A 112,427-nucleotide genomic window follows, 5' to 3' on the forward strand; every position below is an offset into this window, starting at 1 on the left:
AGGGCGCAGCATGGAGCAGGTAGTAGAAAAGCTCAGGCCCTATCTACTGGGTTGGAAAGCGTACTTCGGTCTGGCGCAAACGCCAAAAGTCTGGCGAACGTTGGACAAATGGTTGCGCCACCGCCTGAGGGCGATCCAGCTGTGGCATTGGAAGCGGCCGAGGACGATTTACCGGGGGCTTAAGGCGATGGGTGCCAGCGAAGACGTTGCCAAGCAGGTGGCGGGAAACTGCCACCGTTGGTGGCGCAACAGCAATGGGGTCATCAAGATCGTGCTGACGATTGCGTACTTCAATGGGCTGGGGGTGCCAAGACTGTCCTGACCTCAAGCGCTGAGGGTGTCCCGAATTTTGTGTAAACGGCGGTTGAGTTAGACGCGCGGCATGCGCTCGTCAAACTGAATGGTAAAGCGATTCAGGGCTGCCTTCCAATCGCGTATCGGCATGGTCCACTTCTGGCTGATGTTGTTCAGTGCCAGGTAGAACAGTTTGAACACGGCTTCATCGGTTGGAAACGAGCCTCGGGTCTTGGTGATTTTCCTCAGGCTCATGTTCACCGACTCAATGGCGTTGGTCGTGTAAATCACTTTGCGGATGTCGGCAGGGTAGTCAAAGAACGGCGTCAGGCGCGTCCAGTTGCGCCGCCAGGACTGTCCAATCGGCGCGAATGAGGAATCCCACTTGCCCTCGAATTCCGTGAGCCTGAGCAGAGCCTCGTCCTCGGTGGCCGCGCTGTAAATCAGGCGCAAATCGGTAGCGACTTCCTTGCGCTGTTTCCAGCCCACGAAGTTCAGGCTGTGGCGCACCATGTGGACCAGGCAGAGCTGCACGGCGGTCTTGGGGAACACCGCCTCAATCGCGTCCGGGAATCCCTTCAACCCGTCCACACAGGCGATGAAGATGTCGGCTACGCCCCGGTTCTTCAGTTCGGTCACCACCTGCAGCCAGAACTTGGCACCCTCGGTTTGAGCCATCCACAGGCCCAGAACCTCCTTGATGCCGTCCAGGTTGACGCCAATGGCCAGGTACAAGGCCTTGACCCGCACTGCGCCACTGTCACGCACCTTGAGGTGAATGCAGTCCATTTAAACGATGGGTACAGGGCATCCAGAGGGCGCGACTGCCAGGTTTTGACTTCATCCAGAACGGCGTCAGTCACCGAGGAAATCAACGTGGGCGATACCTCAGCTCCGTACACTTCCTGCAGGTGGCTTTGAATCTCACGCACCGTCATGCCCCGTGCATACAGCGACAGTATCTTGTCGTCAAAGCCGCTCCAGCGGGTCTGGTGCTTGGTGATGATTTGTGGCTCGACCGTGCCGGCGCGGTCGCGAGGGATTTCGATAGGCAGTTCACCGAAGTCGCCCTTGAGGGTCTTCTTGCTGCGCCCGTTGCGGGTGTTGCCGGCCTCATTGGCTACCACCTGATTCTTGCCGTGGCCGAGTTGGTCGGTCAGCTCGGCCTGCAGGGCCCGTTCAACCAGGGCTTTGGTGAGTTGCTTCAGGATGCCATCTTGGCCAATTAAATCTTCAGGCTTCTTGTAGTTCGCCAGCAGCGCGTCTATGAGTTCGGTGGATAACGGATTCTTCTCTACGGTCATCATTGCTCCATGCAAGACGGCAGTTTCCTGCCAATAGACCGTTTACACAAAACTTCTTACACCCTCCAAGCGCTCGAACCGCCCGGTGCGGACCCGCATGCCGGGTGGTGTGGCAGGGGTGCCTCCAAGAATGGAGGCCCCCTATGCCGATCTCAAAATCCATTTCCATTCCTGCAATCACATCAAACGTTGTAGGTTTTCAGGCCACGCTCCAACTCCTTCATCCGCAAGGCCTTGACCTGCTCGTGACACCTTCGCGCACGCCGGTATCCGACTGGAACTCCGGAATCTCCCGAGAAAACGACTTTCAGGAATCTTTGCAATGAAGATCGCCTTCGTTGGTGCCGGACGCCCAGTCTTTTTGAGTCACTGGAAATTCACGCTTGAGCGACCGATTCTGCTAGTGGCCGGCGCGTGCGACCGGACTGGGCTCATCATCACCGTACTCTAGCCTTAATACCGAGCCGGGGCCACCCTAGCTCGTCCGCGATCCGTCCTACTATCCAGTCAATCTCTGGAGGCGTTTGCCCCCATCCCTGTGAGGTGACGCCATCGGCTACCCTGAGCAAAATATCCGCCGTAGTCCACGCCGGGTTGTCGCGCTGTTTATTTACGCAATACGGAATCAGCTGCTGGATAAGCTCAACGCAGACGTCGTAGCGCTCTTGCAATTCTTCATCGGTGAGGCCGACGACAAATCGACCATCTATTTTTCGCGCGATGAACTTGGACTGGGCTCCAGGTATGGCACCAGGGTAGGGTTCTCGGGGGAAATCGGCGGGGATATTTGGCGTCATGACTGCGAGATCGGAATTCAGTTACCAATAGGTGTGAAGCTAAACAACTCCGCCGTACTTAATGGCTAGTCGATTCCTACATCCGCTGGTACAACGAGAAGCGAATCAAGATATCTCTTGGCTCTCTTAGCCCCATCGAATACCGAGAGAGTCTTGGACTTACGGCATAAACCAGTCCAAGTTTTCATCCGCACCCCCAGCTGGTCAATTTTACGTCGGCACTAACACTCGGAACTTTTACAGACTTAAATATTGGTTTACCAACTTTAATAATAAAACCAACAGGTGATCGCAATGAATAAAGTACGTCGGAGCGCGGCTGTCAAAACCACCAACTCCCTGCATGAAAGTCATACAAACGAAGCAATGAAAGTACGTCGGGAATCACGCTTCAGGACAGGCCAAATGCTATTCGAAAATAAAGTACGTCGAGCGTAGGCCCTTTCAGTATGGGCAAGTGCAATACGTTGACGACGCAAGAATCAATGCAACGAAATCGCAACGCACTTGTAGGAAAAGCCACACAGCCAAATCTCACCTTAAACCGAAGACATGGCATGCGACACGCCGGCCACATTCTGTAGGGACAACCTATCTGCGTCATGCAACTTGCCACGCTGCTTTGGCGCAGCACCTTGATGGACCCCGCTGTTTTCAATCCAAGTCGGCTCGTCTCGTAGTATCCAATTCTCGTCAGCATTGACGACTCAAGTTGAGTTGAGCGTGGGTCACACCACCCCTCGAGGTGGACCGGTCCACCTGCTTCGCCATTGCGCGAAAATCTTTTTCACCACACATACCCGACTGCTAAGATTCGCGTCTCCACAGAGTCCCTCGCAAGATGAGCACCAGAAAAAACACCAAGGCCGCGGCACTAGCCGCTACGACGCTACCGCCCCGCCGCCCGAGCACCCCACGCCAGGGGCTGATGGCTCGCGGCGCCAAGCCGGGCGAGGTGCTTGAGTTGAGCCAGCCGATGGGTGCCGAAGAAGAAGGAACCGACACCCAATTCGTCTCCGCCGTCGGTCGGGCCATGGCCGTTCTCTCCGCTTTCCGACCTGACGACGGGCCGCTAGGCAACGCGGAACTCTCCGAACGCACCGGCTTGCCCAAGCCCACGGTTTCCCGCCTCACTTACACCCTAGCTCGCTGCGGTTGCCTCACCTTCAACCCGCGCTACCGCGTCTACCAGCTCGGTCCCGCAGTCGTGGCCATGGGCCACGCGGCGATGAAATCAATCGACGTGCGCCAGTTGGCGCGTCCCTTGATCCAGCAACTGGCGCATCAGTCCAACTTCAACGTAGGCCTCGCAGCCCGCGATGAGCAGTCCATGGTCTATCTGGACGCCTTCGAGGGCAACGCCCTGGTTGGCCTGCGCCTGCCCGTGGGGTTCCGACTGCCTATCCTCACGTCTTCGATGGGACGCGCTTACCTGGCCGGCTTGCCGGAAGACGAGCGGGAGCTGGCGCTGGCCGAACTCCGACCAGCCGCGCAGAGCAACTGGACATCAATGCTGAAGCAAGTGAAGGAGGCCGTCGCCGAGTATGAGCAGCACGGTTTCTGCACCAGTATTGGTGAATGGCGCAGCGACGTGAACGGCGTTGCTGCACCGATCCGTCCGCCCGCGGGCGGACCGGTGTATGCCGTCAACCTCGGCGGCCCCGCCTACCTGCTATCGGAACACCTGTTACGCGAGGAGTTGGGCCCCAAGATTGCCGAGTTAACGCGCAAGGTCGAGGCTGCCATGACGCCGATTGGTTGAAGCGGCCGGTCTAACATCAGATTCGCCGGCCTGCCCCCTGCCAGTATGGCTCACGAAGCAGGCGCTTCTTGATCTTTCCCGCTTCGTCGCGGGGGAGCTGTTCGCGCTGCTCGATTAGCCTTGGCAGCTTGAACGCGGCCAGACGACCGCGCAAATGCCCGAGGACTTTCTCCATCTCCACGCTCTGGCCGGGGAGCGGCTCGACCAGGGCCACCAGTCCCTCCCCAAACTCTTCGTCCGGGATGCCGAACACGACGCAGTCGGCCACCTGGGGCATCTCGAGGATGGCGGCCTCGATCTCCGCCGGATAGATGTTCACGCCCCCGGAAATCACCAGATCGCGCTTACGGTCGCACAGGAACCAGTAGCCCTCGGCATCGCAGTAGCCCAAGTCGCCCGTGGCCATCAGATCGCCGCGCTGCAAGATGACGCGATCGGCTTCGCGGTTCAGGTAAGTGAAATCTGGGTAGCTGTCGTTGCGCACATAGAGCTCGCCGATTTCGCCCGCGGGCAGCTTTTGACCTTGCTCATCTTGCGCCGCCAGCGTTACGCCTGGCAGCACGCGACCGATGGTGCCCGGCCGGTACAGCGAATCCGCACTGGTGCAGAAGGTGGAAGGACCGGCTTCCGTCGAACCGTAGTACTCGTTGATAATCGGGCCCCACCAGTCGATCATGGCCCGTTTGACCGCAGGCGCGCACGGTCCGCCAGCATGCAACGCGAAACGCAGCGAAGAAAGGTCAAATTGCCGTCGCTGCTCCTCGGGCAGTGCCAGCAGCCGCACGAAGATCGTGGGTACCACGTAGACATGCGTGATGCGGTGCCGTTCAATGGACTGAAGGAAGTCGACGGGATCGAAGCGTGCAGGAATCACCAGAACCTCGGCCTTGCGCACCGCGCGCAGCGCGAACACATGGGGCGCCGTGTGGTACAGCGGCGCGGGCACTAGCACCCGAGATCCAGCGGCGATGCCCGTCATCTGCAGCCGCATGCGTTCGGTCTGCTCCACCTGTTGTGGCGTGGGGGCGAAGCGGCGCACTCCTTTCGGGTTGCCGGTGGTGCCGGACGTGTAGATGATGCTTTCCACTGGCGGTGAGGCTTCTGCGGTGGTCGCCTGCAGACCCGCGATCCAGGCGTCCCACTCAACATCGCCGGCTTGCGGTTGCGCCCGCTCCGACGCGATCCGGTAACCAGACTGGAGTTCGGCCCCAGGCCGAACGGCAATCACGGCCAGCCCGACCAATCTCGGTCGCTCCAGTACGTGCAACAAGTCCACATGGGCAGCCAGGATGCACGCGCCGCAATCGTCCAGGACGTAGTGCAGCTCGGAGGCCTGACTGTGCCAGTTCATCTGCACCGGATAGGCACCGATGTGCTGCGTCGCCAGCGTGACGATCAGCTGTTCGCGGCAGTTGCGCATCAGCACGGCTACCCGATCGCCGGCTTCGCAGCCCAGCGCCAGCAAACCGGTGACGCAGCGCGCCACGTCTGCATAGAGCGTTCGACCTGCCTCCTTGCGCGTGCCAAGGATCAGTTCTTTCAGTTGTTCCATGATCTGTTTCCAAGAAGTTCATCATTGTGTTCGCCCAAGCGCGGCGCCATTCGCTCCACGGAGGTGTACTGGCCATCGAACACGAGGGGTTGGCGCACGTAGCGCAAAACGGAGCCGTCGTTTTTTCGAAAATCCACCACCAGCTTGCGCGCTACCACCTGCGGGTCCTGCGCCACTGCCATGAGGGAACGTACCGGTCCGAACGGAAGCTTCTGCTCCTCGAGGTGCTGCTCCAGCCAGTCCGCATCGTGCACCGCCATGGCTTCGCGCAGCTCCGCCTGCACGCGGCTGCGGTCCCGGATGCGCTCCTCCTCGCTCAGATCGCGATGCTGGGGCAGTCCCACCACGTCGCACAGGGCGCGCCAGAGATGGTCCTCGCCGGAGATACTCAGAGTCAGCTGCTGCCCATCACGAGTGGCGAAGACGCCGTAGCCGGGGTCGGTGGGAGGCAGCCGGGCCGGTTTCATGTCGTTCCAGGCCGGCACCAGCGCTGGCGTCATCCAGGCCACGATGCTGTCCAGCATCGAAACATCAACCTCCGCTGCATGACCGGTTCTTTCGCGCTGCACCAGTGCCGTCGTGATCGCCAGCGCGGCGGCATTGGCAGCCGCGAGGTCCGCCATCACGAATGGCGGCAGGCCGCGCTGCGCCTCTTCGCCGACAGGGATGTCCAGCATCCCGGCTGCGCCCTGCAGGCTGATGTCGTGCGCGCCGTGGCTGGCCATGGGGCCCGTCTGGCCGTAACCCGAGAGCGAGACGCAGATCAGGCGCGGGTTGCGCTCCTTCAACTGCTCCGCAGCCAGCCCCAGGCGGGCCATGACGCCGGGTCGGAAGCCCTCCAGCACCACGTCGGCTGTCTCCACCAGCCTCAGAAACGCTTCGCGTCCGACGGGATCCTTCAGGTCGATGGCGACGGCGCGCTTGTTCCGGTTGAGTGCCTCAAAATGGCCGGGGAAGCGGCGGGTCCGGTCCGGGCTGCCCGGTCCTTCAACGATCACGACGTCCGCACCAAGATCCGCCAGCAGCATGGTGGCGAACGGTCCAGGGTAGAGATGGGCTAGCGTGAGAATGCGAAATCCGGTAAGGGGAAGGCTCATTTCAGACTCCCTGCAGTTGCACATGGCCCGCGTCGAGGACGAGCACATCGCGCTCAAGCGCCCGCGCGCGGAAGCTGCCATCCGGCCACATCTCGACACGCAACGTATCGCCAGGCAGCACGGGATTGGTCATGCGCACGGTAAAGCCATGGCTGCGACCAGGGTCTGCGTCCGCCAACGCATCGATCACGGCTGCGACCGCCATGCCTGCGGTGCACATGCCATGCAGGATCGGCTTCGGAAAACCGGCGCGCGCCGCGACCTCCGGATCCGAATGCAGCGGATTGCTGTCACCATTCAGCCTGTAGACCAGCGCCTGCTGCGGCAGACAAGGGATGTCGACCTGTAGCGAGGAAGCGGCCATCGACACAGGCGGGCGCTGCGGCGGCGGTTTGCCGGCTGAGCCGCAACCGCCGGCCTTGCGCAGGAAATGAACCTGGCGGCAGGTGGCCAGCAACGCGCCGCTGGCCTGGTCGATCACCTGCCGCTCGGAATAGAGAAAGCTGCCGCGGTCGGCGCCCTTGTCCACAAGCGCGGTCACGGAGGTCTTGCCGACTATCTGTCCCTCGGGCGGCAAGGGACCTGCGAGGTGGACCGACTGCTCCACGTGCAACACCTGCCAAGGCGCGATGCCGGTAGCCTCATGCACTACAAGCTCTCCCAGCCAGAAGCCCGGATAGCCCAGGACCAGTGCCAGTGAAGGTAGCGCTTTCAGGCCGGGGTGCCAGGGATCTACCAGCGCCAACTGGCGCCGGTCTAGCGGATCGCGTCCCAAGCCGAGCGATAGCGCATAGAAGGCCGTGTCGCGGCGGGTATAGCGGTGCGTGGTGACCGGCACTTGCCAGTCGAGGAGGTGCAACGGACTGGGGGTCATGCCAGAGAGTCGGCGCGTTCGAGGACTGTGACCACGCAGGCAGCCTCTTCCAGGCCGTAGAAGCCACCGCCGTTCTCCGCCATGCCGATCCGGGCGCCGACCACCTGTGCCGGCCCGGCTTCGCTGCGCAACTGCACGACCAGATCACGGACCTGGATGGCGCCGGTAGCTCCAATGGGGTGGCCCTTGGAGTGCAGACCACCCGAGACGTTGATCGGCAGCCGGCCGCCCAGGCGGGTGACGCCACTTTCGACCAGCGCGCCTCCGTCGCCGTAATCGCAGAAGCCGCAATTCTCCATGTGCAGGATTTCCGCAATGGCCGATGCATCGTGCAGCTCCGCCACGGACACGTCCTGCGGACCCACGCCTGCCATTTCATAGGCACGCTGCGCCGCGATCCGGGTGAGATGGCGCTCCACCTCCTCGGGCTTCCGCGTAGAGCCGCTGCTGACCCCGATGCCGCGAATCCGCACGCTGCGGGATGGCTGAAGGCGCTTGGCGGCGGCGGCCGAAGTAACGATGATTGCCGCGGCGCCATCGCTCATGGGCGCGCACATGGAGCGGGTGATTGGCCAGACGATCAGCTTGTCGGCCAGCACTTCCTCCACCGTCATTGGATGGCGGTACTGCGCCAACGGGTTGAACTGCGAGTGCCAATGGTTCTTGGCCGCCACCTCGGCGATCTGCTTCTGGGTGGTGCCGAAGCGGTGCATGTGAAAGCGCGCCTGCGCAGCATAGATGTCCATGAAGACGGAACGTTCGCCAGCATCGACCAAGGCCTCAGGCGGCAGCGCCAGCCCTTCGCCCATCGTCAACAGCGCCTCCATGTGGGCCTCGGCCAGGTCGCGGTCCCAGCTGCCCTTGAAGGCATCGAACATCTCCTTGCGCTTCTCGGGATAGTTCATCTTCTCGGCGCCGACGACCAGGACCACTTCGTGGATGCCGGCGCGCACGGCCGCGTAGGCCTGCATCAGCCCGGAGCTGGAACTGGCGCAGGCATTGTCCGTATTGAAGATGGGAATGCCCTCAAAACCATAGGCTCGCAGCGACGCTTGGCCGCGCACGCCGTGCTGCCCTTCCAGAGCGCCCTGGCGAGTGTTGCAGAACCAAGCGGCTTCGACCCATTCCTTGGCCATTCCGGCATCGGCCAGCGCCGCATCGATAGCGATCGCGCTGAGCTGCTTCACGCTCTTGTCCAGGTGCTTGCCCAGTGGGGTCATCCCCACACCGACTATGTAAACGTTCTGCGTCATAAGTTCTTTCTGAAATTGAATTTCGAGATTATTCTAGCCATTTTTAAATTACGTGAAAATCAATTTCACGTACAATTAAAACCTCGTTGCCGGCACCCCGCTGGCGCGCCATCTTCCGGAGCGCAACAAATTGACCCACGCCCCCCCTTTCGCATCGTCGGCCGACCCCGGCGTCGATGCAGACACCCTGTCCATGCTGCGCGAGACGCTGCACCGGTACGTCCGCGAGCGGCTGGTCCCGCTGGAAGATCAAGTCGCCCGCGAAGAGCGAATTCCAGATGAAGTCATCGCCGAATTCCGCGACATGGGTCTGTTTGGCCTGACCCTGCCTGCTGAATACGGAGGCCTCGGCCTCAACATGAGCCAGGAAGTCGAACTGGTCATGGAGCTCACCTGGACTTCCGCCGCCTTCCGCTCGTTGGTGTCGATGAACCTCGGGGTCGGCTCGCATGCGATCCTGATGGACGGCACCCAGGAGCAACGCCACCGGTGGCTGCCGGACCTGGCCAGCGGCAAGGTGATTGCGGGGTTCGCGCTGACCGAACCCGACTCGGGCTCGGACAGCGCCGCCTTGCGCACCCGAGCCGTGCGCGACGGCGACCACTACGTACTGAATGGCAGCAAGCGCTTCATCAGCAATGCGCCACTGGCCGGCCTGTTTACCGTCATGGCGCGCACGAGCCCGGAGCGGCTGCCGGGCAATGCCCATGTCAGCGCCTTCCTGGTTCCCGCGGACACACCCGGCCTGCGGGTGGGCGAGAAGGACCGCAAGATGGGTCATAGCGGTGCCGCCACGGCCGACGTGTACTTCGACAATGTGCGGATTCCTGCCTCCGCCCTGCTGGGCGGTGTGGAAGGGCGTGGCTTTGTCAGTGCCATGAAGGCGCTGGATCGGGGCCGCGTCAACATCTCGGCGCTCTGCGTCGGCCAAGGAAAACGTATCCTGCACGAGATGCTGCGCTATGCGACCGAGCGCAAGCAATTCGGCAAGCCGATCGCGGAATTCCAGTTGCTGCAGGCCATGTTCGCCGACAGCAAGACCGACCTCTATGCGGCAGAGTGCATGGTGCGCGACACCGCGCGCCGCCGTGATGCCGGCGAACGGATTTCGCTGGAAGCCTCCTGCTGCAAGCTTTTCGCCTCCGAGATGGTGGGCCGCATCGCCGACCGCTGCATCCAGGTGTATGGCGGCGCCGGCTACATGCAGGAAAGTCGGGTGGAGCGCTTCTACCGCGACGTGCGGCTGTTCCGCATCTACGAGGGCACCTCGCAGATCCAGCAGTTGGTCATTGCCAAGGAATTGTTGAAAACTTTCGAGGCGTTTTAAGCCTCTTTGGAGCATGTAATGGATTTCGGATTGAATGGGAAAATTGCCATCGTGACCGGTGGAGGCAACGGCATCGGCGCGGCCACCTGCCGCCGGCTGGCAGCAGAAGGTGCCAGTATTCTGGTGGCGGACATCGACCTGGCGAAGGCGCAGCAGACCGCCGCGAGCATTGTTGAAGCCGGAGGCAGGGCTCACGCGCTGCGTGCCGATGTCACGGACGAGGCGAGCGTACAGGCGATGGTCGATGCGGCCGTGTCCGAACTGGGCGGGCTGCACATCCTGGTGAACAACGCCGGTTTCACCCGCGACATGCGCATCACGAAGATGTCGGTGCACGACTGGGACTCGGTGGTCGACGTGGTGCTCAAGGGCGCCTTCCTGTGCACCCGTGCTGCCATCCCGCACCTGGCGGAACAGAAGTTCGGGCGAATCATCAACATCTCCTCGCGCGCCCACCTGGGCAACCCGGGCCAGGCCAACTACTCGGCGGCCAAAGCCGGCATCCTCGGCTTCACTCGAGCGATGGCAATGGAAAACGGGCGTAACTGGATCACCGTGAACGCCGTCGCGCCAGGCATTATCGGCACCGAGGCTGTCACGGGTCTGCCGCACTTCCCCAAGATCAAGGAGAACGCGGAGAAGACCACGCCCATCCCGCGCATCGGCGAGTCCGATGATGTAGCGGCGGCAATCGCCTTTCTTGCCTCCGAGGCGGCCGGCTACATCACTGGTGAAGTACTGCACGTCACGGGTGGAAGATACTGAGGCCAGGGAGGTACCCACGGTACCTTCGTCGCAGTGAGCGCCCTGACCTCCAGGTCTCACCGGTCCTTGGAATTGAAAACGCCCGATGAATTTCATCGGGCGTCTTTAGCCGAAATCAGAGCGCCGGTCATATGTCTTTCACAAGTGCCAACCTATTGCAGGACGGGTCAAGGCATCAGGCAAAGCGGAACTCAAGGCGTCCCAGCCGGCCGAAGTCGGCATCGAAGACATCGCCTCGCTGGGCGGCCACCGGGCGAGTGAACGAGCCGGCAAGCACCACCTCGCCGGCTTCGAGGCACTGCCCCCAGGGCGCCAACTTCATCGCGAGCCAAGCCACCCCGATGGCGGGATCGCCTTGCACGCCGGCTGCGAGACCCGTCTCTTCGACAGCGCCGTTCTGACGCAGGATGGCGCCGCACCAGGGGAGATCCAGATCACGCGGGTGCATCTTGTTACCGCCCAGGATGATCCCTGCATTCGCCGCGTTGTCGCTGATCGTATCCTGCACCTTGCGCATCACCTTCGTGTGCCGGTCGAACTGCTCGATGCGGGAATCGATGATCTCGATGGCGGGCGTCACGTATTCGGTGGCTTCAATCACGTCGCGCGCCGTGACGTGGGCGCCCTCCAGCCTCTTCTTGAGGACGAAGGCGAGCTCCACTTCCACGCGTGGCGCGATGAAACGCTCGAACGGGATGTCCCCCGGCTGGAACAGCATGTCGTCCAGCAGGGTGCCATAGTCGGGCTCCGTGATCTGGCTGGCCATCTGCATGGCGCGCGAGGTCAGCCCAATCTTGTGACCGAGGGGTTTTCGACCTTCGGCGATCTTCATCTTGAGCCAGGCGCTGGAGACTGCATAGCCGTCGGCGACCGTCATGCCCGGAAAACGCTTGGAAAAATGCTCAACCTGTACGCGTGAGCGCTCGCTGTCGTGCAACTCGCGCGCGAGCTTCTGGATGGTGTCGGTGTCAAACATGGGTTTACTTTTTCAAAGGTTCTGTGTTTCTTCTGCTCAGGCACCCGCCAGTCGAGGGCCAACGTAACCCTTCTGCCCGGGCTGGGAACCCAGCGTGAGGATGGGGCCGTCGATGCGCTCCTGCCAGATCAGCGACTCCATGCCGATGTGCAGGGGATGGTCTTGGATAGTCAGGACACTGGCGCCTTCAGGGCTGACGAAATGCGCATGTTCGGACCATCCGGGAGCCGAAAGCAGCAAGTCGCCCGCCTCCCACGCGATCGTTTCACCGTCGACCTGGCTCGAGCCGCTGCCCTGGAAGTGATAGTTGATCGCCACCGAGCTGTGTCGATGGCCCCTGCCAGCTCTGCGCGGTGGCGAGCCGGGCGGCACGCGTGACATCGTCGCGAAAAAACTGTGGGTTGTCCCGTTGCGCCGTTCCGTCGCCGGGTTGTACAGCAGCATGATGGTGCGCTTGCCATCCCCGGGCTCGCTCGACAGCGTGGCGGACACAGATGTCCAGGGCCAGCACAACGCACGGTTCTCGACGACCGGAATATCGGTCAGAAATTCGTAACCACGCAACCTGGCCCCGTCGGGAGAAACGGCAATGTCTGGGGCGCTGTTACTCGTGTATACCGCGGAAGCGGGAGGATCTTCGGAGAGTGCAGACGACGACGCTTCGCCCTCTTCGACATAAAGAACGCCCAGGCGCTGCAGCAGCGGCGCATTTGAATAGGACAAACGAACCCAGGCCGTGTCGCCATCGTTGCTGTACCAATGGTGGCGCATCGACGGAACCATGGTGACGTCATAAGGCTCCATCGTCATTGACTGGTTCTCGACGTGCACCGTGCCGCGTCCGCGGATGCACAACTCCACCTGGCTCGCGTTGTATCGGAAACCTTGGGTGCGTTCGCCCGGCAGCAGGACATTGATGGCAATCTGCACGCCCTGAGAGATGCCAGACACCTCCTTCGATTCGGGGTGGACGATCAGCGCACTGCGGCGTCCGTTTTGCGGTGCGGGGATCCGTGAGAGGCGCTCAATTTCTGCCTCGATCACTTGGGCCGGCACACGGATCGGCCGCCAGCGTTCAGAGTTGCGCGGCAAGGTATCGCTGGCATCCACAAGTCGGACGGCGGCATGATTCTGTGACATTCGAATGGTCTCCATGGTGTCAATGTGCAGACGCCGCCATAGCGGGCGGCATCATGCGTCGGTTGCGCTTGTCAACGATGTGCCAGATGTCGCCGGCGTACACGAGTTGATCCTGGCACTCTAGGATCGCTGCCAACCGCGGTTCGGCAGATGTGCCCGCGTTGTCCGTGATGGCTTCAAATGCGGTCAGGTAGTAGGTGACCGCGACATGCGCCTCGTCCTTCGACTCCAGGCGAACGTTAGTCACGAGGTGACATGTGGCGCGGTTCACTGGCCGGGCATCAAGAGCGGCATGCGCTTCGGCCGGCCCCGTCAGGATCTTGCCTTGTCGAAGCCAGGTTCCCTGCGGCGCGAGCAGGCCGGCCGCAAAGGCGTGGTCGCGACGGTCGAGTGCGGAAAAAAATGCGATAACCAGACTCACTGCAGGATGTTCCGAATAGTTCGTCACGAGATGTCCTCTCATTCTTTTTGTCTTTCCCTAGCGGATGAACGCAGTAGCCAGAGCCCTACGCCGCCTGAACTATATGAGTGAAGGCTGGATGTCTTCAATGCGCGTTGCGGAACAACTGTTTTTCGCACGACAACGTTGCGGTGCGGCGGCAGGGGCCGCAGACTGCGGGGTCATAAAGGAAACGTATAGATGGAACCCAAGATGAAGAAGACAGCGTTGTGGCTGAGTGAAGAGGACGTGGCAGGAACTGTGTCGCTGACCCAGGCCATCGAAGTACTGCAGCTGCGCACCGCTGAAGTTTCTGCCGGTGGTGGATCAAATATCGAGAAAGCGCTTGGTACCTTCGGCGACAAGTCATCCTTGCACGCCCTGGGTTCCGTACTCCCCAGTGCCGGGTATGGTGGCTACAAAACCTGGGTTAACACACCGGTCGGCGCCAAGGCTATGTATTCGCTGTTCGACGTGAAAGCAGGAACTTTCCTGGCCCTCATCGAGGCCAATCTCTTAGGGCAACTCCGTACAGCAGCGATCACCGGCGTAGGAACGCGGTGGCTGGCCTCACCCAAGGCCGATGACCTTGCGCTCATCGGCTCGGGACGCCAGGCGCTGGCGCAGGTCGCGGCGATTCACGCCGTGCGTCCGTTGCGACGGGTCAGGGTTTGGAGTCGTTCGCCAGAAAACCGTGAGGCGTTTGCCGCCACACTCGCCGCTCGTTTGGATGTGGCAGTCCAAGCGGTCGACTCGCTAGAGGCCGCGACCGACGGAGCATCTATCGTCACCCTGGTGACGCGCGCAACCGAGCCGTTCCTGCACGCCAACATGCTCGCGCCTGGTGCACACCTGAATGCCGTAGGCGCCATCCTGCCAACCAATGCAGAGTTCCATGCCGACGTCTTCGACCGCGTCCAAACGATTGCTGTGGACGATGTTGCCAACGTGCGGAAGGCGTCTCAAGAGTTCAAAGGGCGGTTTGGCAGCGACACAAGCGCCCTTGGCTGGGGGCGGGTCAAACCCATTGGGGCCGTCATCCAGGAGGGCGTCCAAGCGGTCAGGTCGGATGATTCGGTGTCACTATTCAAAGCGGTGGGCATGGGAATCTCTGACCTGGCGCTCGCAATCCAGGCCTACGAAGCATGCCGTGCTTCGGGCCGAGGACAGACGTTGCCGCTGCAACAAGGAGTTCCGATGCGGTTCTAGTGACCAGAGGGGCCGCGCGTGCCCCTGTGTACCCGTGCGCAGCTCTGCGGCTCAGCCGGCTGCAGCAACGACGGCCCTGGCCAGGGGCACGGCCGAATCTGCGAACCGCGACCTGTCCAGAGAGGCTGCCTCTGCAATGGATCGACGCAGTACGCGAATGTCGCGCGGCGCGTTGATGCACAGCCCGAAAACCACCTTTCCCGAGCCATTCAGCCCAAGATGCGTTTGCTGGGTACCGCTGCCGCCAGGGCGCATCAGCCACTCCGCGACACCATGCGCAGTTCCTGTCATTTGTATGAGTTCGTCGTATTGCGTGGACCAGAAGAAAGGTAGTGGTTCATATCGGGTGGGTTTTCCCATCAACGATTGGGCAACGGCGATACCCTGATCCTGGGCGTTCTGCCATGACTCCAGGCGTTCTCCGCGGCCATCGGCAGTCCGCAGGACGGCGACGTCGCCGGCGGCGAAGATGCACGGATCCGAACTTCGACCAGTGGCATCCACCAGGATGCCGCGATCGCAATCCAGACCGGCTTGTATTGCCATATCGCTATTCGGGACCAGCCCCGCGCCCACGACCACGACGTCGGCGACGTAACTGCTGCCATCGTCGAACTCGGCCGTGTAGCTGCCCTCGGCATGGGTGTCCAGTCGCACGACACGCGTATTGAGACGAACCTGCACACCGTTCGAAACATGCAGGTCGTGCAGGTAGGTGGACAAGTCCTGCACACCGCTACGGGCACAAAGGTTCGATCCCATTTCCACCAGGGTGACGGCAGCTCCGCGCCGAACCGCCGCCGCAGCCACCTCCAGGCCGATCCATCCGCCGCCCACGACCAGGACACGCCTTCCGGGCAGCAAGCGGTCGCGCAGACGCCGGGCGTCGTCGAGTGTGCGCAGAGTGTGGACACAATCCCGATCGAAGCCAGGGATTGGCGGAATGTGTGCCCGCCCACCAGTGGCGATGACCAATGCGTCGTACTTCAACCATTCCCCGGACGAAAGCTCGACCGCACGGGCGGCACGATCAATCCGCTCGACATGGGTAGCCGCTCTCCACTCCACACCTAATGCGGAGAACTCCTCGGGACGAATGAGATAGGCCATATCGGCCGCGCCCGGAACGAGTTGTTCCTTGGAAAGCGGGGGACGTTCGTAGGGGGGAACGCTTTCGGCGCCGCACATCACGAGCTGCCCGGCAAAGCCCTCAGAGCGCAAAGTTCGGGCTACCCAAGCCGCAGCTTGGCCAGCGCCGGCAATCACTACAGATTTCACAGAATCTCCCGGACTATTTTTCACTGATCACCGCGTTGCGCAGCACCCCGATACCCGAAATGTCGACTTCGAAAACATCTCCCTGCTGCAGGTAGCGCGGTGGCTTTCGGAGGAAGCCAACACCGGCTGGCGTGCCCGTCGCGATCACGTCGCCAGGCAGCAACTCGGTGAACGTTGACAGATACGCAATCGTCCTCTGGACCGAAAAAATCATGTTGGCAGTACAGTCGCTTTGCATCAGCTCACCATTCAGGCGGCCGCTGACCGTCATGTTCGCGATGGGGCCCGCTTCGTCCCGCGTGACCAACCAGGGGCCGAAGGCACCGGAGTGCAGAAAATTCTTCCCTGCCGTGGCCTGGTTCGAATGCCGCTGCCAGTCCCTCACCGAGTTTTCTGCGAGACAGGAGTACCCTGCCACGTAGTTCAGCGCCTCGGCTTCCGACACTCGATAAGCTGTGCGGCCCATGATGACGGCCAATTCGGCCTCGAAGTCGAATTGCTCCGATATGCCAGGATGGCGGAGCGACTGATCGTGACCAACAAGCGATGAAATGAAGCGGACGAAGACGGCCGGCTGCGCCGGCACCGCCATGCCGACTTCCTTGGCGTGGTGCAGGTAGTTCATCCCGAGACAGAGGATCTTGTCCGGATCCGTAATAGGAGGAAGCAGGACCACCGACGAAAGCGCGATGCCTTCGTTACCTGGGGTCAGAGCGGCGGCCCTGGCGGCAATTCCTTCCACACCTTCGATCGACAGTGCGGCGCGCAGCGTCGGCGCAGTCGGCGTGGTCAAGTCGTAGACGCGGTCGTTCACGATGACGCCATATCGCGAAGCGCGCGCACCGCTACTGGATGTAGCGTAGCTGATAAGTTTCATCAGGAAGCGACGCTGATATGGATTCGCCCATCGATCAAGCGCACCGGGTAGACCGCGACGTCCATGGTCAATGGCGCACAGAGCGCCTTGCCCGTACTGACGTCGAATCGGCCCTGGTGCAGTGGGCATTCGATCTCGCGCCCTTCCTGATAGCCATCGCACAGCCGTGCGTTCCCGTGCGTGCACAGGTTGTCCGTTGCGAACACTTCCTGCCCCACGCGAAACAGGGCGACTTCCCTGCCATCCACGACCACTGCCACCGGACAATCCTCTTCGACGTCAGTTTCCGGGCCTGCATCCAGCCATTCTTCAACCATGATCACTTGACCTTCCGATTTTCATTGTTTTGGGCCACATATCATTTCGACGGTGCACCGACATTGCTCGCACGGACGATCTTTCCCCACTTATCGTGCTCTTGCTTCACGTATTGCTTGAAGGACTCCGGGCTATCCTGGCGCGGATACATCCCCCACCCCTTGAGCCGCGCCACGAGTGTGTCGTCGCGCATGGCGCGTTGCACGGATTCGCTGATCTTTTTACTCATGTCGTCCGGCAAGCCCGCAGGAGCGAAAACACCGAACCAACCTTCGATCGCGACGCCCGCAACCGCGTCGTTCAGCAAGGCAAAGGACTCCAGTCCTGGCAGCTTCGTTTGCGAACCGACGGAAAGGATGCGCAGCGTCCCAGCTTCCACATGAGGGAGCATCGGCGACACACCGTCGATGACGGCGGCCGCATCGCCGCGGACCACGGCTGGATAAGACTGAGGAAACCCACTGAACGCGATGGAGCGCAACGGCGCCTTGGCGTTGGAAGAGATGAGCCGGGTCCCCAGATCGGCCAAGGTGTTGGCACCTGGATTGGCGACCACGAGGGTGTCGGGCTTTGCTTTTGCTGCATCAAGCAGGTCTCGCATGGTTTTGTAGGGCGAAGCCGCACTCACTGCGATGGCCAGTGGCGTGTAGACCGCCATCCCGATTGGCGTGAAATCGCGGATGACGTCATAGGGCAACGTTACGCTCGACGTCCAGGGCGCCACGATGAACGCCGAACCCGGCATGAATCCAAGCGTGTAGCCGTCAGCCTTGGCCTCCTTTAGCGCGCCCATCGCCACGATGCTGCTCGCACTCGGCCGGTTCTTGATGATGATGGGTTGCCCGAGGTCTTTCGACATACGCTCGGCCATCAGCCGGGCGGGAAGATCCGAGGAGCCGCCGGGAGCGCCTGGAACAAGCAGAGTGATCTCCTTGGCAGGCCAGGTCTGGGCAGCACTCTGGGACGACGCAAAGCAAAGCGCACACGCGACCAGAACGCCCAGCTTCTCGAATTTGGATGCAATCTTCATGGTTTTCTTCCTTGTTTATAGAGCAACGCGACCCGACATGAACATGCTGCCGTTCCGGCTTCAGCCATTGAAGCCTTCGGCTAAAGATTCATCATTTCCCGGTAGTACTTATAGAAGGCGCGAATCATCACTTCGCTGACCATGTAGTCGGTCGGCTCGATGTCTTTCCCCCCCATTTCGATGACACCGACCCCATCCGGGTAACCAGACAAGCCAAGCTGCAGCTGGGTCAGCATTTCGCTGTCATCCATGGACACAAAGCCGGCCGGACCGATCAGGTTCGCGTGCTTGAGTCGAAGACGATCCATTTCTTCATCGTCATCTTCGTAGCCGTAGTACGTAAAGACTAGTGCATGCTGAGTTGGGCTGATCGGAATGAGATGCCGCGTCTTGAGCGAATTGGCCTGAATGCCAACGATCGACGAAGGAAAAATCCAGGTGCCGCCAACCCGGCCGTTGTTGAACTCGCGTCGCGGTGTGACCGTCTCAGAGTCCAGAATCTTCAGTGAGTCGTCGAACCGGGCCATCTGCGACGTCGTTTCCGTTTTGCGCTTGCCCGAGTTTGTCGACGTCATGATGCTGTGCTTGCCGCCGCCAGTCGGCACGTTTGCCGACTCGGAATCGGCTCGCCACAGCCCAAACGTGATGTAGAAGGAATGCAATAGCGTGGCGTGGTACGGATCCTTCAGGTTGTCAAGATACGTTTTCCAGTTGCTATTGATGATCTGGCGCTGGTATCCCAGCAGCTTCAGCGGCTTGCCCGGCATCACGATATCAATCTCGGCCAGCACGTCCTGCCCGCAGTAGTCCTCGAAGCTCGGCCCGTCTTCCGCGAACGTCGCCCATATGGAACCGCCCCGGTTGACACTGCGCAGCCTGCGCATGCCATGGTTTTTCAGATCGAAGTCCGCCGGCATGCCACCCTTGCCCTTCACCGGTCGTCTGAACGGAATTCCTTGGAGGGTGCCGTCCAACGCGAAATTCCACTGGTGGTAAGGACAGGTGAAATCCTTGACCTTGCCGGTGTTCTCCCAGCACACCTGCGCGCCGCGATGCGCGCATCGATTTTCGAGGACATAGATGTCACCGTGCTCTCCTCGCACCACGATGACCGGGTGGGTACCGATCCAGTTGCGCTTGAAACAACCAGGCTCCGGCACTTCGCATGCAAGCCCGACGTAGTTCCACGTCTTTCCGCCGAAGAACACCTCCATTTCTTTATTGAAGATCGCCGGATCGGTATAGACCCAGTTTGGAACCCGGGTCACGCCTTCCTCCGGCCAGCGGCGAACGCCTGCATGGATCGAAATCGGTGAAACCTTATCTATCTCCGCAAAATCACAAGACATGTGTTTGTCCTTTATTGTTTCATTACACCGGGGTGATCAGTGACGTGAGAATCTGGTAATTGTCGTAGACGCAGTCCCTTGACTTGATCTTGAAGCCGTCTTCCGAGATGACGATTCGATCGATGTAACGCCCAACCAGGCTGATCACGGGATTCTGATCCGACATCGATTCGATGATCAGAAAATTGGCCTGCGCGTCGACTTCTCCGTCGCGAACCTCTTGGACACGCACGCCGCTGACGAAATGCCTCAGCGACCTAGGCTGGAACACTGTGGTCTTTCTCAGCGCAGTCACCCGGTCCTTCAGCATGTTCTTGTTCATGCAGTGAATGATCCCGACCGGCAAGCCTGCGTCATGGTTCTCGCGTGACTGCACGCGGTAATGACAATCCTCGGTGAAGAACGCCGGCCAGTCTTCCAGCCTGAACTCGTCCAGGCAGAACACGTAGTCTTCGTAGAAATCGCGCAAGCGTGCGCGCAAGTCCGGAGGGGGCGATTCCAAAATACTCAACATAGCTTTCCTTTGCGCGTTCCTGCCAGATCGCCGGCACCTTTGCCACGCGTTCAAAGGAGTATCGAATGCCACCACCCTCCTTTCAATCACTACAATCGAACAACATTTGATCGCGGACGGAATGAGTACAAGGACAGAACAACTGCTAAGCAAGCTGGAAGACCTGAATTCGCTTCGGGCGCTGGTGCATGCCATTGAGACGATGAGCTTCACCGGTGCATCACGACTCCTTGAGACGACACCGGCGACTGTAAGCAAGCAGATCGCTGCGCTGGAAAAGAGGGCCGGGTGCCTGTTGATCAACCGCACCACACGGCAACTCGCAGTGACGGAAGCCGGGCAACTGCTCTATGAGAAGGCCAAGCGCATTCTGGATGAACTCGTGTCCGCAGAGGCGGAACTGACCGGCATGCAGAATGTTCCTACGGGAATTCTTCGAGTACAAGCTCCCGCCGTACTTGCCACGCACCTGATTGGACCTGAACTTCCGGCGTTCATGAAGTTGTATCCGGAACTATCCATACAGCTGGTTCTTGCACTGGAAAGAAACGTCCAAGCGCAGGAACGCATTGATATTTCAATTCGAGTCACGTCGAGCCCGGAGCCCGGCTCCATCGCGCTTCCACTCGCGGCGAACAGGCGGGCTTTCGTTGCCTCTGCGGACTATCTGAAGCGAAACGGCACGCCCAAGACCGCCGAGGACCTGAAAAACCATAACTGCCTCACCGGCGGGCGGGATGGCAGCATTACCGATCTCTGGCCCATCGAGGTTGACGGAAAAGTCGAGAACGTCCGGGTTCAAGGTAATCTAAATGCGCCCAACGGAGACATCCTTTTGAGCGGCGCGATGGGCGGCATGGGCGTTACGATGCTTCCGTGGTGGCTGGTGCGCAAGCACATCGAATCGGGCGCCCTGGTGGAAGTCATGCAAAACATGGCTGTGTCCACGATGAATATTTATGCCGTCATTCCGCATTGGCGCTATGTACCGCCAAAAATAAAGTGCTTTGTCGACTACTTTCGTGACTTCCTGAGAAGTACCGGCAATACCTAGCAGCACCCGGGTGCCGGCACAAATTTGCAGCACAGGACAGGTTGAATCTGGCAAGTTGCGTCTCCTCCCAAGGTGATGGTTAAAAACGCCGGCCTGCAGGCTGCCCCTGGGGGATTCACATGAAATGGGATGCGGTTTCGCTTGAGTTTTAGCTGCAGCGGCTCGCTCAGGCTAATAGGGACTGCCGGAGGCTGCTGTGGGCGCAATTCGCCCCTGCGCCGACGGCGTAATAAAACTGCGCGCCAATTCGGTGGCAGTTCGCACCAGCAGCGTGGTGTCCACTCCGACCGCTACAAACAATGCCCCGGCGTCCAGATAAGTCTGCGCGAGTTGGCGATCCGCCATCAGGATACCGGCGGCCTTGCCGGCAGAACGCACCGTGGCAATGCCTTCCAGAATGGCGCGCTGCACCTTGGGGTGGCTGGCCTGACCGCGGTAGCCCATGGAAGCGGACAGATCCGCCGGGCCGAAGAACACGCCGTCGACGCCCTCCGTGGCAGCGATTGCCGGCAGGTTTTCCATTGCCAACGGGGTTTCTGCCTGGACCAGCAGACACATTTCGTCGTTAGCCTGATTCAGGTAATCCTCCACCTGGTTCCATCGCGATGCGCGTGCAAGCGCGGCACCCATGCCCCGAATGCCGTCCGGTGCGTACCGCATGGCGCGCACCATCAGCGCCGCCTGTTCGGGGGTGTCGATCATGGGGATCAGCAAGGTTTGTGCGCCCACATCAAGGTACTGCTTGACCAGGGCCACGTCGCCCTGCACAGGGCGCACTACAGGATGCACAGGATAAGGTGCGACAGCACGGAGCTGATCCAGCACGGTGCGTACGTCATTGGGTGCATGCTCGCCGTCGAGCAGCAGCCAATCAAAGCCGCAGCCGGCCAGCGCTTCGGCAGCATTCGCATCGGCCAAGCCTACCCACAGCCCGATCTGGGCCTGGCCCAAACGAAGCGCTTTGCGAAACTGATTACTCGGAATTTTCATCATATGTGACCTCAGGCGAAACGGAAGGAAATTGAGCCGAACGGGCCATAGTCGGCGTGAAAGCTGTCGCCCGTTGCGCCGTCGATGTACATCTGGACCACCCGCTCGAACGAGTCCGCCGATACGGTGACGGCATCGCCATGATCGATCAGCGTATTGCGCAGCACCGACGCCTTGGCTAGTGCCTTGTAGGGCGGCTGAAGGGCGGTAGCGTCTAGCGCAGCGATCGCGGGCTCATGGTTGAGCAGAGTGCCGAAAACTACGTCGGACAGCCGGTAAGGAGCGACATCAAATGCAAGATGACAGGGGGTAGAGGTCATGAGTGCGCAAATTACTAATTTGTGGGCATTCTATTTACTAACTTGTGAGCAAGTCAGCGGCCGATAAACTTTCCCTTCGGTTTGTACGGGGAGGCGGCTGTGCAACGCGTTTCGAGGAAGGTCTTGGCATCACCCAAGATAACCGAGGAATTTTTGATTCATACGAACGATGAAGCAGCTCGACGAAAGGCGTTGCAAGGTCATGCAAATCTTCGTGGACTACCAGGCACTTGAGGACGGAATCTGGTGCGCAAGGTAATTTGTGCGTTGGTGCGCCAAACCACGAAGGAGTACCGTCTTAACGGCCCGCAAACCCGCATGGATGCTAGCATTCATGCGGGTTTGCGGCGTTCCAAATCTACAACAGGCCCAGTTAAAGTCGTAAACACATTTCCGTGTCCATCCAGATGATAAACCTCAGGTAGCTGTGTCCGCCAACGTCGAATTGATCCCTCAACATGGCGTCTGCCGATGATTAATTGATCACTTTATTTTGTTCAAAAGGTTGCTGGCTATGGCCATTCGGAGAATTGGCCTCGTCACATGGAGAGCGGCACAGATGATCAACTTCTGGTCGGCGTCAATAAGCTGTGCCTGGAAACTCTCTCCTCGGGTGCGAATCAGAACGAGGTGCGAATGCCGATGTCGATGCCGCTGGAGCTGTCGTTGGCATTCGTCAACGCGCCGCCGAGGGCCTGGGTGGCGCCGCCCTTGTTCGTGAGGCGGGCTACGGTCCCGTATAGTAGCGTGCGCTTGCTCATGAAATGTTCGTAGCCGAGCGCCAGCTTCGTGCTCGTGGGCTGCGTGCCCGAATTCTGAGAGAAGCGGCTCACGGCGCCCTTGAAGCGGCCCATGCCGACTGGCAGGTCGCCGCCCAACAGCCAACCCTTGCCCGTCACGACGCCGTTCTTCGTGCGGTCGTAGTACCCGGTCAGCCGCACCACGCCGAAGTCGTAGTAGCCCCCTGCGTTGTAGGTGGTCTGGTCGCCCGCGAGGTATGAGGTCTTTGCGGCGGCGACGCCGAGGGAGACAGGCCCGCTCGCGTAGGTGAGCCGCATGCCGGCACCGGAGCCGTCGCGTGCGTTCACCGTGTTCGACGCATTTTCACCCATCCAGTACTGGACTTGGCCGCCGAAGCCACCGCCGGCGCTGCTGGGCAGCAGGTAACCGACGGTGTTCGACGCACGCGTGTCGACGCCCGACACCGGCCCCACGGAATAGAGCGCACGGTAGCCGTTGTAGGCTTGGGATGCCCCGACACCCACGTTGCTGAACGGGTCGAACATCACATGATTAAACACCTGCGGTGTGAGGTCACGGCCCAGTCGCAGCTCGCCGAAACGCTTGCTCAGCAGGCTTACCGTGGAGCGGCGGTTGAACAGGGCTTGTGTGCCGGCGCCGGTTGACTGGTTGTTCGTGGACGTCGTGCCGCCCTGGCCGGTGTCGACCGCGAGCGAACCTTCCAGCCAGAATGTGGCATACAGGTTGTTGCCGAGGTCTTCCTGGCCACGGAAGCCGATGCGGCTCGGCAGGGTGTTCGAACTGGAGACTAGCGTGTTATTGAATCTACTACCGGTGCCGTAGGTCACGCCGACATCCGCCACGCCGAAGATGGTGACCGAGGATTGGGCGTGCGCGCCGACGGCAAGGCTGGCGACTGCCAAAGCATAAAGGGTTTTTTTCGTCATCATGTCTCCGTTTTTTTGAAGGGGGTTAAAAATTTGGTTTTGTTAGGGCTACGCTGAATAAGTACCGTCAAAGTGCCCACTTGGGGTGATGACAGCTCGATTGGGTTCAAGCAGGTCGCCGAATGGCTCATCTTGTGGCCTCTTGGGCCTGTTTTTTGGGCCCTTTTTCCCGTATTGCGTCCTCATGGGTGCACCTGCTGACAGTCATTCCCGGATAGCGTTTGGAGAAATGCTCGACCTGCACGCGCGAGCTTTTTCTATGGTTTCGGTATCGAACACAGGTATGCTTTCAAAAGGATCGGTGTTAATTCGGCTCAGGTCGTACCAACGGCCCGAGGGCCGACGTAACCCTTCTGCCCGGGCTGGGAACCCAAGGTGAGGATGGGCCCGTCGATGCGCTCTTGCCAGATCAGTGACTCCATGCCGATATGCAGGGGGTGGTCCTGGACAGTCAGGACACTGGCGCCTTCAGGGTTGAAGAAATGTGCGTGTTCTGACCAGCCGGGCGCCGAAAGCAGCAAGTCGCCCGCGCTCCATTCGATTTTTTCACCATCGACCTCGCTCCAGCCGCTGCCTTCGAAGTGATAGTTGATCGCCACCGAGCTGTGCCGATGGCCCCTACGAGGTCCGCGTGGCGGCAAGCCAGGCGGCACGCGTGACATGGTCGCGAAGAAGCTGTGGGTGGTGCCGTTGCGACGTTCCGTAGCCGGGTTGTACAACAGCATGATGTTGCGCTTGCCATCCCCCGGCTCGCTCGCTAAAGAGGCGGACACGGATTTCCAGGGCCAGAACAACGCGCGATTCTCGACGACCGGTATATCGGTCAGAAATTCATAGCCGCGCAACCTGGCCCCTTCGGGCGAAACGGCGATTTCAGGGGCACTGTCACTGGTGTATGTCGCGGCGACGAAAAGATCGTCGGAAGGTGCGGACGACGCCGCTTCGCTCTCTTCGACATACAGCGCGCCCAACCGCTGCAGCAACGGCGCATTCGAATAGGACAAGCGAACCCACGCCGTGTCGCCATCGTTGCTGTGCCAATGGCGGCGCATCGACGGAATCGCGGCGACGTCAAATTGGTCCATCACCGTCGTCTGATTATCGACGTGCACCGTGCCGCGCCCGCGGATGCACAGCTCCACCTGGCTCGCGTTGTAGCGGAAGCCCTCGGTGCGTTCGCCTGGCAGCAGGACGTTGATGGCTATCTGTACGCCCGGAGCGAACCCGGAGACTTCTTTCGATTCGGGATGGACGATGAACAAACTGCGGCGCCCGTTGTGCGGCGCGGGGATCCGTGACAGGCGCTCTATCTCCGCCTCGATCACTTCGGCCGACACGCGGATTGGCCGCCAGCGTTCGGAGTTCCGCGGGAAAGTGTCGCTGGCATCCACAATTCGGACAGCATGATTCTGTGGCATTCGAATGGTCTCCATGGTGTTAACGTGCGGCCGAAGCTATAGCGGGCGGCATCATGCGCCGGCTGCGTTTGTCAGTGATGTGCCACATGTCGCCCGCGCGTTCGAGTTGATCCCGGCACTCGAGAATCGCCGCCAACCGCGGTTCGGGAGGAGTACTCGCGCTGTCCGTGATGGCTTGAAATGCGGTCAGGTAGTAGGTGCCCGCGACGTGATCGTCGTCCTTCAGCTCCAGTCGAACATTGGTCACGAGATGGCACGTGGCGCGATTCACTGGCCTGTCGTCAAGAGCCGCACGCGCTTCGGCTGAGCCCTTCAGGATCTTGCCTTGTCGAAGCCAGGTTCCCTGCGGCGCAATCAGGCCGGCCGAAAAGGCGTGGTCGCGCGGGTCGAGCGCGGCGAAAGACGCGATGACTTGGCCCACTGCGGGATGTTCTGCATAGTTCGTCACGGGCTGCTCTTTCATTTTGATGCGTCGTTTCCCCTCGGGATGAACGCAGCAGTCAGGGCCTAGTCGCTACGAGTGCTCAAACTATAAGAGTGGAGGCCGCATGTCTTCAATGCGCGTTGCGGAACAATTATTTTTCCTATGGCCGCATGCGCGATCGGCCAACGGGCCGTGGCCTATGCCTGCAACGGGTCAAGCTCGCCCCGGTACTCGGCGCAGTCTCAACGCCTCTGAAAGACGGGCTTGCGGCGGTCACGAAAGGCGTTGACGCCCTCGGCAAAGTCCTCGGTCGCCGCCAGTTCTGCTTGCAGGCGGTGCTCTTCAGCGAACACTTGCTCCATCAGCGCCTGCGGCAGGCTGCTGAGTCTGCGCACAGCAGCAATCGCCAAGGGCACGCGTTGTGCCCAGCGCCCTGCCTGTCCTAGTGCAACCTCCAGCGCCTGACCCTGTTCCGCACACGCGTCGATTAGCCCCGTGGCCAGCGCCTCGTCGGCAAGCACAACTGAGCCTTCATACATCCAGCGACGCGCATTCCCTGGTCCCACTCGCCGCTCCATCGTGATCGCCATGCCCACATCGGGCACCAGGCCGATGTCCGTGAAGGGAGCGCATATCTTCGTCTGACGGGAGGCCACCATCTGGTCACAGGCCAACGCCAGTGACACCCCTGCCCCAAAAGCGTTGCCTTCGATGGCCGCGATACTGGGCAGCGGTCCGTCCTGAAGGATGCGAAAGCAGTCTTGCAACGCGCCTTCTTCGCCGGCTACGCGCTTGTGCTTGAGATCAAACCCCGTGCAGAAGTGCCCGCCCGCACCATGCAGCACCAGCACCTGCACGCGCAAGCTCGTATCCGCCATGGCATCCTTCAGCGCAAGGCGCAACGCAGCGGCCGCGTAAGGGTCCAGCGCGTTCATGCAATGCGGCGGTTGATGACCAATACGCAAATTCCGCCATCCAGTCGCCGAATCTCCAGCGCTGAAAGGTCGGGTTCGGCGGGTCGAATTTTTTGTTGCTCGCTCATACCAATCTTCCGTCGCCTCAATGGCCTTGAACGATGAAAGTCGAGGCATCGCCCTGCAGACTTGAATAAAGCTGCTCGATCAGCGGCGCGCGGCGTTCCCTGGCAAGAGCCTGATTGATGTACCCCTTGTCCGCGATCTCGCCGGCCTCTACGGAAGCGGGTTCGGACATCAGCGTCAAGCCGGTGACAGCCCGGCTGGACGCGCCTTTCGGCTGCCCCTGAAGGCGCTCCCGCAAGGCGGAGAGGACGATAGTTTGTTACCAGTTCACGGGGCGCGACGCCTGCGAGCGAAGGGTCCAACGCGCGGCAGGCGGCCAGGTTAGGCTATGCGAGCGCGACGATATAGTCCTGGTCATGTCCGAAGATGATCGCGTCCGTGATCAGGGGTGCGCACCGCTCGATCAACGCAAGCCGCACCGACCCGGCACGAACCCAGGTGCCCGTCGCCAGCTTGAAATCCTCTAGGCACCTACCAGCGTACCGAAGGCCCGCCTCGGGGTTGCGCGGGTCTGACAAGACCACCGCGTCACCCAGGCAATAAAAGCCCTCGTCATCGAATGCCGCCTGCGTCAGGTCCGGGCGCTTGAGATAGCCCGTGAAGACGTTCTGACTGCGCATGCGAATCCCGTAGCGCGAGTTGCTGCCCACCAAAGGCACAAGCTTCACTTCCACGCCGGGATTCGGCACACCGATGTTGCCCATATCGTCCTCGGGCCGGTTGTAGTTGAGGCCCGACGCGGCAGTTTCGGTTGCACCAAAGCTCGATGTGAACAAGATCTGCTCGCCGATGGTGCTGCGTGCCACAGCCAGGAAGCGCTCCCAGATGACACGCGACATTCCCGCGCCTCCGTAGCTGACATACTGCAGTTGTCTAAAGAACGACTGGGCGAGGCTGGCATCGCGCTCCAGCGCCGCGGACAGTTGAACCCATCCCACAGGCACCGTGGCAAACAACGTGGGCGTGACTTCGCGCAGGTTCTCAATCGTGTACTCAAACAAACCCGGCAACGGTCGCCCATTGTCGATGTAGTACGAGCCGCCCAGCGTGAATATACGCCCCAGACTGCCCAGCCCAGCGAACGAATGGCTCCAAGGCAGCCAGTCGAGCATGACCAAGGGAACAGGTTCCAGCTTTTGGTGCAGGTAACTAATCTGCGCGCTTACACGCGACAGCACCGCATACGAAAGCGGTACGCCTTAGGGCGTGCCGGTTGAGCCTGACGTGAAGAAAATCCGTGCCGTGTCGCCGGGGCGAATGGCCGCTCGCGCCTCCTCGACGCGATGCAACTGCGCGCTGAATAGGACTGCGCTAGCCAAGTCGCTCCATTTGGCATGACCGGGTGCCACGTCGTCCACGGCGATGATTTTTTCGGCTTGGATGCCCAACGCTTCCAGCGCACCGGCAACCGCGGCGGATGACTGCACGAACACCGTTGCCGGCTCCACCAAGTCATACATACCCCTTAGCCGCGCATAGTTTCCGGCCTGCAGCGAATAGTTCGCCGACACAGGCGCCACCGCGATCCCCACGTACTCCGCCGCCATCGTCAGCACTGCCTGCTCGATGGAATTGCCGCTCAGGATCATCAGCGGGCCGCTTCGCCCCGCCTGTATATCGAGAAGCCCCGCGGCAACAGCGAGCATCTTCGTGTGGAAGTCGGCCCAGTGAATGCTTCGCCCCCCTTTACCCTGACGCTCGGCGATTGCTGTGACCGCGCCTCGCGTATCGGCCCATTGTGCAACGAAGCTCGAAAAGCCATGTGCGGGGCCGTCCAGCGGTGGGGCCAGTGCGCGGAGCAACAACGTACCGTCCGGGCGCTTGTCACACGCCATCGGGGAACGCGACAGCGGCGCATCACGATAGCGACGGAAATCAGCATCGGATGGTGCGCGGGAGAGCATCTGGGTGCGATTTAGTGGCATGCGAGTTTCTCTGTTTGAGATTGATTGGACGCCTGTCAAGGCTGCACTACCGGGACAAACATCGGCATCACGATGCCGTCGAGTCCCGCACGGAAGACGATCTGCACCTCAGCCCCGACATACAGTTCGGCGGGTGCATCCGTGACGATATTCGTCAGCATCGTCACGCGGCAATCATCCAGCGTGAAATAGGCCAGGATGTGCACGCCACCGGCAGCTTGCTTGGCCACGGCGAATGAATAGATCACTGCGCGTCCACTCGCCTGAGCCCACTCGGTGCGGTCGGATCCGCAGTGCGGACAGATTGCCCGCGGGTAATGATGGTTCTGTCCGCAGTCGGTGCAACGCTTCACTAGCAGACGACCCTCGGCAGCGGCGTCGAAATAGGGGCTAACCTCCTGTGGGAAGGCAGTCGCCGGATTCGCTTGTTCTGTCGCCATGGTCAACCCCTCTCCAGAATCAATGTTGCGCTGCCATGGCGGGTAGACACGTAGCCACCCATTCCCTGAGCAAGGGCCAAACGGCAATTTTTGACTTGCACACTTGGATGCGCTTCGCCACGCAACTGCCGCACGGCCTCGATGATTTTCGTCATCCCGCCGCGATTGTCAGGATGGTTGTTGCACAGGCCACCGCCGTCGGTGTTGAACGGCAATGTGCCTGAGCCGGAGATCAGGTTACCGTCAGCGACGAAGCGCCCACCCTCCCCTTTGCGGCAAAAGCCCAGGTCCTCAAGCTGCAAGATCACCGTGATGTAGATGGACACGTAGTCGATGTCGGCCGGGTTGACGCCCGCCTCGGCGAACGCAATGGCACCGGAGCGCACCGCGCCCGTTGTAATCAGATCAATGTGGCCACCCTGCTGACCCTTGGGGGCCTCGCCGGCGCCGATCAATTGCACAATGGGTCGGCCCAGTTGTCGGGCGATTTCGGGTCGCACAATCACCAGCGCGCCGCCCCCATCGGTCACGACACAGCAATCGTCCCGGTGCAGCGGGTCCGCCACCATCGGTGACGAAAGTACGTCTTCAACGGTCATCGGCTTGCGCAGGAAAGCGTTCGGATTGAACTGTGCGTGATGCGCTGCCGCAACCTTCACCCAGGCCAACTGCTCAGATGTGGTGCCGAACTCATACATGTGACGTCGGGCCGCCAACGCATAAAGGTTCACGATCGTCGGGCCGTAGCTCGCCTCGAATGGCGACTCGGGTACGTTGGGCACGGCGCCACGCTGTGAGGTGCCGGTACGGCCCTCCGACCGGGGCCGCCCCGCCAGCGTAACCGGCGCAACTACATCTACGCCTTCAGCGTCGTCTGCCCGCACGACGGAGTGATGGACAGCCTCGTTCTGCCCTGGGTGAATGCCGAGACCATATCGCTGTTCCTCGCCGAGGTCGCCCAGCGCCACGTCAAGGAGTTCATCGTGATGGTCATGGATCAGGCCGGCTGGCATCTGGCGGGCGAGTTGGCGGTGCCCTTCAACATACGGTTGATCTATCTCCCGCCCTACAGTCCCGAACTCAATCCCACCGAACACCTCTGGCAAGCCATACGCCTGGACTGCTTCGCCAACCATGTCTTCGCCGACTTGGATGCCGTCGAGGGGGAACTCACAGCCGGACTCGTAGCGCTCGAATCGGACGCTGATCGAAGCCAGGCAATGACTGGATTCAATTGGATAACTTCTATATCTTTGAAGGAAATTTATTGACATTTCCGTAAATCATGACAACCGTTGAGCATCGCATGCGTTATGTCTCCAGTAGCAATTCTGGAGAATATTGGCGTGGTGCAAAAACGATTGAGCGAAGCGGCGAAGAAACGATTGAAGGCAGGCCGGATGCTGCTAGCGGGCAAGGGCTGCGCCGAGGTGGCCTTGGCTGTGGGGGTGGCCCGGCAAACCGTATACACATGGAAGCGGCTGCTCGATGAGGGCGGCATCGATGCCTTGCGAGAGGTGGCCGAGCGTGGGCGTCCGGCCCAACTCGATGAGCAACAGCTGGCGGCTGTTCGTGCAGCCCTGCTGCAAAGCCCCACAAGCCAAGGATTTGGCACCGAACTGTGGACGCTCAAGCGTGTGGGAGCTGTCATCGAACGCATGCACGGCGTGCGCTTTGGCCAGACGCAGGTCTGGCGCATCCTGGGCTCACTCGGCTTCAGTCCGCAAAAGCCCGAGAAGCGGGCCATCGAACGCAATGAAGATGCCGTGCGCAGCTGGAAACGCAGTACCTGGCCGGCCGTTTAAAAAAACCCAGAGAGAAGGCCGGCTGATCGTCTTCGTCGACGAGTCCGGCATCAGCGATGCGTCCAACCCGGGTACGCACTTGGGCACCCAAGGGGCAGACGCCCATCATCCAGTTTCACTTCAACTGGAATCCTGTCTCGGTCATCGCTGGCCTGACGCGTACCAACCGCTTGTTCCGGCTGCACGAGGGCAGCATCAAGAAAGAAGAGATCGTCGAATTCATCAAGGCGCTCAAGGCCCACTTGAAGCAGCCACTGCTGGTCATCTGGGATGGTTTGAAGGCGCATCGCAGTCGTTTGGTGCGCGAGTATCTGGACAGCTTGGCCGGGCACACCCAGATCGCATTCCTGCCGCCGTACGCGCCGGACATGAACCCCGTGGAATACCTGTGGGCCTGGCTCAAACGACATGCGCTGGCCAACTACTGCACCAACGATCTGAGCGAGTTGCACACGACCGCGCGCAACAAGCTCAAGAGCGCCCAGAAGCGCCCCTCGATCATCGCCGCTTGCTGGATGCAGGCTACGCTGTGGTGATGTCATAAATTACGGAAATTTCAATAGTATGAGCACTCACTAAGACCGCAAGCTGTTGCGTTGATCACCAACGGGAACGTCTGCGTTGGCGATCAACGCCTTGTGCACTTCGCTATTCGACCTTGATGCCGCTTTGCTTGATGAACTTCGACCAGTTCTCGACGTCCCGCTCCACATATTGCTGGAACTTGGCCCGATCGATGGTCATCGGCTCCAGGCCGAGACTTGCGAGCCGCGCGGGGATATGCGGCTGCGCCAGTGCTTCCTGCACAGCCTGCTGCAAGGTCGCCACCACTTGCGCCGGCGTACCCTTCGGAGCGGAAAGGCCGACCCAGGGTGCGACTTCGACGCGCACTCCGGACTCTGCAACGGTGGGAATTTCCGGCAGGGACTTGAGGCGTTCGGGCATCGTGGTGCCGATGATCCGCAATTTGCCCGCCTCCACGTAGGCTCTGGTGGCGGAATAGGTCAGGATCGCCACCTGGGCGCGGCCAGACACCAGGTCGATGAACAGCGTTTCGACCCCCTTGTAAGGCACGTGCAGCATCTGCGTGCCCGTGATTTGCTTGAACAACTCCAGTTGCAAGTGCGCTCCGGTGCCGATGCCGGGCGTCGCATAACTGAGCTTGCCGGGATTGGCCTTCAGGTACGCCACCAACTCGGGCACCGTGCGTACCGGCAAGTCGGCGTTGACAACGATGAAGTTGGGAATCACGGCGATCGGCATCACATGGACCATGTCCTTCGTGTGATTGCTCTTCACCGCCGGATTCACTTCCGGCGCGAGCACGCTGGAAAACCCGTTCAGAAAGAGCGTGTAGCCATCGGGCGCGGCGCCCGCCACGTACTTGCTCGCCAACAGTGTTCCCCCGCCCATCCGGTAGTCGAACACGATGGCGTGGCCGAGCTTCTTCTCCATGTAGGGCGCGAGCTGCCGCAGGGCAATGTCCGGTGCCGCTCCCGCACCGAACGGCAAGACCACGGTGATGTTTTTCGTGGGATACGACTGCGCCTGCGCGGTGGACACCGCGAGCGCGGCACAAGCGACCGCCAGCCAGCGGCCAATACCGCCAAAAATCATTGACTTCATTTTCTTATCTCCTGTGTTGACAGCATCTGCGTGCTGCATTTACTTTTGATGGACGTGGCGACACTGACTGTCATCAGGCGACGGGCACCGCGAGATCAGGTGTCCGTCCGTCTGCTTCAGATCGGGTCCCAGCAAAACACGTCCGGGGAGCGCTCCAGCGGCGTGAACGCCCGTTTGATCGCCGGAACGGCGTGTTCTGCCAAGGTCTCCAGGGTCCATCCTTCGGCGCGGTGGACCGAGGCAACCGGGCGCGGCTGGCTCATTACGATGATCTCGTTGGCGCGCACCGCCAGAACTTGGCCGTTCACGTCGGCGGCCGCATCACTGCAAAGGAAGGCCGCGACAGGCGCCACCTGTTCCGGCTTCATGGCTTGCATGCGTTCGAGGCGTTTGCGCTGGGCATCGTTGTCGGCGGGGATGGTGCCGATCAGGCGGCTCCATGCAAATGGGGCGATGCAGTTCGAGCGCACGTTGTAGCGTGCCATGTCGAGTGCGATGGACTTCGACAATGCAGCGACGCCAAGCTTGGCCGCCGCGTAATTGGCTTGACCGAAATTGCCCACGAGACCCGAGGTCGAGGTCATGTGGACAAATGTGCCGCTCTCTTGCTCCTTGAAGTAGGTGGCAGCGGCCCGGCTGACGTAATAGGCGCCGTTCAGGTGCACGTCGATGACGGTTTGCCATTCGTCGATACTCATCTTGTGGAAGATGCGATCGCGCAGGATGCCGGCGTTGTTGATGACCCCATCGATACGGCCGAACTCACGGATGGCGGTGTCGATGATGGCTTGCGCACTCTCAGGCTTGGACACGGAGTCCGTATTGGCGACGGCCGAACCACCGGCGGCGCGAATTTCTTTCACCACCTTTTGGGCAGGGCTGACATCGCTGCCCTCACCGCTACCATTCGAGCCGAGGTCGTTGACCACCACCTTGGCACCGTTGGCGCCAAGAAGCAGGGCAATTGCGCGGCCAATGCCGTTGCCGGCGCCCGTCACTACGATTACTTTGTTTTGCATTACTTTCTCCATTACGAAACCGAATTGGCTGAAAAATCAAGATCCGAGGACTTCACTTCTATTCGATCTTGATGCCGCTTTGCTTGATGAACTTCGACCAGTTCTCGACGTCCTGCTCCACGAATTTCTGGAACTTGGCTGGCTCGATGGACATCGGCTCCATGCCAAGACTTGCGAGTCGCGCGGGGATATGCGGCTGCGCCAGCGCTTCCTGCACGGCCTGCTGCAAGGTCGCCACCACTTGTGGCGGTGTACCCTTCGGAGCGGAAAGGCCGATCCATGGAACGGCGGTGAAGCGTACGCCGGACTCTGCCATGATGGGAACGTCCGGCAAGGACTTGATGCGTTCTGGCATCGTGGTGCCGATGATCCGCAACTTGCCCGCCCCCACGTAGGCTCTGGCGGGGGCATAGGTCATGATCGTCACTTGGGTACGGCCGGCCACCAGGTCGGTGAACAGCGATTCAAAGCCCTTGTACGGCACGTGCTGCATCTGCGTGCCGGTGACCTGCTTGAACAACTCCATTTGCAGGTGCGGCCCGGTGCCGATGCCGGGCGATGCATAACTGAGCTTGCCGGGATTGGCTTTCATGTACGCCACCAGCTCGGGCAAGGTGCGCGCCGGCAGCTCGGGGTTGAGCATGAGGAAGCTGGGGACCGAGGCGATCGGTATCACATGGACCATGTCCTTCGCGTAGTTGCTCTTGGCCGCCGGATTCACTTCCGGCGCGAGCAGGCTGGATTGCCCGCTCAGAAGAAGCGTGTAGCCATCGGGCGCGGCGTCCGCGACGTACCTGCTCGCCACCAGGGTCCCTGCACCCGGCCGGGAGTCGAACACGATGGGTTGGCCGAGCTTCTTCTCCATGTAAGGCATGAGCAGCCGCAGGGCGGTGTCCGACGCTGTCCCCGCCCCGAATGGCAAAACCACGGTGATGTTTTTCATGGGATACGACTGCGCCTGCGCGGTGGACACCGCGAGCGCGGCACAAGCGACCGCCAGCCAGCGGCCAATGCCGCGCAAAAACACTAGTTTCATTTTCTGCATTTCCTATGTTGACAGCACCCGTGCTGCATTTACTTTGAATAGCCCGTTCGCTGGTGGTGCGGAAACCCATGCGCAAGTCTTCTGAACGACATGCTACGTACGACGCCTCGCAGCTTCAATAACGTCTGCGGAAAAGGTGCTGTTCCCAGGGGCTCCCGGAAACACGAACGGATTCAGCTGGTGAGCGACCCGTCCGCGACGAACCCATCCATGGGCTGCCATCTATCCGAAGAGGTATCTGAGATAGATCGACGCACCATGCGAATGTCCCGCGGGGCATTGATACACATTCCGAAGACAACTCTTCCCGAGCTATCGAGGCCAATGTGAGTCCGCTGACGGCCCACACCACGTACCAGCGATTGCGTGGCATCTCGTGGGTTGCCAGCCATCTGTATCAGTGCGTCGTACTGCGATGACCAGAAAAATGGCACCGGGTCATACTGCACTGGCTTGCCCAGCAAAGACTGCGCCACCCCTATTCCCTGATCCTGCGCGTTTTGCCAGGACTCCAGGCGTAATTTGCGGCCATCCGAAGTGCGCAAGACCGCCACGTCGCCGGCCGCGTAAATGGCTGGATCTGAGGTTCGCCCGGCCGCATCCACCACCACACCACCATCGCAGTCCAGATCGGCTTCCAGCGCGATTTCGCTGTTGGGCCTCATGCCAGCCCCCAACACAACGACGTCGGCCTCGTGTTTGCTTCCATCGTGAAATTCGGCGATGCAGCCATCCTGACCGTTACCCAGCAGTTGTACGACTCGGGTGTTCAGGCGCAGGTTGACGCCCTTCGAAGCATGCAGTTCATACAAGTAGGAGGACAACGCCGGCGACCCGCTGCGAGCACACAAGCTGGGGCCCATTTCAGCCAGAGTGACGACGGCCCCCGCCTGGACAGCCGTGGCGGCAACCTCCAGGCCAATCCATCCACCACCGACGACCAATACGCGGCTGCCCGGCAGCAAGCGCGAGCGAAGCCGGCGAGCGTCTCCAAGCGAGCGCAAGGTGAATACACAACCCAAGTCAAATCCGGGTATCGGCGGCAAGTGAGCACGGCCGCCTGTCGCGATCACCAGCGCGCCGTAATCCAACCACCTGCCAGATGAGAGCGCGACCCTGCGCGAAGCTCGATCGATCTTTTCGATGGAAGTCGCCGCTCTCCAGTCCACCGACAACTCCGGGAACTCCTCGGCCCCAATGAGATACGTCATGCCCGGCGCACCTGGCACCAGTTGCTCTTTTGAAAGGGGAGGGCGTTCGTAAGGAGGCTCGGCTTCCGCACCGCACATCACAATGCGCCCCGCGTAGCCTTCGCTACGCAGTGTGCGAGCGACCCACGCGCCAGCTTGGCCTGCACCAGCGATCACAACAGAATCAATCATCGACATGTTCACTAAGCTGTCGCGCACGGCGACAGTTGAAGGATCAACATCCTTGGGAAACTGGGTTGCTCAACACGCCAACGCCAGAAATATCGACTTCGAAGACATCACCCGGCCGCAGATAGCGTGGCGGCTTTCGGGTATGGCCCACTCCTGCAGGTGTCCCAGTGCAGATGACATCGCCCGGCAACAGCTCAGTGAACGTCGACAGGTACGAGATCATTCGGGGAACAGAGAAGATCATGTTCGCGGCGCTGTCACGTTGCATTTCCTCTCCATTGAGGCGCCCCACAATGCTCATCGCCTCTATCGGACCTGCTTCATCTACTGTGACCAGCCAAGGCCCAAAAGCCCCAGATTTGATGAAATTCTTTCCGGCAGTTGCCTGCCTTGAATGCCGTTGCCAATCTCGTACGGAGTTCTCCGCCAAGCATGAGTAACCGGCCACGTAAGCCATCGCATCGGACTCGGCCACTTGGTAGGCTCTACGGCCTACGATGACTGCCAGCTCGGCCTCGAAGTCGAATTGATCGGAGACGCGTGGGCGCAGGGTAGGGCTATCGTGACCGACCAGGGACGATACAAAGCGTACAAAAAATGCCGGGCGATCCGGCGTCTCATTGCCGGTCTCCTGCGCATGCGTAGCGTAGTTGACGCCAACACAAATGATCTTGTCGGGATCGGCAATTGGAGGAAGCAGCGTGATTGAAGCGAGCGGGGCGCCGTCCGTTTTTTTCACCGTGTCGGCGGCTCGCGCGGCAATTGCTTCAACACCTTCGACCGACAGCGCCGACCGCAGCGTGGGTAAACGTGGTGTCGTCAGGTCGTACACACGCTCACCAGCGACCACACCGTATCGTGAATGCGGCTCATCGGTGGTGGGGACGTAATAGCTGACGAGCTTCATTTGCTGAAATCGAGGTTTTCGGATTTGGCCTGGAGTGCAACCCGGATCCGACCATCGACCGCGATCACTGAATAGGTTTTCAGGTTTACGGTCAAGGGCGCACAAAGCGCCTTTCCAGACCGTACGTCAAAGCGCCCCTGGTGCAGCGGGCATTCGATTTCGTGGTTCTCCTGATAGCCATCGCACAAACGGGCATTGCCATGGGTACAGAGATTGTCCGTAGCGAAAAACTCTTCGCCGACGCGATAAATCGCGATTTCTCGACCTTCGACAAAAACCGCCTTGGGGCAGAGATCATCGACGTCGGATGTTGAACACGCATCTTTCCAGTCATCAGCCATTTCAAGCTCCATCTTGTTCTTGTCTACAGGCCCATCATTTCGCGATAGAACTTGTAGAAAGCGCGAATCAGCACCTCACTGACCATGTAGTCCACAGGCTCCACGCCCTTACCGCCCATCTCAATCACGCCGACGCTCTCCGGATAACCGGAAAGTCCATTCTGGAGCTGAGTCAGCATCTCGCTGTCGTCCATGGACACAAATCCGCCAGGTCCGATCAAGTTGGAGTGCTTCAGACGCAAACGGCTCATTTCTTCATCGTCATCTTCATAGCCGTAGTAGGTGAAAACCAATGCGTGTTTGGTCGGGCTGATGGGGATGAGATGCCGGGTCTTCAGCGAGTTCGCCTGAATACCCAGAACGGCAGACGGAAAGAGCGTCACGCCCCCCACCCTGCTGTTATTGAACTCACGGCGAGGCGTGACCGTCTCGGCGTCCAACATCGTCAATCCGTCATTGAATCGGGCCATCTCTGCCGTCGCTTCTGTGACCTTCTTGCCGGAGTTGGTCGAAGTCATGACGCTGTGCATGCCGCCGACCGTTGGCGTGTTGGAGGACACGGAATCAGCCCTCCACAATCCGAACGTGATGTAGAAGGAATGCAAGAGCGTTGCGTGGTACGGATCTTTCAGGTTTTCGAGATACGTCTTCCAGTTGCTGTTGATCACCTGGCGCTGGTATCCAAGCAGCTTCAACGGCTTGCCCGGCATGACAAGATCGATCTCGGCCAGAGCTTCAGGGCCGCAATAGTCCTCAAAACTAGGCGCATCCTCCGCAAATGTGGCCCAGATAGAGCCGCCTCTATTGACACTGCGCAACCTGCGCATGCCGTGTTTTTTCGGATCAAAATCCGCAGGCATCCCGCCCTTGCCCAGTACGCCTCGTTTGAACGGAATCCCTTGCAGGGTTCCGTCAAGCGCGAAGTTCCATTGGTGGTAGGGGCAGGTGAAGTCTTTGACCTGGCCGGTATTCTTCCAGCAAACTTGAGCGCCTCGGTGTGCGCATCGGTTCTCAAGGACATAGAACTCGTCGTTCTCCCCCCGCACCAAAATCACGGGCTTAGTTCCAATCCAGTTGCGCTTGAAACAACCGGGCTCCGGCACTTCACAGGCCAATCCAACATAGTTCCAGGTCCGTCCTGAAAAGAACAGATCCATTTCCTTGTTGAAAATATCCGAGTCCGAATAAACCCAGGCAGGGATTCGTGTTCCGCCATCTTCAGGCCATTTCCGATTAATCAGAGGGGCTGAATTGGGGGTTTTCGGGACTATAGAGATTGGGGCTTCCATTTTTTATCGTCTCCTAATGGCAACTACACAGGAATGATTAATGATGTGAGTATTTGGTAGTTATCGTAGACACAATCTCGCGATTTGATCTTCAAGCTACCATTTTCGAGAACGATTCGATCAATGTATCGCCCGACCATATTTACCATGGGCTCTTGATCCGACATGGATTCGATGATGAGAAAATTGGCTTGCGTGCGGATTTCCCCAGGCGAAACCTGATCAATCCTGACACCACTGATGAAATGCCTTAGCGTCCGGGGCTCATAGACCGTGGTGTTCCTGAGAGCGGTCACTCGGTCTTTCAGCATGTTTTTGTTCATGCAATAGACGATACCGACGGGCAAATTGGCGTCGTGGTTCTCGCGCGACTGAATGCGGTAATGGCATTCCTCGACAAAGAAATCCGGCCATTTCTCAAGCTCGACTTCATCCAGGCAGAATGCATAGTCGTCGTAAAAATCGCGAAGTTGCCCGCGTAAAGCTGCGGCAGTTTCCTTAGAAAAATCAACCATTTCAATCCTCTTCAAATCGGGGGTGCGGGAAAATGGATCGTTAGCGCGTACCAACCGAGGCACGATTGCTTTCGAATCCCACCTGGTTGCCAAGAGCCAAAATCGGTTCCTCGATACGCTCTTGCCAGATCAGTGACTCCACGGCAATCTGAAACGGATGGTCCTGAATAGTCAAGGTCGACACTTGACTGTCTCCGATGTGATGCGAATGCATTGCCCACCCAGGGGCAGACAGCATCAGATCACCCGCCTGCCAATCGAGACGCTGGCCATCGACCATGCTGTGTCCACCGCCACGCAGGTAATAGTTGATGGAGGAGGAGCTATGACGATGTGCAATGTTGTTGCTATTCGGTAGGGAGCAGGACAGCGACGCAAAGAAACTTGGCGTCGTGCCGATGCGACGCTCGGTCACCGGGTTGTACAAGACGAAAAGTCTGCGCCCGTTGTATTCCTTGCCGATCTCGGTAATGTCCGGGAAATATGACGAAACCTTATTCCATGGCCAATGAAGAGATTTTGATTCGACGGTGTCGATATCAATAAGCCATTCATATCCCAGCAGGTGAGCGCCATCCTCGCTAATTTTGGTCTTGAGAGCAAGGTCCCTGGCGCGTGCTATTTTTCCGGGATCGCGCGTGGTTTGTTTGGTGTCCATATCTGATGGCGGTGTAGCGCCATCAAACTCTTCCACGTAGTGGACTTCCAGTTTTTCCAGCAGCGGGGCGTTTGAATATGTGAGCCATACCCAAGGTTCTTTTCCGTCGTTGTAGTAGTTGTGCACGCGCATCGAAGGCGTGTTCCATACGTCCCATTTTTCGGCCTTGGTCACTTTACCGCCAACGGACGCGGTGCCCGAGCCGGCCACGCATATTTCGACCATGTTGGAGTTCTTGCGCAAATTGCGCGTGCGCTCTCCGGGTTTCAGTACGTGGATGGTGACGTCGATGCCAGGGGCGAAGCCTTTGCTTTGCTTGTCTGCTTCGGGATGCACGACCATGGATGCCCGGCGCCCGTTGTCGGGCTTGGCAGCATCGATCAAACGCTCAACCTCCAGATTGATTTCTTGCTTGCTGACCACCAAAGGAGCCCACGTGTTCTGAACCCGCGGAGCTGCACCACAAACATCCAAAAAATTCTTGCCTCGACCACTCATTTTTATGCTCCTATTGAAGACAGACTACCCCAGTGGAATGGAGTCTCGTTGCTTTGCCAATCACGCATCAACCCCGACTAGATTTCCCTCTCGACTCGCCCCCCATCTGGGTTTGGCACGCACAGGGGGAGGTAGGCTTTTTCCAATTCCGGCCTGACACGCTCTTTCATAGACCATGACGGCAATCGATAGATCGGAAAGACCCATACCAAGCGCCTTGAACAGACTGACATCCACGCCGGGCGCTCGTTGCCGGCCCTCGGCAATGACTTTACCCAAGCTCTTTATGTCATCCCAATTTCCAGGGCCATTTTGAAATCGTTCAATAAACTCCCTGGATGCCGCCTTGACGTTGGGAAGGTAGTCAACAACCACCAAGTTCGCCCGATCAAAAACATCCTGTTCCAATTCGGCATTGGCTGGCAATATCGCGCCAACGGCATTGACATGGCAGCCCGAGCTCAAAAACTCTGCCTTCAGAAACGGCTCGCTCGACCGCGTAATGCAAGTGACAATTTCAGCACCCTCCACAGCCTCTTGCACCGACGCGGATTCGTCGATCGGGAACTGGAACAACGTCCGAGCCTTATCTATGAATGCTCGGCGGCGCTCAGGTGTGGGACTAAATACTCTGAGCCTATTAATGGGTCGGACTGCCGCAGTTGCCGCGATTTGAGTTAGTGATTGCGCCCCAGTCCCTATCAAAGCCATATCTTGGGCATCGATCTTCGAGAGCCAGCGAGTCGCCAGCCCCGACACTCCGGCGGTACGCATCTGCCCAAGTGCGCCCGCCTCAATCATGGCAACAAGACTGCCACTGTTTGAATTGAACAAAGCAAATATCGCCGCCCCTCCTGGCTTGGTTTTAACCCAGGTCTTGAATCCAGCATATCCCTTCGACACAAAAATCGACCCCAGCGAATGCATTGAATTGCCATCACCCCAGGTGCTGAGTGCCTTGGCGACGTTTTTTGCGCCCCCACCGTCTTCTTGCACCAGACCCGCCTCGAGTGCTTCGATTGCATCTTCGAGACTAACCAGATCCACGACCTCTTGTTCGATCAACCACAGTACAGGCGAGCGGTTCATTTCGCTAGTTCCTTCAATATATACAGCATTCAATGTCGGGGGGACCCAGCCCTTTTTCGAGTCATCACAAAGCTGAGTAACTTAATAGTCGCTGATCAGCTGGTGCGCCACGTTTAAACGTCTCCGTACAGGGCGGCGTGTCGGCGTGATGTGATTATGGGTTGATGCCCGCACACACTCAACACGGTGGACGGAACAAGATTCAGCCGCCTGCGGAACAAGTAGGCCAAGAGTGCCTACGACGCGTGCCTATGGCGACAGAGACGCCAATGACTTTGCTCGGATCGCTGACTGGTTCACCCAGGGCGATGCGCCGGATACTGGATATCGGCAAAACAGAGCTTCAAGAACTCAATCGCAATATGCAGCTTGGCCGATGTGTTTGTCCGCTCCAATAGCAGTGCATAGACCGAACGATTGTCTGGAGCGAAGTCCACCAGTATTTCGGTTAACCGACCTACCCGGATATCCTCGTCGAGCAACCAACGTGGCCCCAAGATAACGCCCAGGCCGGCCAGACAAGCTAGCCGCGCCGCATTGCCGCTATCGGTTGTCAGGCTTCCCTTGACAGGCACACTACTGATCTCGCCATCTTTACGAACAGGCCAGCGCCTGTTCAGCCTATTCTGAACCGCTCCACGCGTAACCAGGCAGTTGTGATCTATTAGGTCTTCAGGCCGTGTAGGCGTGCCGTTAAGTCGCAGGTATTCAGGCGCAGCACAGAAAGCTCTGCCGTAAGGCGCTAGCTTGATTGCGATCAGCCCAGGATCCAAAGTATCCGTAATCCGTACCGCAATATCAACTCGGTTCTTGAAAAGGTCGATCTGCTCCGGCAGAAAGTCTATATCCACGGATAACTTCGGATTCCGAATAAGAAACTGGGGTAACTTGGGCGCAATCATCGCCTGCCCCAGCAAGGCCGGCGCGGTGATACGCAGCAGGCCACTGGCCCTGTCCTGTAGCGAAGCTAATGCCTCGGCCGCTTGATCCAGTTCGATCAATGCTCGCACGCAGTGGTCATAGAGTTGCTGTCCGGCTTCGGTTAACACGAGGTGCCGCGTACTGCGATTGAGCAGCCGATGCCCAACTTTTCGCTCCAAGCTCGCAATGCGCTTGCTGACCATGGCGGGATTGACATCAATGCGTCGCGCGACCTCAGAAAAACTTCCGAGATCAACGGTTTGCACGAAGATCTGCAGTGTGGTCAGATCCGCCAAAGGCGATACGGACGACCGACGCGACCCCAAGAACTCCGTTGATGCCTTTGCCAATCCAATCTCCTTGATCGCGCGGGTTGTTGCCGATAGCCTCTAGTTCATGATATCTGAAAACCGTTGGCACCGAAGAGCTCCATCAGCTATGACCGCGCTCTGCGTCAGTTGCTCTGGAATGGGGGTTTTGCCGCACGCCAGGCGGTCGGCGTTGCCTGTCCGTGCTCACTGCTCGGCGAACACACGAAGGAAGTGCTGTGGGATGCGAGTTACGCGACTGAGGCCAAAACAACGCCCGCGTCAACGAGTTCCTGGATTTTCCCCGCACTGAGACCCAGTTCGGCGAGAATCTCTCTCCCGTGTTCTCCCTTGCGCGGTGCGGGCCTTTCCACGCAGTCCAACGAGCCCGGCGTGCGCGGCACCGGTACCTGGCCGAGACCGTCATGATGGACCTGCTGAAATAGTTTCTGCTGCTTGACCTGGGGGTCGTTAATAAAGTCGGCGTAACCAGACACCTTCCCGCACAACACCCCGCTTTTGCCGAGCGCCTCCAGCCAGTACGAGGTTGGTTCTTCCCGCAAGATCTTTTCCAATGTGGTGTTGATCTCGTCAGCAGACTCGAAGCGCGCAGCCACCGTGGCAAACCGTGCATCGGTGATCCATTCCTCTTTCTTGATCGTCTTGCAGAGATCAGCAAACATCCGGTCGTGCAGGGCGGTCACAATGAGATGCCCGTCCCGCGTTGCAAATGTTCCCGATGGCAAGCTCAAGGGCTGAACTACGCGTCCATCGCGGATGGTTTCGTCGACGATGGCGCCACTCTGCACAGCCGCCGCGACCTCCAGCAGCGAGATTTCCACATATGCGCCGACCCCTTGGGTCGCACGCCGATACAACGCCGCGCCAATCGCCTGCGCTGTATAGATTCCGGCCGCGATATCAACCACGAGAATGCCGACCTTGCGGGGGTTGCCGTTGCGGTCCCGATTGACCTCCATCATGCCGCTCATCGCCTGGATCGCGCTATCCGTTCCTGGGCGCTCCGCGTAGGGACCATCGGAACCGAAGGCCGTGACTGAGACATAGATCAGATTAGGCTTGTCCTTGGAGAGGTCGGCGTATGTGAGGCCGAGCCTTTTCATCACCCTAGGGCGGAAACTTTCTATGACGATGTCAGCCTGCGCTGCAAGCGTGCGTATGAGTTCGCGACCGCGTTCGTTCTGCGCATCGATACAAATTGAACGCTTGCCCAGATTGGCAGAAATGGCCGGCGCACTCATTCCCTCCGGAGCATAGCCAAGGCCACGGCTCCAATCGCCCGATGGAGGTTCGACCTTGATGACCTCTGCCCCGCTTTTCAGCAGAAGCATTGCGCAGTAGGGGCCTGCGACGCCCTGGCTCAGATCGAGAACTTTAAGACCCTGATAGGGCGCCACGGTAATAGGTGCGTTCATATATGTGTGCTGGATCTCGCTGCGCTCAGCGGCCCTTGAAGGAGGGTTCGCGCTTCTCGACGAATGCGCGCATGCCTTCGATGCGGTCTTCGCTGTCGAAGATCATGGAGGCGGCGTAGCGCTCGTACTCAAGCCCGGAATCCAGGTCTGTTTGCATACCGCGGTTGATCGCACGCTTGGCGAAACGGACGGCGAGTGGCGGAAGTCGCGCGATGCGGTCAGCCAACTCGAGTGCGGCCGACATCAGTTCGGCAGGCGGCAGCACGCGGCTCACGAGACCGTAGTGCAGCGCCACGTCGGCGGCAATGAGTTCGGCCGAAAAGATCAACTCCTTGGCACGGGCTTCTCCGATGAGCCGTGGCAAGCGCTGCGTTCCGCCGGCAGCGGGAATGGCACCGAGCTTGATCTCGGGCAGGCCGAACCGTGCACTGGCTGAGGCCAGCCGGATGTCACAGCACAGCGCGAGCTCCAGGCCGCCGCCCAAGGCTACGCCATTGATGGCCGCGATAACCGGCTTTTCGAACTCCTCGATGTTGCGAAACAAATCTTGCATCGCTTTCTGGCTCAAAAAGTACTCCGTACCGCGCATCAAAACGTCAGCGCGCTCCTTGATGTCGGCACCGGCGCAGAAGGCACGCTCACCACTGCCGGTGATCAGCACCGCTCGCACGCGGTCATCCGTTCGTGCAAACTCGAAGAACGCGCGTGCAAGATCGGGCTGCATCGTGCTGCCCAATGAGTTCATTCGATCAGGCCGGTTCAGCGTGATAACTGCCACTTGGCCGCGCACCTCGTAAAGGAGCGCGCCAAAGTTCTGAGTGTCTATGGATTTCATGGAGATGTACGCTTGTTGGAAGTTCTGGCGCTCACGCGCCGGCCGAGAGCACGTGCGCAATGGATACGGCGCCCAGACCGATCATGTGCGCCATGCCCCAACGTGAGTTCGGGTGCTGTCGACCGTCTGCCTCGCCGCGCAGCTGGCGTGTGATTTCCGCCAGTTGCCCGATGCCCGTCGGCCCCATGGGATGACCCATGCCAATCAAACCGCCCGAGGCATTGATGGCACAGCGTCCGCCAATCTGCGAGTCACCTCGTGCAAGGTACTTTGCCCCTTCGCCAGGCTCGCAGACACCGATGGCCTCGCTGTACAGCAGCTCCTCGATTGAGAAGGCATCGTGCAGTTCGAGGAGGTCGAGTTCGGTCGGAGCGATGCCAGCCTGTTCCAACGCAGCATGGGCACTTATGCTCACAAGCTCCATGGCGCCCTCGCCATAGCGGCATTCGTTGCGCTCGCTGCCGGCCACTGAGGCGCGCACGCGCACACAGCGTCGCGCGTCAAGGCCAAGTCGGCGGATCGCTTGTCCAGACACAAGAAGTACCGCAGCCGCACCCTCGCCAACGGGGCAGCATTGCTGCACGGTGAGCTCACCTGCCACCCAAGGCGACGCCAGCACCTGCTCGAGTGTGCGCGGTTTACGAAACTGGGCAAAGGGATTGAGCGCCGCATTGCCATGGTTCTTGACCGCGACACCCGCCATTTCCGCCGCGGTCGCACCACGCTCGCGCATATACGCGTGCGCCAACTTCGCATATTTGAGAATTGGAACAGTGGCTGTGTCGCTCAATCGCTCCAAGCCATTCTTCTTCGCTGCGTGCCGCCAATCCCCGCTCTTGTCCACACCCATGGCTAAGACAACGTCGCTCATACCGGTCGCAACCTCCATACAGGCTTGGCGGAATGCAAACGAGCCCGAGGCGGAGGCGTTTTCTATCTGGGTGACACTGAGTCCGGTCGATCCGATGTGACGCAACATCACACGTCCGGTTGCCATCCCGATCGAGGTCGCACCAACATAGGCGCTCTGGACCTGGTTCCAACGCAAACCCGCATCGGCCAATGCGGCGCGCACCGCCGTCAGACCGAGCTCGGTGTAGGGGGTTTCGGTGGGAAATTGATATCGGTGCATGCCGATGCCGACGATATACACGCCGCCGTTGGCGTCCAGCCAACGCTGAGATGAAGGGCTGAGCTGTGCCATGTCTGTGGATTGTTTGTTGGTAGTCATGAGGCCACCTTTGCGTTGGCTGGCACGAAGCGGCAGGCATAGACACCTTCGGCATCGCGCATTTCAGCAACCGCCTGAAGCATTACCCCCGGACTAAGTGCCGCGCCGTCCTCTGCCGCGATCATCCCTTCCTCGACCACGCCGTCGGCAATGCGTATGTCCCCTGCGATTCTTGGAGCGACCACCCCCGGCACCAGGGGAACGTGGAGCGTCACGTACTCCAGAAGTTCACCGCCGCCTGGACGACTCACCTTCTGCGCATCGACCAATGCATCACCGCAATGTGTGCAGCCCGGCACGTTGGCCGGGAAGCTGAGCCCTCCGCAGGCAGGGCACTGCACGAAGAAAAAATCGAGCGTACGGCCGTCTTCTGCGAGTTGGTAGAGCGTGGGTTGGAGCGACTTCAAGGACGTCTTTGGCATGGTTTTGAGGGCAGTTTTAAGAGAAGGGGCACGCGGACAAAGTAGGCATTCGCCAAATGGGTTTTCGACCACTGGTTTTGTGCGTCGTCTCCTCTCGGATCGAACGCGGCGGCCGGGGCCTAGTCGCTGCAATCGCTCGAACTATACGAGTGGAGACTGGATATCTTCAATGCGCATCGCGGAACAATAGCTTTTCCTGTGACGGCGTTGCGGTGCTGCAAGAGGGGCCGCAGACTGCGAGTTGGTACATGATGGGTATAGTGGAACTAAAGATGGAGAAGTCCGCGTTGTGGCTGAGCAAAGAGGACGTGGCGGAAACGGTGTCGCTGGCCCAGGCCATCGAAGCGCTGTAGCTGCGCACCGCTGAAGTCGCTGCCGGCGAAGGATCAAATATTGAGAAGGTGCTTGGCACGTTCGGCGACAAGTCGTCCTTTCACCCCCTGGGCGCCGTACTTCCCAGTGCCGGATATGATGGTGGGCACAAGACCCGGGACAACACACCGGCCGGCGCCAAGGCGATGTACACGCTGTTCGACCTGAAAGCAGGAACTTTCCTGGCCCTCATCGACGCCAATCTCTTGGGACAACTCCATACGGCAGCGATCACCTGCGTTGGAACGCGGTGGCTGGCATCGACCAAGGCCGATGACTTTGCCTCATCGGCTCGGGGCGTCAGGCGCTGGTGCAGGTCGCGGCGATTCACGCCGTGCGTCCGCTGCGAAGGGTTAGGGTTTGGAGCTATTCGCCAGAGAACCGTGAGGCGTTTGCCACCAAGCTCGCCACTCGTTTGAAAGTGGCGGTCGAAGCTGTTGATTCACTGGATGCCGCTACCGACGGGCATCCATCGTCACCCTGGTGACGCGCGCAGCCGAGTCATGCCTGCGCGCCAACACGCTCGCGCGCGGTACGCACCTGAATGCCGGTTGAAAACGTTGAATACTCATGGCTTGCTCCTATGAAAAAATCATAGGCCCGAACTGTCTACCAGACCGCGGGAAGTCCACACAGTTGGCGCCCTGAGCCTTGGCCTGTGTCCGCCAACGTCGAATTGATCCTTCAACATGTCGTCTGCCGATGATTAATTGATCACTTTATTTTCCTCAAAAGGTTGCTGGCTATGGCCATTCGGAGAATTGGCCTCGTCACATGGAGAGCGGCACAGATGATCAACTTCTGGTCGGCGTCAATAGAGTGACATTCCACCGTCCTGAGGGACCGGTAAGGAGCACTCAGTTCGCAATGCCATACAGCGGCCTTCAGTCTTATTGAGTCACTGGTAATTCACACTTGAGCGACCGATTCTGCTAGTGGCCGGCGCGTGTGACCGGACTGGGCTCATCATCACCGTACTCTAGCCTTAATACCGAGCGGGGGCCACCCTAGCTCGTCCGCGATCCGTCCTACTATCCAGTCAATCTCTGGGGGCGTTTGCCCCCATCCCTGTGAGGTGACGCCATCGGCTACCCTGAGCAAAATATCCGCCGTAGTCCACGCCGGGTTGTCGCGCTGTTTATTTACGCAATACGGAATCAGCTGTTGGATAAGCTCAGCGCAAACGTCGTAGCGCTCTTGCAGCTCTTCATCGGTGAGGCCGACGACAAATCGGCCATCCATTTTTCGCGCAATGAACTTGGGCTGGGCACCAGGTATGGCGCCAGGGTAGGGTTCTCGGGGGAAATCGGCGGGAATATTTGGTGTCATGACTGCGAGATCGGGATTCAGTTACCAATAGGTGCGAAGCTAAACAACTCCACCGTACTTGATGGCCATCAGCTCTCAACGGATACAGACTGCAAGCAGACCCCATCGGGTGTGGCCTTTTCGTCGTCAATGGACTGCTGATTGACAGCCGCGCCCCACTCCCACGGTTCAGCGAGTGCGTTAGAGTCCAGCCCCCAATACGAAACCTGTTCGTAGCGATAAGTGTGCGGAGTTGGATCCAGGAAATCCGCTTCAGTCATCAAAAACCGACCGATAAATGCATTGACGGCCTCAATGGTCAGGAACGGCACGTCAATGGTGGCGTGCAGACCAACACTGCGGTGATAGTCATGATGCAAGGTCCATTTCTCAAAGACCTGAATCTCGCCGCTGTCCGCAATATTTTGATGTTGGGCCTCGCACCACTGCAAGCGCGTCATATTTCCAAGTTCAGGGTATCGATAGGGTTCGCACTGGCGGCTCACATAATGGCCCGTTTTGGGATCTTTCACCGCGCCGTCAAATAGGGAAAGTTCCTGTTCAGGGGCCAGCTCGTACGACATCTCCCATGCCCGACTTCTGACCAATTCTTTGTATTCACAAATGGTCGTTTGCAGTACAAGACTGTAAGAAATGGGCGGTTTGGTGCCGAGGAAATGGCCATCAATCCACCCATTTTCCCCATGCATATAGGTGTTCGTCGTGAATTTTCCACCCAAGACCGGTGCAGCCCTTTTGATGCGGTTCAGAATCCGCATGTAGGCGCTTTTCCTGTTGCGGCGTGACCGCTCGTGAAATGGTGTTCGCGTTGTATAGCGGATTGGCATAAATTACTTCTCATTTTTTGACTTGATCGCCAGTCCCAGTGGAGGCATCCAGTTTGAGTCCAGCCAGAAGGTTCAGCGTCTTTTGCAAACCGGTGCTATTGCAAGCGCTCTCATTTGGCGTCATCCCGTCGAGTGCTGGATGTGGATTGGAAAGCCATTCATGGGCCAATTCCATGCTTTGAAATATGTCAAACGCGTAGCCATCCAGTTGTTCGAACCGCTCATAGTCCGAACTGCCAAACTCCCCGCCCAACGGTGGAAAGTTAAGCCAAGCTTGCTCTTCAGCGGTTTCCCAAATAAAGTTTCCATCGAAACGGCCATGGAGCAAGCGGCCAATCCGCCTCTTGTTAGATCTTGTTCCCATACATACTTTCTATCCGGCAGAGGTCAGTTCAAATCGCCCGCGATGAACAACGTTTCGATGGTGACGGATCACTTCCATGGATTCATATCATCAACCGAAAACTGTCTCCCCCTCGGACGGTGTAAGCATCCCCTTCAGCGCAAGAACGAATCTATCCTTTTCACGTCAAAATTCACTTGAGCGACGCATCTTGTCTTACTGCGGCTCCACTAGGTTAGATTTTCTGTTCGCTCTGGCCACACCTTTCGGCTGAACTTTTCTTTTTCTTGAGACCTCGTAGAGCATGAGGCTAGTTCAGCCCGTACATGATCTTAAATACCTGCGCTTTTAGAGCTGTAAAACTATCTGGATCATCAAACGACTCAAAACTTCCACGCCCCTCTGGGGAGTTCCAGACCAAATGACTCTGGTGAAAAAGGCACCATTCCACCCCAGGAATCTGATGATCTCTTCTCAGATATCGAAAGCCCTGATTCCGTAGATCAGCGTCTTCGCATTCAATGCATTTCTTTCCCTCTGAATGAATTCGAGAGACCGAGTCGCTGTGGTAATTCCAAGGAGACGCTACCCATCTTCCTTTTTGAAAATAATGCGATTTATTCGACAGCTGCAAGAACGGAACGAGCGTGTGCTGTTCAATGAAATCGGAATAGTCGGTATCTGTAACTATGGCACCTATCTCATGAAGGTGCTCCGTGGCACTGTCGTTGATTATTAGAGCCATCGCTCGAAGTTCTCGGTAAACGCGCTGCATGTTCTCGTAATTGTTGAGGATGCGAAAGCGCTCCAGCCAGCCTTGGTAGATCTCGCCCGGCAGAATATCTGGAATTTTCGGTGGCATGTTGGAATTTATTGCACCGATGCGTGCGAGCCGATTAACCCGGCACGGCGTAACTCATTAGCGAGTTCTTTTGCATGCCTGGGTGTGCCATCCCAAAAAGCAGACAGCCTCTCGACGAGCTCCCCTGCCTCTGCCTGTTGACCCCGCATAATCGCCTTGAAAAGAACGGGCGGATGATCTGGTGATCTCTGGACCTCCATCGACTCTTGGTTTGCCCGATGGATTGGATACGGAAAAGCTGTTTTGCAGCCATAACGAATGGCGACAGATGGCCGAATATGAAGAGCTAAGCGCCTTAAGAAGTTAGCGTCCCGGAATCCGCACCTATGCTTAATTTCTTCAATCGGAACGTGATCATTTAACCAATTAAGAATGCAGCTGTTGCGAAAAGCATTGGGACCTGTGTTTTTTCCCAAATTGATCTGGCAAATCTTCAAGTGTCTTGAACATAGAAGGTGTACATCTTTAGGTATCCATCGTCTTCCGTGATGGCCCAAAAAGAGATTCTCCGAAGTGGTCTGAGGACGTAGCTTCAGGCAATTTTCCATCGCCAGACTCGTCGCCTCGTCAAGCCTAACTACACGAGTCAGCAAGGTGCGGCTATTCCTAAGACTGAGTGTGCACATAGAAGCCCGCGCCTGTTCTAACGCATTTACCGTGCCTTCAACTACCTCCGATTCAACGGGCGCGCGAGAACCCACTAAAACGTCGGTCAACTTGAGGTTCACAATTTCTCCCGCAGTCAGCGCATGACGAGCGATGAGCAGAATCGCTAGGCGATCTCGAGAACTCTTTTTGCACGCGCCATGAGGCAGCCGTTCCATAACTTGGCAATATTCTGAAATCGAGAGCAGGTCTGATTGCGTACTCTCCCCATCCTCCGGTTTTACTTTTTCCGCTGGATTGTGCGTCACGTAGTGCTCCATCAATCCAAAGACGTAAAAGTCGTTCAGAATGCGCCAGTAGCGCCGGATCGTGACACTGGAGTCTGTTTTGACCCCACTTGGCGAGATGATCCTCCTCCCATTAGCCTGAACAACCCTAGGTTGGCGACGAGCGGGGATGGATTGAAGGTAGCTTTCGACATCCGATTCCCTGGCTTCAAACCAGGTGATATTTCGAGCTGCACAGAAGGCTGACCACTGAATCCAAATAATCTTTGCTTGATTAAAGCCAGGCGTCCCCATGGGTTTCTTCCGAAAATTTGGATCCTGATGGTCAATGACACATCGCTGGCGGAATATTTTCCAGCTATAGAAAAAATTAATGGCATCAATCATGGGTACCGCCTTTTCTTGGTAGCGATGCATCTATATGCATGGGGTAAAACCATGAGCTCATGCTCGTGCGAGCATCGAAACTCTGCTCATATGGAACCGTCCGATTGCCGTGAAGCGTGAATGAGATCACTGCAAACCTTTCTTGAATTCTTCAGCGGCGAGCTTTAGTGAGTCCAGGTTTTTTGGTTTAGCGAACTTCAGTTTGTGGATATTTTTCGAGGCACGTGAGCCATTTTTAGGCGCTACGACGGCTTGGAGGGCGTGCAAGCTCTGGCGTTCCTTTTCCGTCATTACCGCCCGCACGACAGCATTCGCTACTTTTTCCCGTCGTGCCGTTTGCAATCCATGAATATATTTTTCTGCCTCAGCACTTGATATCTGGAATGGACAGCTTAGATCCGGGCGACCCTTGACATTTTTTATCCCGTGAGTGAAGAGGAGTTCCACATCCTGGCGTTGAATGCAGAACTCGATTGAGTGATATGCCGCTAATAAATCACTGATCGAAACTGAATAGACAGACTTGCGTCTGGCCTGGCGGTAAGCCAAAACCAGTAGCTGAGCCAGGCAACGTTTGATTCCGGCCGTCAGATTCCACAGTTGCCGCGCTTCGTCGACAAAATGAAATAGGAAGACATCCGGAGCAACTTTTTGAAATTCCTGAAGTACCAAACGCCAGCTCTCGGAGTCAGAATCATCCGGGTGCAACACATGTATTCGCGTCAGGAGGCGCTGACGCTCCTCCTGGTGACGCCTCATCAATCGATGCCCGAGGCTGTAATTACAGGTGAAGAAGACCGGTGGTCCAAGATAGCTCATGGCCATCAAGAACTGCGCAACGAGTGTGTTGGCTTTCTCACTCTGAGTCAAAAACTGCAGCTCATCCAGACCGACAGTGCAAATGCCACATTGATAAAGCCATTGTTGGCATTCTTTGAGCCAAGCCGACTCCCCGCGCAGACTCTTCTCGTTCAATCCAGGGCGTGCCAGGGATCGGAGTACCTCCAACACACTCTTTCGAGACTTGACAACGACCAAGCGGCCAGCCGATAGCGGGAACTCACCATGAGAGGTAACCTTTACCTTACTGTCGTCCGGCAAGATTCGGAAGAGCGCCTTTCGTATTTGAGACTTCCCGACACCCGCCAGACCAGTCAGGCAAAAAGGTGCAGATTCGCTTACGTCCACCTCCCGGGAATAGCATCGATTCAGAAAATTTCGTTCATTCTGGTAATGAGACGACGCATAACTAGCCGCCCGCTCCATCAACACGACCAGCAATTTCACTGCCGAAGTGGTGGGTACAAATATCCGATCAAGCTCCGCCTTGAAGAGGTCGCATGCAAATTCCACTGGACTGCTCCCTAAGGCAATGAGCGGCTGAGCTGGAAGAGACGATCGGACCTTGATGATCTCTGGGTCGCCGAGCTTGTGAAAACGATCGACCCATGGCGAGACAGATGAGGTCATGCCCGTTTCCTTCCGCTCATGGCAAGAGCGGATTCTGCAGTCTCTTGCCGCGCTATCGACGTACCTGACTTGGCGCTACCGGAATGCCTTGAAGCACTGTTCCACTTCAATCCGGTCTCTTCCTCGTAGGCTCGGTGCGCCTTGGAGGCTGTTGCGTGCCGATGCTCCAAGAATGCAGGGGCCATTGCCCGCATTTCAATTTCACGTTGCTTGATTTCGTTCAAGGACATGAAAAGTATTTCGTCCCCCGCTCTGAGACTCGCCTGAAGATCAAGTTCTATCAGCTGGTTGTCAATGTCGACCCAGATATGACGTACACAGGCTTCAAGAACATATGCTTTCATCCGCATGACCTGCGAGACAGCCACTCGATCCAGCAAGCCTGTCGCTCGCAGGGCACGTGAGTCGTAACGTTGGCCATGCAAGTCAATTCCACCGGCTTTGACCACGATCTCGACCTGATCAAGGTAAGCACGGACAGCATCCTCGAAAGTCACCAGAACAGCATCATTGCGGCCCAGCTCATCGAGCACGGTCCATAACGCATTGGGACAGGGCTTGCGCACCTTATCCCAGAGATCAGGCGTGATTCGGTCGGTGATATCGATCGATTCGTTGTCGAGAATCACTCGACGGATCTCGCGCAGCGACAGCTGAAAAACGCTCTTCTCGGACCTGAGGTGACTTGGCGCTTCCTGATTTTTTATTTTCTTCGGGTTGGATGATTCCATGACTGCCTTCGATTGCCCCGCGTAACTTGGGGGCATCACACGAAAGACAGGTTGCATTTCAAGATCCGCGGAAAATGCGCCGTCAGTCGAACCAGGGCCCCGATCAGCAGTACCATGTGCACCTGTCCCGATGCTGGGCCACTCCCAGGCCTCAATGGCAATTCCAAAGAGTGAACAGAACTTGACCTTATCAATGGCTTCACAGAAGGTCGCCATTCTGTAAGCAGAAGCTCGTTCTGCCGCGAATGAAAATCCCACCGCAGTGAGTGCCCCGCTTGCAACGTCGCGCTTTCGAACAACGCAAAGGTGCGGCAAGGTACTTTTCTCCACGAGGCCAATGGGGCGCTCGCCACAGTAATAACCATCGGCTTCCACGCGCTCCATCAGGTTTGCTACCGCGCGAGTAAAGGGTCCCAGCGAAGGAGCAATTTTCCCTCGTACTAGATTCGGGCCCAAACGCCTTTTCTGAATCTCGCCCCTTCCCAGCTCATCGGCCACATGGCAATCAAACTGACCATAGGTCGGGAATGGTTCGCCATCAGGGTGATAGTAGGAAAGCAAGCCGTCTCTATCCGGGCGCTCACGACAGCCGAAAGTCTTACTCATGGAGATGCGGTATATCTCCGTCATGGAAATACCAAGCCCTGAATACTTACGGTAGCTTTCCACAATGCGTTTATGTATCACCGAGCTGACGTTGTGCCCGTAGTTCACTCCTTTCCCTTCACGCTTGCGTCCGCGCTTTTTACCGTCGATTTGAAGGTCCCGATCCCATCCACCTATTTTGTGAATCGGATAATGCAATGCATTGCGAGATCGACCAAAGAGCAAGTAACAGTAGAACGCTAGTCGAACCCGCGTTTCATTCTTGACTGGAGAGCAGGCCCGGGCATGCTTGTTAATTAGCTTGTCAGGGTTCTCGGCCCCTAGTACCTCCTTGTACTTCATGACAAGTGGATATATGGCCTCGAGCATGTCGTCGATTCGCTGTGCATGTTTTTTTTTAGCTTTTGGCCGCAGCAGGTCAATGGAGGCGAGATTTTTCCCTGAAAGCGGCTCCAGCCATGGAGGAAGTGCAGCCTGGTGGTCGTGATGAAGAATTGCCGATGACTCCACTCCCAACTCGAACTGAGAACGCCTCATCGCCACCAACATCGCCAGCGGCGTAGGCGTTTCCGTCAGGACCCGTCCCTCGCGCGTGGGTTTGCGCCGCGTCTTGGGAGGTCGCATCACAAACTGCACCAGATGCACACGCTCTCGTGAACTATCGCTCCATAAAAAATAGTAAGTGACCCCGCTCTCCAGTAGCTTAAAACCACCTGGTGCTACCAATTGAGTGCCAATCCGTATGCCCATGGTTATCACCTCGCAAACCAATGGGCATAAACCAGCAAGGGATCTCGCGTCTCCCTCAACAACGGCTTATCAATGTGGAACGGCTGGAACAGATCTATCCTGATCAAGCGGTGCCAAATAGCTTGATGAAGAACAATCTTGATCTCGCTTGTCTCGCAGTCATTGGCCCGCGCCAAGTCAAAAACAAGCGCCATAGCAGCGGTACTTGTTCCTATCGCTGCTTTGAAATAGTTAACAAACTCCCGAGTCTTCTCTTCGGAAAAGGAATGCTTTCTTTTGCTCCACGAGAGGAGCTGGGCAAGATTCATGACGACATTGATGTCGAAATCAGCCCTGGTCAATCGCACTGTCGGGATATCACCGTCCAAGTAATAAAGTGCCTCCACCTTATGTCGAGCTTGCTCTTTCTCAATTGATTCCTGGAAGTCTTTTGAATCCTTCCCGAACCGCACAGGCCTCTCGAAGTCTTCTGGCCAGTTCTTGACCGTCCAGTTCACACAATAGACTCCTTGCCCGTCATCCAGAAACAGCAAAAAGTCTCCAACCCATGGAAAAGGCATCACTGTGGCCGCTTTACCGGGCTGTGTACGAGGCACCGCGACCATGGCGTGGTACTTCAGTAATTTGAGAGAATCACTTACCTCCAGGGTCCCACGAAGGGCTGGCCGGATCACGCCCGCACCTTTTAGGTGGGCATCAAGAGGGTGTGCGGTTGGCAGGTAATGCAGCATTCGCTGCTCCTGAAGCTCGAACAGCCAGGGGTGGAACAAGCCAATCAAGACAATGAATTGTTCCGGCTCGGAGAGTACGTGAACGTATCGTTGATGCTTTTCCCACCAAATCTGTGCGGGACGGCTACGCGCCGGCGCCTCCTCCCTGATTGCCTTTATGGCGGGAAGGTAGTCCGCGCCCCAAGCGCAGGGATCTTGACGCTTTAGTATTTCCACGAGTCGCGCAGCACTCGGTTTGGTTGTTTTCCCCATCTTGTTCCATCAATTTGGCGCGCAGCAGCGCCAGTCCCGCATTGCGGTAGCTTTGCCCGAGTGGTTGGAAGGTGCCGCGCTTTCGAGGAGTGAGCTATCCCCGAACCCGCTTGACAGCGGGATTTTTTGATGGAAAATACAGGCAAGGAAGTGTCAAACCTTTCCCGCATATTCCAACGCCTAGTTAGCTCTCGACAAGCTAGCTAGGCGTTTTGCGTTGCGCCTCGGAAATTCATGAGGTCATAAAAAGTCCTCTGTAGGTAAAGATAAGTTATTCGAGCTGTTGAAATGCCGCTCGTTCTGCCGGCCATGGACCGAACCAGTCGCGGCAATGTCGAGCTCTGCCTTTAATCCGAGTGCTACTGCGGCTGAATGCGAAATACCTCTGTATCCACGCGTACGTCCGCTTAGCAGTGAGTAAACGACCTGCCGCGAAAATCCATTTTTGCGTGCCCAATCCGTGACAGACGTACCGGAGGCGTAAAAGCGGCGCCGCACCTGTTCAACAGAGAGAGCAGACGGATCTTGGGTGATGTCCATGTTGATCTTTCGACAATGCGCTCGACAATTTGCAATTATTTTGGATAATATATCAAAAAATGATCACAAACAAAACAATTGGTGCCAGAATTCGAGAGGAACGCAAGCGACTGTGTCTCACACAACAGCAATTTGCTGATAGTTTGAGCATGAGCCGATCTTGTTTAGCGCTCTACGAAACCGACAGGACAGTTCCAGATTTAAATTTTGGGCGGCGAGCCAAGGAAAATGGCTTAGATGCTTGGTACATCATGACGGGCGAACGGAGCAGCACTGCAGCTGAGCAACTATTTGATTGGGCCTCTTTTACGGGCATCTTGTCCGGAATTCGCAGTTTTTGTGCCGACCAGCGGTTGGAAATCACTATCGAAAAAGAGATAGCCGTGGCGCGGGTGCTGTACAAACTTTCCTTGGATCGTGCCATGGTTGATCAAGATGTGATGAACGAAATGCTTCGGCTAGCAGCTTGATCCACAAGGAATGCAAATGCAGACACCTGACCGAAGTGACGATGCGCGAATGCGCTCAGCACACAATGAAGTGCGAAATCTTCTATCTGAAGCCTTTAAAAAAAGAGACCTTCTCGAGTCGTCGATCTCCTCACCATCTACCGCGCACAAGGAGCCTTTTGAGAAGTGGTTGGTGGTTGCATTGATCCTATCCATCACCAGCGCCTGGCCGTCAGGGTTTCCACAACCGACCCCAAATCTGCTGTTTGTTGGGGCCTGTAGCTGTACTTTGGTTGCACTTATCCAGTACATCCGACGCCCCGACAAACCAAAGAAAAATTCACAAAAATCTGCAAAGCTGCGTCGCGTCATCTAATCATTGCGTGAACCATGGGCGCAGATTCCATCGGGCAACTTTTTGATGATGGTCTGCAGCTCACCTGGCTTCCCGACGAGTTGCTCTTTAGTCTTGCCAGTCGATATCACGTCCTGTCGCATAACGTCCAAGCATCTCAAACCTGCAAGCAACTTTTCGGGAATTCCCGTCAAGGCTGTGCACACGACTTTCCAAGTCGGGTTGACTGCTTTGTAGATCGAACCCGAGGAGGCTTTGGCGATTCAGAGGAAGTGATACGCAGGCACACCATCCTCCCGTTCTACCTTCCATTTCAGAGTGCAGGGAGTGGCGCATTGGCTGTGAGCGCCTTACGCGGCCCATCCGTCGGCTCACTGAAATTCCAGCTGGGATTGCTTACCAGCCGCTTTCGGGCTCACCACCCACTTAAAGCTTGCCTAGAGTGCATGCGGGACGATCGTGTCAATTTCAGCGTTGCCTACTGGCACCGGGCGCACCAGCTGCCAGGCGTGTGGATTTGCCTCACCCATCACTCGCCGCTCCATGAAAGCACGCTGAAGTCCACGGGCGTGGGGAGGTTCTCCTGGTTGATGCCTCACGAAAGCCAGCTTAGGCCGACATGGCCAGTCGGTGCGCCTGGTGAAGATCGCCGGCTGTCAGCGTTAAAGCTCCTCGCTGAAGCGGCCACGGCCATTACGAATATGCCGGCATATGCCCAGGTAGAGCAGGACCGATTGTTGTCCACATATAGGCGCGGCTTGCGTGAAATGAACCTACTTCGGGGAAATCCCGGCCGCCTGGCACTCGCACAACTTGCGGCAAGCTATTTGTCCTTTGTCCAACCGCTTACCTGTATTGCAGAGTTTTCTTCGCTGCCTAAAACACTTACGGAGGCTCTAGCTCAGGTACCACGGCTGGTACGCATGGACTGCAACGCGACCCACCCTGTTCGCCATCTGACTTTGATGGTCTGGATTTTTTCCGGATGGAAAAAATTCTGGGATGAGTACTGCAGCAAAACAGATGATTTGCGGCGCCCAGAGCGAGACTCGCCAGAATTCCTGAACGAGCCTCAAAGCGCAACGACCGATGCTAGGCGTTCGGCTTTACTGGCCTTGCTTTCCACCGGAAACTGGTCCCTCTCGGGCGCAGCCCGGCATATTGGCGTGGATCCAACCACGGCGATGGCATGGGCGGCGCAAGTGGGAATTTCTACACCCCGTCGAGCGAAGACATTGAAGCCAGAACTATTTAACCGTCTTGTAGAAATGCTTGCGGATGGAACGGGAACCGGGGAAGTGGCTAAAAAATTGGACATATCAGCTACATCAGTCATCAAAATCTTGCGGACCCAAGTAGGACTTCATCAAGCATGGAAGGACGCTCGGTACGATAGAGCGAGAACGCGCGCCCGCAATGCATGGGAAAGGGTAGTGACGGAGAACCCGCGGCTTGGAGTGAAAGCGGTTCGCACCTTAGAGTCGTCGGCATATGCGTGGCTTTACAGACACGACCGCTCATGGCTCGTACAGCAGGTCTCGCTGCTGCAGCAAGCATCGCCGGGCAATCACGCCAAGACTAACTGGGACCAACGTGATGTCGCCCTAGCTGCATCAATTCAAAAAGCAGCACTCGACATAGCGAACGAGCAGGTCAGTAAAACTGTCACTCTCTGGAAAATTTACCAGCGGCTGCCTGAACTGAAAAGCAAGCTGAACCAACTGGACAGACTGCCGCTGTCGAAACTGGCACTTGAATTAGGCACTCGGAAAAGTGGGAATAGCGATTGATGCTGAAACTGTAAGAGCGATTCGTTACCGCTAAGCCGACACTGACGATCGACAGCAAACGCTGCATTGAAGACCTTCAGTCTGAATGTCGGCTCGGAGAAAATTGACCGTCGGCCCCTGTAGACTGATTCTGGACGTTCACCTGATATCGAAATGATCACCGGCTTCGATCCAAAGCAGAAGTTTTGGATTTTAATGTTACTTTTCGGCCAAGATACTTGAGACGATCTGCTCGCGCACTGGCAGAGTGATGTATGCGTCAACGTTAAGGCAGTTCACTAACAAACGTGTAAGTTGAATATAGCGAATAAGCTGTACGAACACTCTGTCCCTATTGTGGTTAAACACGTACTGAACCAAACTGTCAACACCCTCGCGCGCGGAGTCGAGCCCGATTCTGAGTGTCTGAATCGTCGCTACGTCTACCTGTTTGATGCGTCCAAATTCATGTTGCATGTCTTCGACGAGCTCGCGACTTGCGTTTAGGACCGCAGTGTATCCAGGTTCTTCTTCTTCCAGTCGCTCGAGCACATGTGCCAGTGCAAGCGCGCGCCGCAAGGCCAGCGGAATTCCTGCGGTTGCGTGCACGAGCGCTGCATTGCGATTGAGGAAGTCTGAGATACCAAGGTTTCCACCGGCGAGCCGCGTCAGGCGCTGTCGCATGCTCAGAACGAACCCGTCAGCCTCGGCAAGAAGTCCCGTTGCAAGGATGCACACTTCGCGCCAGCGTGGTTCAAGTGCGTGCTTATCCACCAACTGGTTTGGACCATCACGGTTACTGTTCTCCGTCAGGGTGCGCGCGACGAAGAACTCCTGAAAGGTGAGGTGCGAGAACGAGTAAATCCCTTTTGCTCGCTCGACAAGGATTCCATGCTGCGCCTCAATTTCTTTCAAGATTTCCCCGGCATCCACCTCGGGGTCACAACCTCCCGGAGCGCCTTTCAAGTTCGCCATGAATGCAACGATCTGTCGCTCCATGTCATCCTGGCGGATAAAATATCTGCCTTCTTCAAAGGACTTTGTGGCAATGCGTCCGAGAAGCAGTTCCTTCTTTGCTAGCGACAACTGCTGATACGCGGTATTTCTCCGGACCGCACGCGACGTGTCCCATTTTTTAAGTAGCGCATCCAAGGCATCTTTGTACAGCTCCGCTCGATTGCTCGGGAACGTCATACCCTCGTCGAACGCAAGGCACATGAGTGTCAGCAATAGCGGCGTCTGGCACAGGTCCCGAATTGCCTTGTTCTTGTCGCGAGCTAGTTCTCCCAGACATAACTTGCCCTTTGCTGGGCTATCAGCGAACCAAAGCCCGACGAATTGCTCGACCTGCTGCTGCTGGAAGTCGGCCAGTTCAACGTCGACAAACTGCTCGAATAGATAGTTGTAGGCGGCCGTCCTGCAACTAATGATGACCTTGATATTAGGGTGCTTATCGGAGAGGTCTCGGATCTCCTTCAGAGCTTGCGCAAGTCTGTCCGTATCGTTAATTTCGTCCAGAGCATCCAATAGCAGTATCAGCGAGCCGCTTTCTAATAGGCCGTCAACAAACGTGGCGGGTTCTTCAAACCCACACACCTTAAATTCCTCGTGTATATAGGCGCGGATGGTGTTCTTGCCATCGCTCCAATCTTTCATTGGAACAAAGACTGGGAGGCGTTTCTCCTTGAGCTTCCCGTCTATGGCCGTTAGTGCAATCCACTTTAGGAACGTCGTCTTGCCGCCTCCGGGCTTCCCGAGTAGGACCAGACGCGACTCACGATCGACGACCTGTTGGCCCTCCATCGTCGAGGCGACGATACCGAAGCCAAATTGGTCCTTATTCAGGGTCTGTTCAAGCTCATCTATCGTAGAGCGATGTTGAGCAGAGATTTTTTTGAGAATGTTGACGCGGACGAAAATGCTTCGGATTGGCATCGGTCGGCTCATGCCGATAATCCGCATCGTGTTGTAGCGCCCCTCGATACGTTCACAGTAGTGCCTTGCCTCAATACCAAACGGGTCATGTTCCCTATTTTTATCTTGAATCCACTGCGGAATCTTCTTGACCGACTTCCAAGCGCTGGCGAAGACCTCTTTGGCGACGGCAATGCTCACGTCAACCGCGGCTTTGTCTGTCAATGGGTCACCGGTTAAATTCATGTCTCCGCTCCCCTGGGGCTGCAATGCACATACTGTAGCTGGTCCAGTTGCGTTACTTCTTGAGCGCCGAGCTTGTACCATCCAAGCGTCGGTTTATGTCCTGCCGTCCTGCCCGCTTGAGAATGGCGTGCTGGCTGTCCGTGTAGTAGGTTCGTGTCCGGTATTTCATCTGCAACACTCCTTCCGCCTGGGGCGGGTCATAGTGTGTTGCATCGACCGGTTGAATCCGCCACCAATTGGAGTCATTCGCGACCGGCCGGTTTGGAGGAGCGAAATCTTCGCTCTTCCCCCGCAAACTGTTTCTGAACAGCTCGTTCGACACCGCCGCGAACACCGCCACCTGCTGCTCGGGCATCTGTGCGCACGAGCAGGGAGAGGGCAACACGGATTCCCTGCAGTTTCTGCTTCTTTGCACGACAATCCCCGTTTCAAGCGATGAAACATTAGAGTTGCTGCGTAGCGTTCATCTGAGCAAGCACGAGCAACTGTGGGATGCGTAACCTAGGAAAACCTCATGCCCACCATTGATCACCTCGCGACTTTTCCAATCCAGGGAGCCGGGTTGCCACCGCGTCTTCGCGCCTTGCTCAGTCCAATAGGGCTCGATCCCTCAGAGCGGGTTGAGGTGACCAGCGATCTTGAGTTCGACCATCATGGTCCCAACGCTGAGTTTGTTCACATGCTCTTGGCCGTAGTGCCCGAATCGGTTGATAGTCCACTTCCGATTTTCGATGAAGCTGGGGATGGAGTTGTATCGTACTCAGTGCCCGTACTCGGCGACAAAGGCTCCTCACAAGACTTTTCCCTCAGCATTTCCGGCTACGACTATATCGTTGCCTCTTGGGGTGACAACTCTTACTACACATATAACCTTGCCGAAAAGGTATGGATGGCCCTTGGACTCACGCCCAGGTGTCTAGGGAATGAGCAGCAACGCCTTGTCTACGATGATCTAGGCGTTCCAGAGTTCGCTATCGCCGAAGGCGAGGTCTCACGCGAGTATTTCTTTAACTCCTCGCGCAATGTCACGTGGCGAATGTCTAATGCCTACTTGAGAAAATATCTTTGGATGCGTGGGGCAAGGGGCGTGCGAACTTTTTTCTATCAGGCACAGCTTCCTAATGGCCCTGAGCTTCGGCAACTCATGAATGGCAATAAGCACATCGACATCAAGCCAGATCCTGCTTGGTATGAGATCGATATCCGCGAAAATGATGGAGGCCTTCTGCTGCAGGTTTGGGCCTCCGTTGACGCCGTTTCATGCGAACTGTGTCCAGAGCAGTCGGCCAACAACATCGCTTGGCCCGGCGTCCAAGGACTTGTTACTCATGCAAGCGCCGACGCAGATATCGCCGGTCACATCATTCATTTGGACGACCAGTTCCTCGAGCGCTACGAAAAAAGCGGCTTCTATGACACGATACCAGCGTTTATCTATGGCCAGTGGTCTTGCAGTCCGTCATATCGCGGTCAATGGAGCTTCACAGATTGCAGGCGTGTGGGGCGAAACTTAATCCGTGCTTCGCTTCGAGAGCTGTATAAACCCAAGCCCGACCAAGAAATACTTCATGCGCATTCGTTCGCGCTAGATCCTGCTGTAGTTGCACAGTTTGATCCAAATGAAGAGCACATCGTAGCCAAGACGCAACGGCTTCTAGCTGAGCTTTTGATGTTGGGCGACAACCTTTCTCAACTCGGAGTTGTAGTTGGGCAGAATAAGTCTGCCGAAGACCTTGTCGGATTTTCAGCCGGTGATATTCAAGCTAACGGTTGGCTTCACTATCCACAGCTGAGCCGCCTGGCCCAGGTCGTGCCCTTGACCATGTCAGAGCAGGACTTCCTCGCTCGGTGCAAAAGCCTTCATGAAATTTGGCAGAAAGTTCCGAATGGATTTCTGAAGCGCATCCTTGAGGCCGCAGGTTGCCCTAAGAAGGAGGTCGGTGATCGGGGAACCATGAAATTGCTCGAGGCCCTGCTTAATATCGCGGAGCGGTTGGATATTCATGATGAGGATATGCATGCATTCATCAACACAGACGAACCGGAGAACTGGAAGGAGCGTAACGATAAAATGGCCGCTTTATTCGTGGCTAACGACCTACGCATTGCCGATGCTCATGACGCTTTCGCGAATGCTCTCCCACGCCTTCAAGACCTTGGCTTTGACACCGCAAGCCTTGGACAAGGATACGGGCGCGCATTTGATTTTGTAATGGATGGAGTCATTAGAGCTTTCGCAAACATCAACGGACCGCTGAGCCGTATCCTCGCTCGTTAAGCCATGAAAGACAACTCCGTTCCTGAAAATTCGTCAGCGTTTGAAGAAGCGAAAGCGCGTGCTCGGTCGAGGTTAACCGAATTCTTGTCAGCTATGCCCAAGGACCTGGATACTCGAGATGATGTGATTGCAGAGCAACTCCGGCGCGACAACTCATCTGCCAAGTCCAAACTTGGAAAAATATACTCCTTGATGACAGAGCTCAGTCAGGCCGTGAAGCCTTATGTTGCCTGCGGTAAGGGCTGCTCAGACTGCTGCAAGATGAATGTCAGCATTTCAGTCATCGAGGCTGAACGACTCTCAGTGGTTTCTGGAAAAACCATGGCTGCGGTTAAACACCCAGTTCGCCATCCAGAAGAGGAATTTTCAGGGGTTCCATGCCCCTTCCTCGTGGAGGAGGCCTGTTCGGTCTATGAAGCGCGTCCCTACGCTTGCCGCGCTCACTACTCATTCGACACAAGTGCGTATTGGTGCCATCCAGAACGATCTAATGAGGGGGAAATGAGCCTCCTTCAAATAGGCGGGGCACGGCAGGCCTATGACGAAATAGTGGTGAGTTCTCGCCTACGAGGATTTGCTGACATCCGGGACTTCTTTCCGGAATGACAGAGTCGCATGCTTACCTGACGGATTTTGATTAGGAACTTTACCAATGACCGATCATGAGCAACCGCTGGTTTTCTTTAGTTACGCCAATAAGGACCAAGACCGCGTAAAGCCTTTTTATGAAGAACTAGACCGCCAGGGATTTAGCGTATGGATGGACTGCTTTCGATTGAAGGCGGGCCAGAACTGGGATTTTGAAATCAAGCGAGCTCAAGAAAAGTCCGAGTTCGTGGTCACGTTCTTGTCGAGAAATTCGGTCACCCGGAGGGGCTATGTGCAACGGGAGATGAAGGAGGCCGTCGATAAGCTCAAGGAAAAGCTCATCGATGACATCTATCTAATCCCTATGCTACTGGACGATGATATTGATATACCGGACGACGTGAAAGGCATTCAATGCATTCGGGCTAGCAGCCCTAACTTCATGAGCGAGTTGACTGATGCCGTCATCTTCCAGATTGGCAAACGTGGCGTGAAGATCAGCAAGGCTCAAAAGGACCAAGACTTCTCCTGGTCATCGAGTGTAAGGAAGGAAGAGTGGGATGGGTTACCAGGTTATGAGGTGACCCTTCACCTGCCGGAGCTCAGATCGGAGAAATACCCGGCCGTTGTGGATGTCAACCCCATCATCAAGGGAGACCTGCTTCGGGTTCTTTTGGAGTGCAGATCAATCAAACTGAACCAATCGCCGAATCTGTACAACTATGGGCAGGACAAATTCCGCCGCACTAACACCCTAGAGGCCTATTTTGGGGATCCCATCAGCAAGGGGCGCGTGGTCTCCATCATCTACTCCTTCCACGGCTATTGGGCAGGGGCAGCTCACGGAAATCACTATTACAAGACCTACGCTTTCGCCCTGGAGCCGATGTGTCAGATTGCCTCTCTACGGGACATTTTCGTCAATGTGAAAGATGCTTTCCCAGTGCTGCAGAAATTGGCTAGAGATAGCTTGCTGGAGTCGTCCAAGGACGAGCAAGGCAATAACTATCTAGACAAGGACCACGTCCATAGAGGAACTGAAGCCATCGATGACTTCTCGTCGTTTGTCTTTCGAGAAAACACACTTGAAATCTTATTCGCGCCGTATCACGTATCCGCATATGCGGCGGGGCCCCAGGAAGCGCAAGTTCCATATGAAGCAATATTCGAATTTGTGAAACCGGAATATGCCTCGGCTTTAGGCATTGATCACTTGCGATACCGGAAATTGCATCCTCTAAATGAATGAGCATTACTGCCATCAAGAGGATTGAACAAGTTAGGCAAGGCAACTTACCATAAGGCATTTTTGTAGCAAGTTAGAAAATAGCAGATCGCGGCCGACCCGACACCGAGCCGTTAGACGCGTGGTTCTGAGTACCCGCTGAAGGCTGGTCAGGGTCATTCGCCGGCAGACCTCCGAGCGACCGGTACATCCGACACCCGACAATCGTCCAGTGGCGGCTCGCATGACTGCTGTCAGGGCTTTGCCTCGATATGCAGATAGCCGAACTGGCAGAACCAATCTGAGTCTCTGAGCCCTTCGTAGAGCGCCGTCTTCCAAGAGTTCGGGTCCCGCGCGTCGCGGCTCTTGAACTCGTCATGGAGATGCTCTCGAACGGCCTGAGGCCCAGAAGCCTTTCCAATTTCTGTTAGACCATACGAAATGTCTGCCAGTTCGCTGGCCGCTTGCGCGGCATAGAGGACAGCGAGGCCCACGACGTTGAAGTGATGCTGGACGCGTTGCGCGAGTACGGCAGTCCACGCTGCCGACGGACGCACCCAGAACACGATAGCCGGAGGCGAGGTTGGCTGGACCTGGACCATGAGCCACCGCTCCGTCCCGAGGTCATCGAAGTACGGATGGAAAGTCTGCTCCTCCGCCTTGGTCGCAACCTTTGCGAGTTTGGCCTTGTTGCAGTCCAGGCACGAAGGGACCAAGTTGGCCGGCGTCAGATTGAATGCCGGATGGAGTGTCTGAGGAAGATAGTGGTCCACACTTCCCACGATGCGTTGACCGCATAGCGGACAGATTTGATGGGCTGGTGCCGAACGAATCGCGTCATACAAGGCGCGAGTAGCTGCGCTGCGTACGAAATGGCTTTTGTAGATGACCCCCATGAGAGCAGTGGTCAGCAGCGGCGTCACTCCATCTGTCGACTGAATCTTGAAGAGCTCGCCGAGCGGCGCCAGGCCGAGATATTGCGACTCAGCGGCATTGATGACAGGCAACGCACCCGTCAGCGCCTGAGCTCGGTCAGGGATGGTGATCCCTGCAGCGCAAGTGTGGACGGTGTAGTCGGCGTTGAACGCTGGAAGAGCGAGCTTCTTCAAAGCGCCAAACCTCAGTTTCCTCGCAGAGCGACCAAGCTCCGCGCAAGCGTTCTGGCTTCGGAGCCAAGCTGATGACTGAACTGTTGCGTAACCTGCTCGAAGGTGCGGCCTGGCTGATTGGCCGCTGAAGCGACCATCTGATGAAAGCCTGAGTGGCTCACCTCGAGGCCGAACACTTCTCGGGTAAGGACGCCTGCACTCTCGCCGAACGTTTCAGTGGTAGGCCGCTGGACGGTTGCATAGGTCCTAGTGCGTTGAAGGACCCACACGCAGCTCATCGGCACCTCTTGGAGTACCACTGGCGAGTGCGTGGAGATGAGCGCTACGCCGTTCCTCGAAACCAAGAGGTCGGATACTGCGCGAATGAACGCAGAAAGTAGCGGAGGATGGAGATGACCTTCGGGCTCGTCCAGGACAACCAGCGTGTTCTGCTCGACCAGCTCGACGAGCCGGGTGATCGTCAAAAGAACAATTGAATGCCCGGAGCTGAGCTTTCCATACGCATGAGCTACGGCTTCCTCCCAGCCATCCCCTGTGACCTCCAAGAACCGCTCCACATCCACCTCGGCGAACAGCGGGTCCGTCGAAAGTGTTCGGATAGCTCGTGTCCAACGAGTTAGGCGCGGCTCGTCGCGGCACTTGGAGAAGGACTTGACGAAGTCGTTCGCAAGACCGGGCTTCGTCATCAGGGTTTCCTGGATCTGCCCATCTCGCTCCTCCATCGTACGAAGCCCGATGAAGCCAGCGCGAATTTTCAGCGTCGCCGCTGATGGCGGTGGTTCAAACTCGTCGAACACGCTGAAGGAGACGGAGACCAGACCTGCGAAGTCCCATTGGTCGACGTTGTTCCCGAGCTTCCGGAGCAGACCTGGGGCGGTCTTTCCGTTCGGCTTCTGCAGCACGGCATTTACGAGCGACTGGATGCACCGGGTCTTGCCGGCCCCGTTGCGCCCAACCAGGACGTGCACGTTCGTCGGCGGGAACGAGTTGGGCTCGACGTGGAACGTAAGCGTGGGTGGCGCGGGCGGGAAAATCTGTCCGGGCTCTACTGGAGCCACTGGCAGCGTGTACTGGAACTGGAACCGTGTGAGCTCCTCGTTGCCATGAGCAAGCTTATTGAGCCGGTTGCGAACGTTTTCGGCTCTCACATCGCGGAGTAGAGATACCGACATGACCGACTCGTTGATGTAGCGGTCGAAGATGCGCGGGTTGAACGCGCAATCGCATAGGCCTGTCAGGACGGCTTCGCACAGTGCGGCCGGAAGTGTTCTGAGCGACGAGTAATAGTCCTCGGTCTGCCCAAGAGAGAAAAAGTGGTTGCCGTCGAGCGCGGGAAATGCGGCGGGCAGCTGCGGGACTCGGGTTCCCGGAATCGGCGGAACGCCCTGTGTCGCGCTCGCCGACTTCAGCCCGGCTTGGCCAATCTTCACCGACCCGATGCCGTGACGGGTGCCCTTATCGTCAAACACATGTAGGCTGTACATGGTCTGGAAGCTGAACCAGTCATCCCAACGGTCGACTATGAGATAGGCATGTAGACGTCCCTCTCGCGGCAATAAGGCCCACGAATCAACGACCGAGAATTTAATGTTCAAGTGCCAACCTTCTTGCTCTATTTGCCCTTGTGGTCCTAATCAGCGAGCGACGAGAGGTCGCTGCCGTCGTCCTGCTGGAGTGACGAATCTCCGCGCGGCTCGTCTAACTTCATATCTGACTGCGCATCGTCGGCAGACTCTGGCAATTCTTGATACGGATAAAACCCAGCCCGACCGAGAGCTGGATTCTTGGTAAAAACGATGGGCTTGAGTGCATCCGTGAGCGAATTTGGAACCTCTTCGTTTTCAAGCACGACGATTTGCCCGTACCCTGCCCAGTCGGACAACCAGCGGTAAAACTTCTCACGAACAGTGCTGAGCTCCACGTCCGGGGATTCGGTGCGCTTGGGGTCCGCGTACGGTTTCAGCGGTGAGTCCAAGACAACGACGCCGAGGTGCGGGTGCTCATGCTCGACGGCGTACTCCATCAGAGCGATGACCAGTGACGCCAGATACAGAGACCGTAGCCCAGCGCCGTAGCTAAGGCGTGAGCGGTCATTGATGACGAGGTCGCATTCGCCAGCATCGAGCGAGACGTTTTTGATGTCAGTAAGGCCCCAGTCTTCTAAGAGAGCCTTTGCACAGTCCGCCACTGCACGGCCGTGTGCCCCCCCATCGCGCGTGACGTTCACGCGCTTGCGCACTTTGAATTTTTCGAGGCGAGCAATTTCGGCCCCCAGGCGCTCAATCTCGTCGAAGATGCCGAGCTGTGCAGCGAGGTCGCTACGCCGTAGCGCCAGTGTCTTTGGATCCCCAGTGAACTCAATGCGAGCGCCGTTGACGACGACCGCTTCGCGGTTTTGGAGCGCGTTCAGGTTTCCGCCAAGTCTTTTTGCCTCTGCTCGGAACTCAGAAAACCGATCGCGTTCGCGCTCGAGCGCCACAAGCAGTCCGCGGCGAAGAGACTGAATCTTATCTGCTTCAGCCTTGATGGCTAGCTGGTAGTCCCTCGGCATGGGCTGCGGGTGGTCGTGGTGCCCTTGCTGGGCAGCGATGCTAGTGCCACAGAGGGGGCACGCTACCTCCGGCAAGGCTTCGAAGAACGCGGCACCTTCGTTGCTGGCTCCTAGCCGCGACAGGTCATTCGCGTACTTCTCGTCGAGCAGCTGGAACCTGCCAATCATTGAATGAGCGTGGTTTCGCCGGTTTTCCGCAATCGCATGCTCCTCGGCGGTATCAGCAAACTCCCTTCGAAGCTCCTTCAGCTTCGTTGCCCGCGCTTCGTACTGACTTGTCATGGCCGCAAGCGTCGCGTCAACGCGCTCGATTGCTTCGGCCACATCCTCGCGCTTCACATCGCTTGGAAGACCCGCCTTGACTCGTTCAAGTGCCGCTTCGGCCGACGTGAGCTGCCCCTTGATGCGCTCGACCTCCGCCTTGGTCTTGGTGACCTGGATGGCCGCATCGTCGTTCCCAGTTAGGAACAAATTGAACGATGAAATGCGCTTGGGCGTTGCATACCCGACGCCACTGGTTGCGAAGTTGGCTGGGACCTCGGTCTGGGACCAAAGTGCCCAATGCCGGATGTCATCACCGGTGACCGGGCCTCGTTCGCTCTGATTCCGAAGAAGCTGCTTCCCTGCGGCACCGGAGAGCTCGACGATTAGCTCGCCCAGGTCTCGTTCTACGGCCCCGAACGCGAGGGGCTCTTCGTTACCATCGGCCCGGGACCAAATTGCGGCCGAGCCGCCATTGATGCCTCGCCGGACTTCGTACTCGACGTCGCCAGCGAGGAATCGAAGCCTGAGTTCCTGATAGCCCTGGGCCTGCGGGAAGGTGCTGTCAGGAGCATCCCCTCCAAGCAAGTACCAGAGGCATCCATGGATATACGACTTACCCGTGTCGCTGGGGCCAACGACAACACGTCGCTTGGGATGGAAGTCGATTTCCACATCGGGCTTATCAGGCCCGTGGGAGGAAAGTTTGAGAAGAACGATGCTCATTGTGCTTAGCTGTGACGTACAACAACTTCAATCTCGGCGCCCCAAAGATGACCACTGGCGTTGAACTCATCGGTCAACTCGCTGGAGTCCGAGGAACCAAAGTGCTCGGCCGCCCAATGGCAGCGAAGATCCAGATCACGCAAATACTGAGAAGTGAGAGACGTGGTCAAAATCCGAGCGGTCTCGCCAGCGTAGTAGGTGATTCCGTCTTCAGTCCAGGCAGCAGTCACCAGCCCGCGAGTGCTCATCAAATGCAGACCTCGCTCGATGAGTTCCCGCCGACTCAGCAGTTCCGCGCCGCGGAATGGGATGGGCGTGTGAAGGCTCGAAGGACCATCGAGGTCCGCTGAATAGACAACGGCATAGTCCAACAGCACGAGCTTCTGCAGGTCGGCTCCTTGCGGCGAAAGTGCCTGCAGCAGATACACCATCCTCAAGCCGAGCTCGAGCGGCGAGTTGAAGACGGGGAGAGGCGTGCGCTTCACTTGACCCATTTCAGCTTCTTCTGGTTGGCAAGGTGGTGGCACGAACCGGGCAGGTCTCCTGGCCGGAGGCGAGGCGAGAGAACGCTGTCGTTGACTTTCAGTCCCTGCGCGCTGGCCAAGCCTGCTTCCAACCTATCCAGACCATTGGTGTGCCTGGGGCTGTTGACGGATGAGCGAATGCCTGTTCGGACCATGTCGAGCAGGTTAAAGAACTCATGTTCACCGTATAGGTCACGGCTGAATGTCTTCAAACCCTCGGCGCAGTAAAAGGTCGTGCGCTGGTCAAGGAAGTGTTCGCGGAACTCTGAGGAGGTCATCAGCGCTTCGACCGTGAGCGTGTTCCCGCTCAGCTCCGAATACACCTGCAGCAGAGCCTGTATATAGTTGGCCTCATCTGCGGTTGGCGTCGACGGCGCAGGTGGGTCGTCCATTCGTTCAGCGACGATGCCAAAGAGCTTGTGGTGGTCTGACCGGTCTAGCGCGTGCCAATCCAGGATGTCGCGAAGTTCGCATTCGCGGATGTCCTTGAAGTCGAAGTTCGAGACGACCGCTTCAACTGCCGGCGTCAGGTCGCCCTTCAGCTTCTGCAGACCCGTCTCGCCCGTCTTCCAATCAGCGAGAAGGCGCTGCTTGAAGACGTCAGGCTTCGCGAGAAGGTCGAACAGGTCGCTACCCACACTGCGGGGGGCGCAGATGAGGTAGTGCCTGGGATGAACGTAGGTCCCCGCCGCCAGGTGCCTGAAGAACTTCGCCAGCTCTGGAAATATGTTGCTCGGCGTCAGCGGGTTCTCATAGTGCTTCGCCTGGTACAGGTCCCACTTTCGGGGCTCTCGCTCCGGTACTAGCCGCGCCTCGACGTCGCGGCCTTTGTCATTCGCTGCACCCAGGCGCTTCACAAGAGCGTAGGTCTTGCCTTGTCCCAACGGGCGTAAACGAACCGCAGCCTCGATGAGCCGCTCCCAGTGCGATGGTTCGAAATGCAGGACTTGCGCCGAGGCCGGCATGACACCGCCCATTCCGACGAAGCGATTTGACTTTTTTCGTGCAGCTCCCATGCGTCCCGCCACCGCAGCTGTTGCCGCTGCTGTTAGCGCCTTCCCTTGTGCTGATGTGTGTGCTGTTGTCCGAGGAATTGTATCGGAGCTGTAACTCATCGACGCCCTGTGATTGTCCAAGGCCGGGGACTGGGTGACGTCGCCGTAAGGTCGCATTGCGTGCGGCTATCTCGAGCCTGTCAATCACCAATACTCGCTTTGGGTCGGGACTTCCAAGTCACGCAGGGAGGAAGCGGTCGCTCACGCGGTGAGGGCCAGGACCTAGGAGAGCTACGGCCGCATTACCTCGGGGAGCAGCCGTCAAAACAAGCGCCGAACGTCCGAACCCAATGACCGCTTGGTGCCAGCCAGCGGGAGTACGGTCGGCCGAGCTGAGCGACAGCAACCGCTGCATTGCGGCCCATCGTCACCTTGGGGCGAGCATGTATTTACGACTTTAGAGGTCCGTCTCGAAACTCCAACGGCCGGCAAACTCGCATCGATGCTGGAGCCGTGTATACGACTTTAATTACGCGGAACCCTCGTAGAGGAACACTGTAGATTGACGGCTCAAGTGGTACTTAAGACGACTCATATCTCCACATTATAAAAATTGTCCGACGGACTTTTATTTAACCCGACGGACTTTATTCATGGCGATCACAGGGATTACCCTCCCCCCGAATCACTCGACGGTCACGCTCTTGGCAAGATTGCGTGGTTTGTCCACATCCGTGCCCCGCGCAAGCGCTGTGTGATAAGCCAGCAGCTGCAACGGCACCACATGCAGCAGCGGGCTCAGGGCGCCGTAGTGCTCGGGCATGCGGATGACGTGAACGCCTTCGCTGCTCTCGATGCGACTGTCGGCATCGGCCAGCACGTAGAGCACGCCGCCGCGGGCGCGCACTTCCTGCATATTGCTCTTGAGCTTTTCCAGCAGCGCGTCATTCGGCGCCACCGTCACCACTGGCATGGCACTGGTCACCAGCGCCAGCGGGCCATGTTTGAGTTCACCGGCCGGATAGGCCTCGGCGTGTATGTAGCTGATTTCCTTGAGCTTGAGCGCGCCTTCCAGCGCAATCGGGTAGTGCAGTCCACGACCCAGAAAGAGGGCGTTTTCCATGCGGGCAAAGTCTTCGGCCCAGCTGATGACTTGCGGCTCCAGCGCCAGCACGGCCTGCAGCGCGGCGGGCAGATGGCGCATGGCTTTGAGATGGGCGGACTCTTGCTCCTCGCTCAGTCGGCCCTTGGCTTGCGCCAGTGCCAGCGTGAGCAGGAACAGGCCTGCCAATTGGGTGGTGAAGGCCTTGGTCGATGCCACGCCGATTTCAACGCCGGCGCGCGTGATGTAAGCCAGCTTGCATTCGCGCACCATGGCCGACGTGGCCACGTTGCAAATGGTCAGCGTGTGCGTCATGCCCAGGCCTTGCGCATGGCGCAACGCGGCCAGCGTGTCGGCGGTCTCACCGCTTTGCGTGATGGTGACCACCAGGGTTTTGGGATTGGGCACCGAGTCGCGGTAGCGATATTCGCTGGCCACTTCGACCTGGGTCGGGATTTTGGCGATGGACTCCAGCCAGTATTTGGCCGCGCAACCGCTGTAGTAGCTGGTGCCGCAGGCCAGAATCAGCACCGAATCGATGTCCTGGAAGACGCGATAAGCACCGTCGCCAAACAGCTCGGGAACAATGCCGGCCACACCGTCCAGCGTGTCGGCTATGGCGCGCGGCTGCTCGAAGATTTCCTTTTGCATGTAGTGGCGATAGGGACCCAGCTCGGCGGCACCGCTGTGCGCGTGCACGGTTTTCACCTCGCGCTGCACCGCCTTTTGCTGGCGGTCCAGCACCCAGTATTTACCCAGCTGCATATCGATCAGGTCGCCCTCTTCCAGGTAGACGATCTGATCGGTGACGCCGGCCAGTGCCATGGCATCGCTGGCCAGGAAGTTCTCGGAATGGTCCGTGCCCACGCCCAGAATCAGCGGCGAGCCGGCGCGCGCGCCGACGACGCGATGCGGCTCGTCCTTGCAAAAGGCAGCGATGGCATAAGCCCCGTGCAATTGCGCCACGGTGGCCTTCAGGGCCTCAAACAAATCACCGTCGTACAGGCTGTCCATCAAGTGGACGATGACCTCGGTGTCGGTCTGGCTGTCAAATACATAGCCTTTGGCCTGCAAAGCGGCGCGCAGCTCATCATGGTTTTCAATGATGCCGTTGTGCACCAGCGCCACTTTGCCGGGGCGGGAGGCGCCGCCTGCGCCATTGCCGTAGCTGAAATGCGGGTGGGCATTGTGCACGGCGGGCGCGCCGTGGGTGGCCCAGCGGGTATGGGCGATGCCGGTGCCGCCTTCAATGTGCTCGTTGTTGACCTGCTGCTGCAGCTCGGCCACGCGCGAGGTGCTGCGGGCGCGCTTCAGGCCATCGGCGTAAACCGCCACGCCGCAGGAGTCATAGCCGCGGTACTCCAGCCGCTGCAAGCCCTGCACCAGGATGGGAACAATATTTCTCGTAGAAACCGACGCAACGATGCCGCACATAAACAACTCCTGAAAACAATGGTGACGATGCTACGTGCTAGCTGACGTTTAATGTGATTGATATTTTGCTAAAAATGGAATTTAATTTCACAATAGTTCACGTGGAAAATTAAATTTCATAAACAATAATAAAATGCAAGAAATAACCATAGATGCCATAGACCTCAAGCTGCTGGATGCCTTGCAAAATGACGCGTCCCTCAGCAACCAGGACCTGGCCGAGCGCGTGCATGTGTCGCCGCCCACCTGCTTGCGGCGCGTCAAGCGGCTGCGCGATGCCGGGCTGATTGAACGTGAAATTGCCCTGCTCAGCACCGACAAGCTGGCCGCCGTGCTGGGCCATGGCCTGAGCGCGCTGATCGAAATCACGCTGGACCGCCAGGGCGCCGAGCACCTGGAAGCCTTTGAGGCCCGCGTGGTGCTGGACGACGCCGTGCAGCAGTGCTACCGCGTGTCACCGGGGCCGGACTTCATTTTGCTGGTGCATGTGGCCGACATGCCGCGCTACCTGGCGCTGACGCAAAGGCTGTTTACCAGCGATGCCAATGTGCGCAATGTGAAGACCTTCTTCAGCACCAAATGCGCAAAATTCAAGCCAAAAGTGCTTCTAACCCAATAACAACAAGCGCAAGAAGCTATTAAATAAATAGAAAAAACCCACCCAAGAATCAGACCAGCACAGCGCCCTGGGCGGCGGCATCGGCCAACAAACCTTCGCCGCGCGACTGCAGCAGCGACAGCAGCCGCCGCGCAGCGGGCGAGAGGTAGCCGTCGCGCCTATAGGTCACGCCCAGCGTGCGCTGCAGCGTGGTGTCAGGCAGCGGCACTTCCTTGAGCACGCCGTGGCTGCCGCCGCCCAGCGTGCGGCGCGAGACAAAACTCAGCAAACCGGTGCGCAGGATCAGCGCAGGCAGCAGCGGGATCGAATTGGCGCTGATCTGCACCCGCGGCAGCGCCAAGCCGCGCGACTGGAACACGGCATCCAGCCACTGGCGGCTGGGAATCGAGGCCGCCGGCAACGCCCAGCCATAGGCCAGCAAGGCCGGCAGCGTGACCTGCGGCAGCGCAAACACCGGGTGATCGGGGCTGGCGGCCACCACGGCGGCATCCTCAAACAGGGGGTGGGTCTGGAACAGGGCGTCGGGCGTGGGCACCAGGCCTATCAGCAGGTCAATGCTGCCCTCCCGCAGTTGCTCACGCAGCGCCATGCTGGGGCCCACGGTGATGTCTATGGTGGTGCTAGGCGCCTCCGACAGCAACAACTGGCACAGCGTGGGCAGCACATGGTCGGCCGCAATCGGGCCGCTGCCAATGCGCACATGGCCGGCATTGCCCTGCGCAAAATCGCTGACTTCGCGCAGCGCTTCCTCCGAGGCGCTGCGCAGCAGCCTGGCCCTGGCCAGCAGCACCTCGCCCACGGCCGTGAGCTGTATGCCGCGCCCGGCGCGGCTGAACAGCGGCGCGCCGAAAGAGTCCTCCAACCGCTGCATGCACTTGCTGAGCGCCGGCTGCGAGCGCCCCAGCCGCTCGGCAGCCTGGCCCAGGTGGCCAAGCTCGGCCACCACTTCAAAGTAGCCTAGATCACGCAGGTTGACGTTCATAGTGAGCGCAATTCATAACCAAAAGAAAAAATTAAATGAATATTATGAAATAGACGGAATGAATTCAAGCTTACACAATTCGCCGACTCGGCCCCTCGAGCCTTAAAAAAACCGGCCTTCAAAAGCCCCCAGGAGACAAACATGATTCATAGACGCACCTTTCTAGCCGCGGCAAGCGCCGCCTCTATTGCCACACTGGCCGCCCCCAGCGCCTGGGCCCAGCCGACCAACGCCTGGCCGCAGCGCCCGATTCGCCTGGTCGTGCCCTTCCCGCCTGGCGGCAGCGCCGACTTTCTGGGCCGTATGCTGGCCGAGAAAATCACCACCGCCACGGGCTGGGTGCTGGTGGTGGAAAACCGCGCCGGCGCGGCCGGCAACATCGGCCTGGATGCCGTGGCCAAGGCGCTGCCCGACGGCTATACCTTTGGCATAGGCCAAACCGCCAACCTGGCGATCAACCCCTCGCTCTACGCCAAGATGCCGTTTGACCCGCTCAAGGACCTGACGCCGATTGCGCTGGTCGCCTCGCAACCCATGGTCGTGACCGTCAAGGCGGAGTCACCGTTTCGCACGCTGAACGATCTGGTGGCCGAAGCCAAAAAGCGCCGCGAGCCTATGCGTGTGGCCTTTGCCGGCAACGGCACCGTGGGCCACCTGACCATAGAACTGCTGGAGCGCCGGGCCGGCATCGAGTTGCTGAACGTGCCTTACAAGGGCGCCGGCCCGGCCGTGAATGACCTGCGCGCCGGCCATGTGGACTTTTACATCGGCAATTCGATCTCGGTGCTGGGCCAGGTCAAGGGTGGCAGCCTGCGCGCGCTGGCCGTCACCTCGCCGACCCGCCTGCAGGCACTGGCCGAAGTACCCACCGTGGCCGAGTCGGGCTTTACCAACTTTGATGCGCAGACCTGGTCCGGCCTGGTGGCGCCTACGGGTGTTCCATCCGCCATCCTGGAGCGCATGTACGCCGAGGTCAGCCGCGTGCTGACCCGACCCGAGGTGCTGGCCAAGTTCGCCGCCGAAGGCAGCAGCGCCGCCACCGGCCGCAGCACGCAACAGTTTGCCGAGCTGATCCGCAGCGAGCACCGCAGTTGGGGCGAGCTGGTGCGCCAGGCCAAGATCCAGATAGAGTGATGCTCGTGCCTGAACCAATCCTCCCCCCGCAAACCCCGGGAGTTCCGCAAATTCACCGCGGCTTCACCATCTTCGTCACCGCGCCTAGCCTGGCCGCAGCCGGCGCGGATTTGCTGTTGCAAGCCGGTTGCCGCGTGCTCTACCTGCCGCAGGGCAGCGACGGCGCGGCGGTGCACCAGTTGCTGGCCAGCGAGGCCATAGACGCGGTGATCTCGCGCACCGTGGCGCTGACGGCGGCCGACATCGCGGCCTGCCCGACGCTGCGCATCATCTGCAAACACGGCGTGGGCGTTTCCAACATTGATGTGGCGGCGGCCACCCGGCGCGGCATTCCGGTCTGTGTCACGCCGGGAGCCAATGCGCAGTCGGTGGCGGAAATGACGCTGGGCCTGATGTTCGCGGTGGCCCGCCGCATCAGTTGGATGGATGCCGAGTTGCGCGCCGGCCGCTGGTCGCGCGCACAAGACGGGCTGGAGCTGCACGGCCGCACGCTGGGCCTGCTGGGCCTGGGCGAGGTGGGCCAGAAGGTGGCGGCCGTGGCGCTGGCGCTGGGCATGCCGGTGCTGGCGTTTGACCCGGGTGTAACGGAATTGCCGGCCAGCTTGAAAGACGTTCGCCTGCTGCCATCGGCCGACGCCGTGATAGCGGCCGCCGACGTGCTAAGCCTGCATGTGCCGCTGACGGCCGCCACGCGCGGGCTGATGGACGCGGCGCGCCTGGCCCGCATGCGCCGCGGCGCCATCCTGATCAACACCGCACGCGGCGAAGTGGTCGACGAAGCGGCTCTGATAGCAGCGCTGCAAAGCGGCCAGCTGCGCGCGGCGGGGCTGGACACCATGGCCACCGAACCCCTGCCAGCGGACAGCCCGCTGCTGCAGCTGCCCAACGTGGTGCTGACCCCGCATGTGGGCGGCTCCACCCCGGCCGCGCTGGACGCCATGGCGCGCGGCGCCGCGCACAGCGTGCTGGCGTTTTTGCAAGGCCTGCCGACCGACCCCGCCACCTGCATCAACGCGCAGCTGCTTCCCCATTTACCCCACCAGGATTCACCATGACGACATCCACACCGACCTCGCCATCAAGCACCACAGCCGCGACCTGGCCGCCCGGCTACCGCATCAACCCGCGGGCAGACAGCCTGCCCGCTGATCTGGTCGAGGCCTTTCGCGCCATTCCCGTGGCCACGGCCGGCGACTGCATGGGCCGCAGCGTGGGCGCCCTCGGCCTGCACGGCTACCACGGCAACCTGGACACCGTGCTCTGCGGCACGGCCTTCACCGTGCGGGTGCGGCCCGGCGACAACCTGATGATTCACAAGGCGCTGACGATGGTGCAGCCCGGCGACGTGCTGGTGATAGACGGCGGCGGCGACCTGACGCAGGCGCTGATAGGCGGGTTGATGCGCACCACCTGCCTGGTGCGCCAGCTGGGCGGGCTGGTGATCGACGGTGCGCTGCGCGACCGCCTGGAATGGGCCGAAGGCGGCTTGCCGGTGTTTGCGCGCGGCCACACCCACCGCGGCCCGAGCAAGGAAGGCCCGGGCGAGATCAACGTGCCGGTGGCCTGCGCCGGCCTGGTCGTGCAGCCGGGCGACCTGGTGCTGGGTGACGCCGATGGCGTCATCGCCATCCCCGCCGCCGAAGCCGCCACGGTGCTGCAGCGCGCCAAGCTGCACTTGGCCAAAGAAGCGCTGATACGCGCCAGCAACCTCGCCGGCACCTCAGACCCGGAGCGTTTCAGCGCGCTGCTGCGCGCCAAGGGTTTGCCGGTCTGACGGCGTCAAGACGCTGGCTGCGCGGGCCTATGCGAGGTGATTCAGGACTAAAAACGAGCTTTCTTGAGCATCAAAACAGGCTGCAGCCCATACTCCACATGCGCTACCAGCTATTAAACCAATAGCAAATCAAGCCTTTTTCTTCTGCGGCCGGCTCCAGTTGGGCAGGCTGATCTGCTTGCCGCGCGCCACATTCAGGGCGCCCGGCGGCGTGTCTTTGGTGATGGTGGAGCCGCCGCCCACGGTGCCGCCCGCGCCTATCGTGACCGGCGCCACCAGCACGCAGTTGCTGCCTATGTGCACGTCGGCCTCGATCACCGTGCGGTGCTTGTTGGCGCCGTCGTAATTGGCGGTGATGCTGCCGGCGCCGTAGTTGACGCGCTCGCCCACCGTGGCGTCGCCCAGGTAGGCCAGATGGTTGGCCTTGGCGCCCTTGGCCAGGGTGGAGTTTTTCACCTCGACAAAGTTGCCTATATGTACCTCGGCACCGAGCTGCGCGCCGGGCCGCAGCCGGGCAAACGGGCCTATCAGCGCGCCCTCGCCCACAGACACGCCCAGCTTTTCGCCGTCGATGTGGGTGAAGGGATGAATCACCGCGCCGGCGGCGATGCTGGCATTGGCAATCACGCAGTTAGCGCCAATGCGCACGCCGTCGCCCAGGCTGACCTGGCCTTCAAAAATGCAGTTCACATCGATCTCGACATCCTGGCCGCAGGACAGCAGGCCGCGCACATCGAAGCGCGCCGGGTCGGCCAGGCGTACGCCCTGCTCCATCAAGTCCGTGGCCCGGCGCAGCTGATAGACACGCTCCAGCTCGGCCAGTTGCACCGGGCTGTTGACGCCGGCCACTTGCGCGGCGTCAAGGATCTGGTGCGCCACCACGGCCACGCCGTCTTCCACGGCAAATTTCACGATGTCGGTCAGGTAGTACTCGTTTTGCGCATTCCGGTTGTCCAGACGGCTCAGCCAGCCGCGCAGCAAGCGGGTCGGCACGGCCATGATGCCGCTGTAGATTTCCTGGATGGCGCGCTGGGCCTCGCTGGCATCCTTGTGTTCAACGATGGCGCGCACCTGGGCCGAGGCTTCGGGACCGGCGCGCACGATTCGGCCATAGCCCGTGGGGTCGGCCATGCTCAGCGTCAGCAGCGCCAGACGCTGGCCGTCACACTGCTCCAGCAAGGCCTTCAGGGTGGCGGCCTGGGTCAGCGGCACATCACCCGACAGCACCAGCGTGACGCCCTCGTCCGCCAGCAGCGGCAGCGCCTGCTGCACCGCGTGGCCGGTGCCCAGCTGCGGCTCCTGGCGTGCAAATTTAAGGCTCAAATCGGCTGCAGCGCCCGTCATACGGTCGCAAGCCGCTTCTACTTCGATAGCACCATGACCGGTGATAACAACCGCCTGGTGCGCCGATAACCGCGCCACGCAGTCGGTAACGTGCGCCAGCAAGGCACGGCCGCCCAATCGGTGCAAGACTTTGGGCAGCTTGCTTTTCATCCGCGTGCCTTTGCCTGCGGCCATGATGACGACGTCTATGGGGGTTGCCATGAAATTTCCTGTGAATTTTTTGATGGTGAATCGCTCAGCCGTGCTGGCTGAATGGACCCGTTGCACACGAATTATCGGTCTCCTGGGCCTGCTGATTTTGGCCGGGCTGTTGCAAGCCTGCGGCGCCACGAAAGTTCTCTACAACCAGGCGCCCGATTTTGCCTACTGGTATCTGGACGGCCAACTGGCCTTCACCGACGCGCAAAGCCTGCAAGTCAAGGACGCGCTAGCCAAGCTCCAGGCCTGGCACCGGCAAAACCAGTTGCCGGGTGCTATGGCCGTCCTGCAAAAGCTGCAGCAGCAAATGCCTTCGGACATGGACGCCAGGGCGGCTTGCGCGCCGTTGGTGGAGCTGCAGCGCCAATGGGTGGCGCTCGCCGACCAGGCCCAGCCGGCCATCGCGGCAGTGGCAGGCACGCTGGGCGCCGAGCAACTGGTGCAGCTGGAGCAGCGGTTCGCCCTGGGCAATGCCTACTTCCAAAGTGATTTTCTGGAAGCCAGGCCCCGGGATGTGCAGGACAGACGCTTGCAACAGGCGATCAGCCGTGCCGAAGTGCTCTATGGCCCGCTGGACCACAAACAGTTGAGCGTCATCCGCCGGCACATTGAGCAGTCGCACTTTGATGCCAGGCTGATCTATGCCGAAAGACTACGGCGCCAGCAGGACCTGCTGCAAACCTTGCGCCCGCTGATCGCGGGCCAGGCTTCGCCCCAGGCAACGCAGGCGGCCCTGCACGGGCTGCTGGACCGTACCCGCCATTCGCCCGATCCGGCCTACCGGCGTTACAGCGACAAGATGGCGCGGCAGACCTGCGCGGTCCTGGCCGATCTGCACAACAGCACCACGGCCGCGCAGCGCCGCCACGCCGTCCAGACCCTGAACGGCCAAGTACAGGATTTATCGGACTTGAGCGCCCACACACCTTGAACAGCAGCGATTCAATCGCCCCGGCGCACGGCGCGCCGCCCCTGCTTGCGCTATGGTGGCGTCATGGCCACGCCCACCAACGACTTCGCGATGTATTGCTGTGAACTGCTGTCCAGCGTGGGGCCGTGCACGGCCAGGCGCATGTTTGGCGGCTTTGGCATCAGCACCGGCGGACTGAGCATTGCGCTGGTGGCCGATCTGGGCCTGGGCGAAAAGCTGTGGCTCAAGGCCGACCTCGACACGCGGCCGCTGTTTGAAGCCGCCGGCTGCCAGCGCTTTGTCTACAACGTCAGCCAAAACGGCGTGCAGGTGGCCAAAAGCATGAACCACTATAGCGCCCCCGAAGACGCCATGGACTCGCCCGAGCTAATGAAGCCCTGGGCCAGACTGGCGCTCGATAGCGCCTTGAAAGCGCGCCAGTCCCGGATCAAACCGGCGCCGAAAAAACGCAGCTGGCCAGCTTAAGCCTGTTTGGATGGGCGCCAGAATTCACCCGCGCCTCAGCCCCGCTTATTGGCAGATTTATGCCTAAAAAGGGCGCTCATCCGAGCTGCAGCGATGGCAAGCTGAAAACTGAGAAAACTGCAACGCCGGATCGAAATCCCTGTCGCTTGGCGACCACATCAGGGAAGATCTGCAAAGATTTTTTCAAGGTCTTGCAGCATACTTGAATATTCTGTATATTGGATTTAATTCAAAATATAGGAACATTTGTTCGATATATTGCATTTTTCAAATTGCCTGAAAACCGGTTCACGTATCCAAAAAAATTCTTTCAAACAGAAAGGAGAACGTCGATGCGCATAGGTATTCCAGGCACGGGGCCATCGCCTACGGTGCCGCGGCTAACGCCTGCCGATTAGGCGTGCGCCTGATGGGTCACGGCCGGTTGACGCAAGCCAGGCCGAGCGAAGAGCAGTGTTGGTTTTTTAACAATTCTCGGCAATCGCGAGAAACAAAAAAGGAGACAGCGATGAAACGACATCTTGTGAAGGTATTGGGTGCGGCAAGCCTGGCACTTGGGTTCTCGGCGGCGGCACAAGACGTGGACAGCGTCATCAAAAAATTGCAGGCCACCAACACGATCACCGTGGGCTACCGCGAAACGCTCATGCCGACCTCGTATCTGGGCGAGGACAAGAAACCGACCGGCTACTCGATAGACATGTGTCTGCGCATCATCGACGAGGTGAAAACCGAGCTGAAACTCTCGCAAATCAAGATCAACTATGTGCCGGTCAACATTCAAAACCGCCAGGCGCTGGTGGCGAACGGAACGGTAGACCTCGAATGCGGCGGAACGGTCAACACTTTTGCCCGCAACAAGCAGGTCGATTTTTCACCGGTCAGCTATGTGGCGGCCAGTCAGTTGCTGGTCCTGAAGAACTCCAAGATTTCAAAGTTTGAAGACCTCAATGGAAAGATCGTGGCCATCGCCACCGGCGGCAGCAGCGAGCCGGAGATGAAGCATATCATCGAGGCCAACAAGCTGAATGTGCGCATCGTCAACGTCGACGACCACGCCGCCGGACTGATCGCCGTGGAGAGCCGTCGGGCCGACGCCTATTTCAATGACAACGCCGCTTTCTTCAGCCTGATCAAGCAATCCAAGAACCCATCCTCGCTGGCGGTGGTCGGCCCGGAATATGGCTATTCGCCGCAAGGTTTCATGGTGCCCAAGAACAACCCCGGCTTTCTGTGGATAGTGACGCACTCCATGGGGAAAATGTTCAAGTCCGGCGAGGCGGACAAAATCTTTGACAAGTGGTTCAAGCCCTACGGCGTCCAGGTCAGCCCCAAGCTGCGGGCGGCCTGGGAGACGGCTTCCTACCCTGAATAATTCCCCAGCGTGAACTACAACTGGGACTGGGGCGTCCTGCTTCAACAACCGTACTGGGGCTGGCTCTGGTCGGGATTGGGCTGGACGCTGCTGATCAGCCTTGGCAGCTGGGCCATTGCCCTGAGTGTCGGAGTGAGCGCTGGCATTGCCAGAAGCATGCCTAATCGCGTGCTGCAGCTGGCGGCCAGCGTTTACATCGAGGTCTTTCGCAACATACCGCCACTGGTCCAGCTGTTTCTCTGGTACTTCGTGTTCCCGGAAGTGGTTCCCGAGGCGCTGGGTCTGTGGATCAAACGCGATCTGCCAAACCCGGAGTTCGTGACCGCCATCGTGGGCGTGGGTTTATTTGCCGGCGCCCGGGTGGCCGAGCAGGTACGCGCCGGTATCGCCGCCGTCGGCATTCATCTCATGCCGGCGGCGCTCGCGACGGGCTTGCGCCCCTTGCAGGCGTTTCGCCTGATCCTGCTGCCGCTGGGCTTGCGCGCCGTTCTCGGGCCGCTGACCTCCGAGTTCCTGATTACCGTGAAGATGTCGTCTATCAGCCTGACGATAGGCATGCTTGAGCTGACGGCCCAAAGCCGGCATATCGAGAACTACACCTTTCACGGCCTGGAGGCGTTTGCCGTCGCCACGGTGGTTTACCTTCTGCTCGGCCTGAGCGTGACCGGATTGATGCGCGTCATCGACCGGCGTTTCGGCGCCGCCAAATATGGACGGGCGCCCTCATGAACGATTTTGACTGGGGTGTGATCGCGCGCTCCTGGCCCTTCCTGGCCGAAGGCATGGCACTGAGCGCCTTGCTGGTGGCTGTTGCCACCCTAGGCGGTTTGGTGCTGGGCTTTGGGCTCGCCATGATGCGGCGCTCCGAGCACGCCTTTATTGCCGGGCCGGCGACGGCTTACGTCACGGTGATGCGCAGCGTCCCCTTGATACTGGTGCTGTTCTGGTTTTACTTCCTGGTGCCGCTGGTGATTGGCCGTCCCGTGGGCGCCCTGTCCTCCGCGCTGGTCGCCTTCGTGCTGTTCGAGGCGGCCTTCTACTGCGAGATCATTCGGGCCGGCATCAACAGCGTTCGCCCTGGGCAGACCGAAGCCGCCCTGGCAACGGGAATGCGGCGATCGCAGGTGATGCGGCTGGTCATCATGCCGCAAGGCTTGCGCGCCATGACGCCTCTGCTGTTCAACCAGGTCATCATCGTGTTCCAGGACACCTCCCTGGTGTATGTGGTGGCGCTGCGTGACTTCATGACCACGGCGAGCGTCGTGGCCTCACGCGATGGACGGCCCACCGAGATGTACACCCTGGTCGCCGTGGTTTATCTTGTGATCTGCTTTTCGCTTTCAAAAGCCATAGAACTCTACCGAAAAGGCCGCGCCAGATGATCGCCATCAACAACGTTCAGAAATCCTATGGCCGCACGCAGGTCTTGCGCGGCTGCACTGCCACGGTGAAGCTCGGCGAGGTCGTGGTGGTATGCGGCCCCTCGGGCTCGGGGAAAAGCACCTTGATCAAATGCGTCAACGGCCTGGTGCCGATTGACCACGGGAGCATTACGGTGGACGGGGTCTCGGTCACCGACAAGCGCACCGACCTGCCCGCACTAAGGGCGCAAATCGGCATGGTGTTTCAGAATTTCGAGCTTTATCCGCACATGACGGCGCTGCAAAATGTCAGCCTGGCCCAGATTCATGTGCTGAAACGCTCTCGCGCCGAAGCCGACGCGCGCTCTGAGCAGCTGCTGGCACGGGTGGGCCTGGCCAGCAAGCTGTCCAGCCGGCCCGACCAGCTTTCGGGCGGGCAGCAACAGCGCGTCTCCATCGCGCGGGCGCTGTCCATGGACCCTAAAGCCATGCTGTTCGACGAGCCCACCTCGGCGCTAGACCCTGAAATGGTCAACGAGGTGCTAGAGGTGATGCAGGCGCTGGCGCTCGATGGCATGACCATGATGGTGGTCACCCACGAAATGGGGTTTGCGCAACGTGTGGCAGAGCGCGTGCTGTTCATGGACGGCGGCGAGATCCTTGAGGACTCGCCCAAGGCGCAGTTCTTCGCCAACCCATCCACCGAACGCGCCCGCCAGTTTTTGACCAAGGTGCTTAGCCACTAGCCTTGCTGCGCGATTGACATCAGGACCGCATGCGCGCTTTCTCACGCGAAGGCAAGGACCTGAACATTGACGACCGGAGAATCCTCGCCTTGAGCGGCGCAGGCCAGCCAGACCGGCGCCGAAAAAAGCAGCAGGCCAGCTTAAGCCTGGTCGTGATGGCGATAAGTGCTGTCGCCATGCGGTGCCGCACTAAAGGCGGGCAGCAACTCCGCTTGTGACGAGAACGCGCGCAGCAGCGGGTAGTCCGCAGCCTTGACGATGTCGGGATGCATCATTTGCGTGAACTGCCAGGCGACCGCCGCGCTGACACCGGCCTGGTTGATGGTGTCGCTGGTGACCGCCAGTGGCCGGCGCTGCAGCTCGGCTTCGAGCGCCCCATAGGCTGCCAGCAACTGCCCGGTCACTCTTTCGACCCAGGGCTGGTGCTGCTTCTCGGCCGGCCTGAGCTTGCTTTCGTAGACGATCTGAACGCTTTTCTCGCAGGCCGCCAGCGCCAGGCCTAGCAGCCGCAGCGCCTGCTGGCGCTCTGGCAGGCTGGTGGGCACCAGGCTCTTGCGCGGCGCCGCGAGGGCTTCGGCGTAATCGAGGATCAGCGTGGAATCCATGAGCACCACGCCGTCATCGCAAACCAGTGAGGGCGCCTTGACGACGGGGTTGATCTGCTGGAACTGGGCGAAGGTGCTGAAGACCGAGAGGGATTGATGTTCGAAGCGCAGGCCCAGCAGTTGCAGCGAAATCGCCACGCGGCGAACATAAGGTGAATCGAGCATGCCTATGAGTTGCATGATTTCTCCGGTTGGGACTGGGGCCTGAAACGGTAGCACAGTGGCACGCCTGGGCTCACAAAAAAACTCAAGGCGGGTTGGATTCCAGCGGCGACAACACCCGACCGCGGCCGGCCACTAGATAGTCGGCATGGCCCGCAATGACAACCAACCAGCGGCCCAAGGTCCGCACGGCCAGCGTCAACGCCTGACCCAGCCGGCGCAAGGCCGGCCGCAGCGCTGCCAGCCAGCGCGTGGCGTGAAGCGGTAGCGCGGAAAACGGCGATTGCGGCGATGGCCAGCGGCCCAGTGCTTGCATGATGTGCTCCAGAGTTTGCCGTTTGATGGCGTCCAAGCGTCCGGGGATGCCTTATTCGCAGGTTTGCGCCTTGAATTGGCGCTCAGCCGAGGTACAACGGGCGCGAGCAGCTACAAAACCAATAGCAAAAGCCGTAGCCACCCGCGTTACTGCTCGGCCGGCCAGCCCCAGCACGCCCACGGCACCGGAACGCGCGGCGGTTTCGCCACGGCCGGCCAGCGCCGGCTCCCAGCTGAAAAGAGCCGAGGGCGTGTGACCTATGCCATAGGACTCCATCACCAACCCTTCGCCGGGCTGCAGGCACAGGCTGTCGCCACGGCTCAGGAAATGATCGCCGGCCCGCGTGCTGCGGCGCTGATCTGCATGGTCAAAAGTGGCCCAGACCCGGCCATGGGCGATGCGCAGCACGCCAGCTTGACCGGCCTGCAGCGCCATGGCGCGGCCGGCGGCCAACTGCCAGTTGCCGGCCTGTCCTGCCAGCGCCGCCTTAGCGCCGACGGCTGCGGCGGAGCGGGAAACAGCTTCCATTTGATGCGCAAATCGGGGTGTCGTAAGGTGGTCCATGAGGTTCTCCAGAAAAGACCTGAAAGCAAAAAAGATGAATGAATGATCACGCGCCAGGGCTTCCCCGTCCAATGAATTCGCGCTACGCTATTCATTCCATAAACGCATCAATAAAAAAACCACCCGTCATGCAGCATTCACAAACCCACCTACGTTCGCGGCCGATTTCGGCCGGCCAGCTGCGGGCCTTTGAATCGGTCGCGCGCCACCTCAATTTCCGCGCCGCCGCAGAAGAGCTGGCCCTGACGCAATCGGCGGTGAGCCGCCAGATTCAAAGCCTGGAAGAAGACGTGGGCGTCAGCCTGTTTCACCGCCATACCCGGGCGGTGGAGCTGTCCAGCGCCGGCGGCCTGTTGCTGCGGGCGGTCACGCCTTCGCTGGAGCGCATAGACAGCGCGGTGCGGCAAATCCGCCAGAGCGTGGGACGTAAAAGCGTCTCGCTCACCACCTTTGCCTCCTTCGCCTCGATGTGGCTGATTCCGCGGCTGGAGGGCTTTCAGCGCGACAACCCCGACATAGATATCCGGATTGATGCCTCTGACGTGTCGGTGGACCTGAATGTCTCAGATCTGGACCTGGCCCTGCGCTATGCCCCGGCAGCGCACATGCCGCCGCAGGCGATACGCCTGTTCGGCGAGCAGATCACGCCTGTGATCAGCCCCTGGCTGATCAAAACCGGCCCGCGCCTGAAAAAGCCGGACGATCTGGCGCAGTTCACGCTGATTGAGGCCGGTGATGCCCACCACACCCACCTGGAATGGCTGACCTGGCGCCGCTGGCTGGACAGCCACGCGGCGCCCAAGCTGGAGGCCAAGCGCTGGCTGTATTTCAACTACGCCTACCAGATGGTGCAGGCGGCATTGACGGGCCAGGGCGTGGCGCTGGCGCGGCTGCCGCTGATTGCCGAAAGCCTGGCCTCGGGCGATCTGGTGGAGCCCCTGCCAGGGCTGCGCATGGACTCGCCCATGGCCTACTGGCTGATCGTCGGTCCACGCAATGCGCTCAGGCCAGAGGTGCTGGCCTTTTGCGAATGGCTCAAGGACCAGGCGGCGCAGACCCGGGAAGCGATTGGCGATGTGCCTGATCCCGAGACGCTGGACCGGCTCGATTGAGCCGGCTCAGACCGGCGGCGCGTGGCGCCGCAACAGCCGGCCGGCACGCGCCTGCACCCGCGCCTGGCTGGCCTGGGCCGCCGTGCCCTGGGCGGCATAGGCCAGTTCGCCGTTGACAAAAACCTTTTCAATCCCTTCCGACAGGGCGATGGGGTTCTCGTAGGTGGCGACATCGCGCACCCGGGCCGGGTCCAGCACCACCACATCGGCATGCCAACCCGGCTGCAGCTGGCCGCGCTCGTGCAACCGGAAGTTGCGCGCCGACAGGCCGGTCATCTTGTAGATGGCGGTTTCCAGCGAAAACAGTTTCTCGTCGCGCCAGTAGCGCGCCAGCACGCGCGGAAAAGCGCCCCATAACCGCGGATGCGGATGCTGGTCGTGCGGCAGGCCGTCCGAACCGATCATGCTCAAGGGGTGGGCGATGACGCGTTTCACGTCGTCTTCCTGCATCTGGAAATAGCAGGCGCCGCCGGGCTGCAGGCGGCGGCAAGCGGCCTTCTGGTCAACGCCCCACTCGGCGGCCACCGAGGCCAGGGTACGCCCCGTCATTTCGGGGTGCGGCGTGGACCAGTTCACCAAAATATCTATCACGCCATCGACCAGGTCTTCACGCAGCACGGTGGAGCCGGCCACATAGGGATAAACGTCCATGGCCACCTGCTGGCGAGCGGCCAGCGCCTCAATCACCGGCAGGGTTTCCCGGGTGCGGCCCCAGTTGTCGGGGCCGGCGCATTTGTGGTGCGAGATGACCAGCGGCACGCCGGCACGAAAGGCGGTGTCGCCGGCCTCGTGCAGCGCCTCTATGATGGTTTGCATTTCGCTGCGCAGATGCGTGGCGTAAACGCCGCCGAAGCGCGCCACCACTTGGGCCAGCCGCACCACCTCCTCGGCGGGCGCGGCAAAAGCCTCTTCGTAAAACAGCCCCGACGACAAGCCGGTCGCGCCCTCCTCCATGCAGCGCGTGAGCAGCGCGCACATGGCGTCGAGCTCGCTGGCGCTGGCCGGCTGGCTGAGGTCGGCCACGCAGGCGAAACGCAAGGTGGTGTGGCCAATCAGCACGGCGACGTTGACGGCCGGCTGCGCCGCGCTGACGGCACGCTCATAGCCGGCCACCGAATCAAAGCGAAAGGAATCGGCGCCCAGCAGGTTCAGCGGCGGCAGCGGTTTGGCCACCACAAAAGGCGCCAGTGAAATGCCGCAGTTACCGCTCACCACCGTGGTGATGCCCTGGGAAATCTTGGGCAGCATGTCGGGGGTCTTGAGCACGATGGCGTCGTCGTGCGTGTGCACATCAATGAAGCCGGGCACGATGGCCAGGCCGCTGCAATCGACGCAGTTCACATCCTGTAGCGCCAGGCCTTCGGGCAGGCGCTGACGCACCTGCTGGCCGACAGCCGCAATGCGCTCGCCGACCAGCAGCACATCGCCAATCCAGCCAGCAGCACCCGTGCCATCAATCACCAGCCCGTTTTCGAGCAAAGTCGCGCGTGTCATCTTGGGTCGCTTTCGTTGTTTTTCAGTTTGCTTTCATTGACGGCGGCGACCGTTTCCCAATCAAGCTTGGGGTAGTGGCGCATGTCCACGCCGCGCGTGCTGAGCACCTCGCGCACGCCGCTCAAGCGTTTCACGGCCAGGTCGCCCAGGCGCTGGGCCACCATCACCGTGACGATTTCAAGCACCGTGAGGTGCACCAGATAGGCCTCGGTGCCCACATGCATGACCGGGTCGTCAGGGACATGGATGCCCAGCACGATGTCGGCGCGCTTGGCCAGTTCCGTCCCCTCCTGGGTCAGGGCAATCACCGTGGCGCCTTGCGAGCGCGCCACGTCCACCGCTTCGAGCAGGGACGGCATGCCGCCCACGTGCGAGATGGCGAACACCACCCCCTGCCGGCCTATGGTGGCGGCCGACACCAGTTGCAAATGGATGTCCAGATAGGCGTTGGCCACCAGCCCCAGGCGAAACAGCCTGGCCTGCATGTCCGAAGCCATGAAACTCGACGTCACGCCGACGCTGTAGCAGTCGACCCGGCTGGCGCGCACGATGGCATCGGCCGCAGCCTCCACCGCCGCCACGCTAAGCTGGGCCTGAACGCCGCTGACGGCCGTGGCCGCGCCCTTGATGACCTTGGAAATCACCTCTTCGGTGCCGTCGTGCAGTTGCACCCGGCGATGCAGCGGCGAGCCGCTGACGGCCATCTCCTGCGCCAGCGCCAGCTTGAACTCGCGCAAGCCGGGGTAGCCCAGATCGCGGCAGGTGCGCATCACGGTGGGCACCGAGCTGCCGGCCCGCTGCGCCAGTTGCTCAAAACTCTCGTCGAGCACGCGCTGGGGATCTTGCAGCATCAGCGCCAGCACCTTGCGCCGCGAGGTGGACGCACCGGCCATGGTCTCGGCAATTCTGGCAAGGACCTTGGAATTCATAAAACCTCAGAAACAGGTCACCAGGGCGTCGCACACCGTGTAGTTGTCATCGACCACCGGCATCCAGCGCCATTTGTCAAAAGTGGTGCAAGGGTGCGAAATGCCCAGCGCCACCAGGTCGCCGACCTGCAGTGCCGCATGCTCGGGACCGCTGCCGTGCAGATAGGCGTGCTGGTCGTTCAGGGCCGTGATTTTCCAGTCTGCGGGCGCGGCCACCGGTGCCGCAGCCGCGGCGCTGAGCGAGAAGATGGGCACAGGCATTTCCAGGTCGTAGGACAGATCGCGCCGGCCTACGGCCAGGATGGCCAGCCCGGGTTCTGGGCAGGACTGCACCGTCGCCCAGACTTCTATGGCCGGCCGCAGGCCATCGCTGTCGTGCAGCCTGGCATTGACGGCGCCCACCAGGCGCTTGTAGTTGCCGTGGTCGTGGGTGATGTAGCAGCCCGAGCGCAGCAGGCCGCGCACCGGGCGCGAGAGCTGGGGCTTGAGCCAGCCGCTGACCAAGTCAAAAATCGCTGAACCGCCGGCCGTCATCAGGACTTCCTCATTGTCGAAAAAACCTTGCCGGTCGCAGGCCAGGGCGATGTCGCAGACCCGCTGCATCAGGCTATCGGCATAGGCTTTGTCAGCCTCGGAGTTGCCGGTGGCGCCGCCGCCTTCATAGGTTTCTATGCCGACCAGGCGGCAGGCCGGGCTGGCGTGAATCGCCGCCGCCAGCGCCAGCGCTTCGGCCTCATGGCGGCAACCGGTGCGGGCGCCCATCACGCCGATTTCCAGCAGCACTTCGAACGGCGCCGCCATGCTGCCTTCATGCGCCGCCGCCCAGGCTTCGATCAAGGCCAGCTGCGCCAGCGAATCCACCAGAAAGACAATACGCAAACCGGGGTACTCGCGCAGCATGTCCTGAATGCCGGCCAGGTCTATGGCCGTGATCACCTGGTTGGCGATCATCAACCGCTTCGCGCCTGCCGTGATGCCCGCGCGCATCTGCGCCACGGTGGCAAAGGTCAGGCCCCAGGCGCCTTGATCGAGTTGCTTTTTGAGGAGTTGCGGCGACATGGTGGTCTTGCCGTGCGGCGCCATGTCCACGCCCTGGCTCTGGGCGAATTTCTGCATCCAGCCCAGGTTGTGCTTCATGGAGACCTGCTTGACGACGGCCAGCGGCAGCGGCAGGTCGCCCTTGAGCACATTCCATTGCTGAGCGCCGATTTCAGAGCGGCGCAGCGCAGCGCTGGTGTGCGGAAAGCCCTTGTAGGAGCGGTCGAGCTGCGGGTCGAGAAGATCTTGCAAAGTGGTCATGATGAATACTTTCTTGGTTTATGCCGCCAGCAGCGCGATGTCATCGCGAATGCAGGCTTTGAAGCGGCCAGCCCCCATGTCGCGCAACTCGGGGCGGGTCGTGGCGCAAGCGTCCAGCGCATGCGGGCAACGGGTGCGAAAAACGCAACCGGAAGGCGGATTGACCGGGCTGGGAATGTCGCCCTTCAAGGCGACGCGTTCGCTTTTGTGTTCCGGATCGGGCTTGGGCGAGGCCGCCAGCAGCGCCTGGGTATAGGGGTGCAAGGGCTGGGCATACAGCGCGGCCGTGGGCGCCACTTCCATCACCCGGCCCAGATATAGCACCACCACGCGATCGCACAAATACTCCACCACATCCAGGTCGTGCGAGATGAACAGCATGGTCAGCTTCAGGCGGTCGCGCAGGTCGCACAGCAGATTCACCACTTGGGCCTGAATCGACACATCCAGCGCCGACAGCGGTTCGTCGGCGACGATGAATTCCGGCTCGACCGCCAGCGCCCGCGCCACGCCTATGCGCTGACGCTGGCCGCCGGAGAACTCATGCGGATAACGGCTGGCATGCTCGGCGCGCAGGCCGACCAGTTCCAGCAACTCGGCAATGCGCTTGCCCTGTGCTTCCTTGCCCTTGGCCAAGCCGTGCACTTGCAAGGCCTCGCCCAGGATGTCCTTGACGCGCATCTTGGGGTTCAGGCTGGCATAGGGGTCCTGAAAAATCATCTGCAGCTTGCTGCGCAAGGCACGCATGCGACCGCTAGAGGCCGCGCCCAGATCTTCGCCGCGGTACAAGACCTGGCCCGAAGTGCTTTCGATCAGTCGCAGCAGGGTGCGGCCTATGGTGCTTTTGCCCGAGCCGGACTCGCCGACCAGGCCCAGGGTTTCACCGGGCTGAATGGAAAATGACACATCGTCCACGGCGCGCACCGGTTTGGCCGAGTCGCCGAAATAACGGTGCAGTTTTTTGACTTCTATCAGCGGCGCGCTCATGCCGGACTCCTGTTGATGGCGGCGGCACGGGCGGCCGGCGTGAGAATGCAGCGCACGCAGCGCTGTGGATGTTCCGGCTCGGGCAACAAGGCCGGCATGGCGCTGCTGCAAGCCGGCAGCGCCTGGTCGCAGCGCGGCTCAAAGGCGCAGCCGGGCGGCGGCGCCAGCGGGCTGGAGACCTGGCCGCGAATGGCGTAGAGACGCTTCTTGGCGCCGGGCACGGCAAGCGCCTCGCGCTTGCGCTGCTGCGCCGGCAGGCAGGCCAGCAGGCCTTGCGTATAAGGGTGCTGGGGCGCGGCAAACAGCTCGCGCACCGGTGCCGACTCGACAATGCGGCCGGCATACATCACCGCCACATCGTCGGCATGGTGAGCCACCACGCCCAGGTTGTGCGTGATGAACAAAATGCTCATGCCGGTTTCGCTCTGCAGGCGACGCATCAGCTCCAGAATCTGCGCCTGTATGGTCACATCCAGCGCCGTGGTCGGCTCGTCGGCGATCAGCAGGGTCGGGTTGCAGGCCATGGCCAGCGCAATCATCACGCGCTGACGCATGCCGCCCGAAAGCTGGTGCGGGTATTCGTGCAGGCGCTGGGCCGCGGCCGGAATCTCGACGAGTTCCAGCATGCGCTTGGCATGGGCCAGCGCGGCCTTGCGGTCCAGGCCCATGTGCAGGCGCACCGACTCGGCAATCTGCTCGCCCACCGTGAACACCGGGTTCAGGCTGGTCATGGGCTCCTGGAAAATGATCGCGATCTCGTTGCCGCGTATGCGCCGCATCTCGGCCTCGGGCAATGACAGCAGGTCCAGCGTTTTGCCTGCCCGATTGGTAAACAGCGCCTGGCCGCTGACCTGGGTGGAGGCGGTACGCGCCAGCAGACGCATCAGGGTCAGACTGGTCACCGACTTGCCGGAGCCGGACTCGCCCACCAGGGCGGTGGTCTTGCCGGGGCGGATGCTGAAGCTAACCTCGGCCACCGAGCGGATCAGCCCTTCATCGGTGTCGAAAAAGGTGCTCAGGTTGCGGACATCAAGCCGCGGGGAATCAGGGGACATCAAGGGCGGGTTCATGGGGTTTTCTCGCAGGGGTCTCACATGGACTTTTTCAGCCGCGGATCCAGCAGGTCGCGCACGCCGTCGCCCAGCAACTGCAAAGACAGCGCGGTCAAAATGATGGCGAGACCGGGAAACAGAACAATCCACAGCGCGCCATGGGCATACTGCTGGCTGCCGGCAACCATGGTGCCCCAGGTCGGAATTTCGGGCGGCACGCCCACGCCCAGGAAAGACAGGGAGGCTTCGGCCAGGATGGCATAGGCAAAGATGAAGGAAGCCTGCACCAGGATGGGCGACATCAGATTGGGCAGGATATGCCGCCACAAAATCCGCGCCGTCGAGACGCCGACGGCACGCGCCGCCTCGACAAACAGCAGCTCGCGCACCACCAGGGTGGAGGCGCGCACCACCCGCGCCACGCGCGGCGTGTAAACCAGCACCAGCGCCAGCACCACGTTGAGCATGGAGGGGCCCAAAATCGCCACCAGCGCAATCGCCAGCAAAATGTCGGGGAAAGACATCATGGCATCGACTACGCGCATGATGGGCGCATCCAGGCGGCGGAAAAAGCCCGCCATCAGGCCAAACAGGGTGCCCAGCACAATGGCGCCCACCGCGGTCAGGGCGGCAATCGTCAACGAATAGCGGCCGCCAAAGGCAATCCGCGCAAACAGATCGCGCCCCAGCTCATCGGTACCCATCCAGTGGCTGGCCGTCGGCACGGACAGACGTTGGCTGATGGCGGTGTCGTTCGGGTCGTAGCTCGTCACCACATTGGCCAGCAAGGCCAGCGTGACCACCAGCAGCAGGCAGATGGCGGCGCCCAGCACGATGCGGCGCCGGAACAGTTTCTTGAGAATCAGGGGGATTTTCATGGCTAGTACTTCACGCGGGGATCGACCAGCATGTACAGCAGATCGGTGAGGAAATTGATCACCACATAAATCATGGCGATGACCAGCAAAGCGCCCTGGATCACCGGGTAGTCGCGCCGCAGCACGGCGCTCACCACCAGGTTACCGACACCGGGCAGGCCGAACACGGTTTCGGTCACCACAGCGCCGCCAATCATCAGGGCGATGGTCAGGCCCAGCACGGTGACTATTGGCACCAGGGCATTGCGCAGCGCGTGCTTGAGCACCACCACGTTTTCCGACAAACCCTTGGCGCGCGCGGTACGCACATAGTCTTCACCCAGCACGTCCAGCATGGAGGCGCGCGTGAAACGGATGATGAGCGCGGAGTTGAGCACGCCCAGCACCACCGAAGGCAGGATCAGGTAGTGCAGGCGCTCAAGCAAGCTGGCGCCCGGATCGCCGTAGCCCGAGACCGGAAACCAGCCCATGGACACGGCAAAAATCTGCATCAGTACCAGGCCAAACCAGAAGCTGGGAATACTGGCGCCCAGCATGGCAAAGCCGGTCAGCAACTGGTCGATGAACTTGCCGCGAAACACCGCCGAGATGATGCCGCAGGGCACGCCTATGCAGGCGGCAATCAGCACCGATAGCAGCGCCAACAAGGTGGTGGGCTCGGCCCGCTCCCACAACGCCTGGGTGACAGGGCGCTGCAAAAAGATGGAGTCGCCCAGGTTGCCGCGCGACAACTCCTTGAGCCAGTAGCCGAACTGCACCGGCAAGGGCTTGTCCAGGCCGTACTCTTTTTGCACGCGGACGATATCTTCGGCCGTGGCCTGGTCGCCCAGCAGCACCGTCACGGGATCACCGGAGGCGGCGCGCGTGAGCACGAACACAATGACCGCCACGAGCGCCATGACGACCAGCATGCCCATGACGCGTGACAACAAATAGCGTGTCATGACAATTTCTCTTTAACCAAATGGAACAAGGTAAACAACGCCCCCTCCGTCTCACCGCCGGGCCGCCTCAAGGCGAAACCGCCCCCTCGGGGGGCAGCGCATGACACGCAGTGAAAAGCGTGGGACTCACATCTCTTTAGTTCTTCAGACTGGTGTTCCAGAAGAAGGGCCAGGCCGTAGGCACATAGCCCTGCAGCGCTGGCGAACGGGCCGACAGGCTGTTGAACTTGCCCGCATTGACGTAGGGCACTTCGTCGTACACCACTTGCTGCACCGCCCCCCACAGGGCGCCGCGCTTGGCCGGGTTGGTTTCCTGATTCAGTGCCGCCAGCGTGGCCTGCTTGGCGGGGCTACTCCACCAGCCGGGTGCGCCGTCACCCAATTGCGGTGGCGACAGCATGGGCTCGGGGAACTGGCCCGAATGGGTGATGTAGATGTCCCACAGCTTGGAATCGCCGCGGCGCTGCACCAGCGTGGCCCAGTCCACCACATTCAACTCGGCCTTGAAGCCGGCGCGCTTGAGCTGCTCGGCCATGATCAGCGCCATGTTGTAGTGAAAGTCGTACTGGCGGCTGGTCAGGATGCGAATGGTCTCGCCCTTGTAGCCGGCCGCGGCCGCCTGGCCCTTGGCCTTGTTCGGATCGCGCTCGTTGTATTTGTTCGCGCCAGCGGTCGAATAGAACGGCGTGCCCTTGGGAAAGTGGTTGGGCTCGGCCGTGAAGAAACGCGTGTCGCCAAAGCCGGCGGCCAGCATTTCACCCTCGCCAAAGCTGGTCTGCACCGCCTTGCGCACCGGCAAGGAGGTCATGACGCCCTCCTTGGTGTTGAAAACAAAGTAGGGAAAACCAAAGGATGGCGTCAGGATGGGAAGCGTCTTGCCGCTGGCCTTCTCCAGGCGACCCAGCGCCTCGGTGGGCAGCAGGTCGGCGAAATGGTATTGACCGGCCAGCGAGCCCTCGACGCGCGTGTTGGCATTGGGCACCGGGAGGAAGCGCAGTTCGTCGACCGTGGCGACTTTCTTGCCGCCAAAGCCGCTGGCGACTTCCTTGCGCGCCGAGTACTGGTCAAAGCGGGTCAGCAGCACGTACTGGTCGGGACGGCGCTCCTTGAATTTGTAGGGGCCGGTGCCGACGAACTCCTTGAGCGGCGTGGCAATCGACTCCTTGGCCATGATGGCGGCCATACCTGAAGGCATGGCCAACTGGGGCAGCAGCGGCGCATAAGGCGTCTTCAGCGTGATTTCAATGCCGTGGCTGCCATTGGCCGACAGGTCGACCACGTCCTTGGCCAGCGCCTTGCCGCGCGGCGACACGTCCATCCAGCGCTTCAGGCTGAGCACCACGTCTTCGGAATTCATCTCGCGGCCGTTGTGCAGCTGCACGCCCTTGCGCAAGGCGATGCTGTAGCGCTTGCCGTCGGCCGAGACCTTGGGCATGCCGTCGGCCAGCATGGGCACCATGGCCCAGTTGGCATCAAAGGTATAGAGCGGCTCATACACGTGCTGCATGATGGTGGCCACCAGGTCGGCGGGAGAAGCCATTGGGTCCAGCGTTTGCGGCTCCGCAATCATCGCCAGGTTGAGGGCTGACTTTGCAGGCGCTTGCGCTTGCGCACCCAAGGGCAGCAGGGCCGTGCTCCCCACCGCCAGCGCCAAAGCCACCGCATGTCGACGACTAATCCAGAGTTTTTGCAGCATGCCGATCTCCTTAAGTAGTGAAAGTATTTTTCAAGTTGCAAAGAATATGCCAGCGATAATTTCAAAAATATCGGTAATTACCCTAGGCGTGAAACGAAAATATGAAAATATATTTCACCTTCCGGGGCCTGACGGCATGAATCCGGGCGTGCTGCCTCCCTGCTTGCACCGCCCTGGTGCCCATTTCGCAGCGGCCTGAGCCCTCACACTTTTTTCACCCCCAACCAGGAGTTTTTTTTATGTCCGCACTCGAGTTTCTCGGCAACCCGCCCATCGCCTCCGACCACCAGCCCCGCCCGTTTTCACCCGCCGTGCGCGCCGGCGATTTTGTCTATGTCTCCGGTCAGGTGCCGGGCGATGAAAACGGCGAGATCATCGTCGGTGGCATCGAAGCGCAAACCCGCCAGGTGATGAAAAACATTTCCGCCGCACTGGCGCTGGCCGGCTGCACGCTGGAAGATGTCTGCAAAACCACCGTGTGGCTGCAGGACGCACGCGACTTCGGCAGCTTTAACCGCGTCTACATGAGCTACTTTGGTGCCGGCAAGCCGGCGCGCTCGACCACCGAGGCGCGGCTGATGGTGGATGCGCGGGTGGAGATTGACGTGGTGGCTTACAAGCCGCGTTGAGCATTTTCGGCCTCTAGCCCAATAAATACAGGCGCAGGCAGCTATTGAATTGATAGTTAGCTGGTGCGGCTGAGGGTGGCTGGCCGGGAGTGGCCCGGCCTCCACCCTCAGCAAAGCCAGCCAGCAAACCACCTCACCCCGGCCAGACCACACCCTTGTCATTAAGAATGGCATCCAACGGAATATCGTGCGCCTCAGGCTCCATGTCCGGCAGCCAGCCGTTGCAGAAACCCAGGCCAACAGTCACCGGCCGCGGCTGCAAGGTCGCCAGGGTACGGTCGTAAAAACCGCCGCCGTAACCCAGCCGGTAGCCGCCAGGCCCATAACCCACACAGGGCACGAACAACAGCGTCGGCACGATCAGCTCGGTGTCCTGGGGTTTGGGAATGCCGTAGGCGTCTTCCTCCATGGGGCAACCCGGATACCAGGCGTGAAAGGTCAGGGTCTTGTGCTGCTTGTTGACCACCGGCAGGCCGATCTTGCGCGGCGACCGGCTCGCTATGCTTTCAGTAGCTAGTTGCGCCCATCCCTCATGCCCTGGAGCCATATTTGATGCAGAATTTTCGGCCAGGGCGGCATCTTCCTGCCAGCGGTACAAGGCGGGCAGCGGATCAAACTCGCCCTTGATGGGCCAGTAAGCGCCTATCACCTCGTCGCTTCGCCCCACCAGCCAGATACGCAGCACACGCTGCAACAATGCGGCCCGCTCCAGGCGATCGGGCATGTCGAGTCGCGCCGCGAGCAGCGCTTTGCGTGTGCTTAATTTGTCCATAATGTCCCCGATGCTATACAAATTTCTTTTCAGCGCGGTTTTTACCGCCGCGTTAACGGCCAGCCTGTCCGGCCCGGCCATGGCCCAAAACGGCAGCCCGAGCAATGCCAGCGCGGGCGACGCCCTGATGCTGGAGATGAACAAGGCCTTCAAGCGCGGCGACAAAAGCCGGCTGACGCAGCTGCTGCCGCAGGCCAAGGGCCACGCGCTGGAGCCCTGGGCCGCCTACTGGGAACTCAAAACCCGCCTCAGCGACGCCAGCGCGCAGGAAATACATGACTTTTTCAGCCGCTATGCCGGCACTTACCAGGAAGACCGGCTGCGCAACGACTGGCTGCTGCTGCTGGGCCAGCGCCGCGACTGGACCACTTTCGCCGCCGAATACCCCAACTTCCGCATGAACGACGACAGGGAAGTGCGCTGCTACGCCCTGCTGGCGGAACACCTGAAAAATCCGGTCCCCGATGCGCGTCTGGCCGATGAGGTGCGCAAGAACTGGTACGCCCAGCGCGACGCCGATGACGGCTGCACCACTGCCGCCGACCGCCTGGTGGTCACGAAAAACCTCACGCCGCACGATGTCTGGCAAAAGGCCAGACTCGCCACCGAGGCCAACCGCCCGCGCGCCGCCCGCGATGCGGTGCAAATCATCGCCCCCGACGCCATGACCATGGTGGCCGAGCTGAACAACAGCCCGATCAAATTCCTGTCGGAAAAGCGCCTGGCACTGAGCAAGACGCGCAAGGAAATCATCACGCTGGCGCTGATCAAGATGGCGACCAGCGACATCGAGGGCGCCGCCTTCCAGATGGACAGCAAATGGGCGCGACAACTGAGCAGCGAAGAACGCAACTGGGTCTGGGGCGCCATCGGCAAGCAGGCCGCGACCCGTCTGGGCACGCTGTCAGCCAGCGATGCGCTGCAGTACTTTGCCAAGGTCAGCAAGGACAGCGACCTGAGCGACGAGATGCTGGCCTGGAAGACCCGCGCCGCCCTGCGCGCCGGCAGCCAGCCCAGCTGGCCGCAGGTACTGTCGGCCATTAACGCGATGAGCGATGACGCGCGCAAGGACCCAAGCTGGACTTACTGGAAGGCGCGTGCGCTGCTGGCCACCCTGCCCGCCAATGCGCCGGCGGCCACACCGCCGCCCGGTGTGGCACAAACCATCAGCATCGCCCCGCAGCGCGCCGAAGCGCTGGCGCTGCTGCAATCTATCGCCTCGGTGCGCGGCTTTTACGAGCAGCTGGCGCTGGAAGAGCTGGGCCAGAAAATCACGGTGCCGGCCAAACCGGCGCCGCTCACGGCGGAAGAAAAAGAGGCCGCCAGGCTGAACCCGGCGCTGAACCGCGGCGCCTACGCCATCGCCATAGGCCTGCGCTCCGAGGGCGTGCGCGAGTGGAACTACGCGACCAATCTGCACCAGCCCGGTAGCGGCAGCGAACGCGGCGGCATGAGCGACCGCGAGCTGCTGGCCGCCGCCCAGTTTGCCTGCGACCGGCAGATCTGGGACCGCTGCATCAACACCAGCGAGCGCACCAGGACCGATATTGATTTCGAGCAGCGCTTTCCCATGCCGTTTCGCGAGACCGTGGTCAAACGGGCCCAGGGCATCAGTCTGGACCCGGCCTATGTCTATGGCCTGATACGCCAGGAAAGCCGCTTCATCATGGACGCGCGCTCCGGCGTGGGGGCTTCGGGCCTGATGCAGGTGATGCCGGCCACCGCGCGCTGGACCGCCAAAAAAATTGGCCTGGACGGCTTTACCACCGACCAGATCAACGACCGCGACACCAACATCACGATTGGCACGGCCTACCTCAAGCTGGCGCTCGATGACCTGAACGGCTCCATGCCCATGGCCGCCGCCGCCTACAACGCCGGCCCCGGCCGGCCGCGCACCTGGCGCAACGGCCATGTGCTGGACGCCGCCATCTGGGCCGAAAACGTGCCTTTCAGCGAAACCCGCGATTACGTGAAGAAAGTGCTGTCCAACACCACCAATTACGCCGCCATCCTGACCGGCCAGCCGCAGTCGCTCAAAGCACGGCTGGGCCAGGTGGGGCCGCGCGATGCGGCGGTGCCCGAGCCCTACAAGGACTTGCCCTGAGCCTTGACGCCGGCTTGCGCTGCGGGGTGCTGACTGACCAGCCCCGCAGCATAAAACGCCATCACTGAGACAGCGAAAAGAGCATCTGGCCTACACGCGACGGGCCTGGAGCCTGCTAAGGTTTTTGGATGCCAACGCACTCCGAAAATCTTCCCCACATCACGCCCGAAACGGCGCTCTTTCTCGACTTTGACGGAACGCTGGTGGAGCTGGCGGCCCAGCCCGAAGCCGTCGACATTCCGGCCACGCTGACGGGCCTGCTGGCCACCCTGTATGGGCAGCTTGGCGGCGCGCTGGCACTGGTATCGGGCCGCAGCCTGCTCGATCTGGATGGCTTTCTCGCACCGCTGCAACTGCCGGTTGCGGGCGAACATGGCGCTCAGCGCCGCAACCCCGACGGCCTGCTAATCAGCGCGCCAGCCATAGACCTGAGCTACGCGCTGCAAGCGGCCGAAGGCTTGCTGCTGCTGCACCCCGGCCTCAAGCTGGAACGTAAAAACCTGGCCCTCAGCCTGCATTACCGCCATGCGCCGGAACTTGAAGAGCTGTGCCTGCAGGTGATGCGTCAAGCCGTTGAACGCAGTGAGGGCATGGCGCTGATTCAGGGCAAATGCGTGATAGACCTGAAGCCGGTGGACGTCAGCAAGGGCACGGCGATCGCGGCCTTCATGGACGAAGCGCCTTTTGCCGGCCGTATTCCGCTGTTTGCCGGCGACGACGTCACCGACGAAGCGGGCTTTGAGCAGGTGCAGCGCATGGGAGGCTATGCCATCAAGGTCGGACCGGGAACGACGCTGGCACACTTTCGTTGCGCCAGCGTGGCCGAACTGCTTGACTGGCTACAGTCGGCGCAATCGGCTTGCAGCGAAGCCGGCAGCGAAAGCCCTTCAGCATGAGCGCGGCCATGGGCACACCCGACAACTTCGCACCGCCCGCGCCAGCCTCGCTGTCTCTGGGCGTCATCGGCAACTGCGCCTTCAGCGCGCTGGTCGATGCACACGGGCGCATCGTCTGGTGCTGCTTGCCCCGCTTCGATGGCGATCCGGTGTTCAATGCGTTGCTGGACGGCAGCGACCAGGGCAGCTCTTTTGCCATCGAGATTGAAAATTTTTCCCACAACCGGCAGTGGTACGACCCCAACACCGCCGTGCTGCGCACCCAGCTGTTTGACCACAGCGGCCAGGCCGTGGAAATCACCGACTTTGCACCCCGCTTTTACAGCCGCTCGCGCTTTTTCAAGCCCATGACGCTGGTGCGCCGGGTGCGCCCCATCAAGGGTGCGCCGCGCATACGCGTGTCGCTCGACCTGCGCTTTGACTGGGGCCGCTCCCAACCCAAGATCACCCAGGGCAGCAACCACCTGCGCTATGTCGGCGACGCCCTCACGCTCAGACTCAACACCGACGCGCCGCTGTCACACCTGCTGTCCAGGCAGCCCTTTGTGCTGACGCGCGAGCACAATTTCCTGCTCGGTGCCGATGAATCGCTGGCCGATGGCATTGCCGACACGGCGCGCCTGTTCGAGCAGGAAACACTGTCCTACTGGCGCAAGTGGAGCCAGCGTCTGGCCATTCCGCTGGAGTGGCAGGAGGCGGTGATACGCGCGGCCATCACGCTCAAGCTCTCGCTGTTTGAAGACACCGGCGCGATTGTCGCGGCCATGACCACCAGCATTCCCGAGGCACCGGGCAGCGGACGCAACTGGGACTACCGCTACTGCTGGCTGCGCGATGCATTTTTTGTCGTGCGTGCGCTCAACAGCCTGTCCGAAGTCGGCACCATGGAAGACTATTTGCGCTGGCTCAGCAACGTGGTGGTACAGGCCAATGGCGGCTATATCCAGCCGCTGTTCGGCATAGGCCTGGAGCGCGAACTGCCCGAAGCGGTGTACGAGCATCTGGGCGGCTACCGCAACATGGGGCCGGTGCGCGTGGGCAACCAGGCGCAAGAGCATTTCCAGCACGATGTCTATGGCAATGTGGTGCTGGGCGCGGCCCAGGCCTTTCATGACCACAGGCTGCTGCACCGGGCCGGCGCGGCCGAATTCCTGCGGCTGGAAGCGGTGGGTGAGCAGGCCGTTCTCAACTATGACAAGCCCGACGCCGGCATGTGGGAGCTGCGCACGCGCGCACGCGTTCACACCTCTTCGGCGCTGATGTGCTGGGCCGCCTGTGACCGTCTGGGCAAGATCGCCACGACACTGCAGCAAGCCGAGCGCGCCAGCTACTGGCACGGCCATGCGAACCTCATGCGCGATCGCATTCTGCGCGAATCCTGGAGCGATGAGCGCCAGGCCTTTGCCGAAAGCTTTGGCGGGCGCGACCTGGACGCCAGCGTGCTGTTGATGATTGAGGTGGGTTTCATAGACCCGCAAGACCCGCGCTTTGTCGCCACCGTGGACGCGCTGGAAAAACATTTGTGCGACGGCCCTTACATGCGCCGCTACGAGGCGCCCGACGACTTCGGCAAGCCCGAAACCGCCTTCAACATCTGCACCTTCTGGCGCATAGATGCGCTGGCCCGCCTTGGCCGCAAGGCGCAGGCCAGGGAAATTTTCGAAACCATGTTGGCCGCCCGCAACCATCTGGGGCTGCTGAGCGAAGACACGCATCCGGTGACGGGCGAGATGTGGGGCAATTTCCCGCAAACCTATTCGATGGTCGGCATCATCAACGCCGCCGTGCGCCTGTCGGCGCCCTGGGATTCGAAGATATGAACACCCCCGTCGGAGGCTCACTGCGTGTAGCCCCTTCCCCCCTTGCAGGGGGCGGCGCCTGTGGCCCGGCGGAGCCGGTTCCACGGCCCCTGCTTGCCTTGGTCATTCTCTCTACCTATTTTTTAGAGGTCACGCGTCATGAGTAGACTTGTGGTGGTGTCCAATCGTGTCGCCGATCCGCGCAAGGCGGCGGCGGCCGGCGGCTTGGCGGTGGCGCTGGGTGACGCGCTGTCCACCAATGGCGGACTGTGGTTTGGCTGGAGCGGCACCGTCGTCGAAGGCGGCGCGCCGGGCGAAGGCGAGATGCACACCCAGCAGGCCGGCAACGTGACCTTGAGCACCGTGGACCTGTGCCGCGAGGACCATGACAGTTACTACCTGGGCTATAGCAACGGCGTGCTCTGGCCGGTGTTTCATTACCGACTTGACCTGGCCGATTTTGATGCTGGCTATATCGGCGGCTACCGGCGCGTCAATCAGTTGCTGGCGCGCAAACTGATGCCGCTGCTGCGGCCCGACGACATCATCTGGGTGCACGACTACCACCTGATCCCTATGGCGGCCGAGTTGCGTGCCATGGGCTGCAAGAACCGCATCGGTTTCTTTTTACACATCCCCCTGCCACCGCCGCTGATTTTGGCCGCCGTGCCCCAGCATGAATGGCTGATCCGCTCGCTGTTCGCCTATGACCTGGTGGGCTTTCAGAGCAATGCCGACGTGGAGCATTTCTCGCGCTATGTCGGAGAGGAAGTGGGCGCCGAAAAACTCGCCGAGCACCAGTTCCGCGCCTTCGGCCGCAGGGTGCAGGCACAGGCCTTTCCCATCGGCATAGACGTTGACGAATTCGCCGCCCTCACCCACGCCAAGGAGGCGAGCGACATGTACGAGCGCATGAAAAGTGAGTATTCGCGCCGCCGCCTGCTGCTGGGGGTGGAGCGGCTGGACTACTCCAAGGGCCTGCCGCAACGCCTGAAGGCTTTTCGCGAGCTGCTGAAAAATTACCCGGAGAACCTCAAGCGCGCCACCCTGATCCAGATCGCCTCACCCAGCCGCGAGGCGCTGGATACCTATGCCGGCCTGCGCCAGGAACTCGAAAGCCTGTGCGGCGCCATCAATGGCGACTACGGCGGGCTGGACTGGATGCCGGTGCGCTACATCCACCGCAACGTGGCCCGCCAGCGCCTGCCCGGGCTGTACCGGGCGGCCTGCGTGGCGCTGGTCACGCCGCTGCGCGACGGCATGAATCTGGTCGCCAAGGAATTCATCGCCGCGCAGGACCCGGCCGATCCCGGCGTGCTGGTGCTGTCGCGCTTTGCCGGCGCGGCCGAGCAGCTTAAGGAAGCCATACTGGTCAATCCCTACGATGTCCACGGCACGGCCGAGAGCATACAGCGGGCCCTGCAGATGCCGCTGCCGGAGCGCCAGCGGCGCCACCAGCTGCTGCTGGAACGCATACGCAGCCAGGATGTTCACTGGTGGCGCCAGACCTTTCTGAGTGCGCTGCAGGCCTGCGACGTGACGTGACGTCACGTGAAAGCGCGCCTCAGGCCACCAGCGCCAGCGCGGCGTAGTCGCCCACCTGATCCTGCAGCCCCGCAGGCACCAAGGTGCAGCCACCGGTCAGTGCCGACAGCCGGCCGCTGATATGGGACTGCAGGCGCGGCAGCAGATAGTCGCGGTGGTGCCAGAACACGCTGCCGCCCAGGCTGATGCGCTGCAGGTCCAGCGTCACGATCAGGTTGTACAAGGTCCGCCCCATGACCCGGCAAATCTCATCAATAATGGCTGTAGCGCCCGCGTCACCTTCACTAGCAGCTATAAAAACAGTAGCGGCATCGGGATAGACGGGAAAGCGCCTGGGCAAGGCGTTGCCCGCCACCAGGGCCTCGACATCGCCAATGTTGCCGCAGCCGCACAGCGCGTCGCTGTTGTCGCTGACAAACATGTGGCCGGCATGGCCAGCGTTGCCGTTTTTGCCGTGCAGCACCCGGCCATCGACACACAGCCCGACACCTATGCCGGTGCTCCAGGTGACATAAGCGCAGTGGCTCAGGCCTTGCAGCGCGCCCCAGCGACGCTCGGCCTCCAGCGCGGCAATGCCATCGTTTTCCACCCGCACGCCGGGAAAAGCTTGGTGCAGCGGCGCTTCCAGCACGGCCGTGGTCCAGTCATTGGGCAGGCCGCGTGCCGCACCGGCCAGGCCACCGCAGATATTGGGGGTTGCCAGCTCGACCCGGCCCTGGTTCAGCACAAACGGGCCGCAAGCCGCCACCCCGACCGCGGCGATATCCCCGGGGCGGATGTGCGCGGCCTGGCAGCTGGCGCCAATCATGCGCAGCACCTGCTGCGCCAGCGCATCCGGCGCGCCCTGCTTGACCGTCGGCTCGATCAAGCGGCCCTGAGTGCCGCGCTGGTCCACCACGCTCACGGCGACCTTGGTGCCGCCTATGTCCACACAGGCCACCGGCGCCGCGCCGGCAGGCAGGGTGGTAGCAGGCAAAGCGTTCATGGCAGCTTGCTCCTCAGATGAGTTGGGCGATCAGGCTGGCGATGAAACTGAGCAAGATGGTGGTGGTCAGCGGAATAAACCACTCGCGGCCAAACAGGTGAAAGCGCAAATCACCCGGCAGCTTGCCAAAGCCCAGTTTTTGCAGCACCGGGCTGAACCAGCTGATGCACATCAAGGCCAGAAAGATAACGATCATCCAGCGAATCATGGGCAGCCGCCTTAGAGCGTGTGGCAGCGGTCACCCGCCGCAAAGCCCAGGGGCGTCCAGGCCGGCTGGCCCTTGGCGCCAAAGGCGATGACCTTGAACAGCTCGCCCATCTCGTGCTCGTTGACCAGCTTTTGCACCATGCTGCGCTCGGCCAGGCTGGCAGCTTCCATGCCGTCAAGCAAACCGCAGTTGAGCAGAAAACGGCCCTGGCTGGTGTAGCCCAGCACCTGCAGCCCGGCCTCCTGCCCGGCCAGTGCGACGCCGGTGAAATTGACATGGGCGGTCAGGTCTTTTTCGCCCACATCGGCCAGCGCATCGGCGTCGGATAGATGGCCGCGGTGGCACATCACGGTACCCATGTTGCGCTGCGGGTGGTAGTACTCGTGCTCGGGAAAACCGTAGTCGAGCAAAAAGGCCGCGCCCGCCTCCAGCTTGTCGGCCAGCGTGCGCATAAAGCCTTCGGCCTGCGGATGGATCTCGGTCAGGTAGTCGTAGCTGCCCGGCACTTCCAGCGGCGGCCGCAGTTCGGTCAGCTGGTCGGCATAGGTCAATTGGCCTTCATGCAGTACCACGCCGCGCTCGTGCCAGACACCGTTCACGCGCGCCAGCAATTTCACCGGCATGGCGTCCAGCACCTCGTTGCCCAGCACCACGCCGCGCAGCTGCGGCGGCAGCTCGGTCGCCCAGCGCACCCTGTCGCCGTGCGCCGCCAGCCGTTCGCGCTGGCGTTCGCGCAAACTGCCCGACAGGTCGACGATGGTGTAGCGCGTCAGCTGCGGGCCCAAGGCATCCAGCACCTGCAAGGCCAGCGCGCCGGAACCGGCGCCAAACTCCCAGACTTCACTGGTGCCCGTGGCCGCAAGCGCCTGCGCCACCTGGCGCGCCAGGGTCTGGCCAAAGCGCGGCGACAGCTCGGGCGCGGTGACAAAGTCGCTACCGCCGCCCTTGACGCCGGCGGGCATCAGGCCGAATTTGCGCGAGTCGTTGGCGTAATAGCCCAGGCCGGGCGTATACAGGGCCAGCGCCATGAATTGGTCAAAGCCCAGCCAGCCGCCAGCGGCCTCAATGGCCTTGGCGATGTGGGCTTGCAGGTCGGTCGTTAAAATAGAGGGCTTGGTCATGTTCGTCACGGCCCTTTATTGTCGGCTATCCCTTGGCTGGCCCCGTCGCCAGACCCTAAACACCCCAGAGCCACCCCCAGAACCATGAGCCCAGCCCAGCCCCAACCCATTGTTCTCGTGACCGGCGCCGCCAGGCGGCTGGGGCGCGAGATCGCCTTGGCACTCGCAGCGGGCGGCTGGCAGGTGGCGGTGCACTATCGCAGCTCGGCCGACGACGCTATGAAAACACTAGCTGACTGCGCTCAACTGTCGGGCGATTCAGCCGCTTTTGATGCCGATCTTGGGGATGAAGCGGCGGTCCGTGGCCTGCTGCCGCGGGTCATCGCCAGGTTTGGCCGGGTCGATGCCGTGGTCAACAATGCCTCGACCTTTGAACACGACAGCGCCGCCAGCTTTGGCTTTGCCGGCCTGGACAAACACCTGCACAGCAACACCGGCGCCGCCATTTTGCTGGCCCAGGCGCTGCACGCCCATGTGAGCGCACGCGGCACCAGCGCGGCGGTGGTCAATCTGCTGGACCAGAAACTCTGGAACCAGAACCCGGACTTCTTCAGCTACACCTTGTCCAAGGCGGCACTGGAAGCGGCCGGCACCATGCTGGCGCTGGCGCTGGCGCCGCAGGTGCGCGTGGTCGGCGTGGCCCCTGGCCTGACGCTGACCAGCCACTTGCTGAGCGACGAACAATTCGAGGCGCGCCACCAGCTCTCGCCGCTGGGCCGCTCCTCCACGGCCGCCGATGTGGCCAGCGCGGTGAAGTTCGCCCTGGAAAACCGCTCGCTCACCGGCACCACGCTGCTGGTGGACGGCGGCCAGCACCTGATGAAGTTCGAGCGCGATTTTTCGCTGATGTAAGCCCGGCACCACCCCAACAACTGACCCATTACAGACTGGCACCATGTTCAACACCCGGGGCAACCAAATCCTGAACCTCACCGGCTTGCGCTTCGACGCCAACCTGGGCATTTTGGATCACGAAAAAACCGCGCCGCAACCGATCCAGGTCGATGCGGAGCTGAATCAGGGACCGCAGCCGTTGCTGCCCCATGACGACGACATCAACCATGTGCTGGACTACCGCAAGGTGCGCCAGATCATCATCACCGAATGCACGGCCGAGCATGTCAACCTGCTGGAAAGCCTGATCGGCAAGCTGGCGCACCGGCTGATGCAGCTGCCCGGCGTGCTGGGCGTGCGAGTGAAAATCACCAAACTCGAAATTTTTGACGACTGCGAAGTAGCCATTCGCGTCGAGACAGGACAGTGGTAAGCGCAATGGGAGCGAATGACATGAACACAGCATGGGAAGAAGCGGTGACGCAGCACGAGCGGGAGGAAAGCTCTGCCCGCGTGCAGAACTCCATGAAGATTGAACGCGAAGACCACAAGCTGGAAAAGCGTCTGTGCCGCGAGGTCGGCCGGGCGATTGTCGACTTCAACATGATTGAAGAAGGCGACAAGGTGATGGTCTGCGTCTCGGGCGGCAAGGACAGCTACGCCATGCTGGACATCTTGCTGAAACTGCAAAAGCGCGCGCCCATCAAGTTCGAGCTGGTCGCCGTCAATCTGGACCAGAAGCAGCCCGGCTTTCCCGAGCATGTGCTGCCCGACTACCTCACCAAGCTGGGCGTGCCTTTTCACATCGAGAACCAGGACACCTACAGCATCGTCACCCGCGTGATTCCCGAAGGCAAGACCTTGTGCTCGCTATGCTCACGACTGCGCCGCGGCATTTTGTACCGGGTGGCCGGCGAGCTCGGCTGCACCAAGGTGGCGCTGGGCCACCACCGCGACGACATGCTGCAGACTTTTTTCCTCAATATGTTTTTTGCCGCCAAGCTCAAGGGCATGCCGCCCAAGCTGATCAGCGACGACGGCAAGAACATCGTCATACGCCCCATGGCCTATGTGGCCGAAAAAGACCTGATCCGCTGGGCCCAAGTGCGCGACTTCCCCATCATTCCCTGCACCCTGTGCGGCAGCCAGGAAAACCTGCAGCGCAAGCAGGTCGGCAATATGCTGCGCGACTGGCAAAAACAATATCCGGGCCGGATTGAAAACATGTTTTCGGCGCTGCAAAACATCGTGCCCTCGCACCTGATGGACGGCAAGCGCCACGACTTCAAAAACATCAAGACCACAGGCGTGGCCGACCCGGAAGGCGACAAGGGCTTTGATGCCGAGGAATTCAGGGAGGCCACGCCGCCCGGCCTGTCGGTGATAGAGATCGCTTCGCGCCAGCCTTAATTTCAAGCCAAAACTCCTCGCAGCCCTTATGGAACGTGCGCTAACAGCTATATTTTCAATAGCATTCATGGCCTTGCTCATGACGGGCTGCTCCGGCATGCGAGTGGTAGCCAGCGATGTCACCGCCTTTTACCAGTGGCAGGCAGCGCCGCCAGCGCCGGGCACCGCCTACCGTTTTGAGCGCCTGCCCTCGCAGCAAGTCGCCTCCGCGCAGCAAGACCATGTCGAAGGGCTGACGCGCAGCGCGCTGGCCAAGGTGGGCATGGCGCTGAACCCGGCCCAGGCGCGCTACAGCGTGCAGGTGACGGTCAGCACCCAGGCGCTGGAGCGGCTCGATCCCGGCTACGACGGCTTCGGCTTTGCCACGCCAGGCGTTTTTCTGGGCGGCGGCAACCGGGGCGCGTCCGTCGGACTGTCTTTTCCCATGCGCTTTTCCGAGCCCTACTTCAAGCGCGAGCTGACGCTGCAGATGCGCGACCTGGCTTCCGGCCAGGTCGTTTTTGAAACCCGCGCCCTGAATGACGGCGTGCAAAGCGAAACCCTGGCCGTGCTGTCCGCCATGCTGGAGGCCGCCCTGAGCGGCTTTCCCCAGCCGCCGCCAGGACCGCGCCGTATCAATGTTGAGATCCCACGATGACTGAAGCCACCCGCATCATTGCCATACGTCATGGCGAAACCACCTGGAATGTGGACAGCCGCATTCAGGGCCACCTCGACATTCCGCTCAATGCCACCGGGCGCAAGCAGGCCGAGCGCATGGCGCAGGCCCTGAGCGATGAGCCCATCACGGCGGTTTACGCCAGTGACCTGGCCCGGGCCTGGGAAACCGCGCAATACCTGGGGCGCGCACGCGGCCTGGAGGTCACACCCGAACAAGGCCTGCGTGAACGCGGCTTTGGCGACTTTGAAGGCAAGACCTTTGCCGAAATCGAAGCCCTGCTGCCCGAGCAATCGCAGCGCTGGCGCAAGCGCGACCCGGACTTTGCCCCGGCCGGCGGCGAGTCGCTGCAGGTCTTGCACCAGCGCGTCGTGGCGGCGGCCGAACGGCTGGCGGCCAAGCACCGGGGTGAGCTGATCGCGCTGGTGGGCCATGGCGGCGTGATGGACGTGCTATACCGCGCCGCCACCCGACTGGACATTCAGGCGCCGCGCACCTGGGCGCTGGGCAACACGGCCATCAACCGCCTGCTCTGGAGCCCCCAAGGCTTCTCGCTGGTGGGCTGGGCCGACACCCAGCACCTGGACGAAGAGACCCTGGACGACAACCGCTTTGCCGGCGAAGCCGCCAGCACGGCCAACGCCGCATGAGCGCGCCATCAGCCCGCGGGTCCAGCCTGATTGGCCGCCCCGCCAGCGACATTGACACGCCGGCCCTGGTGATTGACCTGGACGCCATGAAGCGCAACCTGGGCCGCATGACCGAGTTTGTCAAAAAGCACAACATACGCTGGCGCCCCCATGCCAAGCTGCACAAGTGTGTGGCCCTGGCCAAGATGCAAATCAAGGCCGGCGCTGTCGGCGTCTGTGTGCAGAAAACCGCCGAGGCCGAGATCATGGTGGCCGGTGGCATCCACAACGTCTACATCAGCAACGAAGTGATTGCGCCGTCCAAGCTGGCCCGCGTGGCGGCGTTGACGCAAAAAGTCGCCACCCATGGCGGCCAGCTGGCGATTGCGGTTGACAGCACGGAAGGCGTGATTCGCCTGGCACAGGCCATGGCCCAGGCCAGGCTCCATAGCGGCGTAGGCACGGTGATTGACGTGTTTGTCGAGATCGACGTCGGCCAGGGTCGCTGCGGCGTCGAGCCGGGAGCGGCCGCCGTGACGCTGGCGCTGGAAATCCGCAAACATCCGGCCCTGCGCTTTGCCGGGCTGCAGGCCTATCACGGCAAGGCCCAGCACTTTCGCGGCGCCCAGGAGCGGCGCCAGGCCATCGCCCAGGCCGTAGACGCCGTGCGGCTGACACGCCAGCTGATAGCCGACCAGGGCATGGCCGTGGAACTGGTCACCGGGGCCGGCACCGGCAGCCTGGTGCTGGAAGCGGCCAGCGGCGTTTACGGCGAGCTGCAGGCCGGCTCCTTCATGTTCATGGACGCCGACTACGCCAGAAATGAGCGCGATCCGGCCCAGCCGCAGTTCGAACATGCGCTGTTCGTCAAAACCCAGGTCATCAGCAGCGGCAGCACACACGCCATCTGCGATGCCGGCCATAAAAGCCATGCCATCGACTCCGGCCTGCCGCTGGTGCATTCCTTTGAGGCCGAAACCGAACTAGAGTATTTCAACGGCGGTGACGAACACGGCGTGTTGCGGCCGGCGGCCGGCCAGCAGCGCCTGCCCAGCCTGGGCCAGACGCTGTGGCTGATTCCGGGTCACTGCGACCCCACCGTAAACCTGCACGACGTGATGATCGGCGTGTCAGGCGGCTTGCGCCAGGGCACGGTGCAGCGCATTTACCGCGTCGATGCGCGCGGCGCGCTGACCTGAGGGCCTGGCTCGGCGCGGCGACAGCAAGCTCAGCCAGACCTTGCCCCTCAAAGGGCTGCGGCCCCGGCAGCAGCAATCGCCTTGTCCTGGTGAATCCGGCCATCCACCAGCTCCACCAGCCGGTCACAACGGGCGGCCAGACGCGAATCGTGCGTGACCACGATGAACGCGGTGCCACGCTCGGCGTGAATCTTGCGCAGCAAGGCAAGCACCTCATTGGACGACGCGGTGTCCAGATTGCCGGTCGGCTCGTCGGCCAGCACCAGCG

Annotated in this window: 108 protein-coding genes and 5 pseudogenes (1 of these 113 running past the window's edge); 39 read left to right on the forward strand and 74 right to left on the reverse strand. The window is 60.0% G+C overall.

Annotation, left to right across the window (positions count from 1 at the left end):
* Positions 1-322, forward strand: a 322-nt coding sequence (locus BM160_RS06005; RefSeq protein WP_304442229.1) for a group II intron maturase-specific domain-containing protein, incomplete at its 5' end; no start/stop codon positions are given.
* 47 nt (positions 323-369) lie between these two features.
* Here the strand turns inward: BM160_RS06005 and BM160_RS06010 are convergent.
* Positions 370-1,598: pseudogene (locus tag BM160_RS06010) on the reverse strand (IS256 family transposase).
* Between the two features lie 143 nt (positions 1,599-1,741).
* On the opposite strand from BM160_RS06010, the gene BM160_RS22545 reads away from it, so the two are divergent.
* Entirely contained in the window at positions 1,742-1,924 is a 183-nt protein-coding gene (locus BM160_RS22545; protein WP_177218927.1) for a hypothetical protein, read from the forward strand.
* 111 nt (positions 1,925-2,035) lie between these two features.
* Here BM160_RS22545 and BM160_RS06015 read toward each other — a convergent pair whose 3' ends face one another.
* A complete protein-coding gene (locus BM160_RS06015) occupies positions 2,036-2,395 on the reverse strand; it encodes a hypothetical protein (protein WP_092002113.1) in 360 nt (119 codons plus the stop codon).
* 65 nt (positions 2,396-2,460) lie between these two features.
* On the opposite strand from BM160_RS06015, the pseudogene BM160_RS06020 reads away from it, so the two are divergent.
* Positions 2,461-2,565, forward strand: a pseudogene (locus BM160_RS06020) (IS3 family transposase); the annotation flags it as partial.
* Between the two features lie 671 nt (positions 2,566-3,236).
* Positions 3,237-4,157 (forward strand): IclR family transcriptional regulator, encoded by a 921-nt coding sequence (locus BM160_RS06025; RefSeq protein WP_092002115.1) that lies wholly within the window; start codon positions 3,237-3,239, stop codon positions 4,155-4,157.
* A gap of 16 nt (positions 4,158-4,173) precedes the next feature.
* Here the strand turns inward: BM160_RS06025 and BM160_RS06030 are convergent, their stop codons facing one another.
* From BM160_RS06030 to BM160_RS06045, 4 genes are read right to left on the reverse strand one after another with little or no spacing between them, the layout of a single operon-like run.
* Positions 4,174-5,709, reverse strand: coding sequence for an AMP-binding protein (locus tag BM160_RS06030; RefSeq protein ID WP_092002119.1), 1,536 nt, complete (start codon positions 5,707-5,709; stop codon positions 4,174-4,176).
* A complete protein-coding gene (locus BM160_RS06035) occupies positions 5,697-6,806 on the reverse strand; it encodes a CaiB/BaiF CoA transferase family protein (RefSeq protein WP_177218928.1) in 1,110 nt (369 codons plus the stop codon). Before BM160_RS06035 ends, BM160_RS06030 begins: the two co-directional genes overlap by 13 nt.
* A gap of 1 nt (position 6,807) precedes the next feature.
* Positions 6,808-7,680 (reverse strand): MaoC/PaaZ C-terminal domain-containing protein, encoded by an 873-nt coding sequence (locus tag BM160_RS06040; RefSeq protein ID WP_092002125.1) that lies wholly within the window; start codon positions 7,678-7,680, stop codon positions 6,808-6,810.
* A complete protein-coding gene (locus BM160_RS06045; protein WP_092002127.1) occupies positions 7,677-8,933 on the reverse strand; it encodes a thiolase family protein in 1,257 nt (418 codons plus the stop codon). The genes BM160_RS06040 and BM160_RS06045 overlap by 4 nt, the downstream gene beginning before the upstream one ends.
* Before the next feature lie 193 nt (positions 8,934-9,126).
* On the opposite strand from BM160_RS06045, the gene BM160_RS06050 reads away from it, so the two are divergent.
* The gene (locus BM160_RS06050) at positions 9,127-10,260 is read left to right on the forward strand and encodes an acyl-CoA dehydrogenase family protein (RefSeq protein ID WP_092002130.1); all 1,134 of its coding nucleotides are present in this window, start codon (positions 9,127-9,129) and stop codon (positions 10,258-10,260) included.
* 18 nt (positions 10,261-10,278) lie between these two features.
* Positions 10,279-11,025 carry an SDR family NAD(P)-dependent oxidoreductase gene (locus BM160_RS06055; protein ID WP_092002132.1) on the forward strand — a complete coding sequence of 249 codons (747 nt, stop codon included), beginning with the start codon at positions 10,279-10,281 and terminating at the stop codon, positions 11,023-11,025.
* Positions 11,026-11,200: 175 nt separating this feature from the next.
* On the opposite strand, the gene hpaH is transcribed toward BM160_RS06055, so the two are convergent.
* The 3 genes from hpaH to BM160_RS06070 are packed head-to-tail and all read right to left on the reverse strand — an operon-like array spanning position 11,201 to position 13,589.
* Positions 11,201-12,001: a 2-oxo-hept-4-ene-1,7-dioate hydratase gene (gene hpaH, locus BM160_RS06060; RefSeq protein WP_092002135.1), complete on the reverse strand. Its 801-nt coding sequence runs from the start codon at positions 11,999-12,001 to the stop codon at positions 11,201-11,203.
* 36 nt (positions 12,002-12,037) lie between these two features.
* Entirely contained in the window at positions 12,038-13,156 is a 1,119-nt protein-coding gene (locus tag BM160_RS06065) for a cupin domain-containing protein (RefSeq protein ID WP_255368673.1), read from the reverse strand.
* Positions 13,157-13,160: 4 nt separating this feature from the next.
* Positions 13,161-13,589, reverse strand: coding sequence for a nuclear transport factor 2 family protein (locus tag BM160_RS06070; protein ID WP_255368674.1), 429 nt, complete (start codon positions 13,587-13,589; stop codon positions 13,161-13,163).
* Between the two features lie 192 nt (positions 13,590-13,781).
* On the opposite strand from BM160_RS06070, the gene BM160_RS06075 reads away from it, so the two are divergent.
* Positions 13,782-14,789: an ornithine cyclodeaminase family protein gene (locus BM160_RS06075; protein ID WP_255368675.1), complete on the forward strand. Its 1,008-nt coding sequence runs from the start codon at positions 13,782-13,784 to the stop codon at positions 14,787-14,789.
* A 51-nt stretch (positions 14,790-14,840) separates the two neighbouring features.
* On the opposite strand, the gene BM160_RS06080 is transcribed toward BM160_RS06075, so the two are convergent.
* From BM160_RS06080 to BM160_RS06105, 6 genes are all read right to left on the reverse strand, one after another.
* Positions 14,841-16,067 (reverse strand): NAD(P)/FAD-dependent oxidoreductase, encoded by a 1,227-nt coding sequence (locus BM160_RS06080; protein WP_255368676.1) that lies wholly within the window; start codon positions 16,065-16,067, stop codon positions 14,841-14,843.
* Positions 16,068-16,080: 13 nt separating this feature from the next.
* Complete coding sequence (locus tag BM160_RS06085; protein ID WP_092002140.1) at positions 16,081-16,944, reverse strand: fumarylacetoacetate hydrolase family protein; 864 nt, start codon at positions 16,942-16,944, stop codon at positions 16,081-16,083.
* Positions 16,944-17,261, reverse strand: coding sequence for a non-heme iron oxygenase ferredoxin subunit (locus tag BM160_RS06090; protein WP_092002143.1), 318 nt, complete (start codon positions 17,259-17,261; stop codon positions 16,944-16,946). The genes BM160_RS06085 and BM160_RS06090 overlap by 1 nt, the downstream gene beginning before the upstream one ends.
* 41 nt (positions 17,262-17,302) lie before the next feature.
* Positions 17,303-18,292 carry a Bug family tripartite tricarboxylate transporter substrate binding protein gene (locus BM160_RS06095; RefSeq protein WP_092002146.1) on the reverse strand — a complete coding sequence of 330 codons (990 nt, stop codon included), beginning with the start codon at positions 18,290-18,292 and terminating at the stop codon, positions 17,303-17,305.
* 80 nt (positions 18,293-18,372) lie between these two features.
* Positions 18,373-19,641 (reverse strand): aromatic ring-hydroxylating dioxygenase subunit alpha, encoded by a 1,269-nt coding sequence (locus tag BM160_RS06100; RefSeq protein WP_092002149.1) that lies wholly within the window; start codon positions 19,639-19,641, stop codon positions 18,373-18,375.
* A gap of 22 nt (positions 19,642-19,663) precedes the next feature.
* Positions 19,664-20,152: an aromatic-ring-hydroxylating dioxygenase subunit beta gene (locus BM160_RS06105; protein WP_255368678.1), complete on the reverse strand. Its 489-nt coding sequence runs from the start codon at positions 20,150-20,152 to the stop codon at positions 19,664-19,666.
* Between the two features lie 124 nt (positions 20,153-20,276).
* Between BM160_RS06105 and BM160_RS06110 the strand changes: the two genes are divergently transcribed.
* Positions 20,277-21,209, forward strand: a complete 933-nt coding sequence (locus tag BM160_RS06110) for a LysR family transcriptional regulator (protein ID WP_143093186.1) — start codon at positions 20,277-20,279, stop codon at positions 21,207-21,209.
* Between the two features lie 171 nt (positions 21,210-21,380).
* Here BM160_RS06110 and hpaI read toward each other — a convergent pair whose 3' ends face one another.
* From hpaI to BM160_RS06165, 10 genes and pseudogenes are all read right to left on the reverse strand, one after another.
* The gene (gene hpaI, locus BM160_RS06115; RefSeq protein ID WP_177218929.1) at positions 21,381-22,199 is read right to left on the reverse strand and encodes a 4-hydroxy-2-oxoheptanedioate aldolase; all 819 of its coding nucleotides are present in this window, start codon (positions 22,197-22,199) and stop codon (positions 21,381-21,383) included.
* 11 nt (positions 22,200-22,210) lie between these two features.
* Positions 22,211-22,519, reverse strand: coding sequence for an FAA hydrolase family protein (locus tag BM160_RS06120; protein ID WP_092002162.1), 309 nt, complete (start codon positions 22,517-22,519; stop codon positions 22,211-22,213).
* A 620-nt stretch (positions 22,520-23,139) separates the two neighbouring features.
* Positions 23,140-24,207: a porin gene (locus tag BM160_RS06125; RefSeq protein WP_092002614.1), complete on the reverse strand. Its 1,068-nt coding sequence runs from the start codon at positions 24,205-24,207 to the stop codon at positions 23,140-23,142.
* A gap of 314 nt (positions 24,208-24,521) precedes the next feature.
* Positions 24,522-25,640: a cupin domain-containing protein gene (locus BM160_RS06130; RefSeq protein WP_255368679.1), complete on the reverse strand. Its 1,119-nt coding sequence runs from the start codon at positions 25,638-25,640 to the stop codon at positions 24,522-24,524.
* Between the two features lie 4 nt (positions 25,641-25,644).
* Complete coding sequence (locus tag BM160_RS06135) at positions 25,645-26,088, reverse strand: nuclear transport factor 2 family protein (protein WP_092002168.1); 444 nt, start codon at positions 26,086-26,088, stop codon at positions 25,645-25,647.
* A 203-nt stretch (positions 26,089-26,291) separates the two neighbouring features.
* Complete coding sequence (locus BM160_RS06140) at positions 26,292-26,984, reverse strand: enoyl-CoA hydratase/isomerase family protein (RefSeq protein ID WP_177218930.1); 693 nt, start codon at positions 26,982-26,984, stop codon at positions 26,292-26,294.
* 124 nt (positions 26,985-27,108) lie between these two features.
* Positions 27,109-27,261 (reverse strand): hypothetical protein, encoded by a 153-nt coding sequence (locus tag BM160_RS06145; RefSeq protein ID WP_177218931.1) that lies wholly within the window; start codon positions 27,259-27,261, stop codon positions 27,109-27,111.
* A 154-nt stretch (positions 27,262-27,415) separates the two neighbouring features.
* A pseudogene (locus BM160_RS22905) lies at positions 27,416-29,014 on the reverse strand (AMP-binding protein).
* Between the two features lie 35 nt (positions 29,015-29,049).
* Positions 29,050-29,454 (reverse strand): Zn-ribbon domain-containing OB-fold protein, encoded by a 405-nt coding sequence (locus BM160_RS06160; RefSeq protein WP_092002182.1) that lies wholly within the window; start codon positions 29,452-29,454, stop codon positions 29,050-29,052.
* A 2-nt stretch (positions 29,455-29,456) separates the two neighbouring features.
* Entirely contained in the window at positions 29,457-30,455 is a 999-nt protein-coding gene (locus BM160_RS06165) for a thiolase domain-containing protein (RefSeq protein WP_369821755.1), read from the reverse strand.
* Between BM160_RS06165 and BM160_RS22910 the strand changes: the two genes are divergently transcribed.
* Both BM160_RS22910 and BM160_RS22130 read left to right on the forward strand, forming a co-directional pair.
* Positions 30,345-30,725 carry a transposase gene (locus tag BM160_RS22910; protein ID WP_255368682.1) on the forward strand — a complete coding sequence of 127 codons (381 nt, stop codon included), beginning with the start codon at positions 30,345-30,347 and terminating at the stop codon, positions 30,723-30,725. The two genes, BM160_RS06165 and BM160_RS22910, sit on opposite strands and share 111 nt — an antisense overlap.
* 75 nt (positions 30,726-30,800) lie before the next feature.
* Positions 30,801-31,795 (forward strand): annotated as a pseudogene (locus BM160_RS22130) (IS630 family transposase).
* A gap of 112 nt (positions 31,796-31,907) precedes the next feature.
* Here the strand turns inward: BM160_RS22130 and BM160_RS06180 are convergent.
* From BM160_RS06180 to BM160_RS06250, 15 genes are all read right to left on the reverse strand, one after another.
* Complete coding sequence (locus BM160_RS06180) at positions 31,908-32,885, reverse strand: Bug family tripartite tricarboxylate transporter substrate binding protein (protein WP_177218932.1); 978 nt, start codon at positions 32,883-32,885, stop codon at positions 31,908-31,910.
* A 116-nt stretch (positions 32,886-33,001) separates the two neighbouring features.
* Entirely contained in the window at positions 33,002-33,904 is a 903-nt protein-coding gene (locus BM160_RS06185; protein WP_255368683.1) for an SDR family oxidoreductase, read from the reverse strand.
* A 58-nt stretch (positions 33,905-33,962) separates the two neighbouring features.
* Positions 33,963-34,940: a Bug family tripartite tricarboxylate transporter substrate binding protein gene (locus tag BM160_RS06190; RefSeq protein WP_177218933.1), complete on the reverse strand. Its 978-nt coding sequence runs from the start codon at positions 34,938-34,940 to the stop codon at positions 33,963-33,965.
* Positions 34,941-35,122: 182 nt separating this feature from the next.
* Positions 35,123-36,337 (reverse strand): NAD(P)/FAD-dependent oxidoreductase, encoded by a 1,215-nt coding sequence (locus BM160_RS06195; protein ID WP_092002201.1) that lies wholly within the window; start codon positions 36,335-36,337, stop codon positions 35,123-35,125.
* Positions 36,338-36,374: 37 nt separating this feature from the next.
* A complete protein-coding gene (locus BM160_RS06200; RefSeq protein WP_092002204.1) occupies positions 36,375-37,238 on the reverse strand; it encodes a fumarylacetoacetate hydrolase family protein in 864 nt (287 codons plus the stop codon).
* On the reverse strand, positions 37,235-37,579 hold the full coding sequence (locus BM160_RS06205; RefSeq protein WP_092002618.1) for a non-heme iron oxygenase ferredoxin subunit: 345 nt from the start codon (positions 37,577-37,579) through the stop codon (positions 37,235-37,237). The genes BM160_RS06200 and BM160_RS06205 overlap by 4 nt, the downstream gene beginning before the upstream one ends.
* 23 nt (positions 37,580-37,602) lie before the next feature.
* The gene (locus tag BM160_RS06210; RefSeq protein WP_092002206.1) at positions 37,603-38,868 is read right to left on the reverse strand and encodes an aromatic ring-hydroxylating dioxygenase subunit alpha; all 1,266 of its coding nucleotides are present in this window, start codon (positions 38,866-38,868) and stop codon (positions 37,603-37,605) included.
* A 23-nt stretch (positions 38,869-38,891) separates the two neighbouring features.
* Positions 38,892-39,383, reverse strand: coding sequence for an aromatic-ring-hydroxylating dioxygenase subunit beta (locus BM160_RS06215; protein WP_092002209.1), 492 nt, complete (start codon positions 39,381-39,383; stop codon positions 38,892-38,894).
* Between the two features lie 40 nt (positions 39,384-39,423).
* Positions 39,424-40,539, reverse strand: a complete 1,116-nt coding sequence (locus tag BM160_RS06220) for a cupin domain-containing protein (RefSeq protein WP_092002211.1) — start codon at positions 40,537-40,539, stop codon at positions 39,424-39,426.
* A gap of 60 nt (positions 40,540-40,599) precedes the next feature.
* Entirely contained in the window at positions 40,600-41,628 is a 1,029-nt protein-coding gene (locus tag BM160_RS06225) for an ornithine cyclodeaminase family protein (RefSeq protein ID WP_092002214.1), read from the reverse strand.
* A gap of 296 nt (positions 41,629-41,924) precedes the next feature.
* Complete coding sequence (locus tag BM160_RS06230; protein ID WP_092002217.1) at positions 41,925-42,899, reverse strand: LysR family transcriptional regulator; 975 nt, start codon at positions 42,897-42,899, stop codon at positions 41,925-41,927.
* A 209-nt stretch (positions 42,900-43,108) separates the two neighbouring features.
* Positions 43,109-44,293: a CaiB/BaiF CoA transferase family protein gene (locus BM160_RS06235; RefSeq protein ID WP_092002220.1), complete on the reverse strand. Its 1,185-nt coding sequence runs from the start codon at positions 44,291-44,293 to the stop codon at positions 43,109-43,111.
* Positions 44,294-44,318: 25 nt separating this feature from the next.
* Positions 44,319-45,128, reverse strand: a complete 810-nt coding sequence (locus BM160_RS06240; RefSeq protein WP_092002222.1) for an enoyl-CoA hydratase/isomerase family protein — start codon at positions 45,126-45,128, stop codon at positions 44,319-44,321.
* Positions 45,129-45,159: 31 nt separating this feature from the next.
* Entirely contained in the window at positions 45,160-46,332 is a 1,173-nt protein-coding gene (locus BM160_RS06245) for a thiolase family protein (protein ID WP_092002621.1), read from the reverse strand.
* A gap of 23 nt (positions 46,333-46,355) precedes the next feature.
* A complete protein-coding gene (locus BM160_RS06250; protein WP_092002624.1) occupies positions 46,356-46,766 on the reverse strand; it encodes a zinc ribbon domain-containing protein in 411 nt (136 codons plus the stop codon).
* A gap of 533 nt (positions 46,767-47,299) precedes the next feature.
* Here BM160_RS06250 and BM160_RS23130 point away from each other — a divergent pair.
* Positions 47,300-47,640: pseudogene (locus BM160_RS23130) on the forward strand (hypothetical protein).
* A gap of 910 nt (positions 47,641-48,550) precedes the next feature.
* Here BM160_RS23130 and BM160_RS06270 read toward each other — a convergent pair.
* The 8 genes from BM160_RS06270 to BM160_RS06305 all read right to left on the reverse strand — a co-directional run bounded on the left by BM160_RS06270 (position 48,551) and on the right by BM160_RS06305 (position 56,874).
* Positions 48,551-49,240, reverse strand: a complete 690-nt coding sequence (locus tag BM160_RS06270; RefSeq protein WP_092002236.1) for a hypothetical protein — start codon at positions 49,238-49,240, stop codon at positions 48,551-48,553.
* A 79-nt stretch (positions 49,241-49,319) separates the two neighbouring features.
* A complete protein-coding gene (locus BM160_RS06275) occupies positions 49,320-49,673 on the reverse strand; it encodes an antitoxin Xre/MbcA/ParS toxin-binding domain-containing protein (RefSeq protein WP_092002238.1) in 354 nt (117 codons plus the stop codon).
* Between the two features lie 289 nt (positions 49,674-49,962).
* Positions 49,963-50,514, reverse strand: a complete 552-nt coding sequence (locus tag BM160_RS06280; RefSeq protein ID WP_092002241.1) for a TniQ family protein — start codon at positions 50,512-50,514, stop codon at positions 49,963-49,965.
* An 8-nt stretch (positions 50,515-50,522) separates the two neighbouring features.
* Positions 50,523-51,794, reverse strand: a complete 1,272-nt coding sequence (locus tag BM160_RS06285; RefSeq protein WP_177218935.1) for a tyrosine-type recombinase/integrase — start codon at positions 51,792-51,794, stop codon at positions 50,523-50,525.
* Between the two features lie 126 nt (positions 51,795-51,920).
* Positions 51,921-53,264, reverse strand: coding sequence for a hypothetical protein (locus tag BM160_RS06290; RefSeq protein WP_092002248.1), 1,344 nt, complete (start codon positions 53,262-53,264; stop codon positions 51,921-51,923).
* The gene (locus tag BM160_RS06295) at positions 53,261-55,351 is read right to left on the reverse strand and encodes a transposase (protein WP_143093189.1); all 2,091 of its coding nucleotides are present in this window, start codon (positions 55,349-55,351) and stop codon (positions 53,261-53,263) included. Before BM160_RS06295 ends, BM160_RS06290 begins: the two co-directional genes overlap by 4 nt.
* A gap of 5 nt (positions 55,352-55,356) precedes the next feature.
* A complete protein-coding gene (locus BM160_RS06300) occupies positions 55,357-56,334 on the reverse strand; it encodes a PDDEXK family nuclease (RefSeq protein ID WP_092002254.1) in 978 nt (325 codons plus the stop codon).
* A 240-nt stretch (positions 56,335-56,574) separates the two neighbouring features.
* Positions 56,575-56,874, reverse strand: a complete 300-nt coding sequence (locus tag BM160_RS06305; protein ID WP_092002257.1) for a DNA-binding protein — start codon at positions 56,872-56,874, stop codon at positions 56,575-56,577.
* A 59-nt stretch (positions 56,875-56,933) separates the two neighbouring features.
* Here BM160_RS06305 and BM160_RS06310 point away from each other — a divergent pair, with 59 nt between their 5' ends.
* Genes BM160_RS06310 through BM160_RS06315 form a run of 3 tightly spaced genes read left to right on the forward strand, consistent with a single transcriptional unit; the run spans position 56,934 to position 59,468 of the window.
* Complete coding sequence (locus BM160_RS06310) at positions 56,934-57,344, forward strand: helix-turn-helix domain-containing protein (RefSeq protein ID WP_092002261.1); 411 nt, start codon at positions 56,934-56,936, stop codon at positions 57,342-57,344.
* Between the two features lie 16 nt (positions 57,345-57,360).
* Positions 57,361-57,699, forward strand: coding sequence for a hypothetical protein (locus BM160_RS22140; protein WP_143093190.1), 339 nt, complete (start codon positions 57,361-57,363; stop codon positions 57,697-57,699).
* Between the two features lie 14 nt (positions 57,700-57,713).
* Positions 57,714-59,468, forward strand: coding sequence for a TnsD family Tn7-like transposition protein (locus BM160_RS06315; protein ID WP_092002264.1), 1,755 nt, complete (start codon positions 57,714-57,716; stop codon positions 59,466-59,468).
* A gap of 198 nt (positions 59,469-59,666) precedes the next feature.
* Here the strand turns inward: BM160_RS06315 and BM160_RS06320 are convergent, their stop codons facing one another.
* A complete protein-coding gene (locus BM160_RS06320) occupies positions 59,667-61,607 on the reverse strand; it encodes an NACHT domain-containing protein (protein WP_177218936.1) in 1,941 nt (646 codons plus the stop codon).
* A gap of 52 nt (positions 61,608-61,659) precedes the next feature.
* A complete protein-coding gene (locus BM160_RS22145; protein ID WP_143093191.1) occupies positions 61,660-61,962 on the reverse strand; it encodes a hypothetical protein in 303 nt (100 codons plus the stop codon).
* Between the two features lie 159 nt (positions 61,963-62,121).
* On the opposite strand from BM160_RS22145, the gene BM160_RS06330 reads away from it, so the two are divergent.
* Genes BM160_RS06330 through BM160_RS06340 form a run of 3 tightly spaced genes read left to right on the forward strand, consistent with a single transcriptional unit; the run spans position 62,122 to position 65,722 of the window.
* On the forward strand, positions 62,122-63,885 hold the full coding sequence (locus tag BM160_RS06330) for a hypothetical protein (RefSeq protein WP_092002270.1): 1,764 nt from the start codon (positions 62,122-62,124) through the stop codon (positions 63,883-63,885).
* 3 nt (positions 63,886-63,888) lie between these two features.
* Positions 63,889-64,491, forward strand: coding sequence for a YkgJ family cysteine cluster protein (locus BM160_RS06335; protein ID WP_092002273.1), 603 nt, complete (start codon positions 63,889-63,891; stop codon positions 64,489-64,491).
* Between the two features lie 46 nt (positions 64,492-64,537).
* Positions 64,538-65,722 carry a TIR domain-containing protein gene (locus tag BM160_RS06340; RefSeq protein ID WP_092002276.1) on the forward strand — a complete coding sequence of 395 codons (1,185 nt, stop codon included), beginning with the start codon at positions 64,538-64,540 and terminating at the stop codon, positions 65,720-65,722.
* A gap of 230 nt (positions 65,723-65,952) precedes the next feature.
* Here BM160_RS06340 and BM160_RS06345 read toward each other — a convergent pair whose 3' ends face one another.
* From BM160_RS06345 to glmS, 6 genes are all read right to left on the reverse strand, one after another.
* Complete coding sequence (locus BM160_RS06345; RefSeq protein ID WP_092002280.1) at positions 65,953-66,807, reverse strand: HNH endonuclease; 855 nt, start codon at positions 66,805-66,807, stop codon at positions 65,953-65,955.
* Positions 66,808-66,818: 11 nt separating this feature from the next.
* Positions 66,819-68,402 (reverse strand): AAA family ATPase, encoded by a 1,584-nt coding sequence (locus BM160_RS06350; RefSeq protein WP_218156592.1) that lies wholly within the window; start codon positions 68,400-68,402, stop codon positions 66,819-66,821.
* A gap of 35 nt (positions 68,403-68,437) precedes the next feature.
* Entirely contained in the window at positions 68,438-70,345 is a 1,908-nt protein-coding gene (locus BM160_RS06355; RefSeq protein WP_177218937.1) for a hypothetical protein, read from the reverse strand.
* A 5-nt stretch (positions 70,346-70,350) separates the two neighbouring features.
* Positions 70,351-70,830, reverse strand: coding sequence for an ABC-three component system middle component 2 (locus BM160_RS06360; RefSeq protein ID WP_255368686.1), 480 nt, complete (start codon positions 70,828-70,830; stop codon positions 70,351-70,353).
* On the reverse strand, positions 70,827-71,885 hold the full coding sequence (locus tag BM160_RS06365) for an ABC-three component system protein (protein WP_092002286.1): 1,059 nt from the start codon (positions 71,883-71,885) through the stop codon (positions 70,827-70,829). Before BM160_RS06365 ends, BM160_RS06360 begins: the two co-directional genes overlap by 4 nt.
* Before the next feature lie 664 nt (positions 71,886-72,549).
* A complete protein-coding gene (gene glmS / locus BM160_RS06370; protein ID WP_092002289.1) occupies positions 72,550-74,400 on the reverse strand; it encodes a glutamine--fructose-6-phosphate transaminase (isomerizing) in 1,851 nt (616 codons plus the stop codon).
* Positions 74,401-74,533: 133 nt separating this feature from the next.
* Between glmS and BM160_RS06375 the strand changes: the two genes are divergently transcribed.
* Complete coding sequence (locus BM160_RS06375; protein ID WP_092002292.1) at positions 74,534-75,019, forward strand: Lrp/AsnC family transcriptional regulator; 486 nt, start codon at positions 74,534-74,536, stop codon at positions 75,017-75,019.
* A gap of 49 nt (positions 75,020-75,068) precedes the next feature.
* Here the strand turns inward: BM160_RS06375 and BM160_RS06380 are convergent, their stop codons facing one another.
* On the reverse strand, positions 75,069-76,001 hold the full coding sequence (locus tag BM160_RS06380) for a LysR family transcriptional regulator (protein ID WP_092002295.1): 933 nt from the start codon (positions 75,999-76,001) through the stop codon (positions 75,069-75,071).
* A gap of 141 nt (positions 76,002-76,142) precedes the next feature.
* On the opposite strand from BM160_RS06380, the gene BM160_RS06385 reads away from it, so the two are divergent.
* From BM160_RS06385 to BM160_RS06395, 3 genes are read left to right on the forward strand one after another with little or no spacing between them, the layout of a single operon-like run.
* Positions 76,143-77,135: a Bug family tripartite tricarboxylate transporter substrate binding protein gene (locus tag BM160_RS06385; RefSeq protein ID WP_092002298.1), complete on the forward strand. Its 993-nt coding sequence runs from the start codon at positions 76,143-76,145 to the stop codon at positions 77,133-77,135.
* Between the two features lie 5 nt (positions 77,136-77,140).
* The gene (locus BM160_RS06390; RefSeq protein ID WP_255368688.1) at positions 77,141-78,190 is read left to right on the forward strand and encodes an NAD(P)-dependent oxidoreductase; all 1,050 of its coding nucleotides are present in this window, start codon (positions 77,141-77,143) and stop codon (positions 78,188-78,190) included.
* Positions 78,187-78,909 (forward strand): RraA family protein, encoded by a 723-nt coding sequence (locus BM160_RS06395; protein WP_092002304.1) that lies wholly within the window; start codon positions 78,187-78,189, stop codon positions 78,907-78,909. The genes BM160_RS06390 and BM160_RS06395 overlap by 4 nt, the downstream gene beginning before the upstream one ends.
* A 129-nt stretch (positions 78,910-79,038) precedes the next feature.
* On the opposite strand, the gene glmU is transcribed toward BM160_RS06395, so the two are convergent.
* The gene (glmU, locus tag BM160_RS06400; protein WP_092002307.1) at positions 79,039-80,454 is read right to left on the reverse strand and encodes a bifunctional UDP-N-acetylglucosamine diphosphorylase/glucosamine-1-phosphate N-acetyltransferase GlmU; all 1,416 of its coding nucleotides are present in this window, start codon (positions 80,452-80,454) and stop codon (positions 79,039-79,041) included.
* Between glmU and BM160_RS06405 the strand changes: the two genes are divergently transcribed.
* From BM160_RS06405 to BM160_RS06430, 6 genes are all read left to right on the forward strand, one after another.
* Positions 80,453-81,382, forward strand: coding sequence for a DUF6279 family lipoprotein (locus BM160_RS06405; protein WP_255368689.1), 930 nt, complete (start codon positions 80,453-80,455; stop codon positions 81,380-81,382). The two genes, glmU and BM160_RS06405, sit on opposite strands and share 2 nt — an antisense overlap.
* Before the next feature lie 63 nt (positions 81,383-81,445).
* On the forward strand, positions 81,446-81,847 hold the full coding sequence (locus BM160_RS06410) for a TfoX/Sxy family protein (RefSeq protein WP_092002633.1): 402 nt from the start codon (positions 81,446-81,448) through the stop codon (positions 81,845-81,847).
* A gap of 508 nt (positions 81,848-82,355) precedes the next feature.
* Complete coding sequence (locus BM160_RS06415; protein WP_177218938.1) at positions 82,356-83,222, forward strand: amino acid ABC transporter substrate-binding protein; 867 nt, start codon at positions 82,356-82,358, stop codon at positions 83,220-83,222.
* Positions 83,223-83,231: 9 nt separating this feature from the next.
* Complete coding sequence (locus BM160_RS06420) at positions 83,232-83,951, forward strand: amino acid ABC transporter permease (RefSeq protein ID WP_092002313.1); 720 nt, start codon at positions 83,232-83,234, stop codon at positions 83,949-83,951.
* On the forward strand, positions 83,948-84,604 hold the full coding sequence (locus tag BM160_RS06425; RefSeq protein ID WP_092002316.1) for an amino acid ABC transporter permease: 657 nt from the start codon (positions 83,948-83,950) through the stop codon (positions 84,602-84,604). The genes BM160_RS06420 and BM160_RS06425 overlap by 4 nt, the downstream gene beginning before the upstream one ends.
* The gene (locus tag BM160_RS06430; protein ID WP_092002319.1) at positions 84,601-85,329 is read left to right on the forward strand and encodes an amino acid ABC transporter ATP-binding protein; all 729 of its coding nucleotides are present in this window, start codon (positions 84,601-84,603) and stop codon (positions 85,327-85,329) included. The genes BM160_RS06425 and BM160_RS06430 overlap by 4 nt, the downstream gene beginning before the upstream one ends.
* Positions 85,330-85,469: 140 nt before the next feature.
* On the opposite strand, the gene BM160_RS06435 is transcribed toward BM160_RS06430, so the two are convergent.
* The 3 genes from BM160_RS06435 to BM160_RS06445 form a co-directional block, all read right to left on the reverse strand.
* Positions 85,470-86,114, reverse strand: a complete 645-nt coding sequence (locus BM160_RS06435) for a glutathione S-transferase family protein (protein ID WP_092002323.1) — start codon at positions 86,112-86,114, stop codon at positions 85,470-85,472.
* Positions 86,115-86,181: 67 nt separating this feature from the next.
* The gene (locus tag BM160_RS06440; protein WP_143093193.1) at positions 86,182-86,412 is read right to left on the reverse strand and encodes a hypothetical protein; all 231 of its coding nucleotides are present in this window, start codon (positions 86,410-86,412) and stop codon (positions 86,182-86,184) included.
* A 51-nt stretch (positions 86,413-86,463) separates the two neighbouring features.
* A complete protein-coding gene (locus BM160_RS06445) occupies positions 86,464-86,976 on the reverse strand; it encodes a DUF2917 domain-containing protein (RefSeq protein WP_143093194.1) in 513 nt (170 codons plus the stop codon).
* 128 nt (positions 86,977-87,104) lie between these two features.
* Here BM160_RS06445 and BM160_RS06450 point away from each other — a divergent pair, with 128 nt between their 5' ends.
* Positions 87,105-88,088: a LysR substrate-binding domain-containing protein gene (locus BM160_RS06450; protein ID WP_092002332.1), complete on the forward strand. Its 984-nt coding sequence runs from the start codon at positions 87,105-87,107 to the stop codon at positions 88,086-88,088.
* A 6-nt stretch (positions 88,089-88,094) separates the two neighbouring features.
* On the opposite strand, the gene BM160_RS06455 is transcribed toward BM160_RS06450, so the two are convergent.
* The 8 genes from BM160_RS06455 to BM160_RS06490 form a co-directional block, all read right to left on the reverse strand.
* Positions 88,095-89,582 (reverse strand): N-acyl-D-amino-acid deacylase family protein, encoded by a 1,488-nt coding sequence (locus BM160_RS06455; protein ID WP_092002335.1) that lies wholly within the window; start codon positions 89,580-89,582, stop codon positions 88,095-88,097.
* The gene (locus tag BM160_RS06460; RefSeq protein WP_092002338.1) at positions 89,579-90,511 is read right to left on the reverse strand and encodes a MurR/RpiR family transcriptional regulator; all 933 of its coding nucleotides are present in this window, start codon (positions 90,509-90,511) and stop codon (positions 89,579-89,581) included. Before BM160_RS06460 ends, BM160_RS06455 begins: the two co-directional genes overlap by 4 nt.
* A gap of 6 nt (positions 90,512-90,517) precedes the next feature.
* Positions 90,518-91,810, reverse strand: coding sequence for an alanine racemase (locus BM160_RS06465; RefSeq protein ID WP_092002341.1), 1,293 nt, complete (start codon positions 91,808-91,810; stop codon positions 90,518-90,520).
* Positions 91,811-91,828: 18 nt separating this feature from the next.
* Positions 91,829-92,797 (reverse strand): ABC transporter ATP-binding protein, encoded by a 969-nt coding sequence (locus tag BM160_RS06470; protein ID WP_092002344.1) that lies wholly within the window; start codon positions 92,795-92,797, stop codon positions 91,829-91,831.
* Complete coding sequence (locus BM160_RS06475) at positions 92,794-93,852, reverse strand: ABC transporter ATP-binding protein (RefSeq protein ID WP_255368693.1); 1,059 nt, start codon at positions 93,850-93,852, stop codon at positions 92,794-92,796. Before BM160_RS06475 ends, BM160_RS06470 begins: the two co-directional genes overlap by 4 nt.
* Before the next feature lie 35 nt (positions 93,853-93,887).
* Positions 93,888-94,727 (reverse strand): ABC transporter permease, encoded by an 840-nt coding sequence (locus BM160_RS06480; RefSeq protein WP_092002349.1) that lies wholly within the window; start codon positions 94,725-94,727, stop codon positions 93,888-93,890.
* 2 nt (positions 94,728-94,729) lie between these two features.
* Positions 94,730-95,671, reverse strand: a complete 942-nt coding sequence (locus tag BM160_RS06485) for an ABC transporter permease (protein ID WP_092002352.1) — start codon at positions 95,669-95,671, stop codon at positions 94,730-94,732.
* 136 nt (positions 95,672-95,807) lie between these two features.
* Positions 95,808-97,367 (reverse strand): ABC transporter substrate-binding protein, encoded by a 1,560-nt coding sequence (locus BM160_RS06490; RefSeq protein WP_092002355.1) that lies wholly within the window; start codon positions 97,365-97,367, stop codon positions 95,808-95,810.
* A 239-nt stretch (positions 97,368-97,606) separates the two neighbouring features.
* Here BM160_RS06490 and BM160_RS06495 point away from each other — a divergent pair, with 239 nt between their 5' ends.
* Complete coding sequence (locus tag BM160_RS06495; protein WP_092002358.1) at positions 97,607-97,996, forward strand: RidA family protein; 390 nt, start codon at positions 97,607-97,609, stop codon at positions 97,994-97,996.
* 133 nt (positions 97,997-98,129) lie between these two features.
* Here BM160_RS06495 and BM160_RS06500 read toward each other — a convergent pair whose 3' ends face one another.
* The gene (locus BM160_RS06500) at positions 98,130-98,768 is read right to left on the reverse strand and encodes a 5-formyltetrahydrofolate cyclo-ligase (RefSeq protein ID WP_092002361.1); all 639 of its coding nucleotides are present in this window, start codon (positions 98,766-98,768) and stop codon (positions 98,130-98,132) included.
* 10 nt (positions 98,769-98,778) lie between these two features.
* On the opposite strand from BM160_RS06500, the gene BM160_RS06505 reads away from it, so the two are divergent.
* The 4 genes from BM160_RS06505 to otsA all read left to right on the forward strand — a co-directional run bounded on the left by BM160_RS06505 (position 98,779) and on the right by otsA (position 105,115).
* Entirely contained in the window at positions 98,779-100,875 is a 2,097-nt protein-coding gene (locus tag BM160_RS06505; protein ID WP_092002636.1) for a lytic transglycosylase domain-containing protein, read from the forward strand.
* A gap of 128 nt (positions 100,876-101,003) precedes the next feature.
* Positions 101,004-101,771 (forward strand): trehalose-phosphatase, encoded by a 768-nt coding sequence (gene otsB, locus BM160_RS06510; protein ID WP_092002364.1) that lies wholly within the window; start codon positions 101,004-101,006, stop codon positions 101,769-101,771.
* On the forward strand, positions 101,768-103,591 hold the full coding sequence (locus BM160_RS06515; protein ID WP_177218939.1) for a glycoside hydrolase family 15 protein: 1,824 nt from the start codon (positions 101,768-101,770) through the stop codon (positions 103,589-103,591). Before otsB ends, BM160_RS06515 begins: the two co-directional genes overlap by 4 nt.
* 138 nt (positions 103,592-103,729) lie before the next feature.
* Positions 103,730-105,115 (forward strand): alpha,alpha-trehalose-phosphate synthase (UDP-forming), encoded by a 1,386-nt coding sequence (otsA, locus tag BM160_RS06520; RefSeq protein WP_092002367.1) that lies wholly within the window; start codon positions 103,730-103,732, stop codon positions 105,113-105,115.
* 19 nt (positions 105,116-105,134) lie between these two features.
* On the opposite strand, the gene BM160_RS06525 is transcribed toward otsA, so the two are convergent.
* From BM160_RS06525 to BM160_RS06535, 3 genes are read right to left on the reverse strand one after another with little or no spacing between them, the layout of a single operon-like run.
* Entirely contained in the window at positions 105,135-106,100 is a 966-nt protein-coding gene (locus tag BM160_RS06525) for an ROK family protein (protein WP_092002370.1), read from the reverse strand.
* A 13-nt stretch (positions 106,101-106,113) separates the two neighbouring features.
* On the reverse strand, positions 106,114-106,308 hold the full coding sequence (locus BM160_RS06530) for a DUF2905 domain-containing protein (RefSeq protein WP_092002373.1): 195 nt from the start codon (positions 106,306-106,308) through the stop codon (positions 106,114-106,116).
* Between the two features lie 11 nt (positions 106,309-106,319).
* Positions 106,320-107,429, reverse strand: a complete 1,110-nt coding sequence (locus BM160_RS06535; RefSeq protein WP_177218940.1) for a class I SAM-dependent methyltransferase — start codon at positions 107,427-107,429, stop codon at positions 106,320-106,322.
* An 84-nt stretch (positions 107,430-107,513) separates the two neighbouring features.
* Between BM160_RS06535 and BM160_RS06540 the strand changes: the two genes are divergently transcribed.
* From BM160_RS06540 to BM160_RS06565, 6 genes are all read left to right on the forward strand, one after another.
* Positions 107,514-108,281 carry an SDR family oxidoreductase gene (locus tag BM160_RS06540; RefSeq protein ID WP_092002379.1) on the forward strand — a complete coding sequence of 256 codons (768 nt, stop codon included), beginning with the start codon at positions 107,514-107,516 and terminating at the stop codon, positions 108,279-108,281.
* Positions 108,282-108,324: 43 nt separating this feature from the next.
* Positions 108,325-108,696 carry a dihydroneopterin aldolase gene (locus BM160_RS06545; RefSeq protein ID WP_092002382.1) on the forward strand — a complete coding sequence of 124 codons (372 nt, stop codon included), beginning with the start codon at positions 108,325-108,327 and terminating at the stop codon, positions 108,694-108,696.
* A gap of 20 nt (positions 108,697-108,716) precedes the next feature.
* On the forward strand, positions 108,717-109,673 hold the full coding sequence (ttcA, locus tag BM160_RS06550) for a tRNA 2-thiocytidine(32) synthetase TtcA (RefSeq protein ID WP_255368697.1): 957 nt from the start codon (positions 108,717-108,719) through the stop codon (positions 109,671-109,673).
* Positions 109,674-109,740: 67 nt separating this feature from the next.
* Positions 109,741-110,310, forward strand: coding sequence for a DUF4136 domain-containing protein (locus BM160_RS06555; protein WP_255368698.1), 570 nt, complete (start codon positions 109,741-109,743; stop codon positions 110,308-110,310).
* Entirely contained in the window at positions 110,307-110,981 is a 675-nt protein-coding gene (locus BM160_RS06560; RefSeq protein ID WP_092002391.1) for a histidine phosphatase family protein, read from the forward strand. Before BM160_RS06555 ends, BM160_RS06560 begins: the two co-directional genes overlap by 4 nt.
* Positions 110,978-112,159 carry a DSD1 family PLP-dependent enzyme gene (locus BM160_RS06565; protein ID WP_092002394.1) on the forward strand — a complete coding sequence of 394 codons (1,182 nt, stop codon included), beginning with the start codon at positions 110,978-110,980 and terminating at the stop codon, positions 112,157-112,159. Before BM160_RS06560 ends, BM160_RS06565 begins: the two co-directional genes overlap by 4 nt.
* Before the next feature lie 47 nt (positions 112,160-112,206).
* On the opposite strand, the gene BM160_RS06570 is transcribed toward BM160_RS06565, so the two are convergent.
* A protein-coding gene (locus BM160_RS06570) for an ABC transporter ATP-binding protein (RefSeq protein ID WP_092002397.1) crosses the window boundary here: on the reverse strand, positions 112,207-112,427 show its 3' end. It continues 514 nt past the right edge of the window; 221 of the gene's 735 nt are visible here — the last part of the coding sequence; its start codon lies beyond the right edge, outside the window; it ends in the stop codon at positions 112,207-112,209.

The organism is Polaromonas sp. OV174, from assembly GCF_900112285.1.
Lineage (GTDB): Bacteria > Pseudomonadota > Gammaproteobacteria > Burkholderiales > Burkholderiaceae_C > Polaromonas.

What these genes read in the sequence shown, in the direction of transcription:
- BM160_RS22545 (WP_177218927.1), top strand. Translation starts at nt 1,742, where the DNA reads ATGCCGATCTCAAAATCCATTTCCATTCCTGCAATCACATCAAACGTT.
- BM160_RS06015 (WP_092002113.1), bottom strand. Translation starts at nt 2,395, where the DNA reads ATGACGCCAAATATCCCCGCCGATTTCCCCCGAGAACCCTACCCTGGT.
- BM160_RS06025 (WP_092002115.1), top strand. Translation starts at nt 3,237, where the DNA reads ATGAGCACCAGAAAAAACACCAAGGCCGCGGCACTAGCCGCTACGACG.
- BM160_RS06030 (WP_092002119.1), bottom strand. Translation starts at nt 5,709, where the DNA reads ATGGAACAACTGAAAGAACTGATCCTTGGCACGCGCAAGGAGGCAGGT.
- BM160_RS06035 (WP_177218928.1), bottom strand. Translation starts at nt 6,806, where the DNA reads ATGAGCCTTCCCCTTACCGGATTTCGCATTCTCACGCTAGCCCATCTC.
- BM160_RS06040 (WP_092002125.1), bottom strand. Translation starts at nt 7,680, where the DNA reads ATGACCCCCAGTCCGTTGCACCTCCTCGACTGGCAAGTGCCGGTCACC.
- BM160_RS06045 (WP_092002127.1), bottom strand. Translation starts at nt 8,933, where the DNA reads ATGACGCAGAACGTTTACATAGTCGGTGTGGGGATGACCCCACTGGGC.
- BM160_RS06050 (WP_092002130.1), top strand. Translation starts at nt 9,127, where the DNA reads ATGCTGCGCGAGACGCTGCACCGGTACGTCCGCGAGCGGCTGGTCCCG.
- BM160_RS06055 (WP_092002132.1), top strand. Translation starts at nt 10,279, where the DNA reads ATGGATTTCGGATTGAATGGGAAAATTGCCATCGTGACCGGTGGAGGC.
- hpaH (WP_092002135.1), bottom strand. Translation starts at nt 12,001, where the DNA reads ATGTTTGACACCGACACCATCCAGAAGCTCGCGCGCGAGTTGCACGAC.
- BM160_RS06065 (WP_255368673.1), bottom strand. Translation starts at nt 13,156, where the DNA reads ATGGAGACCATTCGAATGTCACAGAATCATGCCGCCGTCCGACTTGTG.
- BM160_RS06075 (WP_255368675.1), top strand. Translation starts at nt 13,782, where the DNA reads ATGGAACCCAAGATGAAGAAGACAGCGTTGTGGCTGAGTGAAGAGGAC.
- BM160_RS06085 (WP_092002140.1), bottom strand. Translation starts at nt 16,944, where the DNA reads ATGAAACTTATCAGCTACGCTACATCCAGTAGCGGTGCGCGCGCTTCG.
- BM160_RS06090 (WP_092002143.1), bottom strand. Translation starts at nt 17,261, where the DNA reads ATGGTTGAAGAATGGCTGGATGCAGGCCCGGAAACTGACGTCGAAGAG.
- BM160_RS06095 (WP_092002146.1), bottom strand. Translation starts at nt 18,292, where the DNA reads ATGAAGATTGCATCCAAATTCGAGAAGCTGGGCGTTCTGGTCGCGTGT.
- BM160_RS06100 (WP_092002149.1), bottom strand. Translation starts at nt 19,641, where the DNA reads ATGTCTTGTGATTTTGCGGAGATAGATAAGGTTTCACCGATTTCGATC.
- BM160_RS06110 (WP_143093186.1), top strand. Translation starts at nt 20,277, where the DNA reads ATGAGTACAAGGACAGAACAACTGCTAAGCAAGCTGGAAGACCTGAAT.
- hpaI (WP_177218929.1), bottom strand. Translation starts at nt 22,199, where the DNA reads ATGAAAATTCCGAGTAATCAGTTTCGCAAAGCGCTTCGTTTGGGCCAG.
- BM160_RS06120 (WP_092002162.1), bottom strand. Translation starts at nt 22,519, where the DNA reads ATGACCTCTACCCCCTGTCATCTTGCATTTGATGTCGCTCCTTACCGG.
- BM160_RS06125 (WP_092002614.1), bottom strand. Translation starts at nt 24,207, where the DNA reads ATGACGAAAAAAACCCTTTATGCTTTGGCAGTCGCCAGCCTTGCCGTC.
- BM160_RS06130 (WP_255368679.1), bottom strand. Translation starts at nt 25,640, where the DNA reads ATGGAGACCATTCGAATGCCACAGAATCATGCTGTCCGAATTGTGGAT.
- BM160_RS06135 (WP_092002168.1), bottom strand. Translation starts at nt 26,088, where the DNA reads ATGAAAGAGCAGCCCGTGACGAACTATGCAGAACATCCCGCAGTGGGC.
- BM160_RS06140 (WP_177218930.1), bottom strand. Translation starts at nt 26,984, where the DNA reads ATGAACGCGCTGGACCCTTACGCGGCCGCTGCGTTGCGCCTTGCGCTG.
- BM160_RS06145 (WP_177218931.1), bottom strand. Translation starts at nt 27,261, where the DNA reads ATGTCCGAACCCGCTTCCGTAGAGGCCGGCGAGATCGCGGACAAGGGG.
- BM160_RS06160 (WP_092002182.1), bottom strand. Translation starts at nt 29,454, where the DNA reads ATGGCGACAGAACAAGCGAATCCGGCGACTGCCTTCCCACAGGAGGTT.
- BM160_RS06180 (WP_177218932.1), bottom strand. Translation starts at nt 32,885, where the DNA reads ATGAAGTCAATGATTTTTGGCGGTATTGGCCGCTGGCTGGCGGTCGCT.
- BM160_RS06185 (WP_255368683.1), bottom strand. Translation starts at nt 33,904, where the DNA reads ATGCAAAACAAAGTAATCGTAGTGACGGGCGCCGGCAACGGCATTGGC.
- BM160_RS06190 (WP_177218933.1), bottom strand. Translation starts at nt 34,940, where the DNA reads ATGAAACTAGTGTTTTTGCGCGGCATTGGCCGCTGGCTGGCGGTCGCT.
- BM160_RS06195 (WP_092002201.1), bottom strand. Translation starts at nt 36,337, where the DNA reads ATGTCGATGATTGATTCTGTTGTGATCGCTGGTGCAGGCCAAGCTGGC.
- BM160_RS06200 (WP_092002204.1), bottom strand. Translation starts at nt 37,238, where the DNA reads ATGAAGCTCGTCAGCTATTACGTCCCCACCACCGATGAGCCGCATTCA.
- BM160_RS06205 (WP_092002618.1), bottom strand. Translation starts at nt 37,579, where the DNA reads ATGGCTGATGACTGGAAAGATGCGTGTTCAACATCCGACGTCGATGAT.
- BM160_RS06210 (WP_092002206.1), bottom strand. Translation starts at nt 38,868, where the DNA reads ATGGAAGCCCCAATCTCTATAGTCCCGAAAACCCCCAATTCAGCCCCT.
- BM160_RS06215 (WP_092002209.1), bottom strand. Translation starts at nt 39,383, where the DNA reads ATGGTTGATTTTTCTAAGGAAACTGCCGCAGCTTTACGCGGGCAACTT.
- BM160_RS06220 (WP_092002211.1), bottom strand. Translation starts at nt 40,539, where the DNA reads ATGAGTGGTCGAGGCAAGAATTTTTTGGATGTTTGTGGTGCAGCTCCG.
- BM160_RS06225 (WP_092002214.1), bottom strand. Translation starts at nt 41,628, where the DNA reads ATGAACCGCTCGCCTGTACTGTGGTTGATCGAACAAGAGGTCGTGGAT.
- BM160_RS06235 (WP_092002220.1), bottom strand. Translation starts at nt 44,293, where the DNA reads ATGAACGCACCTATTACCGTGGCGCCCTATCAGGGTCTTAAAGTTCTC.
- BM160_RS06240 (WP_092002222.1), bottom strand. Translation starts at nt 45,128, where the DNA reads ATGAAATCCATAGACACTCAGAACTTTGGCGCGCTCCTTTACGAGGTG.
- BM160_RS06245 (WP_092002621.1), bottom strand. Translation starts at nt 46,332, where the DNA reads ATGGCACAGCTCAGCCCTTCATCTCAGCGTTGGCTGGACGCCAACGGC.
- BM160_RS06270 (WP_092002236.1), bottom strand. Translation starts at nt 49,240, where the DNA reads ATGCGGATTCTGAACCGCATCAAAAGGGCTGCACCGGTCTTGGGTGGA.
- BM160_RS06275 (WP_092002238.1), bottom strand. Translation starts at nt 49,673, where the DNA reads ATGGGAACAAGATCTAACAAGAGGCGGATTGGCCGCTTGCTCCATGGC.
- BM160_RS06280 (WP_092002241.1), bottom strand. Translation starts at nt 50,514, where the DNA reads ATGCCACCGAAAATTCCAGATATTCTGCCGGGCGAGATCTACCAAGGC.
- BM160_RS06285 (WP_177218935.1), bottom strand. Translation starts at nt 51,794, where the DNA reads ATGATTGATGCCATTAATTTTTTCTATAGCTGGAAAATATTCCGCCAG.
- BM160_RS06290 (WP_092002248.1), bottom strand. Translation starts at nt 53,264, where the DNA reads ATGACCTCATCTGTCTCGCCATGGGTCGATCGTTTTCACAAGCTCGGC.
- BM160_RS06295 (WP_143093189.1), bottom strand. Translation starts at nt 55,351, where the DNA reads ATGGGCATACGGATTGGCACTCAATTGGTAGCACCAGGTGGTTTTAAG.
- BM160_RS06300 (WP_092002254.1), bottom strand. Translation starts at nt 56,334, where the DNA reads ATGGGGAAAACAACCAAACCGAGTGCTGCGCGACTCGTGGAAATACTA.
- BM160_RS06305 (WP_092002257.1), bottom strand. Translation starts at nt 56,874, where the DNA reads ATGGACATCACCCAAGATCCGTCTGCTCTCTCTGTTGAACAGGTGCGG.
- BM160_RS06310 (WP_092002261.1), top strand. Translation starts at nt 56,934, where the DNA reads ATGATCACAAACAAAACAATTGGTGCCAGAATTCGAGAGGAACGCAAG.
- BM160_RS22140 (WP_143093190.1), top strand. Translation starts at nt 57,361, where the DNA reads ATGCAGACACCTGACCGAAGTGACGATGCGCGAATGCGCTCAGCACAC.
- BM160_RS06315 (WP_092002264.1), top strand. Translation starts at nt 57,714, where the DNA reads ATGGGCGCAGATTCCATCGGGCAACTTTTTGATGATGGTCTGCAGCTC.
- BM160_RS06320 (WP_177218936.1), bottom strand. Translation starts at nt 61,607, where the DNA reads ATGAATTTAACCGGTGACCCATTGACAGACAAAGCCGCGGTTGACGTG.
- BM160_RS22145 (WP_143093191.1), bottom strand. Translation starts at nt 61,962, where the DNA reads ATGCCCGAGCAGCAGGTGGCGGTGTTCGCGGCGGTGTCGAACGAGCTG.
- BM160_RS06330 (WP_092002270.1), top strand. Translation starts at nt 62,122, where the DNA reads ATGCCCACCATTGATCACCTCGCGACTTTTCCAATCCAGGGAGCCGGG.
- BM160_RS06335 (WP_092002273.1), top strand. Translation starts at nt 63,889, where the DNA reads ATGAAAGACAACTCCGTTCCTGAAAATTCGTCAGCGTTTGAAGAAGCG.
- BM160_RS06340 (WP_092002276.1), top strand. Translation starts at nt 64,538, where the DNA reads ATGACCGATCATGAGCAACCGCTGGTTTTCTTTAGTTACGCCAATAAG.
- BM160_RS06355 (WP_177218937.1), bottom strand. Translation starts at nt 70,345, where the DNA reads ATGAGCATCGTTCTTCTCAAACTTTCCTCCCACGGGCCTGATAAGCCC.
- BM160_RS06365 (WP_092002286.1), bottom strand. Translation starts at nt 71,885, where the DNA reads ATGGGAGCTGCACGAAAAAAGTCAAATCGCTTCGTCGGAATGGGCGGT.
- glmS (WP_092002289.1), bottom strand. Translation starts at nt 74,400, where the DNA reads ATGTGCGGCATCGTTGCGTCGGTTTCTACGAGAAATATTGTTCCCATC.
- BM160_RS06375 (WP_092002292.1), top strand. Translation starts at nt 74,534, where the DNA reads ATGCAAGAAATAACCATAGATGCCATAGACCTCAAGCTGCTGGATGCC.
- BM160_RS06380 (WP_092002295.1), bottom strand. Translation starts at nt 76,001, where the DNA reads ATGAACGTCAACCTGCGTGATCTAGGCTACTTTGAAGTGGTGGCCGAG.
- BM160_RS06385 (WP_092002298.1), top strand. Translation starts at nt 76,143, where the DNA reads ATGATTCATAGACGCACCTTTCTAGCCGCGGCAAGCGCCGCCTCTATT.
- BM160_RS06395 (WP_092002304.1), top strand. Translation starts at nt 78,187, where the DNA reads ATGACGACATCCACACCGACCTCGCCATCAAGCACCACAGCCGCGACC.
- BM160_RS06405 (WP_255368689.1), top strand. Translation starts at nt 80,453, where the DNA reads ATGAAATTTCCTGTGAATTTTTTGATGGTGAATCGCTCAGCCGTGCTG.
- glmU (WP_092002307.1), bottom strand. Translation starts at nt 80,454, where the DNA reads ATGGCAACCCCCATAGACGTCGTCATCATGGCCGCAGGCAAAGGCACG.
- BM160_RS06410 (WP_092002633.1), top strand. Translation starts at nt 81,446, where the DNA reads ATGGCCACGCCCACCAACGACTTCGCGATGTATTGCTGTGAACTGCTG.
- BM160_RS06415 (WP_177218938.1), top strand. Translation starts at nt 82,356, where the DNA reads ATGAAACGACATCTTGTGAAGGTATTGGGTGCGGCAAGCCTGGCACTT.
- BM160_RS06425 (WP_092002316.1), top strand. Translation starts at nt 83,948, where the DNA reads ATGAACGATTTTGACTGGGGTGTGATCGCGCGCTCCTGGCCCTTCCTG.
- BM160_RS06430 (WP_092002319.1), top strand. Translation starts at nt 84,601, where the DNA reads ATGATCGCCATCAACAACGTTCAGAAATCCTATGGCCGCACGCAGGTC.
- BM160_RS06435 (WP_092002323.1), bottom strand. Translation starts at nt 86,114, where the DNA reads ATGCAACTCATAGGCATGCTCGATTCACCTTATGTTCGCCGCGTGGCG.
- BM160_RS06440 (WP_143093193.1), bottom strand. Translation starts at nt 86,412, where the DNA reads ATGCAAGCACTGGGCCGCTGGCCATCGCCGCAATCGCCGTTTTCCGCG.
- BM160_RS06445 (WP_143093194.1), bottom strand. Translation starts at nt 86,976, where the DNA reads ATGGACCACCTTACGACACCCCGATTTGCGCATCAAATGGAAGCTGTT.
- BM160_RS06450 (WP_092002332.1), top strand. Translation starts at nt 87,105, where the DNA reads ATGCAGCATTCACAAACCCACCTACGTTCGCGGCCGATTTCGGCCGGC.
- BM160_RS06455 (WP_092002335.1), bottom strand. Translation starts at nt 89,582, where the DNA reads ATGACACGCGCGACTTTGCTCGAAAACGGGCTGGTGATTGATGGCACG.
- BM160_RS06460 (WP_092002338.1), bottom strand. Translation starts at nt 90,511, where the DNA reads ATGAATTCCAAGGTCCTTGCCAGAATTGCCGAGACCATGGCCGGTGCG.
- BM160_RS06465 (WP_092002341.1), bottom strand. Translation starts at nt 91,810, where the DNA reads ATGACCACTTTGCAAGATCTTCTCGACCCGCAGCTCGACCGCTCCTAC.
- BM160_RS06470 (WP_092002344.1), bottom strand. Translation starts at nt 92,797, where the DNA reads ATGAGCGCGCCGCTGATAGAAGTCAAAAAACTGCACCGTTATTTCGGC.
- BM160_RS06475 (WP_255368693.1), bottom strand. Translation starts at nt 93,852, where the DNA reads ATGTCCCCTGATTCCCCGCGGCTTGATGTCCGCAACCTGAGCACCTTT.
- BM160_RS06480 (WP_092002349.1), bottom strand. Translation starts at nt 94,727, where the DNA reads ATGAAAATCCCCCTGATTCTCAAGAAACTGTTCCGGCGCCGCATCGTG.
- BM160_RS06485 (WP_092002352.1), bottom strand. Translation starts at nt 95,671, where the DNA reads ATGACACGCTATTTGTTGTCACGCGTCATGGGCATGCTGGTCGTCATG.
- BM160_RS06490 (WP_092002355.1), bottom strand. Translation starts at nt 97,367, where the DNA reads ATGCTGCAAAAACTCTGGATTAGTCGTCGACATGCGGTGGCTTTGGCG.
- BM160_RS06495 (WP_092002358.1), top strand. Translation starts at nt 97,607, where the DNA reads ATGTCCGCACTCGAGTTTCTCGGCAACCCGCCCATCGCCTCCGACCAC.
- BM160_RS06500 (WP_092002361.1), bottom strand. Translation starts at nt 98,768, where the DNA reads ATGGACAAATTAAGCACACGCAAAGCGCTGCTCGCGGCGCGACTCGAC.
- BM160_RS06505 (WP_092002636.1), top strand. Translation starts at nt 98,779, where the DNA reads ATGCTATACAAATTTCTTTTCAGCGCGGTTTTTACCGCCGCGTTAACG.
- otsB (WP_092002364.1), top strand. Translation starts at nt 101,004, where the DNA reads ATGCCAACGCACTCCGAAAATCTTCCCCACATCACGCCCGAAACGGCG.
- BM160_RS06515 (WP_177218939.1), top strand. Translation starts at nt 101,768, where the DNA reads ATGAGCGCGGCCATGGGCACACCCGACAACTTCGCACCGCCCGCGCCA.
- otsA (WP_092002367.1), top strand. Translation starts at nt 103,730, where the DNA reads ATGAGTAGACTTGTGGTGGTGTCCAATCGTGTCGCCGATCCGCGCAAG.
- BM160_RS06525 (WP_092002370.1), bottom strand. Translation starts at nt 106,100, where the DNA reads ATGAACGCTTTGCCTGCTACCACCCTGCCTGCCGGCGCGGCGCCGGTG.
- BM160_RS06530 (WP_092002373.1), bottom strand. Translation starts at nt 106,308, where the DNA reads ATGATTCGCTGGATGATCGTTATCTTTCTGGCCTTGATGTGCATCAGC.
- BM160_RS06535 (WP_177218940.1), bottom strand. Translation starts at nt 107,429, where the DNA reads ATGACCAAGCCCTCTATTTTAACGACCGACCTGCAAGCCCACATCGCC.
- BM160_RS06540 (WP_092002379.1), top strand. Translation starts at nt 107,514, where the DNA reads ATGAGCCCAGCCCAGCCCCAACCCATTGTTCTCGTGACCGGCGCCGCC.
- BM160_RS06545 (WP_092002382.1), top strand. Translation starts at nt 108,325, where the DNA reads ATGTTCAACACCCGGGGCAACCAAATCCTGAACCTCACCGGCTTGCGC.
- ttcA (WP_255368697.1), top strand. Translation starts at nt 108,717, where the DNA reads ATGAACACAGCATGGGAAGAAGCGGTGACGCAGCACGAGCGGGAGGAA.
- BM160_RS06555 (WP_255368698.1), top strand. Translation starts at nt 109,741, where the DNA reads ATGGCCTTGCTCATGACGGGCTGCTCCGGCATGCGAGTGGTAGCCAGC.
- BM160_RS06560 (WP_092002391.1), top strand. Translation starts at nt 110,307, where the DNA reads ATGACTGAAGCCACCCGCATCATTGCCATACGTCATGGCGAAACCACC.
- BM160_RS06565 (WP_092002394.1), top strand. Translation starts at nt 110,978, where the DNA reads ATGAGCGCGCCATCAGCCCGCGGGTCCAGCCTGATTGGCCGCCCCGCC.